Here is a 111174-nt window from a genome sequence, read left to right as displayed (position 1 = left end):
GAGTTAGCTCAAGACAAATACGCGAGAGACACTATTCAAACCTGGTACAAAAAGGACACACTGTTTCAGCTTTATCGTCTTGGAAAAACGACCTTTATAAACAAAGACGTTCAAACAACGTTCCGGATAGGTGACCAAGGCGCACGCAATAAGATCACAAAGTGGAGCGATGTAGGCTTAGTCCGTCAGAGCGGTTCCGTGCCCGGCGACTCAGGAGGAAAACCCTCCTTCTTATACGAAGTATCAGATCCCAGAGTAGCTAGAATTATCGAAAGAGGGCTTGATGAATTGGTGGGGGCTTCCTTAGAAACAACGGGTAGTAAGGACGAAGATTACATTTCCGACGATGCTGAAGCATAATTTTCATAAGTTGTACCCATAACTCAAGCCCTCTTGGGCAAAAAAAAGAGAAGGTTTTATTTATCCGCACCCTTCTGGATAATAAATCCGTCCCACTCTTCAGGACCCAGCCATCTTTGTATCGTTTTTAAACAGGCAAAAATTTTCACTCACCTATCGCCTGTGACTTTACAAAGACGGCATCAAACATGCAGAAATCCCCGGCTTGTTTTTAGCGTGCTTAGGCATGATTGAGAGAATATATTCGCAGAGCAACAACACTAGTTAAGGAGTGCCTAAATGACGGATAAATTATTTTTTATATCAAATTGCCCTAGATGCGGCCATTATGGAAAATTCAAAATATTAGCGAGCAGCACTGAAAACGAACCTCCCGTAATAGAGAAATTCCATCATGATCAATGGCTAACTTTTGATTTCGGCCTATTTTCAATCTCCTCATTTTGCGAAAGCTGCAAAAATTTTGTGTGCGCAACTGTATCTGTTAAAAATGATGAAATTAAAAACTCAATTGCAACTCTCAAGGACTTTGCCGAGACCGATCTACAGATTAAGAGCAACCGAGACCTCTTTATAGATTTCGACGTCCCTATTCTTCCACCACCACAGAATTTTTCTTCGCCACAAATTATTGATATTCGAGACCTGTATGCACAAGCGAAGAAATGCTATAGCTTGCAGGCATGGGATGCGGTGGGAGTTATATGTAGGAAAATTATTGATATTGAATCAATCAAAATGTGGGAATTGCGCCATCCAAAAAGAAAACCCGCAAATCAACTTGCCGACCGACTCAAAAAACTGTTATTAGTGGGTTTTAGCCAAGATAGCGATGCCGACATAAGAGACCAGCTTGACCACAGCAAAATCGAGCACAGGATTTTTTATGATATGCATAACATAAGGTTAACTGGCAACGACGCCGCACACAGCTTGTTTATTTACCACAGTGATGAAGCCGAAGCCGCCCTAATTTACACCGAGAGCTTCATTGACTTATCTGAGCAGTGGGCCTCTTCTCTTCAAAATAGCAGCGGATAATTTTCTAACAAATTAAATGCTGCCAAATCTGATGCATTCCGCGTTTAGTATTCATCCGACATTGCCGTAAAAGGACAATTTCATATTCACGGCGCCAACTCCAAAAGAAAAAAGCAGGCATCTATTTCCAAGAAAATAAATCCGTGCACTTTCTTACTTGCTGAGACTCAGAAAAGTGAAGCCTGACGCTTTGGATTGAGCACCTCGACTGGGATATCGTAGAGAGCGCTCATTCCATTGCGAAAGTCCTTGATGCCGCCGTAGCTAGGATGGCGAATCGCAACCACCTCAATTCCGAACCGACTGGCGTAATTGAACGCATCCTGCCCAATCGCTACCACGCGACGAACCTTTAGCCACTTGATCAGCATTTCATTTAGTACGTTGACCTGCTGAAGTTCACGGGCCGTGAATTTGCGGTTGGTGAACGGATTTCCTGGCTCATGTGGATGAAACGGGAAGACGTTCCATAACATGGGGGGCAGATCAACCGCTCTCAATACTGACCAAATCTCAGAGGCTGTGCGTTCCGCAAGAGCCGGACCAACGGTCGCCTGCTTGAAGTCTGAACCCGGATATCTCTGAGTCATCTCGGTGAGGTGGTATTCATCCGTCAATGCAAGGCCTGTCCGTCGCCCGCCACGATAGCCGAGGTCGCGCCCCATCCAAATCGTGTCTACGCCAATCTCTGCTGCGGCTTTTAGATAGCCACGCAGATTGCGACAACGCGCCGACACGGCGTCTGAACGGTCGTGGATTGGACACTTGTCAGCGTATGGGTTGAATACGTTGTCCAGCTTCAACTTAGACAGGGCATTCACGAAGGTTGTAGGGTTCATTGCTGCTCGTTCTTTACAGGAGGTTCAAACGCATTGTGTGCTGATAAACGCCAGCGATCACAGGGTTTTCCGCAGTGTGTCTAAAGTCTCGGAGGACCTGAAAGCACATCAGTATGACTATTTCCTACTGCCAGAGCTTGCATTTTTTCAACCTGGAGCCCCGGATCATGCTCTAAATCTGCTTAAGGACGCCGCTCTCAAGGTCGCCTATTTGGGCTTTGGAAGTTATCGTCCTGGCGTAGTGAAAATTCAGGTCGCAATACCTCCCGCGATGATCATCGCCCGAGCGGTCCTCATTCTCATGAGATGGAACACTTACTACCAAAACCAGCAAAATCCCTCCGTATCGACATCGATCAGCATGACTACTAGTTTAGATAAAATTTAGTGCAAATATTTTGCATTAATTCAACAAACTTTACAGTAAGAAATAGCATCAACAGCCTGGTAGCCGTATAAGCGCAGCGAGCAAAACTCCAGAGCCCACCCTTACTTCCATGAGGCTGGTCGGCTTCGATAGCCACAGGCATCAAGTGATTTAAACCAAGTGTCCACCTCGGCCCTAAACATCTCCGAAAATTTAGATCGGTAGTTCCGGGCTGGGGGATAGAGATCCTCGCCTTGGAAATCACGTAGATGTGGAGGTATCGTGAGCGCATTGGTACCCCAATAAACGAACTGCTCTCCGATAAGCACATTATCGGAACCAAGATCCCTTTTTAAATTCGCTTGGTTAGTATGTCCGTCATCAAAACTGTGATGAGAGTCTTCTTGGACCCACGAATCGTTCACGACGTGGTAAATATTATCGCCATACGCCATGCTTTTACTTGAGTACAAATTAGGCCTTTTTATTCCGTACCTCTCGTCATCCCAATATTCCTGAAACGACATTTTTCCGGAGACTCTCATTGCGAAAATGATTTTTCCCACCCGGTTCAATTTCACGCTGCCACAGCCGACCACAATATCGCCTATCTGGGCTGCTTGCCTGATTTGCGGCTTGCATGTTCCTAACGTGCAGATACCATGAAATGGGTTAGGCGCGAACCCATAATCCCTCACGAGCTTATATGAAAAGACTTTTGGTACTCTGTTCATTGACACTTGACTCGGTCTATACCGCGTTTAGGGCTAGGAGTACCATCAGGCCGCTCCCATACTTTTTGCCCATCGATCACTTTATCCAATTGAGGGCTGTCTATAGTTAGGACGGAGCTGGCAATGTCATCAAATATTTGCGGTAGAGAATCAACGTTTTCAGCGACAGCAACAATGTTTTTTCCGGACGTGCCTGCATGACCCGCAGCGGCCGCCAAGCAGTCATTACCTTCCTCTGGAATGAGAAAAAAGCAGATAGCTGCATTGTCGATGCAGCTTCTAATTTCGGCTGGAACAACACCTTTCGCTTGTGCTACCTCCACGACTTCCTGTTCAGCCTCGGCAGTGCAAACATCGAATCCGGCCTCGCCGAGCTTATGGGCGATTGACTTTGCTTCGGCCTCCATTCCGATCGTGAACACGATGCACGCTTTTTCATTGCTCATAATAAGGACCCTCTTCAAACACCTGGTGTCGTTGTTTTTGTTTTTTGCTCAATGGCGATCAGTGATTCGCTTAAAGTTTACAGTGCGTAATCAAACCGCCCAGAACTAGCATACCGTGATGCTGTGCAATACTTAGCCCAAGGAAGGCTCCTACTCATCGTCATCACCCTCACGAAAGCTGATTGTGTGATCGTCAAAGTCAGCGGTGATGTACCCTTTTCTAGAGTGCGAGAGCTTTCGAAAAATATCAAACCCGTCCAAGATCGCTTTCTCCCACTGCCACAATGCACATCGTTCGACTTCATAACCGCGTACGAATTCTTGAATTGATTTCAACAGGTCATAGTCGATGTGATCGACCTCCTTAAATAAATCGCACTCGAGCCCACGGCCAAAAATGAACGTGGCCACACCTTCTTCTATGAGAATCGCCCTGGCGCCGTCTTGGTTTTCGTCCAAGTCTGGAACACTTTTACGCTTCAGGTGAAGAAGAGCTCGCAGTACAGGCGACCAGCCAAGATGCACCGCGAAAGTGATATGGAATACATCGTGGAAACGATAGTCATCTCGCTCCATTTTGTTGTCGGTCAGGCGGTCGCCAATGATAATTTTGTTGCATTTTTGAATGACGTACTGCTTACCACCAATGTTCTCTTCTGCGATGAAAAACTCTAAATGCGGAGGCAGCCTTTCATTTTTTGGCATAGCTGCATCAATTTTGGGCGGGTAGATAACTTCCCCAGGCCAGCGGCTGAACGTCTTCTTGAGGTTTCCAATTGCGGCTGCATCCATATCCACGCCAGCGGAGTCTGCAGCAGCGACCAATGCTCGGAAAATATCCACCAGATGTGCAGATAACTTGTCGCGATTTTTTGTGAACGTATCATTTTTGAAATCGTTCAACAGGTCCCCTACGCAACCCGCGAGCGTTAAAACTTGCGCGCTAAAAGCCTCTTCCGTGACAGGTTCATCAATCGGCCTCTGCATATCACCAAATACAAGGTTTGGCTCCTCATGTTCAACGACGTCCCAATCTTCGATCTCTCGATTGACCCGTTGGGATAGCACGGCTAAATCCAGGTGGGCGCGGGACGCAAGGTTAGAGAAGTACCAAAGGACGTCCCCAAGCTCCTCGATAATAATGGCATTGTACCTTTTGAAAGCGGCCCGATCTCGCTGCCTTTTCTTAAGTGCGCTCAGAAGACTGCCGACCTCACCGAATAGCCCCAAGATCGTAAGCTCCAAGCCAGTATCAGGCAGCTTGTCAGTCGTTTTGGCTATTTTTTGATAGGTGCTGATGCTAATTGTGCAGTCGTCGCCGACCGCTGCAGGAAGAACTACAAACTGTTCGGGTGCTTGAAGTGAATCGGAAAAATTGCCCGATTTAGAAAAAGTGTTGGCGTCCATGCAACCCTCCGGAAGAAGTATCGGTACAAAACCGTGAGAAACTCCGGCTGTCCCTTTGACATCATCATGGGGTATGAGAACTGAGTTGCACAAGCCCCCAGAATTGGTCGAGCGGTGTGACTAATAACATTAAAGTTTCCGAGTACTCTGCCATCTTGAGCTTCTTAGAGAACAACAGCATCCTGTGCAGGTCGCATTTGGTCTTTTAAACCTGCTCACGAGTGCCTCTTCTGGCCCGATAGCTGCCAGTCCTGATTCGATTTCGCCCGAAAGCTGAATCGTGCATATGAATGCGGAGTTACTACTCCCACTGTGACGGCGGACAAACCGGCCGTCACAGAGGGTTTCTACTTACTCCTTCACCTCAACCTTATCCAACGCCTGATTCACCGCCAATTCCCCCAACATCACCACCTGCGTGATCCCCAGCAGCGTCTTGCGGTGTGAGTTATCCAGCAACGCCGCAAAATTGCTGAGCATGGTGGTAGCCGAGCCCAGTGATTCGCTGGCGTTGGCCAGCAGGGATTCGGTGTCGTATGCCGGGTTGGCGAGGAACATGGGTTCGGGTTCGTGGGTGCTGGCCATGATGTTGGCACCTGGGTTGAGGTAGTGGTCGAGGGCGCGTTCGGCGGCTTCGTGGAGTTTTTTGGAATCGAGGGATTCGTAGGGGGATGCCGGATCGGTGTCCGGTGGGTTTGGTGTTGGTTTGATCATAGATGAAGCTCCCATCGCAAATTTAAGGAGCCATCACCCTCGCTACCAAACGAAGAGTGGCGGCCATGCATGGGTTGGTAGACCGGTTGCGACAGGAAACCCGGCGCTCACAAAGGAGCCCCACGCATGACCACCATAAAGCAGCGCCCAAAAAAGGAGACTGTGAAAGGTGTCGCCATGCGACTGTCACAAGCGGGCTACCAAACCCGATCACTGTTTTTCAGTGACCGGGAAACGATATAGCCCGCCCCACAGGCGCACAAGCCGGCGGATTCTGGCGTACGCGTAGGTAATGACGCAAGGCGTTGTAGCCGTTGGGACGTAACACTGAGTGTCTTTAAACGTGAGCCTTGAAACCTGTTTAAGTGCATCAACAGTCGGGTAAAAATCCTAGGCTGAAATTGATGTTGTTAGATCTGACGCCATCGCGAGCAGGCTCGCTCCCACAGGGGATTGTGTTAGGCGCGGGGGCTTGGGGCGGCAATTAGCACGTCCGGTTTATGGCTGGCGCCGGGTTCGGGGGTATCGCTGGCGCTGGTTGATGGGATTACTGGATCGGCCGGGCAGCATGCGGATCAGGGTGTTGTCGCGGACCCAGTAGTGATGGAACAACCCTGCCGCTGCGTGCAAGCCAATCAGCCAGTAACCCGCGCTGCCAAGCAGTTCATGCCAGTACTTGAATTGCTTAGCCAAGTCCGGATCAGCCGTAACTGGCGATGGCAGGAAGAACTCGAAATAGGGCATCGGCTTGCCACCGGCCGAGAGCATCAGCCAGGCCAATAACGGCGTGGCGATCATCAATACGTACAACGCCAGATGCATGAGATGCGAAACGCCGGTCTGCCATTTAGGAAGCGCCGGGGTAATCGGTGGCCGAGGCGTCAGGCGTCCGAGTAGACGCACCCACACCAAGGCAAAAATGCTCAAGCCAAAGAGGCCGTGCAGCCCGAGGAACATTCCCCTCAAGGCGTGGCCCTTGGGCAGCAGGCCTTTGATTTCAATGCAGGCATACACGCCCACAAATAACGCCAGCATCAGCCAGTGCATTGTGATCGACAGTTTTCCATAGCGTTGTGCGACTGAATCGCGGGTCATAAAGGGCCTCGTGAACCTGATGGCCGGCTGCCGAGTCATTCGTGCGGCCGGGGTCCGGTGTGTCACCGCACCGACGGGCCACACCCTGCCCGCCCAGTCTTAAGGCAATCTGAAGACTGCGTCGGTCGCTCTTTTTTTCACCTTCAGACTCCGTTAAGAAATGCCTCCGATACTCCTCCCACACTGACCCGGGAGGCGCATTCCAATGCCCGATTTTGAATGGAATATTCCTCTACCCCTGCGCTTCGGCCAGGCCGAAACGCCGCCGATGAGTCTGGCCAGAGCGTTGCCGGACGACGTCGAGCGTCCTGTCTTCGAAGCCTTTATCCAGCAACGTTTTCGTAAGGCTCACGGCGCTGATATTCGTCATTTCATGCCGGAGTTGTTTGGCATGGGCAATGCCTCGGGCACGCTGTGTGCGGTGGCTGGTGTACGGCTGGCCAACGTCGAATCGTTGTTTCTCGAGCGTTATCTGGACGAGTCGATCGAGCCGCTGATCAGCGCTGCGGCTGACCGCCCGGTGGATCGCGCCGGCATCGTTGAAGTCGGCAACCTGGCCGCCAGCGACACTGGCAGCGCGCGGATGAGCATCATCGCCATCACTTATTTGCTGGCCATGGGCGGTCTGGAATGGGTGGCGTTTACCGGCAATATCGGGCTGGTGAACAGCTTTCATCGCCTGGGCTTGAAGCCGGTGACGCTGTGCGCGGCCGACCCGAAGCGGCTGGGGGATGAGCGCCAGCACTGGGGCAGTTATTACGAGAGCAAGCCTTGGGTGCACGTCGGCAACATCCGCGCCGGTTTCATTCATTTGCGCAACATCGGGATGTTCAATCGCCTGGGGTTGCCGACGTCCCTTGAGGAATCCAGCCATGTCGCCTGAAACCGAGCGTTTCAAACAGACGCTGCGCAGCCATGCCCAGCGCAAGACCCACGCCATCGCGTTGTGGGGTGATCAGCTGAAAGTGGATTACGCGACGCTGTATGCCGAAGTGGTGTACCGCCAGCAACGGCTGCGCGATGAGAAGGTCAAGGTGATCGCGCTGGCGTTGGACAATGGCGTCGAAGCGATGCTCTGGGACCTGGCGGCGCTGTTTGAAGGCCTGACGTGCCTGACGCTGCCGCCGTTTTTCAGCCCGGCTCAACGTGCCCATTGCCTGGAACAGAGTCAGGCGGAACGGGTGATTGCGGAGCCTAAGCTGGACGATGAATTGCAAACGGCCGGGTATGAGAAAAGCGGTGAGTTCTGGCGCCGTACGTTCAGCGGCCCGAACCGGATGCCTGAAGGGACCGCCAAACTGACGTTCACTTCCGGCACCACGGGAACGCCCAAAGGCGTGTGCCTGAGCGCCGAGAGTCTTTTAACGGTCGCTCGCGAACTCAATCAGGCCAGCAAACCCAGCGATCCGCAGCATCATCTGGCGCTGTTGCCCTTGGCGATTTTGCTGGAAAACCTCGGTTGCTATGCCGCGTTGTATGCCGGGGCAACGTTGAGCTTGCCCAGTCAGAAAACCCTCGGGATTCAGGGGGCCAGCGGTGTTGATGTGCCACGGTTGCTCGGTTGCCTGGCGACCCGTGCGCCCGAGAGCCTGATTCTGGTGCCGCAGTTGTTGCTGATGCTGGTCAGCGCCGCCGAGCAGAAAGCCTTCAGCCCCTACTCTTTGCGTTTCGCCGCAGTGGGTGGCGCGCGGGTGTCCGAGGAGTTGCTGCATCGTGCGCAACGGATCGGCATACCCGTTTATGAAGGTTATGGGCTGTCGGAATGCGCCTCGGTGGTGTGTCTGAATCGGCCCGAAGCACGCCGCCCCGGCAGTGTCGGCCGGCCCCTGCCCCACGTCGAGATTCGCTTGGCGGAGGACGGCGAAGTGCTGGTCAAGGGTTCGACTTTGCTCGGTTATTTGGGCGAGGCGCCGCAAACCGATGAATGGTGGCCGACGGGCGATCTCGGCGAGTTTGACGCCGATGGTTTTCTCTACCTCAAGGGGCGCAAGAAGCATCAATTCGTCACCAGTTTCGGGCGCAACGTCAACCCGGAATGGGTCGAGGCCGAGTTGACCCAGCGCCGCCATATCGCCCAGGCCTTCGTCTACGGCGAAGCCATGCCACGCAACCACGCGCTGCTCTGGCCCCATCGCCCGGCGTGCACCGACGGTGAACTGGCCGCCGCCGTCGCCGAGGCCAACGAGGCCTTGCCCGGTTACGCCCAAGTCCATCACTGGACCCGTCTCGATCAACCCTTCTCCCCCGCCAATGGCCTGCTCACCGCCAATGGCCGCCCGCGCCGTGACGCCATCGTCGAGCGCTACCGGGCGCAACTGACTGAATCTGTATTTTCCGAGGAATCCGCATCATGAGTTTTTTCGACACGCTGCAAGAAGCCACGCAACACGAACGCCATGAACTGTTCAATCTGCCGGTCATCCGCGATGCCCTTGAGGGCAAGGTCAGCCTGGACAGCTACCGGGCTTTTCTCGCGCAAGCTTATTACCACGTGCGCCACACCGTGCCCTTGATGATGGCCTGCGGTGCAAAATTGCCGTCGCGCCTGGAATGGTTGCGTGAAGCGGTCTGCGAGTACATCGAGGATGAATACGGCCACGAACAATGGGTACTGAATGACATTGAAGCCTGCGGCGGGGACAAGCACGCAGTGCGCGACGGTCGCCCCTCCCTACCGATTGAATTGATGGTCAGCTTTCTCTACGACCTGATCGCCCGCGACAACCCGGTCGGTCTGTTCGGCATGGTCAACGTGCTGGAAGGCACCAGCATCGCCCTGGCCACCCACGCCGCCGGCAGCATTCGCGAGCGTTTGGCGTTGCCGGAAAGCGCCTTCAGCTACCTGAGTTCCCATGGCTCGCTGGACATCGAGCACATGCAGACCTATCGCCGGTTGATGAACACCCTCGACGATCCAGCCGATCAGGCGGCGGTGATTCACGCCTCCAAAGTGGTGTACAGGCTGTACACCGACATGTTTCGTGGCTTGCCGCGCGACGGGGAGACTTTGCATGCAGCTGCATGAAGCTCGCGTGGTGCTGACCGGTGCCAGCGGCGGTATCGGCTTGGCGATCACCACCGCCCTGTGTGCCAACGGCGCCCGGGTGCTGGCGGTGGCTCGGCATCAGGAACCACTGGCGCCTTTGCTTGAGCGCTATCCGCAACACCTGTGCTGGGTCGGCGCGGACCTGACCGTGCTGTCCGACCGACGCAAGGTGATGAGCGCGGCCGAAGCGATTGGCGGGGTCAACTTGCTGATCAACGCTGCCGGGGTCAATCACTTCGCCATGCTCGAACAACTGGAGGACAGCGACATCCACGCCATGCTGGCGGTGAACATCAGCGCGCCGATCTGCCTGACCAAAACCCTGCTTCCGCTGCTCAAGCAAGCCGAGAGCGCGATGGTGGTGAACGTCGGTTCAACCTACGGTTCCATCGGCTACCCCGGTTACGCCAGCTATTGCGCCACCAAGTTTGCCTTGCGCGGGTTTTCCGAAGCCCTGCGCCGGGAACTGGCGGACACCCGGGTCAGCGTGCTCTACGTCGCCCCGCGCGCCACCCGCACGAGCATGAACAGCCCGGCGGCGCAGGCGTTGAACGATGCGCTCAAGGCCAACGTCGATGATCCGCAAACCGTCGCCGCCGCAGTGATGCATGCAATTGCCGGTGACCGCCGCGACTTGTATCTAGGCTGGCCGGAGCGCTTTTTCGTGCGCCTCAACAGCCTGCTGCCCAATCTGGTGGACCGGGGCTTGCGCAAGCAATTGCCGCTGATCCGTCGCCTGAGTCAAAAGCCCGACAACGAGAACCTCAAACCATGAAGAAAATCATCGCGTGCCTGCTGCTGGGAGCCCTGAGCCAAAGCGTCTGGGCACTGGAGCCCGCCGACCAGCAACGCCTCCAGGGCATCCAGCAAAGCTGGGCGCACATTCAATACGAAGTGCCGGAGGCGCAACGCACCGCAGCATTCGAGAAGCTGGCAGCCCAGGCGTCCGCGTTCACCCAGGAACGCCAATCGGTGGCGGAAGCGTGGATTTGGTCCGGCATCGTCAGCAGCAGTTGGGCCGGTGCGCAGGGTGGGCTCGGTGCACTGAGCAAAGTCAAAGCGGCGAAAGTCGATCTGGAAAAAGCCATGGCGCTGGACCCCAAAGCCCTGCAAGGCTCGGCCTATACCAGCCTCGGCGCGTTGTACGACCGCGTTCCCGGCTGGCCCATCGGTTTCGGTGACTCGGACAAGGCCGAGCAGTTGCTCAAGCAGGCCTTGCAACTCAACCCGGACGGCATCGATAGTCTGTACTTCTGGGGCGATCACCTCTACCGTCAAAAACGTTACGGCGAAGCGCGGGCCGCGTTGCAAAAATCCCTGCAAGCCGCCCCAAGGCCAGGCCGGGAAACCGCCGATGCCGGGCGGCGCAAAGAGATCGAAGCGTTGCTGGTGGACGTGAACAAGAAACTCGACTGACAAGGAGCTCGTGTGCGCTTATTACTGATCGAGGACGACGTGGCCCTCGGCGAGGGCATCCATCAAGCCCTGGGCCGCGAGGGTTACACCGTCGATTGGCTGCAAGATGGCACCAGCGCCTTGCATGCGTTGCTCAGTGAAACCTTCGACTTGGCGGTGCTCGACCTCGGCCTGCCGCGCATGGACGGGCTTGAAGTGCTGCGGCGCTTGCGTGACAGCGGCTCCAACCTGCCGGTGCTGATCCTCACCGCGCGGGACGCGACCGAAGACCGCATTGCCGGGCTGGATGCCGGGGCCGACGATTACCTGATCAAGCCCTTTGATCTGGCGGAACTGAAGGCTCGCCTGCGGGCCTTGTTGCGCCGCAGTGCCGGCCGCGCCCAGGTGCTGATCGAGCACGCCGGCATCAGCCTGAACCCCGGTACGCAGCAAGTCAGTTACCTGGGCGAACCGGTGGCGCTGACGCCCAAGGAATATCAGTTGCTCCACGAATTGCTCTCGCCGCCGGGCCGGGTCATGACCCGCGATCACTTGATGCAGTTGCTGTATGGCTGGAACGAGGAAGCCGAAAGCAACACCCTGGAAGTGCACATTCATCATCTGCGCAAAAAATTCTCTACCGACCTGATCCGCACCATTCGCGGGGTCGGTTACTTGGTGGAGGAACGTCGATGACGTCGATCCGGCGCCGCACCCTCACGCTGATCATTGGCTTGATGCTGGTGGGGGTGGCGGTGATCAGCCTGTTCAACCTGCATGACAGCAATCACGAAATCGCCGAAGTCTATGATGCCCAACTCGCTCAAAATGCGCGGCTGTTGCAGGGCGTGATGCGCATGCCGATGGCCAGCAAGGAGCACGCCGAACTGTATCAGGCCTTCAACCAGGCGCTCGGCGAAGCGGAGCCCAGGGTCGACGGCCATCCCTACGAGTCCAAATTGGCTTTTCAGGTCTGGAACCGCTCCGGTGAAGTGCTGGTGCACACGGCCAGCGCGCCCTCCTTCAACTTGCCGCCGACCAAACCCGGCTTCAGCGACGTGGTGGACCTGAACAACCGCCACTGGCGTGCGTTCCTGCTGGAAGACAAACAGAATGACCTGAGAATCTGGGTTGGCGAACGGGACGACGTGCGTTCGGACCTGGTGGACCGGATCGTGCGGCATACCTTGTGGCCCAATGTGCTGGGCAGCCTGATTCTGGCGGCGATGATCTGGATGGCGATCGGTTGGGGCCTCAAGCCGCTGGAAGACATGGCGGCGACTTTGCGGGCGCGGCACAGCGGTTCGCTGGAGCCGCTGCAACTGACGCCGTTGCCCAGTGAACTGGAGCCGATGCAAGCGGCGCTCAATCGCATGCTCGCGCAGATTCAGGAAGTGCTGGGCCGCGAGCGGCGCTTCATCGCTGACGCCGCCCACGAAATGCGCACGCCGCTGGCGGTGCTGCGGGTGCATGCGCAAAACCTGCTGGAGGCTGGCACTGAACAGGAGCGCCGTGAATCCCTGGAATTCCTGATCGCGGGCGTTGACCGCACCAGCCGTCTGGTCAATCAACTGCTGACCATGGCCCGACTCGAACCCAAAGGCATCGCGCCGGTGTTGCAGCGCATCGACCTGGCCGCCACCGTGCGCGACAGCCTCGTGCAATTGACGCCGTGGTTGCTGAGTAAAAACCTTGAGCTGGCTTTTGACGTTACCGATCGCCCCTTTGAAGTGGTGGCCGACGCCGCCGCCATCGACATCGCCCTGAACAACTTGATCAGCAACGCGGCAAACTTTTCCCCCGAACACGGCGTTATCACGGTGCAGTTGAGTCAAGCGGACGGGTTCTATTCGCTGAGCGTCGAGGACCAGGGCCCCGGCATCGACGAAGCGGATCGCGGGCGATTGTTCGAACGTTTCTACAGCCGCGGGAATGTTCATGGAGCGGGTTTGGGCCTGACCATCGTCAACACCATCGCGACCCGGATGGGCGGACACATCACGCTGGCCAACCGGGCGGAAGGTGGGTTGCGCGCGACGCTGTCCATTCCTGATAGCCAGCCGCGCTATCCGCTGCAGCGCACCACGCGCGAGTTGCCGCCGAATGCTTGAGTTATCCCTAACTGGGGCTTGCGGTGTGAGTTCTTCAGTAATCCTCGCCTGAATGCGGTGCGCCAGTTCCGACGCCATCGCGAGCAGGCTCACTCCCACAGGGGCCGGTGTCGACCACAACACTCGCGAACGACGCCAAATCCATGTGGGAGCGAGCCTGCTCGCGATGGCGGTGGCACATCCAGCCTTGAAGTCATTGCCATGCCACTTTGCAAGCCGTTTACAGTTCCCTCACTTTTTAGCACTCGCCAAATAATGCGCCACCAACGCATTGGCATGCCCATGCCCCATCTCATGTTTATCCTTCAGCCAAGCCACCATTTCCATATGCTTCTTGCCACTCACGGTTCCCAGCAGATCCAGCCAATGGCTGATCGGCTGGCCGTACTTTTTCTCGATTGACGGAAAGTACGACGCCGGGCCTTTCACTTTTGTCTCTTCGCTCATGCTGCAAGCTCCCTGTTTCGCGACGGAGTGTCGGATAACGCTCCTTGTCGTCACGCCTAAGATTGGACGCCAAGTGTTAATCCGGCAACCACCCTGCCCCGCCTTCACTCGACCCGCCTCGTCATTGCGAACAACTCAGCGGTGTTGGCTGGAGCCTGTCACTTCAACTCTCCATTAAGGGTACCAATCGCCTTATAAGTCTTCTGGCTCGGGGGCATTATTGGATCGGCGGGGAATCGGTAGTCGCTGAAGCCCTGCATTACCTTTTGGTCGATTGCGCCATTACCCGAACTTTCCAGCAACGAGATCGCAGGCACTACCGAGCCGGGGGTATATACCAGCTGTACTTGAACACGTTTGCTGGCAGGCACCGGCGTGTGCTCCGCCGCCAGGCTCTCCTTGATGGCCTCGCTCTTTTTTCTGACGCCGTCCTGCACGCGGCTAGCGAAGACGTAGTTGTAGCGCTGTTGCTGTTCAGTTGACAGGGTCAGGCCTTTGGCGCGCATCCGTGCCACGCCTTCCCATGAGGCGCTGTCGATGACCCCGGCGGAATTCAAGTAATGCTTCAGCGCACCCTGGAAGTCCTGGGGGCCACCTATGCCGTACTCCATGAATTCAGCCAGTTTGACTTCATTGTCGGGAGCCCCCGGTTTGGCGACGGCACGCTGATAAAACTGTCGGGCCTCAACCAGGTTGGGGGGCCCGCCAATGCCTTTTTCCGCCATGCGGCCGAGTTCGCCATAGGCCCTCGGATCTGCGTCGGCCAAGGACTGATAGATAGCCTTGGCTTTCGGTATGTCCTGGGGCACACCATGGCCATTCTCGTAAAGACTGCCGAGGATCGATCTGCATAAGCTATCGCCGCTTTTGCTAAGTTCCTGGATATAGGCGGCCTCCAGCGCGTTGGTGGACTCATGACCCCAGTAACCAAAGCAACGCAAGCCGGGGGAAACTTTATTGTCCAGACCGCTTGGAAGGAGGATGGATTGGCATCCTGCAATGAGGGCAGTGAACGCCAGTAAAACAACAGCCTTGTTCATGTCTTGCTTCCTTTGAAGTCGTAGCCTTTTTGCTCGGACGGTGGAAAGGCCCGGGTCAGTCCTTCTTGCTCGCGAGTGTGTCTTTCGCGCCCGGCCCGACAACGGCGATCAACTTAAAACTCTTCAGGCCCGGGGGCATTATTGGATCGGCGGGGAATCGGTAGTCGCTGAAGCCCTGCATCACCGTTTGGTCGATGGCGCTAACGCTGGAACTCTCCACAAGCGAGAAACCGGGCACTAACGAACCGAGGGTGTATTCCAGCTGCAATCGAACCTGTTTGCCGGCCGGAATTGGCGTGTTCTCCTTCGCCAAGACGTCCTGAATGGCTTCGATCTTTTTTCTGAATCCGTATTGCACGGTGTCGATGAAGCGATCGTTGTAGCGCTGTTGCTGTTCGCTCGTGAGGGTCAGGCCTTTCGCGCGCATCCGTTCCATGCCCTGCCATGAAGCGTCGCCGACGAACCCGGGGGCGTTTAGGTAGTGCGTCAGCGCGCCTTCGAAGTCCTGTGGACCACCGATGCCTTCCTCCATGAACCTGGCCAGTTTGGCTTCAAGGTTGCTGTTCAAGGGTTTGGTGACAGCGAGTTGATAAAACTGTCTGGCCTCAACCAGATTGGGCGGACCGCCGATGCCTTCTTCCGCCATGCGGCCGAGTCGGGCATAGGCAAACAGGTCTACTTCGGCCACGGACAAATAAAGGGCCTTGGCTTTCAGTATGTTTTGGGGCACGCCATGGCCAATTTCATACATTTTGCCGAGGGTCATAGTGCATATGGTGTCGCCGCGCTTGCTGTGATCGTGGATGTAATCAACCTGCCATGAGTTGAGGGGGTCGTGAAAAAAGTAATTGGCGCAGCGCAGATTTGATTGATCGTCCGAATCGTTGAAAGGGGCGATGGGGTGGCATCCTGCAATGAGGGCAGTGAACGCCAGTAAAGCAACAGCCTTGTTCATGAAGTGCGTCCGTTGAAATCGTGTGAACTTCATCGGCCGTCATGAAGAAAAAATGAGTTACCTGATGTGGGTGTGTAGGAGCGAGGCTTGCCCGCGAAGAACGAATAAGCGGTGTGTCAGGCTTGGCGCCTTCGCGAGCAAGCTTCGCTCCTACAGGGGATTGCGTAGACCGGTTAGGTTGGGCCTAGCAGTAAGGTTTGTTCGCGTTCGCATAGCTCCACCACGTAATCCCACATCACCCGCAATCTCACGGACTTGTGCAGCTCCCGCCGCGTGCTAATCCAGTAACTGCGCTCAATGCTCTCATCCGCAAACAACGGCACCAATTCCGGATCGGCGCTGGCCATGTAGCACGGCAAAACGGCAATCCCCAATCCCGAGCGCGCCGCTTGTTGCTGGGCGATGACGCTGGTGCTGTGGAACACCACTTGCGGGTTGCGGCAGAAGCTGTTGAGGAACATCAGTTCCTGGCTGAACAGCAGGTCGTCGACGTAGCCGATCCAGGCGTGGTGGCCGAGGTCTTCGCGGCTGTGCAGCGGGGGCGCCTTGTCGAGGTAGGCCTGGCTGGCGTAGAGCGCCAGGCGATAGTCGGTGAGTTTGCGTGTGACGAGCATGTCGGCGGCCGGGCGTTCGAGGTGGATGCTGATTTCGGCTTCGCGGTTGAGGATGCTGACGAAGCGCGGCACGGCCACCAGTTCCACTTCCAATCCCGGGTAGCGCTCGAACAGGCCGTTCATGCGGCTGGCGAGGAACATGATGCCCAGCCCTTCGGTCACGCCGACGCGGATTTTGCCCAGTGGCGCGGTGGATTGGGTGATTTCCTCCTGCGCCAGCAACGCGACGTTTTCCATGGCTTCGGCGTGTTTGAGCAGCGCTTCGCCGGCCGGCGTCAGTTCGTAGCCCTGGGCGTGCTGGACGAACAGCGCCGTGCCGAGGCTCTTTTCGACGGCCTCGATGTGTCGGGCGACGGTGGCGTGGGTGGTGTTCAAACGGCGGGCGGCGGTGAGCAAACGCCCGCTGCGCTGCAACTCGAGAAAAAACCGCAGGTCATTCCAATCAAACATGAGTCGTCCTTGGGGCTACGCTGGGTGAGGCGCTGTCTGAAAACGCACAGCGGCTGCGCAAAAACTAACATTCTTTTGACGAAAGCTAACAACTAGGATGACCGACAACAAGAACAACAATACGAGGTCAGGGATGCAGACTTCCCTTGATGAATTCGACTACATCGTGGTCGGCGCCGGGCCGGCCGGGTGTTTGCTGGCCAATCGGCTGTCAGCCGACCCGCAACACCGCGTATTGCTGCTCGAAGCCGGCGGCCGCGATAACTATGCGTGGATTCACATCCCCGTGGGTTACCTGTTCTGCATCGGCAACCCGCGCACCGACTGGTGCTTCAAGACCGAAGCGCAACCCGGCCTGCAAGGTCGTGCCCTGAGTTACCCGCGCGGCAAAGTGCTGGGCGGCTGCTCGTCAATCAACGGCATGATCTACATGCGGGGCCAGGCCGGCGACTATGACGGTTGGGCCGCCGATGGCAATCCGGGCTGGAGCTGGAACGACGTCCTGCCGCTGTTCAAGAAAAGCGAAAACCATTTTGCCGGTGACTCGGAATTTCACGGTGCTGCCGGGGAATGGCGGATCGAGCGTCAACGGCTGTCGTGGCCGATTCTCGACGCGTTTCGCAGCGCTGCCGAGCAAAGCGGCATCGCCAGCATCGATGACTTCAACCAGGGCGATAACGAAGGCTGCGGCTACTTTCAGGTCAATCAGAAGGCCGGGATTCGCTGGAATGCGGCCAAGGCGTTTCTCAAACCGATCCGCAACCGCGCCAATCTCACCGTGTTGACCGATGTCGAAGTGGACCGTGTGCTGCTGGAAAATGGCCGGGCATCGGCGGTCAGCACGCGCTATCAAGGTCAGGCGAAAACCTTCAAGGCGCGCAAGGAAATCGTGTTGTGCGCAGGCTCCGTCGGTTCGCCGAGCATCCTGCAACGTTCCGCCATCGGCCCTCGCCCGCTGCTTGAAAAACTGGGGATCGGCGTGGCTCATGAGCTGCCCGGCGTTGGCGGCAATCTGCAGGATCATCTGCAATTGCGGCTGATCTACAAACTGGAAAACGCGCGCACCTTGAACCAGATCGCCGGCAGCGTGTGGGGCAAGATGGGCATGGGCCTGCGTTATCTGTACGACCGCAGCGGCCCGCTGTCGATGGCGCCGAGTCAGCTCGGGGCGTTCGCCCGGTCGGGGCCGGAGCAGACTTCGGCCAATCTTGAATACCACGTGCAGCCGTTGTCGCTGGAGCGGTTTGGCGAACCGTTGCACGCCTTCCCCGCTTTTACGGCGTCGGTTTGCGATCTTAGGCCGCAGAGTCGTGGACGGGTGGAGATTCGTTCTGCCGATCCGCAGGAAGCGCCGTTGATTCAGCCCAATTACTTGAGCCATCCAGAGGATTTGCGGGTGGCCGCCGATGCCATTCGCCTGACCCGACGCATCGTCGCCGCGCCAGCCTTGCAAGCGTTCAAACCGGTGGAGTACTTGCCCGGTGACAGCTTGCAAACGGAAGAAGAATTGCACGAAGCCGCGGCGCGGATTGGCACGACGATTTTTCATCCGGTGGGTACCTGTCGGATGGGCAACGATGTGGATGCGGTGGTGGATGCCGAGCTTCGCGTTCACGGGGTTCCCGGTCTGCGCGTTGCTGATGCGTCGATCATGCCGCGGATTACCTCGGGCAATACCTGTTCGCCTACGCTGATGATTGCCGAAAAGGCTGCGCAACTGCTGCTTACCACTACTGTTGACACTTCCCCTGTGGGAGCGAGCCTGCTCGCGATGACGGTGTGACATCCAACATCAATGTTGACTGATGCTCCGCCATCGCGAGCAGGCTCGCTCCCACAAAGGATCGCGCTGGATTTACGGACGTAGAAAATTACCCGCTGCAAGGAACACGCAACACCAGTGGAACAACAAAAACAATCACTGTGAGGGATACCGATATGTCAGAACATGTTCAGCCGCTGGATGCCGCGCGCAGCGTCGACACCAGCCCCGACACCCGCAAAGTCATCTTCGCGTCGTCACTCGGGACGGTTTTCGAGTGGTACGACTTTTTCCTCTACGGCGCCCTCGCGGCGGTGATCAGCAAACAGTTTTTCGCCGGGGTCAATGACACCACGGCGTTTATCTTTGCGCTGATGGCCTTCGCCGCGGGCTTCATCGTGAGGCCATTCGGCGCGTTGGTGTTCGGACGGCTGGGGGACATGATCGGGCGTAAATACACCTTCCTCGCGACCATCGTCCTCATGGGCCTGGCGACCTTCTGCGTGGGTTTGCTGCCGACCTATTCAAGCATCGGCATTGCCGCGCCGATCATCCTCGTGGTGCTGCGCATGCTTCAGGGCCTGGCCCTGGGCGGTGAGTACGGCGGCGCCGCGACGTACGTCGCCGAACACGCGCCGATGGGTAAGCGCGGCTTCCACACCAGCTGGATTCAGTCCACTGCGACCCTCGGGTTGCTGCTGTCGCTGCTGGTGGTGCTCGGTTGCCGCTACTTCACCGGTGATCAGTTTGAAGTCTGGGGCTGGCGGATTCCGTTTCTGTTTTCCATCGTGCTGCTGGGCATTTCGACCTGGATTCGTTTGAGCCTGCACGAGTCGCCGGCCTTCGTGAAAATGAAAGAGGAAGGCAAGCTCTGCAAGTCGCCGCTCCGCGATTCCTTCGGTAAATGGGAAAACCTTAAAGTCGTGCTGATTGCCCTGTTCAGCATCAACGCCGGGCAAGCGGTGACCTTCTATGCGGCGCAATTCTACGTGCTGTTTTTCCTCACCCAGTTCCTGAAAATGGACCCTGCCCTGGCCAACAGTCTGCTGATTGTCAGCGTGATTATCGGCGCGCCGTTTTTCATCTTTTTTGGCTGGCTGTCGGACAAGGTCGGGCGCAAACCGGTGCTGATGATCGGCCTGCTGCTGGCCACCGCCCTGTATTTCCCGATCTTCAAATCCATCGCCCACTACGCCAACCCGGCCATCGACCAGGCCAGCCGTCAGGCACCGATCACCGTACTGGCGGACCCGGCCACCTGCACGTTCCAGTTCGACCCGGTGGGCAAGGCGAAATTTGACAGCCCGTGCGACAAGGTCAAAACCTTCCTGGTGAAACAGGGCCTGCCCTACCGCAGCGAAGCCGCGCCGGCCGGTAGCGGCGTGCAAGTCAGCGTCGGTGACGTGAAACTGGATGGTTTCGACGAAGCGGCCTTGCGCGGTGCGGTGACCCTGGCGGGCTACCCGTCACAAGCCGATACGCAACAGGTCAACAAGACCATGATCGTGGCGCTGATGGTGGTGCTAATCATCATTTCCGCCATGTGCTACGGCCCGCTGGCGGCGCTGATGGTCGAACTGTTCCCGACCCGCATCCGCTACACCTCGATGTCCCTGCCGTACCACATTGGCAACGGCTGGTTCGGCGGGTTCCTGCCAACGGTGTCGTTTGCGTTGGTGGTGTATACCGGGGACATCTTCTACGGGCTGTGGTACCCGGTGGTGATTACCGCGGTGAGTCTGGTGGTGGGGATGATCTGTTTGCGTGAGACCAAAAACGTGGATTTGGATACCAACTGAGTCCACCGCAATCCCCTGAGGCCTCTGGCCTCTGTGGCCTCTGTGGCCTCTGTGGCCTCTGTGGCGAGGGAGCTTGCTCCCGCTGGGTGGCGAAAGCCACCCCAATCCAGCCAACTCGATTGATCTGACACACCGAGGCGGCTGTTTTGGGCCTGCTGCGCAGGCCAGCGGGAGCAAGCTCCCTCGCCACAGGGTAAGCTCAACGACATCGGCAGCCCCGCCATTCCACCGACCGAGGCACCATGATCATTTCATCCGCATCCGACTACCGCGAGGCAGCACGTCGCAAACTCCCGCGTTTCCTGTTCGATTACATCGATGGCGGGGCTTATGCCGAGCACACGCTCCGGGCCAACAGTGCCGACCTGACGGGCATCAGCCTGCGTCAGCGCATTCTGAAAAACGTCGAAACCCTGAGCCTGCAAACCACCCTCTTCGATCAACCGCTTTCAATGCCCGTCATATTGGCGCCGGTCGGTCTGACGGGGATGTTCGCCCGCCGAGGTGAAGTGCAGGCGGTCAAAGCGGCGGAGAACAAAGGCATTCCCCTGTGCCTTTCAACGGTGTCGGTGTGTTCGATCGAGGAAGTCGCGGCGCAGAGCCAGCAATCCATCTGGTTTCAGCTGTACGTGCTCAAAGACCGGGGCTTCATGAAAAATGCGCTTGAGCGTGCGAAAGCCGCCGGGGTGAAAAACCTGGTGTTCACCGTCGACATGCCCACACCCGGCGCCCGATACCGGGACGCGCATTCAGGCATGTCAGGTCCTTTCGCCTCATCGCGGCGAATGCTTCAAGCCATGACCCGACCCGACTGGGCGTTCAACGTCGGCCTCATGGGGCGGCCACACGACCTGGGCAACATTTCGAAGTACCTGGGCAAAGCCGTCACGCTCGAAGACTACATGGGCTGGCTGGCCAACAATTTCGACCCTTCGATCAGCTGGAGCGATCTGGAGTGGATTCGTGAATTCTGGAAAGGCCCGATGATCATCAAGGGCATCCTCGACCCTCAGGACGCCAGGGACGCGGTCAACTTTGGCGCGGATGGCATTGTGGTGTCGAACCACGGCGGGCGGCAGCTCGACGGCGTGCTGTCCACCACCAAGGCATTGCCGCCGATCATGCAGGCGGTGGGCAATGATTTGACGGTGCTGGTCGACTCGGGTATTCGCTCGGGGCTTGATGTCGTGCGGATGCTGGCCATGGGCGCGAAAGGCGTATTGCTGGGGCGATCCATGGCCTATGCACTGGCGGCCGATGGTCAACGCGGGGTGGAGAATATGCTGGATATTTTCGCCAAGGAAATGCGCGTGGCCATGACGCTGACGGGGGTGACTTCGATTGGTCAGATTGATGAATCGACGTTGGTCGAAGCGGTACGAATGGGCTGAACACTGACGCTGAAAACGCCCCTATTCCCTGTAGGAGCTGTCGAGTGAAACGAGGCTGCGATCTTTTGATCTTGTTTTTACAAAAGCAAAGTCAAAAGATCGCAGCCTCGTTTCACTCGACAGCTGCTACAGGGGGCCGCCGTGGCATTTTCGCGAAATCTCACTCAACGTCTTTGAGCAGCTCAAACGTCACCTGATCCGGATAGAACGCCACATAACCGCGAATCTGATCCACCGACACTTTGGGCTCCTCATAGCGCCACACCGCATTAGCGCCCTCATGTCCCGGGATCTGCAGGCTGTAATAAGTGGCATCGCCCTTGTACGGGCAATAGGTCGTGTGGTCGGTACGGGCATAATACTGTTCGGCAATGTCCTCCCATGGAACGTAATACACCGGAGGATAATTGGCCTCGAGCAGCACCAGTGCGCGCGAGGAGGCGGCCACCTGAATACCGTGAAACTTCACCAACAGGATGCCCGGCTGCTCGGCGATGGTGATGACAGGACTGGGACCGTTGCTTTTCATGGAATACGTTCCTCATGACGGTGATGGACCTGTGGGAGCGTGCGGCGCGGCGATAGGTCGCGCAGCGGCCCCAAAACCTGAGACCACGAATGTCAGGTATAACTCAAAATTCGACATCGCGACGGCCCCGCGGCCGAACGGGGCGTTTTGACTGCCGCAAACATACGCAACAGCTTTGCTGTACATCCATACAGATAATGATTGATCCATTGCTCATCACCGGCCATTCTGTGCGCCTCTTGCACACTTGATGAACGATGGTGGTTATGCAGCTGTACCTCTGTGAAAAACCTTCCCAGGCCAAAGACATCGCGGCAGTGCTCGGCGCCAAGCGTCGGGGCGACGGTTGCTGGCTGGGAACGGATGTCACGGTGACCTGGTGCATCGGCCATCTGCTGGAAACCGCGCCACCGGATGCCTACGACGCGCGTTACAAGCGTTGGGTGCTGGCGGATCTGCCGATCATTCCGGAAAAATGGAAGATGACGGTCAAACCGCGCACGGCCAGCCAGTACAAGGCGGTCAAACGCTTGCTCGGCGAGGCGGATGAGCTGGTGATTGCCACCGACGCCGACCGTGAGGGCGAGATGATCGCCCGGGAGTTGGTCGAGCATTGCCGCTATCGCGGACCGATCCGGCGACTGTGGCTGTCGGCGCTGGACGATGCGTCGATCCGCAAGGCGCTGGCGGCGCTCAAACCGGGGGCCGAGACCTTCAGCCTTTATCATTCGGCGTTGGGACGTTCCCGGGCCGACTGGTTGATCGGGATGAACATGAGCCGGTTGTTTACGCTGCTGGGGCGGCAGTCCGGTTATCAGGGCGTGCTGCCGGTGGGCCGGGTGCAGACGCCGACCTTGCGGCTGGTGGTGGATCGCGACCGCAGCATTGCCGATTTCGTGCCGGTCGCCTATTGGGCCATCGACGTGCAACTGTTGCACGACGGCACGGCGTTCACCGCCCAGTGGCGCGCGGCATCCGACGTCTGTGACGATCAGGATCGCTGCCTGAATCAGGCGCTGGCCCAGCAAGCGGCCGCTGCAATCAGCAGCGCGGCGAGTGCCCGGGTGATCAAGCTGCGCACCGAGCGGATGCGTGAAGTCGCGCCGTTGCCGTTCGACCTGGGCACCTTGCAGGAAGTCTGTTCGAAGAAGCTCGGGCTTGGCGCCCAGGAAACCCTCGACATCGCCCAGGCGCTCTACGAAACCCACAAGGTCATCACCTACCCGCGCAGTGATTGCGGTTTCCTGCCGCTGAGTCAGCACAGCGAAGCCCCGGGCATTCTCGCCGCGCTCCGGCAGGCCGATCCGTCGCTGAACGTCTTGAGCGATCACCTGGAGCCACAGCGCCGCTCACGGGCCTGGAACGATGCCAAGGTCACGGCTCACCACGGCATCATTCCGACGGCGGCGGCCAAGCATCTCGATCGACTGGTGGGCAAGCAACGGGCGGTCTACACCCTGATCCGCGCGCGCTATCTGGCGCAGTTCCTGCCCAACCATGAATACGACCGCACCCAGGCTGACTTCGACTGCGCCGGTGAAGCCTTGCGTGCCGTCGGCAAACAGATCGTCGAGCCCGGCTGGAAACGTGCCCTGCCCGAGGCGCTCGCGCCGGCGAAGGGTCGCGAGGCACCGGCACCGCAAACCCTGCCGGCCTTGGCCAAAGGGCGTGACTGCGCGGTGGCCGATGTGAAGCTCAAGGACCTCTGGACGCAACCGCCCAAGCCTTTCACCGAAGGCGACCTGATCAAGGCGATGAAGAACGTCGCCAAACTGGTGGAAGACCCGCTGCTCAAACAGAAGCTCAAGGACACCACCGGCATTGGCACCGAAGCCACCCGCGCCTCGATCATCCAGGGCCTGCTCGACCGCGGTTACCTGGTCAAGAACGGCAAGGCCCTGGCCGCGACCCCGGCGGCCTTCAGCCTGATCGATGCGGTGCCGCGCGCGATTGCCGATCCCGGCACTACGGCGATCTGGGAGCAGGCGCTGGACATGGTGCAAAGCGGCGAGATGAGCCTGGAAGAATTCGTCACCAAACAGGCCGCGTGGATGAGCAAGCAGGTCGCCCGTTGCGCCGGCCTGAGCCTGACCATCAGTGGGCCGGCGAGCCCGGCTGGTCGCGGTGCCACACCGTGGAAAAACAAACGAAAGCCCACCAAGCGCAAGCCAGCGACGGGCGCCAAACGCGCCGCCAAACCGGCCAGCAAGGCTTGATGGCACTTCGAATGGACTGTGATGGTCTAGTGTTCTTCAAGCCCGGCGATGGCCCATTTTCTGAAAAGGCATCGCAGCCTCGTTTCACTCGACAGCTGCTACAGGAACCTTGTTTATGATTATCGTGCACCACCTGAACAACTCCCGCTCCCAACGGATTCTCTGGCTGCTGGAAGAACTGGCCATTCCCTATGAGCTGAAACGTTACCAGCGTGACCCGAAAACCAATCTGGCGCCGCCGGAATTGAAAGCGATCAACGCCCTGGGCAAATCGCCGGTCATTGAAGATGGCGCGCAGAAACTGATCGAGTCATCCGCCATCATCGACTACCTGATACGCCGTCATGGCCAGGGGCGCCTGCAACCCGATCCGTCTACCCCCGCCTATGACGAATACGTCCAGTGGCTGCACTTCGCCGAAGGCTCGGCCATGCTGCCGCTGATGTTGAACCTGTATGTCGGACGTCTGGGTGAAGCCGGTGCGCCGCTGCATCCGCGCATCAACTCGGAAGTGGCCAACTACCTCGGCTATCTCGACACGGCGTTGAACCAGTCCGATTACTTGCTCGGTGATGAGTTCAGCGCCGCCGATATCCAGATGAGCTTTATCGGCGAGATTGCCCGGGCTCAGGGCAAGCTGGGCAACTACCCTCATGTAACGGCCTGGGTTGAACGCTTCCAGGCACGCCCTGCTTACGCCGCAGCGTTGAAGACAGGCGGGACGTACGACTTCGCGCCCCACTGAGTGATCCCGAAAGGGCCACGGACGGCCCTGCGATCTGGAGAGAATCCAGCATGCCCTCGATAGAACTGCACGCCGCGCACCGCGACGAACTGGAAACAATCGAAAACCTGATGCAGTTCTACATGCACGACTTCAGCGAGTGGCTGCCCCTGAAACTCGGCGAACACGGTTTCTACAACATTCAGCCGAAACTGGATTACTGGCGCAACCCCGCGACCCGGCCGTTTCTGATCAAGGTGGACGGTGAGCTCGCCGGTTTCGTGACCGTGGACGACGACATTCATATCGAGGGTGCCGAGCACAACATCGGTTACCTTTTTGTCAGTCGGCGCTTTCGTGGCCAAGGTATCGCGAAGTTTGTCGTTTCCACCCTCTTGAGCCGGTTCCCCGGTCAATGGCAGATTTTCCACATCGACGCGAACCAGTCTGCACGGCGGTTCTGGGCCAAGGTGATGCCAGAGCTCGCGGGCGATGGATTCACCCTGCATCAGCTGCCAGTAGACGATTATCCCTGCACCTTCTACCGCTTCCAACGCTCGTTGCCATCGTCCTGACCGGCGCGTTGCGAGTCCTTTTTTTAATTCCAAAGCGCATTGTCCGACAATATGTAGTGACTGAAAATAATCACTACATAACGGTTGACGCCTCCGATTTGCCCTTGCATGATGCAGACATCTCCCCGATCGGGAGTACAGCAACATGTTTGAGCAAGCTCGTCTGACCGCCGAGCTGTTTTTCCCGGATACACGCTGCCCACAAGGCAGATTGAAGAAGCTGACCTGGCCCGAACGTCCAGTACAAGGACGAGAAGCGCTGGCGATCAATCCTCATGAAGCTTGTGGCCGACCCTTAAAAGTCGGCGGTGGCCTCCAGGTTTTCGCTGCTTCTCTTCGTTGTGACGCTATTGCGTAGCAGTTATTCAACACGACTACATGCAACAGACGCGAGACCCCGTCGAATTGACGGCTGACCGCTGACGTCCTGGTTTCGGTGCCAGGGATCAACTAACCGATGGGCTACCTGTATTAGCGAATCAACTTTGAAAGATCACCAAATGGTCAAGGGGCATATTATGAATCTGAACAATCAACCTACTATCGATGAACTGGCTGGTATCTTCGCTGCGCAAAAAGACAGCCACGACAGCCACATTCTGTGGATCAGCAAATCGGGCCAGGTTCATATCGACTGCCTGTCGCCGCATGCCCACGAAGCCGAGTTCGACCAGAACAATCAGAACCTGCTTGCCCGACTGAAGATGTACCGTCGCGGCCAGGGCTACGTCGGCAAGAAAGCCGCGGCCGACAAGGACTTCATCGGTCATGTTCTGCAAACGCTGAAACAGGCGTGGGCCTCGATGCAGAACCAGAATGAAGTTCGGGTGATTGACCGGTTCTACTGATATCCCCCCGCTGCTCATCAATAAAAAAGGCCCCGCTCGAATGATCGAGCGGGGCCTTTTTTTGTTTGTCTCGTGCGCGGCAAATGCAGCTATTGTTAAGCGTATTCGCTGCTGTGCCCCTGGAGACTTGCGATGAAAAATACCCTGACATTTCTGTTGTTGCTGTCCACCGCAACGATTGCTCAAGCAAACAAGATCGAAGGTGTTCCCTCATTCGATGTGGAATGCCCCGGAAAAATGATTATTCACGCGGATCAGGACGGACCGGTGTTGATCAACAACGTAGAAGCCGAAACCAAAGCCATGATCAAAGAGCGCAGCTTCGAAGCCAAGGGTTCGGGCGTGACGATTTCGATCGTCCTCGCCGATGACGACTCAGTCACAGTGACCTCCACGGGCAAGGCCCCCAATGGCGTCTGCCAATCACTGGACGACTGACTCCGTCGCCGCCCCCAACACCAGATTCATGAACGCCACAGACGCCGCGCTGTGATAGTTGTTCTTGCGCCGCAGCAGCGCCGCCCCGCGTGTAGGCGCGTCCCCCAGCAACGGAATTTTGCGCAGTGCCCGGTCCTGGGTGGCGATGGGCTCCGGGAGGATGGTGGCGATGGCCGTATGCCGGATCACCTCCAGCAACGTGCTCACCGAATTGACCTCAATCACCACCTTCGGCGTGATCTGCTCCTGAGCAAAATACTCATTGATGCGGGTGCGAGTGACGAAGTCCTGGGCCAACAGCGCAAAATCCAGTTGCGCCACCTCTTCAGCGGACAGCGCGACCTGGCGCTCATATAACGGGTGATCCCGCCCTACCATCACTCCCAGGGTTTCGGTAAACGCCGGGATCGATTCGATGTCGGCATTTCTGACCTGGGTAAAGGCGATGGCGATGTCCAGCGAGTCATCCGCCAGCCCCGCCTCGATGTCATCCATCGACAGCTCGAAAATCTGCAGATGGATGTTAGGAAACCGCGCCACGTAATCGCGCACCAACGGCCCCACCAGATACGCCATGAACGTCGGTGTCATGGCCAGGCGCAAGGTGCCGCGCGACAAGTCCTTCACGTCATGCAACGCCCGCTTGCCGGCTTCCAGTTCCACCAATACTCGACGTGCGCACTCGATGTAGGCCTCGCCCGCATCGGTCGGTTTGACCGTGCGCGAGGTGCGATCGAACAGGCTCACGCCCAGGGTTTCTTCCAGTTGGCGGATTTGCTGGGACAGGGTCGGTTGTGAAACGTGCAGCGCCTCGGCGGCGCGGGTGAAACCGCCGTGGTCGGCAACTGCCAGCAGATAACGCAAATGTCGCAGCAACATGGGCACACCATCTATAGGCAGGGCTTATGCGCAGCATTGTATATCGGTCTTGGACGCTATGAATCAATCGGCAGAAGATTGCTTCACACCCAAGCAATACAACCCCGACAGGAGAAACACCATGCAACAGTCCCACGCTTACAACGACCCAAGCCTGGCCCTGACCACCTCGATTCTCGATGCCAAGGCCCGCAAAAACCTGTCCTGGCAGGACCTGACCGACGGCACCGGCCTGGGCCTGGCCTACGTCACCGCCGCCCTGCTCGGCCAGCACCCGCTGCCGGAATCTGCCGCCAAAGTCATTGGCGAAAAACTGGACCTGGACGCCGACGCCGTGGCCCGCCTGCAAATCATCCCGCTGCGCGGCAGCCTCTCCGGTGTGCCGACCGACCCGACCATCTACCGCTTCTACGAAATGATCCAGATTTACGGCACCACCTTGAAAGCCCTGGTTCATGAGCAGTTTGGTGACGGCATCATCAGCGCGATCAACTTCAAGCTCGACATGAAGAAGGTCGAAGATCCGGAAGGCGGCCACCGCGCTGTGATCACCCTGGATGGCAAGTTCCTGCCATTGCGTCCGTTCTAACCAATCTGAATACACGCAATTCCCTGTAGCAGCTGTCGAGCACCGCGAGGCAGCGTCCGAAGACGAAGTCTTCGCAGCCCCATACGACTGCTCCGCAGTCGGACGCAGCCTCGCGGTGCTCGGCAGCTGCTACAGGGTAACCATCCGATTCAAGAGGACATCACCATGAAAGCGCTCATCGAAGGTTTTTTGAAGTTCCAGAAAGAAGCGTTTCCGCAACGCACTGACCTGTTCAAACACCTGGCCACCACCCAGCATCCCGGCACGTTGTTCATCACCTGTTCCGATAGCCGCGTGGTCCCGGAACTGCTGACCCAGCAAGAACCCGGTGAATTGTTTGTGATCCGCAACGCCGGCAACATCGTGCCCTCCTACAGTCCACACCCGGGCGGTGTGTCGGCCACGGTCGAATATGCGGTCGCAGTACTGGGCGTGACCGACATTGTGATCTGCGGCCACTCGGATTGCGGTGCCATGACCGCCGTCGCCAAGTGCAAATGCATGGATCACCTGCCGGCTGTCAGCGGCTGGTTGCAACACGCTGAATCAGCCAAGGTCATCAACGAGTCCCGCCCTCACGCCGATGACGCGGCGAAGGTTAGTTCGATGGTCCGCGAGAACGTCATCGCGCAACTGGCCAACATCCAGACGCATCCGAGCGTGCGCCTGGCCCAGGAAAAAGGTCAGCTGAACCTGCATGGCTGGGTCTACGACATCGAGACAGGTTCGATCGACGCCTTGGAGGCCGGCACCCGCGCGTTCGTGTCGCTCGCCGAACACCCGACTACCTGCGCCGTTTACGGCAAAGCCGTCGAAGCCGCTTGATGGGGGGCCGTACTAGATCTCTAACACCAAGGGCTCATCACCCTTGGCCGGCACCGCGCAGCAGATCAGGACTTCCCCTGGTGCCGGCAGCTCGGCGGGCATGTTCAGATAATGCACCTGCCCGCTGAGCAACCGGGTGCGGCACGTCCCGCACGAGCCGCCACGGCAACTGAAGTCCGGTGTCAAGCCACGGCGTTCAGCCAGTTCCAGCAAACTCCCGCCACCCGGCTCCCAGCGTGCCTCCTTGGCCGACGCTGAAAACACCACTTTCACCGAACTGTCCGCTGCCGGCACTTGTGCCGGAGCCGGGCTCAGTTGGTCGCGCAGACGGACCAACGTGGAAGGCCCGAACGTTTCCGCATGAATGCGCTCGTCACCAATGCGCAAGGCTCGCAAACTGTCATAAATCCCCTGAGTAAACGCACCGGGCCCGCACAGATAAAAATCGTAATCGTCCAGCGGCAGTAACGCCTTGAGCAACTCGATGTCGACCCGCCCCGCCACCTCGAAATCCTCACCTTCTCGGGCATGGTCCTCAGGTTGACTGAGCAGACGCAGCGCGCGCACTGAATCCTTGGCACGGGTGGCCAGTTCGTACAACTCATCGCGAAACCCCAGCTCGGCGAGGCTGCGGGCACTTTGAATAAACCAGGTCGGCCGAGTGCGGCGGATGCGTTCGCCTTCGTAGATCACCTCGCGCAGCATCGACAACAACGGCGTCACGCCGACGCCCGCGGCCAGCAGCACCAGCGGCCGACGCTCATCCGCTTTCACCGTGAACCGGCCCTGCGGCGCGCGGGCCTCGATCAGATCGCCCTCGCGGACACGCTCGTGCAGATGCGATGAAATCAGCCCGTCACGCTTGACGCTGATTCGGAAAAAACTGTCCGACGGCGCGCTCGACAGGCTGTAAGTGCGCACCAAAGGCGCCTGCCCCTCGGCCAGGCAAAAGCGCACGGGCAAATGCTGGCCGGCCTCGAAGCGCGGCAAGCCGGCATCGTCGGTCGGCTCCAGGTAAAACGAACGGATACTGGTGCTTTCTTCAACGATGCGGGCCACACGCAATAATCGCCATTGATCGCGCAAGGCATCGGCCTGCATTCGACCTTCAGCCTGCTGCCAACTGCCGGTCATCAGGCTGTTGGGAGAGAATCCTTCAAATTGCCAGCGCAGCGACAGCACGCCGGCGCGGCGTACGACGTGCTCTACCGTCATTCGCCAGAGCCGTTCAGCGCCCTGGAACGCCGCTATTTCAGGGCCTTCGAGGATGATCTCGGTGCGCCCCGCGACTTGCAGCACATCACCCGATTCGAAGTCGACAAACAGCAGCCCCACCCGTGGATTGAGCAGCAGATTGCCCAAGGTATTGAAATGCAGATTGCCGGCAAAATCGGGGATCGTCAGCACGTTGCCCTCGACACGCACGAAGCCGGCATTGCCCCCGCGATGCGAGACATCCACCGAGCGTTTTGTCGGATCGCCATCGAGGTCTACGTAGCTGGTAAGGAAAAAGGTATCGGCGTTGCCAATAGTCGTTCGGGCGGCTTCGTCGAGCTCATCGAAACGCTCGACAGCCACCGCAGATGAAGGGCGGCCCACCGAGCCAGGGTCGACGGCTCGCAGTTGAATGTATTGCGGGCAATTGCCAAAGGCGTGCTCGACGGCAACGGCAAAACCGGCTTGGGTGGCGGTGCTGATGCGGCCATTCATTCGGTTGCGTCGGCGGGTTTTCAGGTCGATACCGAGCAGCCCCACCGAGGCGCCCGCCTTGAGCGCGGCCCGGACGGGATCGCCCTCGGCAGGCAGGCGTTCGAGTTGCAACTGGTGGGGATCCGGCGAATGCGCAAATCCGGGCGGCCCTTCAATCAGGGTCGCCCATGGCACGCCGTGCTCATCGACAGCGCCCACCAGCAAATACGGCAGTTGCGCGTAGAAAAGCTGATGCTGCTCGGGCAGATAATCGCGCACCACCTTGCGCCCGAAGACTTCCATGCGCTCGGCCACACCGACGCTTTCCTGCAACTGCCGCTCGCCCGCATGCCAGGGTGACGCGCCCTGCTCTTGCGACTGATTCATGACGACCTCTACGCCTTCGTAAACAGGTGTCTTCGCCCGCAAGCCTGGGCTTGCGTTTGTGGCTCAGGCGTTGAAGCGTAGTTCGCCGTGTCGGACTATGGCGGTTCGTCGGATGTACGGAGCAGATGAAGGGCGTGCCGGATCAAGGCACTTGCGGCGTTTCATACCACTGGCGAGACGGGGTCGGAAAACGCATTTTCTGGCGGATATTGGCTGCGTTCGCGGCGCTGCTCAGGTGTTCGAGCAGCACGAAGGCGACTTCCGTTGCAGTGCCGGGGCCACTCGAAGTAATGATGCGGCCATCGACCACCACGGGCCAGTCGACGAAGCGGGCACCGGATTCAACCAATTGGTTTTTGCGCTTGCCACCCACTTGGTGATAGGTCGTGGCGTCTTTGCCTTTCAGCACCCCGGCAACGCCCAGGCACACCGACGACACGCAGACACTGGCGACGATTTTACCGGCCGCGACAAAGTGCCGGATGACCGCCAGAAACGGCTCACTCAAGGCCTCTTCATAAAAGCCCGACGGTTCAAATCCGCCGGGCAATGCCAAGGCATCGAAGCTGTCCAGATCCAGCTCACCCAACAAATGACCGGGATTGAGGGACAGCCCGAAGGTCGTGACAATTTGCGGTCGAAGGCCGGCATTGATCAATTCCACGGGTTGGTCGCCAAGCAGATTGGCCCAACCGAGCACATCGGTAAACGCCGCCATTTCTAGCGGCTCGACACCGTTGGCCAACAACATAAGGACGCGTTTCATTGGGTAAACCTCTCAGGGACCGGCAGATAGTCCGCCTTTGCTTCCCATGAGAGAACACCCAAAAAACGCAATCCAGTGTTGCTTGAGCTGAAATGCCCGCGTCGCAGCGCTCCCGGTTCAGGGGAGCGCTGCTCACAAGGTCGCCCTGATCAGTGGTCGTCCTGGTCTGACGATGATGGCCGTCGCTCGACAGTTTCTTCGGCATTGGGGGGAACTGGATTACTGCCTGGCGTGAACACGTGAGTCAGCAATTCCCGGGCATCGATTTCGACGACACCCGGCACCGAACGGGCCAGCGCAACCGCCTGCTCACACTGTTTATGGGTATCGACTCGACCGCTCAAAGCCACCGTAGACCCAAGGGTTTTGACATGGATCTGCAGGCCAAGGCTGGGTTTGGCCAATGCCAGAGCCGACTTCACCCTGGCGGTAATCCACGTATCGTGCATGACCGCTTCCAGGTCATGGGAGTAATGCTGAAAGGAATGAAGTTTCATGGCGCAGCCCTCACTCAGAACACAGACGCAAACACACCTTAATTATAGTGCGCTCGCGGCCTGCGCCCGGAATGCTCAGCGTTTGACCGACAAATCCGTCTGGGTCATGCGACTACGAACAGTAAACACCCCATCTCCCGAAAGAATGGCGCTGCGGGCAAACAGGCGACCGCTTTCCCAGTTCGAAAGCCCCAGCTCCGGCTTGTTCAGCGCGTACTGCCCATCAACCCAGCGAGTAATCCCGTTGCCCACAAACGGCGCGTTGACCGCGTTGTAGAAACGTTCGTGCGCCGCCCCGTCTTCACTGATCAGCGACACGGTGAACTGCGGGCTGTAGCGATTGAACAAGGTGATGGCGCTGTCCAGGTCATCAACGATTTTGAGGCTGACTTCCGGGGTTTCTTCCCATTCCCACTCGCGGCCCAACTGATCCTCGGGCAACGGTTCGGCCAGCGCCTCGGTCTGGTAGCCTTCGGCGCGATACACCTCAACGCTGCCGGTCTGCCATTCAGTCGGCAACCAGGGTTCGCTGCCCTCGACGATATGCAACTTGCAACCCTGACCCCGAGCTGTACCGGCCTGTTGCAGCGCGTCGAGAAACAGCGGCACCAGTTCAGCGGCGCGGTCGCGCTGGATCAGGCAGACGTTCAGGGTGTTGCAGACTTTGCGGTCCAGAGAATTGCGCACCACGGCGGCGAAGCGCTGGGCGTCAGCATCCTTATCGGCGATCAGCCAGGCGCCACCGGTGCCGTGCAGGCTGACGGCGGTGCCGGCCTGTTGGGCGATGCTGCCCAGCTGGCTGACCGCACGGCCCGAACCACGGGCCACGGCCAGCGACAAACGCCGGTCGGCGAACATCGCCCAACCGGCGGCGTGATTGACGCTTTCCACCAAAGACACCGCGCCGGTCGGCAAACCGGCGTCGCTGAGGGCCGGGTTCAGTGCGTGAGTGACGATGGCCTGAGCCGTGCCCAACGCATCGCTGCCAATGCGCAGCACGGCGGTGTTGCCGGTGCGCAAGACACCGGCGGCGTCGGCGAAGACATTCGGCCGGCCTTCGAACACGAACGCGACGATGCCCAGTGGCGACACCACTTGCTCGACTTTCCAGCCGTCGTGCTCGACGCAACTGATCACTTTGCCGCGAGTCGCCGCCGCATCACGCCAGGCTCGCAGGCCGGCGATCATGTCGCGGCGCATGCGCTCATCGGCCAGCAGCCGTGTGGTTGAACGTCCGCGGGCCTTGGCGCGTTCGATATCGGCCAGGTTGGCGGCCTCGATCAAGGCCCAGCACTCCGGGTTTTCCAAACGCTGAGCGAAGAGATCGAAGAACGCGCTGATCGCCTGATCCGAGACGCTGGACAGCGCGGTGAACGCCGCTTCGGCGCGCTCGATGGCGACGGCCGCCGCTTGCTGGTCAGCCACCGGGATCAGCAACAACTCGCCGCTGACCTGTTCCACCAGCAAATGGTCCCCGGGCTGAAAGCGCGCGGCCAGTTCGGGGCTGACGACAGTGACACGATTACCGGCAAAAGGGATCGGCGTGCCAGCGACTAGACGTTCGAGCGCAAGAGACATGAAGCGGTTTCACCATGCAGGGGGCGGCTGGAAAATGTATAGGAAAATCCAGGGAGCGTCATTAACCGCGCCAACCCGAATGCCTTAGAACACCGACCAGCCAATCCGCTGGCTCAACAATTCCAGCGCCGCCATCCCGGCCAGGGAGTTGCCGGCGGCATTCAATTCCGGGGACCAGACGCACACCGTGAACTGCCCCGGCACCACCGCGACAATCCCCCCGCCGACGCCGCTCTTGCCCGGCAAACCGACGCGATAGGCAAAATTGCCGGCCTCGTCGTACAGCCCGCTGGTGGCCATGATCGAGTTGACTTGCTGGGTCTGGCGGGCGGTGAGGATCTGTTCGCCGCTGTGTTTGCAGAACCCGTCGTTGGCCAGAAAGCAGAACGCCCGCGCCAGGTCCACGCAATTCATGCGCACCGCGCAATGGCTGAAGTAGCTGCGCAGTACGGCTTCGACGTCGTTGTGAAAGTTGCCAAACGACTGCATCAGGTACGCCATGGCCGCGTTACGCGCGCGGTGCTGGTATTCGGATTCGGCGACCTTGCCGTCCACCATGACCTGCGGGTTGCCGGACAGCCGACGGACAAAGTCGCGCATCGACAACGCCGGCGCGGCAAAGCGTGACTGATTGATGTCGCAGATCACCAGGGCACCGGCGTTGATGAACGGATTGCGCGGGCGGCCGCGCTCGAATTCCAGTTGCACCAGCGAGTTGAACGGTTGACCGGAGGGCTCGTGACCGAGACGCTCCCAGATCGCTTCGCCGGAGTGGTCGATGGCCTGCACCAGGCTGAACACCTTGGAAATACTCTGCACCGAGAACGGCGTGTCGGCATCGCCCGCGCAATACAACTCGCCGTCGTTGCCATACACGGCAATGCCCAACTGATTGGCCGGCACCGTGCCGAGGGCAGGAATGTAGTCAGCCACCTTGCCCTGACCGATCAGCGGCCGGACAGCGTCAAGGATCTCGTTCAACAGCGCTTGCATGCCGGGTTCCGAAGTCTCGCCCCATGGGATTGCGGGGACACGGAGGCTAGACGCTGTTGATTGGCGCGGGATCACAGATTGCCGCCCCTCCTCTCACGAACACCACTGCCTTGTAGCAGCTGCCGAGCCTGCGAGGCTGCGTTCGGCTCGGTCCGCGCTCGGGCGAAGCAGTCGTGAACCCTGTGCACGCGACTTACCTGAACTACCGAATCGGTTGATTTCACGACTGCTTCGCCCGAGCGCGGACCGAGCCGAACGCAGCCTCGCAGGCTCGGCAGCTGCTACAGGATTGGGGGTTGGCTGAGCAATTTCTGGGACTGTGTATCGGAGTGTGTACAGACCCGCCTGCGACACACCCTGCCCCTAAAACCCCTGGCAAAAGACACATCGCAGATACACCCGCTTGATGAACTGTGCGTGTCGATTGGCCAAGCCGATCAAAGCGCTCAACTCACTCAACGCTACGGAGTATCACCATGTTCAAGCTCTCGACTTCTTCCCTGACCCTCGGCCTGATCATCGCAGGCGGCCTGGCCCTGTCCAACGTGGCTTCGGCTTCCGAATCCGAGGCGTTCAGCATGAAACAACTGGCCCACGGCTACAGCCAGGCCCAGGCCGACACCTCGGAAAAACCCGCTGAAGGCAAATGTGGCGAAGGTAAATGTGGCGAAGGCAAGTGCGGCGCCGGCGAGTAACCCTGTGCGCGGGGCAACCTTGCCCCGCCTCCCTGTCTGAACGGAGATCAAGCCCATGAACACCTCACTCTCATCGGCCGTGAAAGGCCTGCACCTGAACCTCGATCGTGCCGGTAGCTGGCTCGCGCCTTTGACACTGCGGCTGTTCATTGCCTGGGAATTCTTCGAATCGGGCCTGGAAAAATGGAACGGCGACAACTGGTTTGCCGACATCCAGGACGCCTTCCCGTTTCCGTTCAACCACGTGTCGGCGACGCTCAACTGGGAACTGTCGATGTGGGCCGAGCTGATTTGCGCCCTGGCCATCCTGGTAGGTCTCGGGACGCGGGTGTCGGCCATCATTTTGATCGTTGTCACCATCGTCGCGACCGCCGCCGTTCACTGGCCGGCCGATTGGTCTACATTGAGTGAGCTTGCCCAGGGTTACTCCATCAGCAACAAAGGTCACGGCAACTTCAAACTGCCGCTGATCTACCTCGCAGCCCTTACGCCGTTGTTGCTCTCGGGTGCCGGCAAGCTCAGCCTGGATGCACTGTTGGCTCGTTTCGCCTGGCGTCGCAATAACCGTTGATGCGCCAGAGTCTTCATCGCGTCCTCCACTCCCATAAAAACGGAGCATTCGCCATGAGCCTCACTCTCTACGGTTTTGACGGCAGTACGTATGTGCGCACAGTGAAGATGCTGCTTGCGGAAAAAGGTGCGGATTTCGACCAGTTGCAGGTCAATGTGATGAAAGGCGAACCGCACCTGCCCGAACACCTGGCACGCCATCCGTTCGGCAAGGTGCCGGTCATCGATCACGACGGTTTCCGCATTATCGAAACCGACGCAATCGTGGCGTATCTTGACGAAGTCCTGCCGGGCCCTTCCCTGACGCCCGACAATGCCCACGACCGTGCCCGCACACATATGGTCATGGGAATTTACGACTCCTACGGCTACGGTGCGCTAGGCTCGGTGTTCGGCTATCACTTGTTCCCCGACTTCATCGGAGGAAAAAACGAAGAGTCGCGCCGTAAAGGCATCGAGGCCTCGAAAATGGTCCTGCGTGAATTGATGAAAATCAAAGGCTCCGATCCATTCGTCGCCGGCCAGGATCCGAGCCTGGGTGACTTTTACCTGGCACCGGCCTGTGCTTACATGGCGATGACGCCGGATGCACCGCAGGTGTTTGCCGTCAACGGCTTCGATGACTGGTGGAAACGGATTCAGGCACTGCCGAGCTTTCAGGCCACTCCACCACAATAAGCTTCCCCCCTCACTTGTGTAGACAGGAGCCACCATGAGCGTGACCACCCAATGGATCGAGATCGACAGCGACGAAGGCACATTCGGCGCGTACCTGGCGATTCCGCATACCCGCAAAGGCCCGGGGATCGTGTTGATCCAGGAGATCTTCGGCGTGAATGAACACATCCGCTCGGTTGCGGAGCAATACGCCGCCGATGGCTACCTGGTGATCGCGCCGGACCTGTTCTGGCGCAACGGCCACCGCATCGAATTGACCTACGACGAAGCCGGCTGGAAACGCGCCGTCGAGCTGATGAACGCCACGGACATCGACAAGGCGCAGGCCGACATCAAACTGGCCATCGACGCGCTGGATGCGCAACCTGGCCTGGACGGCGGGATCGCTTCCATCGGTTATTGCTTCGGCGGCTTGTTGTCCTACCTCACCGCCACCAACGGGCTGGTGGAAGTGGCCGTCGCCTACTACGGTGGCGGCATCCAGAACTATCTGGACCGCGCCGATGAAATCGAGGTGCCGCTGCTGATGCACTTCGGTGAACAGGACAGCCACATTTCACTGGAAGCCGTGGAGAAAATCGCCGAGCGTTTCGAGAACAACGATAACGTGGAAATTGTCGTGTACCCGGAGGCCGAACATGGCTTCAACTGCTCCCATCGCGACAGCTACAACCAGCGTGCAGCGGCTGAGGCCCATGGCAATACGTTGATCTTTTTGGGTCAAGAACTGTAACCCGGCATGCCATTGAGTTGACGCAAAACCTGTAGGAGCCAGGCTTGCCGGCGAAAGCGTCCTTCAAGACGCCTTCGCCGGCAAGCCTGGCTCCTACAGTTCGTTTGGGGGTTCGAGATTAAGAACTTCCCCAGACCGCGTTTTTATCAGACCGCTTCCGTCGTCGTCGCAGCGACCTGCACTGGATGAAACGTGCGTTCGTGAACATGCCGATGGGGCGTACGGTCGATGTTGAGGCTTAGTATTTCCGGACGGCTGTAGTGGCCGCGGCCGTCCATCTGACGTTTGCGGATTTCGATCTGGAACAGGTCGATGTCAGCGATCACTTCGCCCTCTCCTTCGGTCAGTGCGCCGACGACTTCACCTTGAGGATCAATGATCGCGGTGTAGCAACCGCCGGAGATCGGGCCGATCTCGCAACCGGTGTCGGCCATGATTTGCGCCTGCTGTTCCGGGTACAACCACGCGGTCGAGTTCACCACGAAGCAAGCCGATTCCAGTGCGTGCATGCGGATGCTGACTTCCATCTGGCGGGTGAACAGGGGACCGGCGAACGAGCCCGGGTACATCGAGGCGTGGATCTGTTCGCCGTCTTCGATCAAGGCGTAACGCGCCAGCGGGTTGTAATGTTCCCAGCAGGCCAGTTGGCCGATACGCCCGACCGCGCTGTCGGTGGCGCGCAGGCCGGAGCCGTCGCCCATGCCCCAGATCATACGTTCGTGATAGGTCGGCGAAATCTTGCGCCGCGCCTGAATCAGGGTGCCGTCAGCATCGAACAGCAATTGCGTGTTGTAGAGGGTGCTGCCATCGCGCTCGTTGACGCCGATGGACACCACCATGTTGGCTTCCTTGGCTGCCTTGCCGATGGCATCGGTAGTCGCAGATGGAACAACCACGGCTTGTTCCAGCAGTTTGTAGTGCTCGGAACCCATCTTGAACGGGCTCTGCACAAAGGAGAAATACGGGTAGTACGGCACGATGGTTTCAGGGAAAACGGCGAACTGCACGCCCTTCTCGCCGAGTTCACGAATCTTGCTGACGACCTTTTCTACCGTGCCTTCTCGGCTGTAGAGAACAGGAGCAATCTGGACGGCGGCGGCTTTGACAATGGTCATGGCGGTGATCTCACTGAGGGAATGGGCTTCAACGAGATCAAGATTACGACAATAATATTTTGTCTCAAATGCCGAATACACCACCTTTTAGGACACCTTCCCCCTTCTGTACGAGCTGTCGAGTGAAACGAGGCTGCGATCTTTTGATCTTTAGCAGTTTCAGATCTGCCGAAAATCAAGATCAAAAATCGCAGCCTCGTTTCACTCGACAGCTGCTACACGGTTCCTAGGCGCGATTGGCGCGCTGGATCACTTGCGGCGGCTGCCCGAACGCACGGATAAACGCCCGGCGCATACGCTCGCGATCACCAAAACCGGTGTCGGTGGCCACCACATCGATAGAGTGCCGTCCGGTTTCCATCATCAGCCGAGCGGCCTCCACCCGCAGGTTTTCGATGGCTTTGGCCGGGGACTGGCCGGTTTCGGCATGGAACACCCGACTGAACTGCCGTGGGCTGAGATTGGCTGCGCCGGCCAGTTCTTCTACCGACAGCGCTGATTTGAGGTGTTGCTTGGCGTAGGTCAACGCGGCCTGGATGCGATCGGTCTTGGGCTCAAGATCAAGCATCACCGAAAACTGCGACTGCCCTCCCGACCGTCGGTGATAAACCACCAGTTGCCGGGCCACCAGGCGCGCCACCTCCGCACCCAGATCCTTTTCCACCAGGGCCAGCGCCAGATCGACACACGCGCTCATGCCCGCAGCGGTCCAGATATTGCCGTCATTAATGAAGATACGGTCCTCTTCCACCAACACCTTTGGATACGCCCGCTGCAAGGCCGGGGCATGACACCAATGCGTCGTCGCCCGCCGACCATCCAGCAAACCGGCCTCGGCCAGTGCAATCGCGCCGGTGCAGATCGAACCCAGGCGCCGGGTGGTCAGGCTGGCGTTGCGTAAAAACGCCACCATACCCGGTGATGTCGGCCGTATCAGGTTGTCGCCCATCACCAGCAGCGTGTCGAAAGTGCGCTGATCGAATGCGCTGGTTTCCACGCCGAACCCGGCGGAGGTCTGCACCGAACCGCCATGCTCGGACAGCAAGGTGAGGCTGTACACCGGCTCGTCGGAGGTCGTGTTGGCCAACTCAAAGGTGGCGCACATGGCGAGGCCGAGTACCTGGAAGCCGGGATAGACGATGAGTCCGATGTGGTGCACTGAGGGTGCCTTCTGACTTAAATGGTGGCATGAGGGGTTTCAAGCCATTGGGGTCGAACTCTACGCCTCTGCGTCTTCAGGTAAATAGTGCTGCGATCAACGGAATTACTTTTTTGTCACCCGCTTAATGCCGATCAGTTAAGCCGTAACCCGATCCGTAGCAGCTGGCGAAGCCTGCGTTCGGCTGCGTAGCAGTCGTGAAATCAGTCGATGCGGTGTAACAGGAAAACCGCGTGTTCAGGATTTACGACTGCTACGCAGCCGGACGCAGGCTTCGCCAGCTGCTACAAAGAATTGCGTCATCCCAAAAACTGATCGGTATCAGGTGATCCGCCACCTATATTTCTAGCAATGCGTCATGGGCGTCTCTCGAACGCCCATGCCCCATGCCAGATCAAAGCTGACCAGCCACCGCCATGTTCACAAAGCGCGTATCAAAGCGCAGCTTGATGTTGTTCTTGTCGCCCAGGGTCGAGCCATCGGCGAATTGCATGCCCACCGCATCGGCGCTGGTTGCCGCCTGACCGAGCAAACCCTTGGCGAAGGAGAAGGAGCGGACCTTGTCCATGGTGTGGCGGATGGCGTCGGAGTTGGCGAATTCAAACGCGGTGGTCGGGGTGTAGAACAGCATGGTCTGGGTCAGTTGATCCTCGTACCCCTTCAAGTCAGTGCCCGAGCGTTCGGCCATGGACGTGCGCGCAGCCTGGGCCTGCTCGCTGTCGCCGGACATCAATTGCAAGGTCTCGAACCACGCGCCGACCAGCGCTTTGCCCAGCTCCGGGTTGGCCTTCAAGGTCTCGGTGTTCACCGCCATCATGTCGATGATCTCCCCCGGAATCTCTTTGGAGGTGAAGACCTGAACGGCTGTCGGCGACTGCTTCATCACCATGCTCAGTTGCGGATTCCACAGGGCCGCAGCGGTCACGCCGGGCGTGGTGAAAGAAGCCACGGCATCGGCGTCGGAGGTGTTCATGATCTTGATATCCCGTTGCGACAGGCCATGGATATCCAGGGCGCGGGACATCAGGTAGTCGGAGACCGACAGCTCCACCAGGTTGACTTGCTGGCCCTTGATGTCGGCGAAGGTCTTGCCATGCTTGAGCACGATCGCATCGTTGCCGTTGGAGTAATCGCCGAGGATCAGGCCGGTGGTGTCCACGCCGTTGGCACTCGGAATGGTCAGCGCATCCATGTTGGTCATGCCACACGCATCGAAAGCGCCAGCGGCGTACTGGTTGATCGACTCGATATAGTCATTGAGCTGCACCAGTTCGATCTTGATCCCGTACCTCTTGGCCCACTTGTCGATGATGCCGCGCTCACTGGCATAACCCCACGGCATCCAGCCTGAATAGATCGACCAGGCGACCTTGAACTCTTGTTTTTTCTCAGCCGCAGACGCACCGAAAGTGAGACAGGACAAGGCCAGCAACACGGCGGCGAAACGGTAGAACACGCACGAGAATGCCTTCATGGAAACCTCACGGGTTATGAAATGGGTGACGCGTTGATGTCAAACGAGCGGCTGGGTGTAGCGGCTCAACGTCGGGGATTCACGTTCGTACCACTGCACGGCGCTGGTGGTGAATCCGGTGGCTTGTGCGTAGCTGACGTGCGCCTCAAGCGTGTCGATCACGAACACTCGCTCTCGGGCAACGCCATCGATGTTGAGTGACTGGCGCACGTGTTTGCCGTCGGCCAGAAGCTCGAAACCCTCAAGGTCAATCAAGGCCTGACCGACACGCCTGGCGCAGGTGGATAGCGTCACGTGGTAGCCCTTTTCCAGAGAACCTTCGGCCACCGAGGTCTCGAAATTGAAAGCCCGTTTGAGCCACTGCGGATCATCGCCGTTGCGGGCAACCTGATCGCGCAGCGACTCGCGACTGGATTCCAGCGGATCGGCGCGTCCCAGCACCATGGCCGCATGCTCGCCACAGACGATCAACCCACCGCCACGATGAAGCACACATCCGCTTTCGAGCTCTTTTTCTTCCAGTAGCCGCAGGCCGATCAAGACGCCCGGAGCCGACGACTGAAGTCGCCAGTCCTCGACATACGCTCCGCTGGGAGCGAACTCGATCATGCAGTTGCCGATCCGCTTCAGCACGCCGGGCTCCGGCCAACGGTTGTGCACCTGAAAAGATGTGTCGGTGTGCCAACTCAAGACCTCGCCTTCCCAAGAACACAAGGCTTCCCAGCCTTCGTAGTTGGCCAGGGTTTGCAACTCTTCAGCGCTGCATGCTTGCAACGGTTTGGCCGGCACTTGCCGATCTTCCAGCGGCAGGCGCAGGTCGATGGTGAAGTTGCGGCTTTGGAACCAGCAGACGTGGGTTCGCATATCGGTCAAGCCGTTGGCGAAGCTGATCGCCCGGCGCTTGTAGAAGCCGAGCATCCAGTCCGGTACGCCGTGAGCCGGTTGTTGTGGGTATCGAGCGACGAGATCGAGAAGGTGCATGTCTCAAACCTCCCCGGCCATGGCGGCACGCCCGAACGAGGACAACCCCTTCGAGCCGTCGGGCAAGTTCAACTCGCCCGCGGCCAGACGCTGCTTGAGGTAACGAAAGGTTTGCAGGGTTTGCGCGTAGAGGTGTTCGCCGCAGGCAACCGGCCCGTACCGACTGGGCGTTGCCGGGTCGACTAATTGCGCAATGGGCTCGATCACCGTGTCGTAGTCACAGGCGCAAAACATCGGGAAGGCATAGCGCTCCTGGGCGACTTTGCGCACCCGGTGTGCGGTGGCAACGTAAGTGCCGTTGCTCAGCACTTCCATCATGTCGCCGATGTTGATCACAAAAGCGTCTTCCACCAACGGCACGTCGATCCACTGCCCTGCCCCGTTCAACACTTCGAGGCCCGGTGCGGTCGGCAGCAGAATGGTGAAGCATTCATAATCGGTGTGAGCACCGATCCCCGGGCGATCCACCGGTGCCTCCGGCGAGAATGGGTAGTGAATCAGCCGCAGTTGACTGGGCGGGTTGGTCACCCGTTGGCTGATGGCGTCTTCCGGCAACCCCAGCGCCAGTGCGAAACCTCGAAACAATGTCAGGCTCAAACTGAACACCGCGTCGTAGTAGGCCTTGATGTCGTCCTTGAAGCCCGGCAGTGCCGGCCAGCGATTGGCGCCCAACATCGGTCGACGCCCCTCCTTCAGGGGGTAGTCGAAACCGACATCGAAGGCTTCCTTATGATCGATACCGCCTCCGGCAAACTGCTCTTCACCTTCGGGCACATAGCCGCTGTGATTACTCGAAAGCCCGATGTAATCCTGCATCTTCTGCTCGCACGACTGGGCGAAATACTCCACCGCGCGCTGCTTGAGCCGACTGATGATCTGCGGGTCGATACCGTGCCCCGTGACATAGAGGAATCCGGCATGCGACGCGGCATGCCCCAACGCCGTCGCTGTCTTGATGCGATCGACTTCGTGCTTGGAAAACAGGCCGTGGATATCCACGAGGGGCAAGGTTTTGAACGCTGAATGGGGTGTGATTCGAGGCTCGGGCGCCATAAGTAACCTCCTGATGATTAGTCAAAATGTCACCTGGTCGTCCAGATATCGCAGAGCCGTAAGGCCTCCGGGTCGTCCCGGATCAATCGCACCAGAAAAGGTGCTTGAGAGATAGAGCAATGTGCGTGCCACGTTCGTGTTGGCGGTTGAGTGCACGATTATCTTGTTGATTTGAAAAGGGCCAGGCGCAGGGCTGGCCCCTGAGGGCGTTCAGCTTCGGTTCAAAAAAAGGCACAAGATTGGGGCTGATGCCAATCAATCACGCCATAACGCGATCCGTAGCAGCTGGCGTAGCCTGCGTCCGGCTGCGCAGCAGTCGTAAACCTGAGTATGCGGTCCTCCTGGAACACCGCATCGTCTGACTTCACGACTGCTGCGCAGCCGGACGCAGGCTACGCCAGCTGCTACAGAATTGCGTTTGGCTTGACTGACTGGCACTGGCGTATCGGATTACTTCGCCGACCCATTACGCGGTTTGTAGAACCGAAACATCTTGGTCTCAAATGTTTTGGTGTACGCCTTGGACCAATCCGGTTTCACCGTGCGGTCATGGAAATACAACGCGCCACCGGTGCGATCCGGCAGTTGTTTATTCAGCGCCTTGCGGGCGATTTCCTTGGCGAGTGCATATTCGGTTTCTTCCTGGACCGTGTCCGATTTCCCATCGCACCACCACGAAAACTGGCAGCTCCTGGTTTCGGAACCTTGCTTGACCACCGCGCACACCGAGTCGGGAAAACCGGCGTGGCCGAGGCGGTTCATCACCACGTTGGCAACTGCTTGCATTTCGGCGGTGTCCTTGCCTTTGGCCTCCCAGTAGATGGAGCGGGCCATGCAGGTGATCGCATCGTCCAGCGGGGACTTGCCGGCCGGATCGACGGCCTGGACTTCGGATTGGGTGATCGCCTCGGATTTCGGTACGGACACGTCGCCGCCCTTCTCCGCGGCTTTGTGCTCAAGCACCTGGGCCTTGTCTTCGGCTACTTCTTTTTTTTGCTGCTGGTCGTCAGCGATGGCCTGACCGGCAAGAAGGATAATGGCGAGAAACGTAACTGACCATTTGAGGGGCATGATGGAGACACTCTGCAGGGCGTCGAGGGAAGCGCCCATTGGGCGACTTGGCTTCAGTGTAGTAGCCAAATCATGTCAGCAGGCACGCAACAATCTGCAAAAAGGCGTTGCGCGGCATGGGGTGAAATCGCGCATCATGGGCGCACTCAGTTCAAGGAGGATTTCCATGCGCGTTCCGTCATCCGTTTTGCGTGTTGCCGCGTTGTCATTCGGTCTGGTGTTCACCGCCACGGCGATGGCCACCGAAGAGACGCAACTGGTCGAATCCATCAACGTTTACCGCAGCCAGGTGCAGCGCTGTGGCGGTCAGGCCTCATCGGAGTTGCCACCGCTGACGAGCGATGCGCGGCTGGTTTTATCGGCCAGCGGGCCCGTCGATTTGCAGCAGGCCATGGCCCGGGCGTCGTACCCGTTGGTCAACGTGCAGGCGATCACCTTGTCTGGACCGCGTGATGCGCAGTCCGCCATAACGGCGATCAAGGAGAGCTTCTGCCAGGTGGTGCTGAACCCGCAGTTCATCGACGTCGGTGTCAGCCACGAGGGACGCGACTGGCGCATTGTGCTCGCGCGACCGCTGCTGACCGCGCGCCTGGGCGACGCCGCAGCAGAAGGCCAGAAGCTCCTGGAAATGCTCAACACCGCCCGCGCGCAGCCTCGTCAGTGCGGTGGTCAACCATTTGCCGCAACCACACCGCTGACCTGGAACGCGACGTTGGCAACCGCGGCCCAAGAACATACCCGGTCGATGGCCAATAACAATTTCTTCGACCACAAGGACCGCGACGGCCGCACCCCGGGTGATCGCGCCGAGCTGGCGGGTTACAACTATCAGGAGGTCGGCGAGAACATCGCCGCCGGGCAAGACACCCCGCGCAAGGTCGTCGATGGCTGGCTCGCCAGCGCCGGGCATTGCGCCAACCTGATGAACCCGAAGTTCCGTGAACTGGGCGCAGCCTATGCGGTTGATCCAAAGAGTGACGCCGGGATTTACTGGACAGCCATGTTCGGCACGCCGTAAGGGCGATGGACAGAGCGGTGATTCACCGCTCTTATAACGTATGTTGGCTGTCGCCGATTTTTTTGGCTTTTTCGATTGCCCACTCCAAAGAATCCTCCATGTCCAGCAGATGCGGGGACGGGTGATTGTCCTCCTCAATGACCGAACCGTCCGGCCGGTAAACACCGATGAACATCTTCAGAGAGCCGTCTTTTAATATCTCGGCTTTCACTTCGATCCTGCATCCGTTGGAAAGCGTCTCCTTGTGTTCCTCATGGCGTTCAGTCATTGCTGCATTCCTCTCGTCGGTGATAGCCGAGTAACGGGTTAACCGGGAATAACCCCCTTCTGTGCAAGCCGTTTCAACGCGTTGATCATGATCTCCTCATTGTTGACGACTTCGGTAAAACCCGCACGCCGAATCTTGTTCATGTCGCTAATCCTGTAGAGGGTCAGCCCGCCCGATTGAAATTATTCTGGACACCTGTAACAGCTGTAGCAGCTGCCGAGCAGCGCGAGGCTGCGTTCGGCTGCGAAGCAGTCGTCAAACCTGAGCACGCGGTTTACCTGATAGATCGCAGTGCCTGACTTTACGACTGCTTCGCAGCCGAACGCAGCCTCGCGCTGCTCGGCAGCTGCTACAAGAGCGCGCAAGGGGTGGTAACGAGGCTGATTTGGCGTTGGGGATTGCCCGCGACGAACCTCCCGGGACAGCGGCGTAATGCCACCTATACTCCATCCCACCAACCCCGCCCGGGGCCTGCACTACCAACAATAAAAAGCAGAGGTGGAACATGGTCTGGCAGCAAATCTACGACCCCTTCGGTAACCCGGTGCTTTCAACCATCATGGCGGCGGTGCCCGTGGTGGTGATGCTGGCATCCTTGGCGTTTTTCCATATCAAGGCGCATCTGGCGGCCTTGCTGGCTCTTGGCTCGGCGCTATTGATCGCAATCTTTGCCTTCGGCATGCCCGCGGACATGGCCGGTTCGGCGGCACTCTACGGCGCCGCCAACGGCCTGCTGCCGATTGGCTGGATTGTGCTCAACATCATCTTCCTGCATCGGCTGACCACCGAAAACGGCTCGTTCAAAGTGCTGCAGGATTCCCTGGCGCGCATCACCGACGATCGACGCCTGCAACTGCTGCTGATTGCCTTCTGCTTTGGCGCCTTCTTCGAAGGGGCTGCCGGGTTCGGCACGCCGGTGGCGGTGACCGGGGCGATTCTGATCGGGCTAGGCTTCTCGCCGCTGGCGGCGTCCGGCTTGGCGTTGATTGCCAACACCGCGCCCGTGGCGTTCGGCGCGCTGGGCACGCCCATCATCACGCTGGCCAAGGTCACCGGGCTGGATGAAATGGAGCTGTCGATGATGGTCGGCCGACAACTGCCGTTCTTCTCGGTGCTGGTGCCGTTCTGGTTGATCTGGGCCTTTGCCGGCTGGCGCAAGATGCTGGAAATCTGGCCGGCCATTTTGGTCGCCGGGGTCAGTTTCGCCGTGCCGCAGTTCGTGGTGTCCAACTACCACGGGCCGATGCTGGTGGACGTGATCGCTGCGCTGATCTCCATGGCGTGCCTGACCGGTTTCCTCAAGGTCTGGAAACCGGCCACGATCCACACCTCCGCTGCCCTGTCCGGTCGCGTCGACAACTCGAAAATCGACGAGGAGTATCAGCAAAAACCCGAGGCCAGCGGGACTTTTGCCAGCGATGCGAAACCGGCGGTGATGCGCGCGTGGATGCCCTGGATCATCCTCACAGTCTTCGTCTTCGCCTGGGGCACCCAGGGCTTCAAGAACTTGTTCGACACCCGCCCGGCGATCGATCCGGCCACCAACTCGGCCAAGCTCGACCCTCAAGGCAAACCGATGCGCGAAGCCAACCCGATCTTCGCCCCGGTCGTGACCTTCACCACCATTCACCAGCAGATCGAGAAAGTGCCACCCGTGGTGCCCGCGGCTAAAACCGAGGAAGCGGTGTACAAGTTCACCTGGTTGACCAGCACCGGCAGCGGCATCCTCCTGGCGGCCATCGTCGGCGGCCTGCTGATGGGCTATTCCATCCCGCAACTGGCACGCCAATACCTGCGAACGCTGTGGGTGGTGCGCTACTCACTCATCACAATCGTGGCCATGCTCGCGCTCGGCTTCCTCACCCGCTACTCGGGCCTCGACGCCACCATGGGCCTGGCCTTCGCCGCGACCGGCATTTTCTACCCCATGTTCGGCACCCTCCTCGGCTGGCTCGGCGTGGCGCTGACCGGCTCCGACACCGCCTCCAACGTGCTGTTCGGCGGCTTGCAACGGGTGACCGCCGAGCAATTGGGGATCAGCCCGGTGTTGATGGCTGCGGCCAACAGTTCCGGCGGGGTCATGGGCAAAATGGTCGACGCCCAGTCGATCGTGGTCGCGTCTACGGCGACTCGCTGGTACGGGCATGAAGGGGAGATTCTGCGCTACGTGTTCTTCCACTCGATTGTGCTGGCGATTCTGGTCGGTGGATTGGTGACGTTGCAGGCGTATGTGGCGCCGTTCAGCAGTATGGTGGTCGGCGGACACTAGACATCGATCGGTCCATAACCCGGGCAAGCCGCCCGGGTTATGGCTTTTAACGCACGGATCAAGTCAGACTGCTCCCCGCCATCAAGCCCTCCGTTAGCAACGACACCAACGGCTGCACCAAATGCTGAGTACGAACATCATCGCCCACCACCGCCACCTCGGTATTGGGCAAGGTCGGTAACTTCTCCGACGGTTCCAGTATCCGCATCCCTTCCTGCAAAAACGACGTCCCCAACGCCGTACTGCCCAATCCGCCCGCAACCGCCGCTTGCACGCCCATCAAGTTGCTGGCCAGGCACGCTGATGCCCATTCCCGCCCGACGGTGGCAAGGGCCTCGATCATGATTGCCCGGTACGCACAGGGTGGCCGCATCATCACCAGGCGCACAGGTTTGGACGCTTCGATTTGGTAATCCTTCGCGGCAATCCACACCAAGGGTTCGCGCCAGATGACTCGGCCTCGCGTGGTGCCGGAACTGAATTTTCGCTTGGAAATGACCACGTCGAGTAACCCGGTTTCGTAGTCGGTGAGCAAGTCGTCGCTCAGGCCCGTGGTCAGTTCCAGTTGAATGTCGGGATACAACTGGGTGAAGCGCGACAGCAGCTTGGGCAGTTGGGTCGGTACGAGGTTTTCCGAGATCCCCAGGCGCAGCAGGTTGACGGTGGCCGGCGCCTTGATGTCCCGCATGAAGGTGTCGAAATGCACCATCATCCGGCGCGCGCCCACCAGCAGGCGCTCGCCGTCCGGGGTCAGCGTCAGCGCGCGGCTGGTGCGTTCGAAGACACGAAAACCGAGCACCTCTTCCAGGCGGATGATTTTCTGGCTGACCGCCGATTGCGACCGCGCGATCACCTCGGCAGCGGCGGTGAAACTGCCGGTCTCCGCCACAGCGATAAACGCCCGTAGCAGGTCGATCTCAAGGTCGCTGGCTTGCATGATGAATTCGCCTTTCAACTGGATGCCATTAAATTTATGCGTTTGTCTTCTAGATAGCAAATGCCGAACATCGTACTCAACCTGAATACGAGGAGTTCGAAAATGGCAGTCAATAAAGCGGTAGAGATTGTTGAAAGTTTCTGGCGTGAAGTGTGGCAAGCCAAAGATCCGCAAGCCGCAGCGCGCTTTGTGGCCGAAGACTTTGTCATCACTTCTGGCGGTATGGATATCGTCGGCCGCGAAGCCTTCATTCAATGGATCGGCGTGTTTCTGTCGAAAATCGACGACTTCGAATTTGGCAGTATCGAGACGTTCCAGAATGCCGAAGGCACTCGCGTCGCCTCACGCTGGAAACTGGCCGGAAAGAACCAGGGTTTTATCGGTGGCCGCACGTGTAACAGCCCGTTTGAAATGCTCGGCACTGCGGTCTGGGAAGTTCGCCCGGACGGCCTGCTGGCGCACAACTGGGTGGAGCGTAATGCGCTGGAAGTTCATCGTGATTTGATCGGGCTCTGAACTTCAACGCGTCAAGTTGCCGACCGTAAAGTTTCACCCCGCTCCCTCCGTGCTCGTCCACGCAACGGGTTCAGAGGGAGCACCCTGGTTGAATTGAACATGACACCGACGACTTTTTTCATATTGCTTCTACAGATCCTCACGCCCCCACACGGTGCGCGACCACCTGAAGTTGTGATGGATATCCGAAGTCGTTTGTGTGGGTCGGCGTTGCAGTATCCAACCCGGTATCCGCCGACGGGTTCAACGTAAAACCACATGAGTATTTATTCACATGTCAGGTGAGTAATTGGGGAATTTCGCACAGTGCGTCGCTTCTCCAGAATGACCCCGCGCCTGCCATCAACGGCAGACGTTGCTCACTCACATCAATACTGGAAATCATCATGAACATTCGTACGTTACTGGCTACAACCACGCTTACCCTTGCCGCACTCACCGGTTACGCCCAGGCGGACACCTCCAACGTCCCCGCCAAGCCTTATTACTACGGCATGCCGATTGACGTGGCCAAAGTCATTTCCCTTGAGGAACCCCCTTCCGCCGATTGCGAAGTGGTCAACGCCAAACTCACTTATCTGGACTCCTCCGGGAATGTCGAGGCCTTTACCTACTTCAAAATGGCCCAGGCCTGTGAAGAGCAGAACTGAATGTCGGGGCGTACAACAAAAGCCGCATTGAACGGCAAGTCAATTGACCCGCTGTTGCATTGCATCAGCGGGTCTTTTTTTACATCGAATTAAAGATGATCAAGCGCTGGCAACTGCCGTGGTATTCAACCGACTGACCGCACCTACTTGGGCAGATCAATTTTATCCAACACCCGGTTCGCGGTGATCTCCGCCACCATGATGCTGTTGGAAATGCCCAGCAAGGCATAGCGCGACTCCCCCTCCAGATGATCCACCAACTGATGGACCATCACGTCAACCGAGGCCAACGTCTCGACCAGATAAACCGCCAATGTTTCGGCCGTTGCCTCCGGGTCTACGGAAAACAGGGTGCTGCGTGTTCGCGCCGTGGCCTTGATGTCGGCGTTCGATGGGAAGTGAAAGTCTAGAGCCCGCTCGGCGGCCTCATTGAGCTTCGTTGAATCGGGTTCGTACGGGGAGGCCGGATCGGTGTCCGGCGGATTTGGTGTGACTTTGAACATGGTAAATCCTCGTTTACGGGTGAAGCTGCCACGTTCGTTTCCAAGCGAAGGGGTGGCAGCTGTACGCGGGTTGGAAAACCAGGGTAAACGAGCCCGGCAGACCTATAAGGTCTCCCACGCACAGCCGCCATAACGGAATGCACATCGTGCGAAAAAGTACGTTATGAAGAGGTGCCTTCGTGTCGTTTACCCGTCGAGTTTCCAAGCCCGACCGCTGAATTGTCAGCGACACGGAAACGATAAAACCAAAGCCCACGACACACAAGCCGGCGGATTCTGGCGCAGCCGTAGGTAAAGGCACAAGGTTTTGTAGCTTTCAGGACGTAACCTTGAGAGGTTTTAAACAAAGACTTTTCGGCGATGTTTATTGACGAGGCGCCAGCTTCCCACACCAGATGAATCCTCAGTCAAACCAGAACCTGTGGCGAGGGGATTTATCCCCGTTGGGCTGCGAAGCGGCCCCAGCGTCTTTTCAAACAGACTGAGTTGTCTGGATTTGCGACTGCTTCGCAGCCGAACGGGGATAAATCCCCTCGCCACAGATGGGGGCTCGCGCTCTAGTGGACGAAATAGCCCTATCAGGCAGCCTTATCTGCCAAGTCCCCACGAACCTTCATCGCCGAAGATTGCCCCGGTCCGAACACCAACCCCGAAGCAAACACCACCCCAAGAATCACGCCGCCCGCCCCCAGCAACTGCCAGACATTGGGCAGTACACCGAGTATCGAGGACACCAGCATGGTGAACACAGGAGCCAGGTTGAAGAAGATCGACGTGCGCGCCGCACCGATGGTGTGAATGCCTTTGAACCACAGCAAGTAGGCAATCAACGAACCGAAAACGGCCAGGTAGACAACGGCGCCATGAATCGACAGCGAAGCGGTGCTGATCGCGGCAATCGGGTTCTCATAAATGAAGCCCAGCACGATCAGGCCAATGACCCCGAACAACATGGAAAACGTGGTGGTTTCCAGTGGGGTCGAGTCTTTGACGAAGCGACGGGTGCCGACCATGTTGGCGGCCCAGGCGATGCTGCCGGCCAGAATGATCGCGTCACCGGTCGCCACTTTCAGCCCGAGCAGCACCTGGATATCCCCTCGCGTAATCACCAGGCCGACGCCCAGCAAACCCAGGACCAGCCCGATGGCACGGCCGCGATCAATGCGCTCGCCTTCGAGCAGCACCGCAAAGATCATGGTCCACAGCGGCGTGGTCGCCAGGATCAGCGCGCCGTTGATGGGCGTGGTGGTTTGCAGGCCAAAGAAGGTCGCGAGGTTGAACGCGGTAAAGCCCAGCAGGCCCAGACCGATAAAGGCCGGTAGATTTTGCTTCAGCGTGCTGAGGCGCAACTTGCCCGCCAGGCCGAAAATCAGCACGAGTAACAGGGTGGAAATGGCAAAGCGTTCAATGGACGCGCTGATCGGTGCCATGCTCTTGATGATGTAGGCACCAGCGTTGAAGTTGGTGCCCCAGAAAAACGTGGCACCTACGATGCCGGCATAGGCGAGAGGCGTTGATTTTGACATGGCTGTTTCCTCGTCAAGTCGTGCGATGAACACTCAGCAAACTGCGGAATGCTTCAGACCTGCTTGTCAGGTATTGAAGGATTCTTGCAGGCTTGCCAGCGGGGCAAAATTCCCCATTTATTCACCCTTCATGTGAGAAAACGCCCATGTTCGATTGGGAGGATCTTCGCTACTTCATCGTCTTCGCCCACGAGCAGTCCTTGTCCGCGGCGGCGCGCAAGCTCAAGGTCGACCACGCCACAGTGGCACGGCGCATCAGCGCGCTGGAGAGTTCGCTGAATCTCAAGTTGGTGGACCGGCGCCCTCGCTCTTATGTCATCACCGAGGACGGCGAACGCATCGCGCAGCTGGGGCGGCGCATGGAAAGCGAGTCTTTCGCGGTGCAGCGCACGGCACTGGCCGGGCAGGATAGTTTTAGCGGCGAAGTCACCGTCAGTGCCCCACCCGCCCTCGCCTGCGCGTTGATCGCGCCACGAATCAATGCGTTGCGCACCCGGCATCCGCAGTTGTCGTTGCAGTTGATCGGCAGTCTGGACAGCGCTTCCTTGTCGCGGCGCGAAGCCGATATTGCCGTGCGCCTGAGCCGTCCCAAGGAACCGGACCTGGTAGCACGCAAGGTCGCGACGGTGCAATTTCATCTGTATGGATCGGCGGATTATTTGTCCAGAACGGCCCCGGAGGATCTGGCCTTCATCGCCTACGACCAGACCATGGAACAAACCCCGCAACAGGTCTGGCTCAAGCAACAAGCGGGTGATCGGCCGATTTTGCTGCGCAGCAATGATTTGAATATCCAAGCGACCATTGCCCAGGCAGGCGCCGGCGTTGCAGCATTGCCGTACTTCCTTGGCGAGCACTATGGTTTGCAAGCGATGGAGACCGTGGGCGCAGGGCTTGCGCGTGAAGTGTGGCTGGTGGTCCACAGCGACATCCGGCATACCCCGTCGGTGCAGGCGGTGATGAGTTTCCTGGCGTCCTGCTTCGAAAACTGAGTCCGTGCGCCAAACACTGCTTTACTGATTCAGATCCTGAACCAACGGGAAGCGCCCCCATGGACCGTCTCACCGCCAAAGACTTCGCTCCGGAACTGCTTGAGCTCTACGACTACTACGCCCACGGCAAGATCAACCGACGCGAGTTTCTTGATCGAGCCGCGCTGTTCACCCTGGGCGGTTTGACGGCCAGTGCCCTCCTCGCTGCCCTGAGCCCGAACTACGCGCTCGCCGAGCAGGTTGAATTTACCGATCCGGACATCCTCGCCGAGTACATTTCCTATCCATCGCCCAAGGGCCACGGCAATGTCCGCGGCTACCTGGTGCGTCCGACCAAAGCCACGGGCAAGGTGCCGGCGGTGCTGGTCGTGCACGAAAATCGGGGGCTCAATCCTTACATCGAGGACGTCGCCCGGCGTGTCGCCAAGGCAGGTTTTATTGCGCTCGCCCCCGATGGCCTGAGTTCGGTGGGCGGCTATCCCGGCAACGATGAAAAAGGCAAGGAATTACAAGCCACTGTCGATCCGGAAAAGCTGATGAATGACTTTTTCGCCGCCATCGATTGGCTGATGAAAAACGACAAGACCACGGGAAAAGTCGGCATCACCGGGTTCTGCTATGGCGGCGGCGTCTCCAATGCAGCGGCGGTGGCCTACCCGGAACTGGCGGCGGCCGTGCCCTTTTATGGCCGTCAGCCTAAAGCCGAAGATGTGCCGAAAATCAAGGCGCCGCTGCTGCTGCATTACGGTGAACTGGACAAGGGCATCAACGAAGGATGGCCGGCCTATGAAAAAGCGTTGAAAGCGTCGGGCAAGACCTACGAGGCGTTCATTTACGCAGGCTGCAATCACGGCTTTCATAACGACTCCACGCCTCGCTACGATGAGGCCGCGGCGAAACTCGCGTGGGACAGGACAGTGGCGTGGTTCAACAAATACCTGGTTTAGCGTTCTGCGTTTTTGCGTGCAGGCTGCGCTTCACGCGTCGGCCTGCACCACTTCAATCCCCAGTTTCCGGTAATCCCCGACATCGCCCGACGCCACGTGCTGCTCGGTAATCAGCGTCTGCACGCGGTTGCACGGGGCGATCACGAATGGCTCCACTGCCCCGAGTTTATCGGCAGTGGTCACGGCCACCACGTGGGAAGCACTGTCGAGCATTGCCTGCTTCACCGGCACTTCATCAAAATGCAGCGAGCTGATGCCGACGTCCGGGTGAATCGCGCAGATCCCGGTGAACAGCAGATCAGCCTTGATGCCCTGGATCAACCGCAAGGTTTCATGCCCGCTGGCCGACATCGTCGCCGGATTGAGTTGGCCGCCGGCGAGGATCACCTTGACGCCTTTGTATTCCGCCAACGTGATCGCGATCATCGGCGACGCGGTGATGGCCGTGATGCAAACGTCCAAAGGCAACGACCGCGCGATTTGCAGCGTGGTGCTGCCGGAATCGAAAATCACAATCTGGCCATTTTGCACGCGGCGTGAGGCGAGTTGTGCCAGGTGGGTTTTCACCTCATCGGTTTCGCCGACGCGGGTGAAGAAATCCTTGCCGGTGTCCTTGGGACGCGGCAGCGCGCCTCCGTGAACGCGCTGCACCAGGCCGGCGCTGTGCAGCTCTGACAGATCGCGGCGAATGGTGTCTTCTGACACGGCGAAATGCTGGCTCAGTTCCGAGGCCATGACTTTGCCGTCGCGTTCGAGAATCAGGAGGATTTTCTGCCGGCGGACGGACGGAAGCTCGGTTGCCGAATGCTGATCTTGCATGTTTATGCCTGATTTTGCGTGTTTGCGCGAGATTAGCCAAACCGTCGCGCAAACACAATCGCGGTTTTGTTTCTGGCAAACTCCCTCGGCGCCTCCATCCAGAGCAGTCTCGCCATGCATTTCACCCTTGTCTCAAACGGTTCACTCCTCACACCTGAGCAGCCCGACATAACCGTGCCGTGGTGGAGTTTCACCAAGACGGTACTCGCTGCCGCGGCGCTGTCGTTGGTGCGTGATGGGTTGATCGGTCTGGATGATGCGGTGCCTGAAGGCCCGTTCACGTTGCGCCAACTGTTGCGGCATGAAGCGGGGCTTGCGGATTATGGTGAGCTCGCCGAATACCACGCCGCCGTTGCCCGCCATGAGACCCCTTGGTCGGCCGATGAAATGCTGCAACGGCTTGATGCCGCCCGATTGCGCTACGCACCGGGAGACGGTTGGCGATATTCGAACGTCGGCTACCTGTTTGTCGCCAGACTGATTGAGCGCGTGACAGGCCTCGCGCTTGAGGACGCGCTGATGCACCGCGTGTTTTCGCCTCTCGGTTTATCGCGCGTGCGCCTGGCAACGACGCGAAGCGATCTGGAGGGCGTGAACATGGGAGCGGCTTCAGCTTACGACCCTGGCTGGGTCTATCACGGATTGCTGGTCGGTCCGCTTGCTGACGCGGCCCTGTGCCTGGACCGTTTATTGGGTGGGCATTTGGAACCGAAATCATTGCTGCGGGAGATGCAAACGGCACGCACGCTGGGCGGACCGATGGCCGGACGTCCCTGGATTGCTCCGGGTTACGGCCTCGGTCTGATGCAGGGCACGGTGGAAGGTGGCCTCACCTTGAGTGGTCACACCGGCGCCGGTCCGGGCAGCGTCGTTGCGGTTTACCGCTGCGTTGATGCTGGCAGCACGGCGAGTTGCGCGGTCTTTTGTGAACGTGGCGAGGAAGGCGCTGTGGAAGCCGAGGTCGTGCGCCACCTGAAGAGCGTGGCGCTTAAATAAAACTGCGAATCATCCGGCCGGCCTTCCTCACAGAGGGAGCGGTCAGACGTGGCTAGTACTCAAAACCTGTGGCGAGGGAGCTTGCTCCCGCTGGGTCGCGAAGCGGCCCCAAAACTGCAATCGCGGTCATTCAGGTGAAACGCGTGTACTGGCTTTGCGACTGCTGCGCAGCCGAACGGGAGCAAGCTCCCTCGCCACAGGTGCGGGGCAGTCAGACCAATGTGTGGAGATCATAAAGTGCTGTGGCGAGGGGTCGGTCAGACCGATGTGTGGAACTCGCCACAGGGTTTGGCGGTTTGATGGATCACTTTGAATGCTTCAGTTGCTGGCCACTTGCGCCCCGTTACCAGACGTCACCAGTGCCTTTAACGACGCATCAAACTGCTTCAGCGCATTCACTTGCACCACGTTTTGCCGGTCAATCTGCGCAGCAATTTCCGGCGCTGCCTTGCCATGCACCCACACCGAAGGCATTTGCTGTTCACGTGAACCTTCGGCCTTGCCAATGTATTGCAGGTTCGAGTCGTAGAACTTGGCCAGGAAACGCGCTTCAACCTGGTTGTTGCGCTTGGACACCAGGCGGCTGTAGGTGTCCAGCATCACCACCACATCCGGATGGGCTTGCACCACCGCGTCGAGGTTGTCGTAGACGGTCACTGAAGCGAATTGTTTTTGCAGCGAGCCCATCAGCCAGTTGATCGCCCGTTTCGGATCGGAGCTGTTGACGAAGGCGTTGCTGATGCGCGAATCCAGCGCAGGGTTCTTCGCGCCGTTCAGCGCGACGGAATGGTACTGCTCAAGGTATTCGATCGTGTTGAGGGTGTTTTCGCTGTAGAGCACGCCCACCGATTGAGTGTGCTGCAAACTGGCGGGGCTGTCGGCCACCGGAAGGAAATGGCACGACGGGTCAGCCGCGAAAGCCGGCACGGTGGCGGCAACACTGCCGGTTAATACGGCGACAAGGGCCAGCAAGGTAGAGATTCTCATCGCGCAGGTTCCTTCAGAGGCGACTTTGGTATGACGCTATCCTCCTCTCATGACAATAAAACTGAACTTGCATTCCTTGATGGTGATTATTGATCAAACGAATGGTTGCGAAGTGAGGCTTGCGGCATGACCCAGCGCCTGATCCAACGGTTGAGCGTGATGGCGAGTGGATATCTGCGAGAAGCCGATTATGCTTCAGGAAACCTTGCAGCGATGCGAGGCCGTCAACCTGTGTGCATGCTTCGCGCAATCCGTAATCTGACAACATCAGCCCAAGGGCCTGGGTGCGGAAAAGAGGTAATGGGGTACTCCGGCCTATAACAAGAACGACGGAGAAGACTCATGGCCGCAATCGACAACACTTCCACGGGCAGTGCGCCCCACCACGGCATCACCAAGGAGGAGCGCAAGGTCATTTTCGCCTCGTCCCTGGGCACCGTGTTCGAGTGGTACGACTTCTACCTTTACGGCTCACTGGCCGCGATTATCGCCAAGCACTTCTTCGCCGGCGTCAATGAGACAACGTCCTTCATCTTCGCGCTGCTCGCGTTCGCCGCAGGCTTCGCGGTGCGTCCTTTCGGTGCCATCGTGTTCGGCCGACTGGGTGACATGATCGGGCGCAAGCACACCTTCCTGATCACCATTGTGATCATGGGTATCTCCACCGCCATCGTGGGCTTTCTGCCCGGCTACGCGACCATCGGCGTGGCGGCGCCGATCATCCTGATCACTTTGCGCCTGTTGCAAGGTCTGGCCCTGGGTGGCGAGTACGGCGGCGCAGCGACCTACGTCGCCGAGCATGCGCCGAAAGGCAAGCGTGGCTATTTCACCTCGTGGATTCAAACCACGGCGACCCTCGGCCTGTTCCTCTCGCTGCTGGTGATCCTTGCTTGCCGGACGATCCTCGGCACCGAAGCCTTCGAGGCCTGGGGCTGGCGCATTCCGTTCCTGCTGTCGATTCTGCTGCTGATCGTCTCGGTGTACATCCGCTTGCAGCTCAGCGAGTCGCCGGTGTTCCTGAAGATGAAGGCTGAGGGCAAGGCCTCCAAGGCGCCGCTGACCGAATCCTTTGCCCGTTGGGACAACCTCAAAATCGTGATCATGGCCCTGCTCGGCGGCACCGCCGGCCAGGCTGTCGTCTGGTACACCGGGCAGTTCTATGCGCTGTTCTTCCTCCTGCAAACGCTGAAGATCGACCCGCAGACCGCCAACTTGCTGATCGCCGGCTCGCTGCTGATCGGCACGCCGTTCTTCGTCATCTTCGGCAGCCTGTCCGACCGCATCGGCCGCAAAGGGATCATCATGGCCGGCTGCATTATCGCAGCGCTGACTTACTTCCCGATCTTCCATGCGTTGACCCAATACGGTAACCCCGACGTGTTCGTCGCGCAGGAGAAGAACCCGGTCACGGTGATCGCCGATCCCGACCAGTGCTCGTTCCAGTTCGACCCGGTGGGCAAGGCCAAATTCACCAGCTCCTGCGACCTCGCCAAAACCGTGCTGGCGAAGCGGGCCATCCCGTACAAGAACGAGAAGGCCGAGCCGGGTGCCGTCGCGCAGGTGCGCATCGGCGACAAGGTGATTCAGAGCTTCGAGGGCACCGGCATGCCGGCCGCCGACTTCAAAGCCAAGAACGATGCCTTTACCGCTTCCCTCGGCGCCTCGCTCAAAGAAGCCGGCTACCCCGAGAAAGCCGACCCGGCCAAGACCAACTACCCGATGGTGCTGTTGCTCCTGACTATCTTGGTGATCTACGTGACCATGGTTTACGGCCCGATCGCCGCCTGGCTGGTGGAACTGTTCCCGGCGCGCATCCGCTACACCTCGATGTCACTGCCCTACCACATCGGCAACGGTTGGTTCGGCGGCTTCCTGCCGACGGTGGCGTTCGCCATGGTCGCGGCCACGGGTGATATCTATTACGGCCTCTGGTACCCGATCATCATCGCCGTGATGACGGCCGTGCTGGGCATATTCTTCATGCCGGAAACCAAGGATCGGGAGATTCACCACACCTGAGTCTGGCACCTGCCCTCTTGTGCGAGCGAGAGGGCACTTCTTCTACGGGTCAAACGGTCTACGCTCATCCACATTGCTTCGGGCCTTCCCCGGGCACTGACGGGGGGCACCGTGATGATCCGTATCCTGTTGAGCGCTTTTCTGCTTGCACTGAGCATCCCGGCCCATGCCGGGGTGACGCCCTTTCCTGCCGGTTTTCGTGTTCAGGACATCCCGGTCGAAGGCGCGACAATTCATGTGCGCGTCGGCGGTAAAGGCCCGGCCGTGGTGATGTTGCATGGCTTCGGCGACACCGGCGACATGTGGGCGCCACTGGCAGCAGACCTGGCCAAGGACCACACCGTCGTGGTCCCGGACCTGCGTGGCATGGGCTTGTCGTCGATCCCGGACAGCGGCTACGACAAGAAAACCCAGGCGGGCGACATTCGCGGGGTGTTGGCAGCATTGAAGATCGAACACGCGGTGGTCATCGGCCACGACATCGGCACCATGGTCGCCTTCGCCTACGCCTCGCGTTATCCGCAGCTGACGGATCGCCTGGTGGTGATGGACGCGCCCGTGCCGGGCATTCCACCCTGGAACGAGATTGTTCGCTCACCGATGCTGTGGCACTTCGACTTTGGCGGGCCGGATGCCGAACGTTTGGTCGCCGGTCGTGAGCGCATCTACCTGGACCGCTTCTGGAACGAGTTCGCTGGCGACCCGAGCAAGGTCGATGAAGCGACCCGTCAGCACTACGCCAAACTCTATGCCCGCCCCGGCGCCATGCACGCGGCCTTCGCGCAGTTCCGCAGCATTCGTCAGGACGCGGTGGACAACGAAGCGTCGATGAAAACCCGCCTGACCATGCCGGTGCTGGCCATCGGCGGTGAAAAATCCTTTGGGAATAACGAAGCGATCGTGATGCGCAACGCGGCGGACACGGTGACGGAAGTGGTGATTCCGGGGGCGGGGCATTGGCTGATGGAAGAAGCGCCGACGCCGACCATTCAAGCGATTCGCGAGTTTATTACGCAGTAGAGCCGCAACTCGTCCTGTGTAGCAGCTGCCGAGCACCGCGAGGCTGCGTTCGGCTCGGTCCGCGCTCGGGCGCAGCAGTCGTGAAATCAGGCACTGCGGTCTATCAGGTAAACCGCGTGCACAGGATTTACGACTGCTGCGCCCGAGCGCGGACCGAGCCGAACGCAGCCTCGCGCTGCTCGGCAGCTGCTACAGGGTTCGAGGCAGATCCATGTGTTGTGGCTTCACAGCCCAGCGAATCACAAAACGAATTGAACCCCACACCTCATCGTGTTTTCGAAACCCTATCAGCGCCAATCTTTGATCACGAGCGGCGCCATTGGAGAGGAAATCCCGATGAACCGTAGACTGCTGTTTCTGCTCGCCAGCCTGAGTCCCACGCTGGTATTCGCTGAAGGCTGTGACGTCCTGACCCGATCCCAAAGCCCTTCCGTTCCGGTGGTCGAGTCCCATACCTGCTATGAGTACGAAGGCATGCCGGTGAACGCCATCGATTGGTCATGCAGCAACGAGAGCAAGGAGATGCTCACCAGCACCAAGAAAAAAGTCGAACAGTGCGACGATCACTATCAGGCCGCGTGCATCGCGACCTTGACGCAAGAATCGCTGGCCAACCCCCACTCCACCAGCAAGGACAAGAACAGCAAGTCGTTGAATATTCCCGACAACGCCCAAGTCACCACGTATTACTACGGCGCGGAACACTTGAATCAATCGAAGATTGATTGCGAATCGGGCGGTGGGCACTGGAAAGCGAAGTGATGTCACGGGCTGATACGTAGCCGTTACATCGCCCTTTTTGCAGTATCCGCGTTGTTACCTTATCGACCGTGTTGTCACTTCTGCGGTGCGCGGCAGGCCAATAAAGTATTGGCTTCGGTGTGTGGGCAGGGTCGAGAAAACGTCTCGACCCTACTGTGCGCCGATCCCCCCATCACGGAAGAGGTGACACCATGAATTTCGTAACCGTTGAAAAAAACCAGAGCAGTGCCCCGTCGGAAGCCGATATGAAAAAGGCCATGACCGACTCTGGCGGCAAACCCGGCGATGTCACCGGGACCAACGCGGCCCGGAAGCTGACTTACACCGGCACGGTTAATCACACCGTGTATGAGAACAAGCTGATCGAGATTGCCAAGGGTAAACGGACCAGTTGGAACTTTGTCTGGGCCGACGCGAAGGTGAGTAGCCCAGCTGCATGAAGTCACAACGGGGCGGTCGAACGACCGCCCCGTTGTTTCAACTCACAGAGCCCTTGATACAACCCGGTTACTCAGCCTGTTACCTTGCCGCTTAAACCGCCCTCCCCGCTGTAACGCCAAGACACTTCGCCGCCCTGAATCCTGCGCCTACTGTGAAGCCGTCAATGTGTTTAGAGGGTGCTGCCCGATCACTTGTCGGATTCGCTGCCCGCTGCCCATTGATTGCCTAACACAACCAAGGAAGAGGAAAGCCATGAGTAAGTCGAGCGCTGTGAGCAATCAAGCTCTGCAACTTCACAAGAATGTGCAAGAGGCCTTCAATTCGTTCCAAAGTCTCGCCCCGACCAGCCTGAAAACGTCGGACTACAGCAAGGTGCTGACGTCGACCCTGGCAGCCACTCAAAAGTCGGTCACGATCGAAATCGCACCCGATGACCTGACCCTGCTCAAGCAGTCAGGCTACAAGCTGTGCTTTGCCAAGAAAGTCGGTAACGAAGCCTATAACGTGGTCTGGCAGTCCTATGACAAGTACCTGAGCAACAACGGCTTCAGCTGGACACCTCAGTACCAGCTGTTCGGGTCCAATACTTTTCAGGCTGACGTGACGGTGAAGGTCTCGACCAACATCGTCACGATCGGCCTGGGTCAACAATCGGTACTCAGCCCGGAAGGTTTGCTGGGCCCGTCGGTAACCGGAGGCCCTGACATTTCCATTACCCTGGATAACGAATACGGCCCGATTCACCCCGGCATCAACCAATTGTCGGTCGGCATCGACGGCAAGCAGGTCAGCACCCCGATCTACGTCGCCACGAACCAGGTGGTCACCGGCAATACCGTTTTGACCCCTGTCGAGACCATTCTCGTGTGGTTCGAACAGAACGTGCAGACCAGCACCATGTTCAGCACTTCGCGGTCCAAGGCCATCGAAATCGACCTGACCGTCGTTAACGATGCCACCCGCCTGTACGAAGACGGTGCCTGGAAAACCGTGTAATCGTCGCACCGGGGGCAACCTCGCGGTTGCCCCTTCTCCTCAGGAAACGTCCCCGCCGCCCCGGGCGAAATAACCCGTCAACGACCGACAGATCGACTCCGCCAGGTCTTCCTGGGTCGCGATGCCATAAGGTCGATTGCGATCGAACTGCTCTGACCAGCGGATCCGCCCCTGAGCGACATCAATCAGGCGCACCGATGCCCGGACACGGCTCGGCTCCACCCGCACGCTGCCCTCGAGGGAATAGTTACCGCGCCCCGCCCGCACAACGTCCAGTGCTTTGACGCTGTTGCGTGGCACCTTCATCAACACATGGTTGCCATGGCTTTGCGTCTGCTCGAACGACTCGAACAGCCGGCAGCTCAACTCTTCACACAAGCCCCGGGTAAAGTCATCGCCGTCGCGGGTGATGCAGGTAAACGGCTGAATCTGCAGGACCGGATGGCGAGTCGCGAGGCTTTTGGGTCTGAGCCGCTGGTAAGCCAGGCGATAACAACCAGCCGGTAGGCTCAGACGCACTGGGTCTTGCTGACCCAGGGTGGCGTAATGAGCTGCGAGCTTGCGCCGCAACCGGCCCACCTGGACGCGCACCACCGGATCGTCGCCCGTGCAGTAAACCGCCGGGTCACGGCGAAACACCGCAATGCCGATGGCGTGCTCGGTGAGCGCAATATTGGGAAATTGAAGGTCGTGATCGACCAGAAAACGCAGCAAACTGCCCATGCGCCTGGACTTGGCAAACACCGGACTGGCCAGCAACAGCGCCAGCACCCGCTCTACCTCTTCACGATCGAGGGGCTCGGGAACGCCCTCGGCACTCGCATTGCCTACGTGCTTGATCACCATTGCCTGCCTCCGTGCAGGTTACCGACAATCGCTCGCCACCCCTGTTGAAGTGGATATTGATACTGAAGTCGTACTCCATGGCCACGCTCAGCGCCCGATCCCGTTAAGGCACGGACGCTGCAACGTCGAAGCTTAGCAGCCGTAACGCAATGGCGAAGATATTGTGCTGATTGCCGCGTTGCGAGCGGTTTTCAGCAGCAGCGCGTCGTGCATTGCTTGCCGCCGTAGCGGGCTTCCTGACGCTCACGAAGAAACGCCGAATGGCTCATCACCGGCTGTTCCGGGTGTTTGAGCGCCATCTGGGCGACGTAATTGTCGTAATCGGGGACGCCGATCATCAAACGCGCGCTCTGGCTGAGCAGTCGGGCGGCTTGCTGCAGTTTGCGGAACATGGCAACGCTCTCATTGTGAGGGGGGACAGGGCCATGAAAGCGCACTTATGTATCTGGAATGTGTCCGCGCGGCAATGTGTCCAATACCCGCCATCAACCGCAACGCATACCCTGTAGCAGCTGCCGAGCAGCGCGAGGCTGCGTTCGGCTGCGCAGCAGTCGTAAAATCAGAGAACACGGTTTACCTGACACACCGCACTGCCCGATTTTACGACTGCTTCGCAGCCGAACGCAGCCTCGCGCTGCTCGGCAGCTGCTACAGGGGATCGCGTTAAGGCAGGGACGTCGGTGGTCTGCGTTTTTCTGCTGATCCGTAGTTTTTTGCGATTTCTGCACCTGTACCAAAACCACCCCTCGTCCAACAATGAGCGAAGCACGGTCACAGTTTGTTAATATCCACGCGTTTTTTTCGTCTGATACATCAGGCGCTACAGATTTCACGTCGCAACACAGGAATGTTTTTCCATGAGTACGTTGTTTACCCGTCGCACGGTCCTGCGCGGTATGGGCTTGTTGAGTCTTGGCTTGCTCGCCGGCTGCGATGACGGCCCCAAGCTGTCGTTTAAATACGGCAAGGACCTCAGCGACAAGATCATGGGACGTACCTTCAAGCTCGAAGACGCCCAGGGCGAAACGAAGATGCTCACCAGTTATCGCGGCCTGATGCCGATGGTGTTCTTCGGTTTCACCCAATGCCCGGCGGTCTGCCCCACAACGCTGGCCCGTGCGGCGCAGGCCAAGAAACTGATGGGCCGCGACGGCGAGAAGCTGCAGGTGATCTTCATCACCCTCGACCCCGAACGCGACACACCGCAAATGCTCGACGCCTACGTCAAATCGTTCGACCCGAGTTTCGAGGCGTTGCACGGCACGCTGGAAGAAACCGCCGCCACCGCCAAAGAGTTCGGCGTGTTCTTCGAAAAAATCCCCAGCGGTTCGACCTATACCCTTTCTCACACCGCGACCAGCTACGTCTTCGACTCTCGGGGCAACCTGCGCCTGGGGCTGTCCGCGTCCCTTACGGCTAAAGAGTGCGCAGAAGACCTGCTCACCGTCATGGAAGTCTGCTAATGAATTCGATCTGCGCAAACACCGCTTTCTCGCGACGTGCCAAGCAATTGATCCTGGGATGCGCCCTGATCGGCATGGCCTGGCAGGTATCCGCTCAAACCAAAGTGGACGACGCCTGGGTCCGCGCGACCGTTGCCGGCCAACCGTCGACCGGTGCCTTCATGACCCTGCAAGCCGACAGCGACAGCAAGCTGCTCAGCGTGCAATCGCCTGTCGCCAAAACCGTTCAAATACACCAATCAAGCATGAAAGACGATGTGATGAGCATGCGTCAGGTCGAGACCGTCGCGCTGCCGGCCGGCAAACCGGTGAGCTTTGATCCTCACGGTTACCACGTGATGTTGATGGACCTGACGGCGCAGGTGAAGGAAGGCGATAAAGTCCCCCTGACCCTGACCGTGGAAAACGCCAAGGGCGAGAAAGAGACAATTAAGGTAGACGCCGAGGCCCGGGCACTTGGCATGGCTGACCACAGCAACATGCATTAAGGCTGTCCTGTGGCGAGGGGATTTATCCCCGTTCGGCTGCGCAGCAGTCGTAAATCCAGACAACTCGGTTTGTCTGAATAGACGCTGGGGGCCGCTTCGCTGCCGAACGGGGCGGTGCGACGTTTCGCTAAATCCCCTCGCCACAGATAAATCCCCTCACCACAAAAGCCCCCTCGCCACAGGGTTTATGCTCGGCTGGTCCTATTTAACGAGTCGCTTTTCCTTCGAAGGTCTGTAGCCGAAATACGAGCTGTAGCACTTGCTGAAATGGCTCGGCGATACAAAGCCGCACGCCACCAGCACGTCTACCTGGGACAGTTCCGTATGCTGGAGTAGCCGCCGCGCTTCGGTAATCCGCAGCTCCATGTAATACCGCTGTGGCGTGGTGCCCAGTTGCTCCTTGAACAAGCGCTCGAGTTGTCGACGTGAGCGACCGGCGTAAACCGCCAGTTGCTCCAACTCCAAAGGTTCTTCGAGGTTGGCATCCATCAGCTTCACCACCTCGCGCAATGGCGCGCTCACACAGACATTTTCAGTCGGCTTGATGCGTCGGTAGCGGGACTCCTCGAATGCCAGGATGTCCTCGATCCCCTCGACGAGTGCTTTGCCATACAGCCCTTTGATCCAGTCCAGCGCCATGTGAAAGGCGCCGGAAGGACTGGACGCCGTCAGCCGGTCTCGATCGATGATGTAAGGCTCGCTGCTGACCTGCGTCGCCTTGCAGAAATCCGCGAGCGCGGGGCGATGCTCGGGGTGAATCGCGCAACGGTAACCGTCCAGCAAACCGGCCTTCCCCAGGAACCATGCACCGTTCCACAACCCGGCCAGGCTGACGCCCTGGTCTGATGCCGTCCGCAACAGGCTGATCAAGCCTTCGCTGGCCTTGAGTTCTGTCCTGTAGCCGCCGCAAATCACCAGCAGGTCCAGCGCTTTGATCGCTGCACAATCGATGCGCGCATCGGGCCGGATGACCAGGCCCAGATCGCTGACGACCTCGCCTTCATTCAAGCCGAACGTGCGGGAAGAGAACGAGTCGGGGCGTAGCAGATTGGCCGTGATTACCGTATCCAGCGCCTGGGTGAACGCGGGCAGCGAGAAATGCTCGAGCAGCAGAAATCCGGCGCGGACCGTTTGTTGGGTCCCATCAGGGTGTTCATTCAGATAGCGAAGGTTTTTGCCCTTCATGCCTCCGCTAAATTGGCGTCGTTCGATCAATCTCGCCCCACTCCATTACGTTACCGAACCGGTTGTCTTGGTCGCCATGTTACCCCGCAGCGCCACGTTGGCGTATCCACGCGCCTTGATGGAACGCTGGATAACGCTCTGCCTCAGTTATTTATACTCAAATGCCAGCTTAATAATATTTTACCGATACCAGGGTCATCCCTAGTCTTGAGCCCAAGAAATGGCAGGCCGTTCGCGACCTCACTCCAACTTCGAAGGGCATTGAGATGACCACTGAAAAAATAAAAACAGATACGCTGATTGTTGGCGCCGGTCAGGCTGGCGTGGCCATGAGTGAACACCTGAGCAAACTCGGCGTGCCGCACCTGGTGCTGGAACGCAACCGTGTTGCCGAGCGCTGGCGTACCGGGCGCTGGGATTCGCTGGTGGCGAATGGTCCGGCGTGGCACGACCGGTTTCCAGGTCTTGATTTTGACGACCTCAGTCCCGACGAATTTGCCCCGAAAGAGCGCGTCGCCGATTACTTCGAAGCCTATGCGAAGAAATTCAACGCACCGATCCGCACCGGCGTGGACGTGCTGAAAGTCGAACGCAATGTCGGTCGCCCGGGCTTCACCATTGAAACCTCCGAAGGCGTGATCGAAGCCAATCGTGTGGTGGCGGCCACCGGGCCTTTCCAGCGTCCGGTCATCCCGCCGATTGCACCGCACGATCAACCCTTCCTGCAGATCCACTCGGCCGACTACCGCAACCCGGCGCAACTGCCTGAAGGCGCGGTGCTGGTGGTCGGCGCGGGCTCTTCCGGCGTGCAGATTGCCGACGAGTTGCAGCGTGCCGGCAAAAAGGTTTACCTCTCCGTTGGCGCCCACGACCGCCCTCCTCGCGCTTATCGCAACCGTGATTTCTGCTGGTGGCTGGGTGTGCTGGGCGAGTGGGATCAGGCGGCGATGAAACCGGGTCGGGAACACGTGACCATCGCGGTCAGCGGCGCCCATGGCGGCCGCACGGTGGACTTCCGTGGCTTGGCCCATCGCGGCATGACGCTGGTCGGTTTGACCCAATCGTTCAACGGTGGCGTGGCGACGTTCCAGCCGAACCTAGCGGACAATCTGGCGCGTGGCGATGAGAACTACCTGGCGCTGCTGAATGCCGCCGACGCCTATATCGAACGCAACGGTCTGGACCTGCCGGAAGAACCTGAAGCGCGCCACGTGTTCCCGGATCCGGAGTGCGTCACCCAGCCGATTCTTGAGCTCGACCTGACCAAGGCCGGCGTCACCTCGATCATCTGGGCCACCGGTTTTGCCACAGATTACAGCTGGCTCAAGGTTGATGCCTTCGACGACAACGGCAAGCCGCAGCATCAGCGAGGTGTATCGAGCGAGGCTGGCGTGTATTTCCTCGGCCTGCCGTGGCAGTCCCGTCGCGGCTCTTCGTTCATCTGGGGTGTCTGGCATGACGCCAAGTACGTGGCTGATCACATCGCCATTCAGCGCTCTTACCTCGACTACCACGACGCGGCGCAACGGGAGGCTGAACAGGCCCCGGTCGGCCATAAAACCACGGTCAGTGCTTAAGCCTTTCTCTTTTCAGGAGCTTCATATGTCCACGCCAACCCATACCCGAATTCGCATGTTCAACACCAAGGAAACCTACCCGAACCAGAGCCTGGACAACGACCTGTGCCAGGCAGTCCGCGCCGGTAACACCGTTTATGTCCGTGGCCAGGTCGGGACTGATTTCGAAGGCAAACTGGTGGGTCTGGGTGACCCGCGTGCCCAGGCCGAGCAAGCCATGCGCAACGTCAAGCAGTTGCTGGAAGAGGCAGGCAGCGACCTCAGCCACATCGTGAAAACCACGACGTACCTGATTGACCCGCGGTATCGCGAGCCGGTGTATCAGGAAGTGGGCAAGTGGCTCAAAGGTGTGTTTCCGATCTCGACCGGGTTGGTGGTGTCGGCGCTGGGGCAGCCGCAGTGGTTGATGGAGATTGATGTGATTGCGGTGATTCCTGAGTAAGCAGGTTCACCGAGTTGCGGCCTTCGCGAGCAAGCTTCGCTCCTACGGTAGATCTCGATTTCACGCACGACCACGATCCTCTGTAGGAGCGAAGCTTGCTCGCGAAGAGGCCCGCCCAGACACCTCATTTGCCAAGGCCACCCAAGGAGCAAAACCCATGACCTTCTCCATCGCCGCCCGTTGCCCCGAAACCGGTCAGTTCGGCATTGCGATCAGTTCCTCCAGCATCGCCGTCGGCGCCCGTTGCCCCTGGCTGCTGCCGGGTGTCGGCGCCGTCTCCACACAAAACATCACCCTGCCGTCGTTAGGCCCGGAAGTCCTCGCCCTCATGGAGCAAGGCCTCGCCCCGGCCGAGGCGCTGGACAAAGTCCTGACCCGCAACGGCTACAGCCAGTACCGGCAGATCACCGCCATCAACCACCTCGGCCAGACCGCCCATTTCAGCGGCGCACAAACCCTCGGCAACCACAACGCCGTGTCCGGTGAACAATGCGTCGCCGCCGGCAACATGCTCGCGGACCGTTCGGTGATCGAGGCCATGGTCGAGGCGTTCGAACACGGCGAAGGTCAACTCGCCGACCGCTTGCTCGCGGCGATGAAAGCCGCCATCGCCGCAGGTGGCGAAGCCGGACCGGTGCATTCGGCGGCGATGGTGGTGGTCGGCGAACTGACATGGCCAATCATCAACCTGCGGGTCGATTGGGCTGACGAAAACCCCATCGGCCAGCTGGAAAAACTCTGGGACGCTTATCGCCCACAAGTGCAGGACTACATCGACCGCGCCCTTGCCCCCGACAAATCCCCGGGCTACGGCGTCGCCGGAGACGACCGATGAGCACCAGCCGCGATTTGCTGCAAACCCTGGTGGCGTTCGACACCACGAGCCGCGAATCCAACCTGCACCTCATCGAGTTCGTCCGCGACTACCTCGCGAGTTTCGATGTGCCTTGCGAACTGATCTACAACGAGCAGCGCAGCAAGGCCAATCTGTTCGCGACCATTGGCCCGGCGAATCGACCGGGCATCGTGCTGTCGGGGCACACCGACGTGGTGCCCGTCGACGGCCAGCCGTGGACCGTTGCGCCGTTCGAACTCACGGAGCGCGACGGCAAGCTGTACGGGCGTGGCACGGCGGACATGAAAGGCTATATCGCTTGCGTGCTCGCCCTTGTTCCGTCGCTGGTGAAGGCCACCCTGCGGCTGCCGGTGCACATCGCGCTGTCGTACGATGAAGAAGTCGGCTGCCTCGGCGTGCGTTCGTTGCTGGCGGAACTGGAGCAGCGACCGGTCAAACCGATGCTGTGCATCATTGGCGAACCAACCGAACTGAAACCGGTGCTCGGGCATAAAGGCAAACTGGCGATGCGCTGTGACATTCAGGGTGAAGCGTGCCATTCGGCGTACGCCCCGCTTGGGGTCAATGCGATTGAATACGCCGCTGAACTGATCGGTGAACTGGGACGGATTGGTCATCGCCTCAAAGCGCCCGAGCATCACGACGCGCGGTTCGATCCGCCGTTCAGCACCGTGCAGACCGGGGTGATTTCCGGTGGTAAAGCCTTGAACATCGTCCCCGCCGATTGCCGCTTCGATTTCGAAATCCGCGCCTTGCCTTCGCATGATCCGAGTGAGGTTGCGCAGGAGCTGAAGGCTTATGCCGAGCAACAGGTGTTGCCGCGCATGCGTGCGGTGAGTGAGCAGAGTGAGATTCGATTCAGCGAGTTGTCGGCGTACCCCGGTTTGGCGACAGATGCGCACAGCGAAGCGGCTGAGTTGATCGCCGCATTTTCCGGTTCCCGAGAATTCGGTACGGTAGCGTTCGGCACCGAGGGCGGCCTGTTCGACGCCGCCGGAATCCCCACCGTCGTCTGCGGGCCCGGCAGCATGGATCAAGGCCATAAACCCGACGAATTCGTCAGCCTAGAACAACTCACCACCTGCGACGCTATGTTGCAACGGATGCTGCTATCGATCACTGAATAACAAAGATCTGAACCCCCAAAACCCCTGTGGGAGCTAGCCTGCTAGCGATAGCGATCTGTCAGCCAAATCATTGTTGACTGTCAAACCGCTATCGCTAGCAGGCTAGCTCCCACAGGTTTTTCGGCGTCCAATCGACCTACATTTTTTAACGTCTATACCCACAATCTTACTAATTTATCTATCCGCCCCCACCGCACATCATCAACTCCAACAAGAAAAGCGTCGCCCCCGTGCAGCGCTCACCGAAGTACGTCCACGTACTCAAATTGCCTTGGAGTCCGTCATGGTTACCACAGCAACAACCGCCGCCCCGCTCATCGAAAAACACACCATCGGCTACGTGCCGCCCGAAGATCGCCACGGCAAAACCCGCGACCTGTTCACCCTCTGGTTCGGTGGCAACATCGCCCCGTTGCCTATCGTCACCGGCGCCCTCGGCGTGCAAATGTTCCACCTCAACCTGGTGTGGGGCATCGTCGCCATCCTCGTCGGCCACCTGGTCGGCGGCGTGCTGATGGCGCTGCACTCGGCGCAAGGCCCGCAGATGGGCATTCCGCAAATGATCCAGAGCCGCGCCCAGTTCGGCTCCCTCGGCGCGCTGCTGGTGGTGCTGATCGCCGGCATCATGTACATCGGCTTCTTCGCCTCCAACATCGTCCTCGCCGGCAAATCCCTGCACGGCGTAGTCGACAGCGTCCCGGTGCCGGTGGGCATCGTCATCGGCGCCCTCGGTTCGGGCATCATCGGCATCATCGGCTACCGCTTCATCCATGTGCTCAACCGCATCGGCACCTGGGTGCTCGGCGCCGGCATCGTGCTCGGCTTCGGCTACATCTTCACCCACGTGCAGACTGCCGACTTCCTCACCCGTGGCAGCTTCAACATCTCCGGCTGGCTCGCCACCGCGTCGCTCGCCGCGCTCTGGCAAATCGCCTTCGCGCCCTACGTCTCCGACTACTCGCGCTACCTGCCGGCTAACGTGCCCGTCGCCGCAACGTTTTGGACCACTTATCTCGGCACCGTCCTCGGCTCCAGCCTCTCGTTCATCTTCGGCGCCGTCGCCGTTCTCGCCACGCCCGTTGGCATGGACACCATGGACGCCGTCAAACTCGCCACCGGCTCCATCGGCCCATTGATGCTCGTACTGTTCCTGCTCAGCGTCATCAGCCACAACGCCCTCAACCTCTACGGCGCCGTGCTGTCGCTGATCACCCTGATCCAGACCTTCGCCTACCGCTGGATCCCCACCGCCAAAAGCCGCGCCGTGCTTTCGGTAGTCATCCTCGCCGCCTGCTGCTTCGCCGCCGTCGGCGCGTCCGCCAACTTCATCGGCCACTTCGTCGACATGGTGCTGGTGCTGCTCGTCGTGCTGGTGCCGTGGACCGCGATCAACCTGATCGACTTCTATGCGATTCACAAAGGTCAGTACGACATCAACTCGATCTTCAAGGTCGATGGCGGGATCTATGGTCGGTACAACCCGCAGGCGTTGCTGGCGTATGCGATCGGGATTGCGGTGCAGATTCCGTTCATGAACACGCCGCTGTACGTCGGGCCTATCTCCGAACACATCAACGGCGCTGACCTGTCCTGGCTTGTCGGTCTGCTCATCACCTCCCCGCTCTACTACTGGCTGGCCAACCGCGACACCGCCTACAAACGCCGCCTCTCAACCGGAAAACTGGCCAACTCAATCTAACTAATCCCCCAATCCCCTGTGGGAGCGAGCCTGCTCGCGATGAGGCCCTGACAGCCAATATGGATTGGCCTGCCAGCCCACCATCGCGAGCAACCCCGCTTACGTCTCCCCAAAATTAAATGAACCCCGCCCACCACAACCCACCTAACAAAAAGACTATCTGGAGGGTGACCAATGCAAATCGAAACAATCTGGATCGTACTGACAGCCGTTCTTTTGCTGATCGAGCTATGGGCCATCAACCGAGTGCGCAAAGCCCAAGGCAAATCGAGCAACAAACTCTTGTGGATCGTAGTGATCGTGTTTGTGCCGCTGATCGGGTTGGTGGCGTGGGCATTGGCCGGACCGAAGCACACTGGGCACAATCCGCATTCGCCGCAGGCTAGACAATGACGTCGGATGGTCCGCGATAAGAATGTGAAAACTGCACAATTCAAAATGACAAAGCCCCGACGATTCGGGGCTTTGTTGTTTCTGGCCATCTGATCAGCGTGAGGGTCCGCCAAAAGCCAAAAACCTTTTGATTTTCCCTTCCGAAAATCATGTAGGAAACCACCCTCTGTGGCGAGGGAGCTTGCTCCCGCTAGGCGGCGAAGCCGCCCCAAACCCCACCAAACTTTTAAACATGCCCACGTCCCGTAGCAGCTGGCGAAGCCTGCGTTCGGCTGCGCAGCGGCCGCAAATCCAGCACGCACGGTCCACCTGGCACTAAACAACCTCTGAATTCACATCAGCTTCTCAGCTAAACGCAGTCTCCACCATCAGCCACAAAACACGGATTTACGTCCTACAACCCCGTTTGCAGCCCCCAAAATCGACGCCTATATTCGACCCATCGCTGACCAAAGTTAGCGATTGGGTTTCGCAGCCCTCAAGATTGACACCAAAGTACCGTCAGGCATGATGCAGCCGGCTCCGGCTGCAAAATGTTTTATGGCGGTTGTGCGTGGGAGACCCTAGGGTCTGCCGGTTCTTGGTGTAAATCTTCCGGTCTGCGAACCCGCGCACAGCTGCCACCCAATTTGTTTCGCAGCAAACGGTGGTAATTCTTCTTTTATTAGGATTTACACCATGACAACTCAACAACCACCCCGCCGCTTCACCCCAATGTCCCAACTCGCCACCGACTACCCCGTCCTGCTCATCGACTACGACGCTCCACTCCGCGAACTCCACAATTGCCTAAGCGAACGCCTCAACGCCGTCCTCAAATACCTCAACCTCATGGCCTGCACCAGCCTCCCCGACTACGCCGAACACGACATCAACACCGTGACCAATATCGCCCGGATCATGGTCCAGGATGTGAGCGATGTGTTTCGGATGATTGAACAGCGTGGGTTTGATGTACCAAAGAGTCAGTGATCAGAGTTGAGTCGTAAAAAAACCCGCATTGAGTTGCGGGTTTTTTGTTCTATTCAGGCCTGTCGAGTTGGCGAGAGGATCATCTTCTCTATCAACGCAGCGACGTCCTTCGCACCAAAACAGCGGAATTTAACGCTACCAGCGCTGGTATCCAAACGGATGATCTTCGTCATGAACCCACCCTCAATAGTGACCTTTCGAACTAATGCCAGTGGGAGCTCAACATCCAGCGTCCCATCCTGAACGAGGCGGTTCATGGCATTTGCGCTCAAGTGAACTGCGGTTTGAGTCAGCACCATCTTCCCGCCAACCCAAAGTCCTCCGTATGCTTCCTTGAAGGCCTCCAGCACATCGCCCAACGCGTCCACATTGCCAGCCTCAGCCATGGAATATAAATCGTCGACGTTGTCATAGTTCACCTCGGCATCGGCCACCAGGAAATTGACCAACTTCGACTTCAAAACCTCTCCAGTCATCCTTGCCTCTCCATAATTTGAGTAGCAGCCCTGAAATCCAGAGGCCTGTTTGTCGCTATAAGCACCGTTCTATTTGGCAGCCAGCACTCATGTTAATATGCCATCACTCTTTCAATGAAGTACACCCGCATGGATGCCACGTCCCGCCCTTCCACCTTTTTTTCACTGCTGACCGTTGCCGTGATCCTCTCTGGATGCCAAGCAACAAAACCCGCTCAAATCACAACATCCGAGCCCAAGCCGGGTTTTACGGTTTTCAACAGTGTGCTGTTCGAGACACCCGAGCCGAACTCGATCGTGCGCGAGGGAGATCGGATCACCTATGTAGTGACTTCGTCCCCCAGTCCGGAACTGCACTATCTGGCACGTTTCGACGCCCACTGCAGCCAGCCGGATGCACAAATGACTTACTACAACAAAGGGAGAATGTCGCTATTCGCCGCCAACCCGAGGGGGCGCTCGGGGGAATCCTGGCAATTGCCTGCTGAACAAAAGAGCCAGTACCTGCAAAGTGCGCAATTGAAACAGGTGTGCGCCCAGACAACACCTCCTCAATGGCGCGTGTTGTCAGCACCCGAGCATCAGGATTGGCAGATGATCGACCGCAGCAGCCTGAAAGTAAAAGGTGATGAGGTGACTTTTTGGACGGCTCGGGTACTGCCCGGCGAAATGTTGGTGCCCGACGGAAAAGTCTTGTATGGGCAGGTACGCCAGCGGTGGACGGCCAACTGCGCCCTGCAACAACTGACCGAGTTAAGCCGTTTCTACCTTGATACTCATAGTCGTGTGCTCGCTGGAAGCATGCAGAAAAATCTTAAAGCCATCGGCCTGCAAAGCCTCGGAGTCGATGAGCGTCAGTTGGTTCAGGTGGCCTGTGGCAAACCGCAGTCTTTGGACCAATACAAACCATTTGAAGGGCGTGAGCAGTCGCCTTTCGAATTACCGGTCCCCGTCGTTGCCGCCCCGGTGTTGAAAGCCATCGAGGCATTGAATATGCCCAAACCGGAGAAAACTATTCAGCACCTGCGCCGGGTGTTCAAGGATCACTCCGAGCCAAGACAGTATTCAGATGAAGGCGTGCGGCTCAACGGGCGTGATTCGAAATACCTTTCTGGCGAGGCGGGCAATCAACTGACGGAACGTTTTGAAAAGCAAGGAAGTCAGTGGGTCAAAGCCACTTTCCGAGGCCTGATTGACTTGGGTGAAAGTAAATACAGAACTCGTGCAGGTGAGATAACGATCGAGAAAAAGACGCTGACGAACCTCAGCTTCGAGGGCGATTGGGCGAACATGCCGGTCGGCGCACTCCTGCGATATACCGCGCAGGATATGCAGTTTCGATATACCAACGGCGGGAAAGGCCCCAGAGCCCTGGTACCGGTCGACGACAGATACAGCTGTGAGGTGCAGTCGCAGAAACCCGCCAGCACCTATCACCCGAGTTTGACCGGGACGGCCAAGGTAATCAGCTGCATAAAAGATACTTACCAATACAGCACCGACATTTACGTCTACCTCGAAGCGTATGGAATGTTTGTGCCGTTCCAATACGTCACGAAGAACGTGCTGGGCGAATGGACGATTGAGGTGGTGGAATCTTGAGTTGACTGGCCATTCGAGAAACGATGGCAGGTCTATTTATTGAAATAGACCTGCCACCTGATGTCGGGTCACCCCTCGTTGGAAAACAAAATGCCCGTTCCTTGGATACGGGCATTTTTATCGCCCTGCTCGCCCCTCCTTTTGAGCCTTGGAACTTATCTACAAACTGATGTCGATATGATGGCGCACCACAACATCAATCAGTGGGCCAACCAGCGCCAGGCTGTTTCCTGGAAAACCATGGACGTGTGTGATGAGACTGATTATTGCAGTGCTTTTGATGCTTAGCGGGTATGCCCACGCCAGTTGCGCCAGCATCAGTGACAGTGACCAGCGCCACTACTGTAATGCTAGAGCAGGTGGCGGGAGCTGTGCGGGTATCCGTAACTCAGGTTTGCGCATTGCTTGTAATGCGGAGACCGGCAGCGTCAACGTCAGAGGCAACGGCAGCGTCAACGTCAGAGGCAGTGGCAGTGGCACCGGCAACTTCAGCGGCAGTTGTGCCGCCATCGGTGACAGGGACCAGCGCAATTACTGTAATGCTAAAGCAGGTAGCGGGAGCTGTGCGGGTATCAATAACTCAGATTTGCGCAATGCTTGTAATGCGGAGACCGGCAACGGCAGTTGTGCGGGCATCAGTGACAGTGACCAGCGCTACTACTGTAATGCCAAAGCAGGTAACGGGAGCTGTGCGGGTATCAGTAACAGCGACCTGCGCAGCCAATGTAATGCCTTGAATCACTAAGTGCACGGCTCATCCGAATCCCCATTCATCCTGGGTCACTCCGCGCCATGCGGCTCCCTGGCAATCAAGGAAGTGTGCAATGAGACTAATACTCGCAGTGATGCTGATGTTCAGCAGCTACGTTTACGCCAGTTGCGAAAACATCAGCAACGATGACCAGCGTAACTATTGCAAGGCGCGTGAGGGCCGGGGCGGTTGTCAGAATATTAAGAACGACGACCAGCGCAACGCTTGCAAAGCGGAAACGGAAGGTACGGGTGATTGTGGAAACATTCGCGATGATGACCAACGCAACTATTGCAAGGCCAAGCAAGGCTCCGGCGGTTGCCAAAACATCAAGAACGACGACATGCGCAATGCCTGCAAAGCGCAAACAGAAGGTACGAGTGACTGTGGAAACATTCGCGATGACGACCAGCGCAATTACTGCAAGGCCCAGCAAGGCTCCGGAGGTTGCCAGAACATCAAGGACAACGGTCTGCGCAATCAGTGCAAATCCATGGCGCCTTAGCTGAACGGCACAGCGACAGCTGCGTGAAAAAGGTGACAGGTCTTTTATTTAAATCTGTCACCTTTTTCTGGTTGCGTCACTGCGGGTTATTCATGACCTGTATTTCCCGCTACCCGCCTTCCCCAATCAACGCAAAAGCCGAATTTGTACTATTTTTGTAGATTCTCTGGATTGACCTGTTCCTGATCAGAACGGGCTGACGGTCATCAAAGATCCGTAACAGGAGTCCGCATCATGAAGCGCTTACTTGCGTCCCTTGGATTCTCATTGTTACTGGTGGCATCGGCGGTGTTCGCTCATCACGGCTGGAGTGAGTACGACTCGAGCAAACCCCTGCAGCTGGACGGAACGATCGAGGAATCCGGTTACTCTCACCCGCATGGGTTCGTTCGCCTGAAGACCGACGACAAGACCTGGAACGTCGTGCTGGCGCCACCCTCACGCATGGAGAACCGTGGTCTTTCCAAGGAAATGCTGACTGTCGGCAAGCGGGCTACGGTGGTTGGATATCAGAATCGCAACAAACCCGATGAACTGCGCGCAGAACGCATCACGGTCGACAACAAAACCACTGAGTTACGCTGATGCAGACAACCAGCACCAGCGGTGGATCGGGTCTGGATGGCTGGCTGGACTATGTGGGTGACTCGCAACTCGGGTCGGCCATGCGAAGCGAAATATGGCTGTATCCGATAGTCGAGGTGGTTCACATCCTTGGTTTCGTGGTGCTTGTCGGCTCTGTCGTCATGTTCGACCTGAGGGTTCTCGGGTTGTCGAGAGATCTTCCGGTGACGGCACTGGCTCGCCATCTCCTGAGGTGGGGTGTCACGGCCCTGCTATTGATAGTTCCAGCCGGGCTGATGATGTTTTCAGCCCATCCGCACGACTTCGCATCCAATGGCGTTTTTATTCTGAAGCTGTGCTTGATCGGTATTGCGGGCCTCAATGCGGCTCTTTTTCACGTGGGTGTCTTCCGTTCAGTAGCCCGGTGGAACACCGACACCGCGGCGCCTGGAATAGCGAAAATCCAGGCGATTTTTTCGATTATGTTATGGGTCAGCGTGGTGTTCTGCGGTCGACTGTTGGCCTATACCTGAATGGAAAAAAATTAAAAAAAGGGACCAGTTCTATTTTTCCACTTCCAACAAATAGTATTAGAGTGCCCACCTCAAACCGCTACGGACAGAAACTCCCATGAAACCGTTGTATTCAGGCTCGCTCCTGCTTCTGATTGCGGGTTGCTCGCCGATCCCGCAATACGAACCCCCCGCCAATGTCCCCCAAGCGCAGATTCGCAGTGAAATGGACGCACTAAGCAACCGTCGCAACTACCTGACCCTAAGCACAGCGCCGACCATGGCCTGCAAGTACGGCAGGTCGGTACCCGTTGTACCCGCTCGGGAACTGTTCTCGATCAGCGGTGGACACCCATCGAAACCCGAAGGTTTTCGAGCCATTGAAGCGGGCAAACCGATACACCTGGTGCTGGAGGGCGGGGCCAGCGGTAACCGCAGATGCACGGTCGATTTTGTCAGTGAGTTCATGCCGGGCGCCCGCTATGTGATAAAGGGCGGCATCACGGATGGCCCCAATGTCATGAGCGCCTGCCATATCAACATCGTTGATCTGGATTCCGGAGTTCGACTCTTTCAGGCTAATCAGTCATCGGCCAACGGCTGTGCTCTGGACCGGTTATCACCGCCGACACCTTGAGCGCGCTGACTGATTGAGCGCTGTCATCTATTCCGTTACTGATCGTCGGGCCCTCAACGGCGTCGGCATCAGCGCTTGTCATTTTCGTTCCTTGAAAAGTGATCGCATCCTGACGATCGATAAGCTACACAGCGCCATTTCTAATGACAGAGCATCAGTCCAACAGTGCAACCTTCTTCAGCAGCTCGTACAACCCGGCAGGAACCAGCGGCGTATCGCCAGTAATATTGTCGAGCGGCAGCCACTTCGCCATAAAGGTAGTGCCATCGGTTTCTTGAGCGTTCAAGTGGGGCCGTTCATAGACGCTGGCATCCACGAATTTCGCGTCGTAGACCTGCACGATTTCGTGCCCAGGCGTGCCGGCATAGGTGAAGATGTTTTCGAGCGTGCCGAGTAGGCGAACATCGGTGATGGATAAACCGAGTTCTTCATCGACTTCACGTATTACGGCTTGGGCGCTGGTTTCGCCAAACTCGATTCCGCCACCGATTGGGCGTATGAATGACTTTCCAGTAACGGGGTCGTACGCTTCGTTGACCAGAATCTTGCCATCGTGATGGAAGATGCAGAGTGCGAGGGGGCGGATGCGGTGTGTGGTCATGAGGTGAAGTCCATTTGCTTTGTATAAACCCTGTAGCAGGTGCTTCCATTCAGCATGGGTGGTGGCCGCGGACGCAGCCTTCGGCAGCTGCTACAGGGTAGTGTCCGGTTTGATATCAGAAGTTGGCCGGGGTGTTGGCGCTGATGATTTCAGCTTCATCCTGGCCGATATTGCGAAACTTGTGAGGCAGCGTTGTCGGAAAGTAGTAGCCGTCGCCAGCGTTGAGCACACTGATCTGCCCATCAACAGTTAGCTCAACAGTGCCCCGCGTAACCAGCCCACACTCCTCTCCTTCCGAATGCACAATCGGCTCTTCCCCCGAACTCGCCCCAGGCGCGTATTGCTCGCGCAACAGCCGCATCTGCCGACTCGGCACCGAAGCACCAATCAGCAGCAACCGCAGCCCATGACGCCCGAGATCCGGCTGTTCATTGGCGCGGAACACGTATTGGTGCTCACGCGGCGGCTGATCAAAGGTAAAGAAGTCCGCCAAAGACATGGGAATGCCTTCGAGCAGTTTCTTCAGAGAGCTGACGGAGGGACTGACGCGATTCTGTTCGATCAGGGAAATGGTGGCATTGGTGACGCCGCTACGCCGGGCCAGCTCGCGCTGGGACAGTTTGTAGCTTTCGCGTACTAGTTTGAGTCGTGAGCCCGTGTCCATGACAGCCTTATGCGAGAAATACTTAAGGGTTATGGGGGTGGATGGCGGGCGACTTTTGGCCGCGAAAGTACCGCTTCCCTGTCCCGGAATTGTGAAAGGCGGGTATTAAATCACGTTTGGGGGTGTTGCTCAGCAGGTTCGATAAGTGGTTGGGTGAAAAGGTTGTTGGGTGGTGATGGCGGCGAGTTCAGTGGTGCGAATTGTGGGAGTGAATCTGCTTGTGATGGCGGTGTGTCAGCCAATATCCATGGTGGCTGAAAGGGCCCCATCGCGAGCAGGCTCGCTCCCACAGGTGGGTCCCGGTCGATCTCAGATTCTGTATACGCCATAGATCTCCTGTGGGAGTGAGCCTGCTCGCGATGACGGTGTGTCAGCTACATCAATGGTGGCTGATGTGGCCTCATCGCGAGCAGGCTCACTCCCACATTTTTGATCGGTGGTGTAAGCAGAGCCTGTGTCGGGGGTTAGATGCCGAACCGATCACGCAACGCGTAATACGCGGCGCCCATGGCGGTGAGCGGGGCCTGGAACGTGCGGCCGCCGAGCATGGGCATGTGCGGAAGCGAAGCGAAGGCGTCGAAGCGTTCGGCGTCGCCGCGGATCATTTCGGAGATCAGTTTGCCGGCCAGGTGCGAGCAGGTGACGCCATGGCCGCTGTAGCCTTGCATGTAGTAGGCGTTTTTCTCGATGCGGCCGAATTGCGGCATGCGGGACATAGTCAGCAGGAAGTTGCCGGTCCAGCGGTAGTCGATCTTCACGTCCTTGAGTTGCGGGAAGGTCTTGAGAATTTTCGGCTTGATCAGTTGCTCGATGTCGTCCGGCTCGCGGGCGCCGTAGACCACGCCGCCGCCGTACAGCAGGCGGTTGTCGGCGGTGAGGCGGTAGTAGTCGAGCAGGTAGTTGCAGTCTTCGACGCAGTAGTTGTTTTTGATCAGGCTGCGCGCGACTTTCTCGGACAACGGTTCGGTGACGACGATTTGCGAACCGCACGGCATGCTTTTGCGCGTGACGCGGTTGTCGAGGTCTTGGGGCAGGTAGGCGTTGCCGGCGATCAGCAGGTACTTGGCGCGGACCAGGCCTTTGGCGGTGCGCACGGTGATCGGTTCGCCATAGGTGATTTCCACCGCGGCCGATTGTTCGTAGATTTTGCCGCCCAGACCGATGATGGCCGAGGCTTCGCCGAGGGCCAGGTTCAGCGGATGGATGTGGCCGCCCTGCAGGTCGAGCAGGCCGCCGACGTAGTTGTCGCAACCGACTTCGCGCTTGATGTCGGCCGCGTCGAGCATTTTCAGGTTTTTATTGCCGTAACGCTCCCAGCTGCTTTTCTGCTCGGCCAGGCCTTTGAGTTGCTTTTTGTTCAGCGCGGCGAAGATGCCGCCCGGCTTGTAGTCGCACTGGATGTCGTAGTGTTGTATGCGCTGACGAATGATGTCGGCGCCTTCGAAGATCATGCTGCCGAGGACTTCGGCGGTCTTGTCGCCGTAGCGTTCTTCGATCACATCGACGTCGCGGCTGTAGGAGTTGACCAACTGACCGCCGTTGCGACCGCTGGCGCCAAAACCGACTTTGGCGGCTTCGAGCACGGTCACGCTGTAACCCGCTTCGCAGAGGAACAGGGCCGAGGACAAACCGGTGTAGCCGGCGCCGATCACGCAGACGTCGCAGTCCACCGCTTGTTCCAGCACCGGGAAGTCGCCGGTGAAGTTGCGAGTAGCGGCGTAGTAGCTGTTTACATGTGTTGTTTGTTTCATACGTTTCTCCGATGGCCGCAGGATGGCCTGCGACCGCCGCTGTAAAGGTGTTAGAGCTTGATCCAGGTCGCTTTGAGTTCGGTGTATTTGTCGAACGCGTGCAGCGATTTGTCCCGACCGTTACCCGACTGCTTGTACCCGCCGAACGGCGCGGTCATGTCGCCGCCGTCATACTGGTTGACCCAGACGCTGCCGGCGCGCAAGCCACGGGCGAAAGTGTGGGCCTTGCTCAGGTTGCTGGTCCAGACGCCGGCGGCCAGGCCGAAGATGCTGTCGTTGGCAATCGCCAAGGCTTCTTCAGCGGTGTCGAAGGTGATCAGCGACAGCACCGGGCCGAAAATTTCTTCCCGGGCGATGGTCATGGCATTGGTCACGCCGTCGAAAATCGCCGGTTCCACGTACAGGCCGCCGGTGGCTTCGAGGGTGCGGCTGCCGCCGGCGATCAGTTGCGCGCCCTGGTCTTTACCGACCTGGATGTAGCGCAGCACGTTCTCCAGTTGGCGCTGATCGACGACCGCGCCGACGGTGGTTTCCGGGTCCAGCGCGTGACCCGGTTTCCAGGCTTGCAGCGCCTCCACCAGCAGCGGAATGAACTGCTCGCGAATCGAGCGCTCGACCAGCAAACGCGAACCGGCGGTGCAGACTTCGCCCTGGTTGAAGGCAATCGCACCGGCCGCCGCTTGTGCTGCCGCGCGCAAATCCGGCGCGTCGGCGAACACCACGTTCGGACTCTTCCCCCCTGCTTCGAGCCAGACGCGTTTCATGTTGCTTTGCCCGGCGTAGATCAGCAGTTGCTTGGCAATCGCGGTGGAACCGGTGAAGGCCAAAACGTCGACGTCCATGTGCAACGCCAACGCCTTGCCGACGGTGTGACCGTAGCCCGGCAGGACGTTGAACACGCCTTTCGGGATGCCCGCTTCCAGAGCAAGCTGCGCGATGCGGATGGCGGTCAGTGGCGACTTTTCCGAAGGCTTGAGGATGAACGAGTTGCCGGCTGCGAGGGCCGGGGCGAACTTCCAGCTGGCCATGATCAACGGGAAGTTCCACGGCACGATGGCGGCGACCACGCCCGCAGGTTCGCGGGTGATGAGGCCGAGTTGGTCGTGTGGTGTGGCGGCGACTTCGTCGTAGATCTTGTCGATGGCCTCGGCGCTCCAGCGGATCGCGTTGGCGGTCGCCGGGATGTCGATGTTCATCGAATCGTTGATCGGTTTGCCCATGTCGAGGGTTTCGAGCAGCGCGAGTTCTTCCTGGTTCGCCATGATGAGGTCGGCGAAGCGGATCAGGATGCGCTTGCGCTCGGCCGGGGCGAGGTTGGCCCAGATGCCGGAGTCGAAAGTGCGGCGCGCGACGGCCACAGCTTCGTTCGCATCGGCTTCGTCGGTGCTGGCGACGTTGGCCAGGAAACGGCCGTCGACCGGGCTGATGCATTCAAAGGTGTCACCGCTGAGTGCCGGGCGGTATTGGCCGTCGATGAAGGCGCGGCTTTCGATGGTGAGGGACTGGAAGCGTTGCTCCCAGTCGCTGCGAGTGTTTGTCATGGTTGTGACTCGACGCAGAGGAATAGTTGATCGTGTTAACCGATGGCATGAACGATGAGTAACCTGTGGCGAGGGAGCTTGCTCCCGCTGGGTCGCGAAGCGGCCCCAAAAAGGGAGTCCTTCGGCCTCCAGCGGGAGCAAGCTCCCTCGCCACAGGTTTAGTGTCAGCCCGTTAAACGGTGTGCAAATACCAGTTGTACTCAAGGTCCGAGATGGAGTTCTCGAACTCCGCCAGCTCGCTTTCCTTGCACGCGACGAACACGTCGATGTACAGCGGGTCGATGTATTTGGCCATGACTTCGCTGTCGTCCAGCTCGCGCAGGGCATCGCGCAGGTTGTTCGGCAGGCTCTGCTCGTTTTGCTCGTAGCTGTTGCCTTCCACCGGGGCGCCCGGTTCGATCTGGTTGGTCAGGCCGTGGTGAATACCGGCCAGCACCGAGGCCATCAGCAAGTACGGGTTGGCATCGGCGCCCGCGACACGGTGTTCGATGCGCACCGAGTCCGGCGAACCGGTCGGCACTCGCACGGCAACGGTACGGTTGTCGATACCCCAGCTTGGCGAGTTCGGCACGTAGAACTGCGCGCCGAAACGGCGGTACGAGTTGACGTTCGGGCACAGGAACGCCATCTGCGCCGGCAGGGTCTCGAGCACACCGCCGATCGCGTGTCGCAGCGCGGCGTTCTGCTCGGGATCCTCGCTGGCAAAGATGTTGTTGCCTTCTTTGTCGAGAATCGAAATGTGCACATGCAAACCGTTGCCCGCCTGACCCGGATACGGCTTGGCCATAAACGTGGTGTCCATCTCGTGGTCGTAGGCGATGTTCTTCACCAGACGCTTGAGCAACACCGCGTAGTCGCAGGCCTTGATCGGGTCATTGACGTGGTGCAGGTTCACTTCGAACTGCGCCGGGGCGCTTTCCTTGACGATGGCGTCGGCAGGAATGCCCTGCTCTTTCGCGCCTTCGAGGATGTCTTGCAGGCAGTCGACGTACTCGTCCAGGTCGTCGATCAAATACACCTGAGTCGACATTGGACGCTTGCCCGACACCGGCGAGCGTGGCGATTGCGGACGACCGTTCACGTTGTCCTGGTCGATCAGGTAGAACTCGAGTTCGAACGCGGCGCAGATGGTCAGGCCCATGTCATCGAACTTGCTCACCACCTGACGCAGTACTTCACGCGGGTCAGCGAAGAACGGCTGGCCTTCGAGTTCGTGCATGGTCATTAACAGTTGCGCGGTCGGGCGCTTCTGCCAGGGTTCTATGCTTAAGGTATTAGGGATGGGGAAGCAGATCCGGTCAGAGTCGCCGATGTCCAGACCCAGGCCGGTGCTTTCCACCGTAGAACCGTTGATGTCCAGGGCAAACAGAGATGCCGGGAGGTTGATGCCTTTTTCGTAAACCTTATGAAGACTGGTGCGCTCGATGCGCTTGCCGCGCACCACACCGTTCATATCCGCAATCAGAAGGTCGACGTACAAAACCTCAGGATATTTCTTAAGGAATGCGTTTGCTTCGTTGAGTTGAACGGCACGCAGAGGGACCGACATTTTGCACCTATTAGCTGTTAATTATTATGTTCACTACCTTGTTGCGAGCCCAGTCAACCCGAACGGCAAAGTGAAGTCAATAGCGAACACCTAGCCTCTCAACCTTTATTTTCAGGGCTTTTTTGGGCACGAGAGTGCCATATAGGTCTTCTACGCCGTACAAAGACTGGCGATCGGACGCACGGCGTTTAGAATTTTTTACATGAGAGTTGTTAATTAAAATCAACAAGGCTAAGCTCCGGAAAAGCTCGTTCAAGTGTGAAACTTCGAGGTGATAAAAATGGCATTCAAGCCATTGATCGGCGTTACTGCGTGCGTCAAACAGATTGGCCTGCACCCCTACCACGTCAGCGGCGACAAGTACTTGCGTGCTGTCAGCGTCGCGGCTTTGGGGCTGCCTGTGATCATTCCTTCCTTAGGCAAATTGACTGAAATCGATGATGTGCTCGCGCATCTCGACGGTCTGCTGCTGACCGGCTCACCCTCGAATGTGGAACCTTTTCACTATCAAGGCCCGGCCAGCGCCCCCGGCACGGATCATGATCCGGCGCGGGACGCCACCACCCTTCCTTTATTGCGCGCAGCCATTGCGGCGGGCGTGCCGGTGCTCGGCATCTGCCGCGGCTTTCAGGAAATGAACGTGGCGTTCGGCGGCAGCCTGCATCAGAAGGTGCATGAACTGCCCGGCATGCTCGATCACCGGGAAGCCGACAGTCCGGAGCTGGCGGTGCAATACGCTCCGGCGCATGCGGTGACGGTGCAACCGGGCGGTGTGTTCGAAGCGCTGGAGTTGCCAGCCGAGTTCATGGTCAATTCGATTCACAGCCAAGGCATTGATCGACTGGCGCCGGGCTTGCGCTCGGAAGCCATCGCGCCGGACGGTTTGATCGAGGCGATTTCGGTGGAACACAGCAAGGCGTTTGCCGTCGGCGTGCAATGGCACCCGGAATGGCAGGTCCTGTCGAACCCGCCTTACTTGAGTATTTTCCAGGCGTTCGGCGATGCGTGCCGGCGACGGGCCGCGTTGCGTAAAACCCGCTGACCTAAAACACGAATTTACTGCCCCCGCGAGTCAGGCGGGCGTGCCTTTGCGCGTCCGTGACTTGCGAAACAACACACTGCAATAACAACAAGTACGACCCCGGCAGCCAGGACGGCGGCGCCGAATAAGCCCAGGCCGGGCGATGCCAGTGAGTCAAACGTAATCCCCCTGTGGGAGCGAGCCTGCTCGCGATTGCAGAGTGTCAGGCGACATCAATGCTGACTGATCTGCCGCTATCGCGAGCAGGCTCGCTCCCACAAGGGTCCATCGCTGAATCAACTGGCATCACCCGCCCCGGGCTTGCAATCCACTCTTAAGTCAGGCCGCGTTGGCCCGACGACTGAAACCTGTTGGGAGTTTCACATGGCAAATGCCTCCAGCACTTACAGGAAGGCTCTTGAAGGTCACCAGACATCGAAAAAGGTGCTGGTGAAAGTCGACCGCGTCACCAAGAAATTCGACGAAACCTGCGCGGTAGACGATGTCTCGCTCGAGATCCATCAAGGCGAAATCTTCGCCCTGCTTGGCGGTTCCGGTTCCGGAAAATCGACCCTGCTGCGCATGCTCGCCGGCTTCGAGCGCCCGACCGAAGGACGGATTTTCCTCGACGGCGTGGACATCACCGACATGCCGCCGTACGAACGGCCGATCAACATGATGTTCCAGTCGTACGCCTTGTTCCCGCACATGACCGTGGCGCAGAACATTGCCTTCGGCCTCAAGCAGGACCGTTTGCCCGCCAGCGAAATCGACGCCCGCGTTGAAGAGATGCTGCGTCTGGTGCACATGACCCAGTACGCCAAACGCAAACCCCATCAGCTGTCTGGCGGTCAGCGTCAGCGCGTGGCCCTCGCCCGCTCCCTGGCCAAACGTCCGAAGCTGCTGTTGCTCGACGAACCGATGGGCGCACTGGATAAAAAGCTGCGTTCGCAGATGCAACTGGAGCTGGTGGAAATCATCGAGCGCGTCGGCGTGACGTGCGTGATGGTGACCCACGACCAGGAAGAGGCCATGACCATGGCCCAGCGCATTGCGATCATGCACCTGGGCTGGATCGCGCAGATCGGCAGCCCGGTCGACATCTACGAAGCACCGGTCAGCCGCATGGTCTGCGAATTCATCGGCAACGTGAACGCCTTCGAAGGCACCGTTGTGGAAGACCTTGAAGGTCACGCGATCATTCACAGCCCGGATCTGGAACAGAAGATTTACGTCGGTCACGGCGTCAGCACCTCGGTGCAGGACAAGTCGATCACCTACGCCATCCGCCCGGAAAAAATGCTGGTCAGCACCCTCAAGCCGGACACCCACTACAACTGGTCCGAAGGCAAGGTGCATGACATCGCCTACCTCGGCGGTCACTCGGTGTTTTACGTGGCATTGCCTGGCGGCAAGGTCGTGCAATCGTTCATGGCCAACGCCGAACGCCGTGGCGCCCGTCCGACCTGGGACGACAAAGTCTACGTGTGGTGGGAAGACGACAGCGGCGTGGTACTGCGCTCATGAAAACACTCAATCAGCAGTTCATGCGGCTGATGCCGAGTGGTCGAAAGCTCGTCATCGGGATTCCGTTCCTGTGGCTGTGCCTGTTTTTCCTGTTGCCGTTCTTCCTGGTGATGAAGATCAGCTTCTCGGAAGCGGCGCTGGCCATTCCTCCTTACTCCGAGATCTACACCTTCGCCGAGCAGAAATTCCAGCTACTGCTGAACCTTGGTAACTACTCGCTGCTGACCCAGGATGAGCTGTACATCTCGGCTTACTTCGGTTCGTTGAAGGTCGCGTTTTTAAGCACACTGATGTGCCTGGTGATCGGTTTCCCAATGGCCTACGCGATCACCAAGGCGAACAAGGAAACGCAAAACGTTCTGCTGTTGCTGATCATGATGCCGACCTGGACGGCGATCCTGATCCGCGTGTATGCGTGGATGGGCATTCTCAGCAACAACGGTTTGCTCAACGGTTTTTTGATGTGGACCGGGCTGACGGATCACCCGATCGAGATCCTCAACACCAACACCGCCGTCTATATCGGCGTGGTGTATGCGTATCTTCCGTTCATGGTGTTGCCGCTGTACGCCAACCTGGTCAAGCACGATCAGAGTCTGCTGGAAGCCGCGTCCGACCTGGGTTCGAGTAACTTCAACAACTTCTGGAAAATCACCGTGCCGCTGGCCAAGAACGGGATCATTGCAGGCTGCATGCTGGTGTTCATTCCGGTGGTCGGTGAGTTCGTGATTCCGGAACTGCTGGGCGGCCCGGAGACGCTGATGATCGGACGTGTGCTGTGGCAAGAGTTCTTCAACAACCGCGACTGGCCGGTGGCGTCTGCCCTGGCGGTGGTGATGCTGTTGATCCTGATTGTGCCGATTCTGCTGTTCAACCGTAGTCAGGCCAAAGAGATGGAGGGTCGGGGATGAAACGCTTCGGATTTTCAAAGTTCATGCTGATTTTCGGCCTGTCGTTTATCTACCTGCCGATGTTGATTCTGGTGATCTACTCGTTCAACGCATCCAAACTGGTGACGGTGTGGGGCGGCTGGTCGTTCAAGTGGTACGCCGGTTTGCTCGACAACACGCAACTGATGGGCTCGGTGCTGCGCTCGCTGGAAATCGCCTGCTACACGGCGATTGCGGCGGTCGCACTGGGGACGCTGGCGGCGTTTGTGCTGACCCGCGTGACGCGCTTCAAGGGTCGTACGCTGTTTGGCGGCCTGGTGACCGCACCGTTGGTGATGCCGGAAGTGATCACCGGTCTGTCGCTGTTGCTGCTGTTTGTGGCGATGGCGCAGTTGATCGGCTGGCCGATGGAGCGTGGCATCGTCACGATCTGGATCGCCCACACCACGTTCTGCGCGGCGTATGTGGCGGTGGTGGTCTCGGCGCGCTTGCGTGAGCTGGACTTGTCCATCGAAGAAGCGGCGATGGACCTTGGGGCGAAGCCGTTCAAGGTGTTTTTCCTGATCACCATTCCGATGATTGCGCCGTCACTGGCGGCCGGCGGCATGATGTCGTTTGCCTTGTCGCTGGATGATTTAGTGCTGGCGAGCTTCGTGTCCGGCCCAGGTTCGACGACCTTGCCGATGGAAGTGTTCTCGGCGGTGCGCCTGGGTGTGAAGCCTGAGATCAATGCCGTGGCCAGCTTGATTCTGTTGGCTGTTTCGATCGTGACGTTCATGGTCTGGTACTTCAGCCGCCGCGCTGAAGCCACCCGCAAACGTGCGATCCAGGAAGCGATGGACCAGACTGCCAGCGAGTCGTGGCAGCAACCGAAGAAGCAAATGGTAGAAGCGACGGTGTAGTGCCGTTGCTGATGAGGTAAGTGAACTTCATCCTGTGGCGAGCGAGCTTGCTCGCGCTGGGTTGCGAAGCGACCCCAAGATTTCTGGCAACCCTGCCAATTTTGTGAGTGCTGCGCACTCAAGCGGGAGCAAGCTCCCTCGCCACAGGTTCTGTGTTTGCCCCACAGGGTTTGTGTGTGATGCATGGGATTTAGGTTGGCTGCACAAGTTGTGTGTTCACTGCATTTTGCTGTGTGATTTTGAATAAAAAAGAATTGGAGTTGTACCGATGAAAATGTTTGGCAGGACTCTGCTGACACTGTCCTTACTGGGCGCGATTGCCACGGCTGCCCAGGCCAATGACAAGGTACTGCGCGTCTATAACTGGTCGGATTACATCGCCCCGGACACGGTCAAGAAGTTCGAGGACGAGACCGGCATTCGCGTGACCTACGATGTGTTCGACAGCAATGAAACCCTTGAGGCACGCCTGCTCGCCGGCAAATCCGGCTACGACATCGTCGTGCCGTCCAACAGTTTCCTGGCCAAGCAGATCAAGGCCGGTGTCTATCAGGAACTGGACAAGTCGAAGCTGTCGAACTGGAAAAACCTCAACCCCGTGCTACTGAAAAACGCCTCCGCGAGCGACCCGGATAACGGCCACGCCTTCCCGTACATGTGGGGTTCGATCGGCATCGGCTTCCACCCGGCCAAGGTCAAGGAAGTGCTCGGCGCCAATGCACCGACCAACTCCTGGGACCTGCTGTTCAAACCGGAAAACGCGGAAAAGCTCAAAGCCTGCGGCATCAGTTTCCTCGACTCGCCAACGGAGATGCTCCCAGCCGCCTTGCACTACCTGGGTTACCCGGTGAACTCGCAGGACAAGGGTCAGATCGCTGAAGCTGAAGCGCTGTTCATGAAGATTCGCCCTTCGGTGGCGTATTTCCACTCGTCGAAATACATTTCCGACCTGGCTAACGGCAACATCTGCGTCGCGGTCGGTTACTCCGGTGATGTGCTGCAAGCCAAGGCTCGCGCTCAGGAAGCGGGCGACAAGGTGAAGATCGATTACAGCATTCCGAAAGAAGGTGCCGGCAGCTTCTACGACATGGTCGCCATCCCACGGGACGCGGCGAACGTCGAAAACGCGTACCTGTTCATGAATTTCCTGATGCGCCCGGACATCATCGCCGAGATCACCAACAACATCGGCTACAGCAATGCCAACGCAGCGGCCACGCCGTTGGTTGATGAGGCGATCCGCGATGATCCGGGGTCGTATCCGCCGCAAGACGTGATGGCGACGTTGTATGCCATTCCGGATATGCCGATCGGCGTTCAGCGGGTGATGACCCGGGGCTGGACGCGGGTGAAGCTCGGGAAGTAATTGCTCGCGCCCTTTGTAGGAGCGAGGCTTGCCCGCGAAGGCGGTGTGCCAGTCACCATCAATGTTGAATGTGATGGCCTCTTCGCGGGCAAGCCTCGCTCCTACAGGGACGTAGGCATGACATAAATATGTGGTTTTTACCCGTTTTCCGTTCACGCAGCGCCTTACCACCGCTGCACTCCTCTCTGACGAACGGCCTCACCTGGCTTCCTCGGTTCAGGTGAATTTGGGCGCCTCCTCGGGCGCCTTTTTTTATGAGGGGACGAGCGGCCATTCGGCCAGTGCCCGATACCGTCCCTTATGGGATTCAAACAAGACAAAGCAATCAGCCCGCAGGAAAAATTCGGGCGGCGTCGCAGACTCAGGCACCGGCACTCGATAATCACGCATCAGCGTCAGGTGCGGTCGAAACTCTTTCGGCGCCTCCTCAAAGGCGAACGGCAACATCGCCTGTTCCAGCGCATACACCAGACGCAGCAACTCCGGTGGTGCCTGCTCCGGCGCCAGTACCAGAACCCCTGCCCGGCGCCAGACATCCATTCGATCCAGCGCCAACCTCAGCGGCACGCCCGGCACGTGAACTTTTGCCGCCGCCGTGCAAATCTCGCCGATCTGCGCCACACCCACAGCCCCCAAAAACAACAACGTCAGGTGAAAGTTTTCCGCCGGCACCGGTCGCCCGCTGCGCAGCTCAAGTGCGCTGCGCCACTGGGCAATGGCCTTGCGTTGCTCCGGAGGGCAATTGAGGGCGAAAAACAGCCGTTTGGACGGCTCACGGGATTCGTCAGTCATGCCTGGCAGCTCCTGACATGCACGTTATAGTTGAACCAGCCGAATCGACGGGAGGGGGCCATGCGAACAATCATCAGCAAAGAGCCATGGTGGGCGATGCCACCGAAACCGGGTCAGGATGAGTCCGAGCTGGAGTGGGGCTGGCTGGTTCACTATAGCGAAGGTGAGCCGCGCTTCGAATTCGTGAGAGAGCGGCCGACGGACAGTGAGATCCGCAACCGCAAAAGTTGCAGGATCACCCCGTCGGCGGAGTGATCCTTTGGTTGGGATCAGGCCTTTACAATCACTTCGAAACCACCAAAGACCAGGCGCTGACCATCGAAGGGCATGGGATTGACGTCCGGCTGCATCCGCGGATCGTTCATGAGTTTGTCCATACCCGCATTACGGGTGGCCTTGTCGGGCCAAATGATCCAGCTGAACACCACGGTTTCGTCTTCCTTGAGTTTCACCGCCATGGGAAACGAGGTCACCTTCCCGTCCGGCACATCGTCGCCCCAGCATTCGGTGACGCTGAGCGCGCCGCTTTCCTTAAAAATGACGGCGGCGGTTTCGGCGTGTTTCTTGAATTTCTCGCGATTGGCGGTAGGTACGGCAGCGAGGAAGCCATCAACGTAGGACATGGTGTTTCTCCTTCGGCTATGGAACGTTCTGCTGGTTAGTCGATTCCGCAGGGCTCCAATCGACAGCGCCGTTGCTCGAACTGACCGACGGTATGTCGGCACTCCCCGCCAGGTTGCCCTCGATCTGCGCAGCCAGGTAGAACGTTCCCGCCATCACGCCGGTGGTCGGATTCTGCACCAGTTTCATCCAGGCTTTGTCGAACGTGTTGCCCAGGCTGCTGCGAATCAGCGCCTCGCTGTCCGGGCGGTCGGCGGCCTGAATCATCGCGCGGATTCCCGCCACCCCTACCGTAATCAATCCCCCCGCGAGTTTGCCGGCCGCCGCAGCCACGGCACTGGCTGCGCCTCGAGGGGCCATTTCGGCTTCCATCCGTCGACTGGCGCGCTTGGCCACCGGCGCCATCGCCGTGTCGGTCGACCCAACGCCTTTGTCACCGCCCGCCTTGTGAATCTTTTCGATCAACGCCGCGTAGGCCGGCAATGTGTTCAGCGGTTGGGTGCGTACGACCTGATACAGCGACGCATCGCGAGCAGATGGCGGGCCCAGGGCAATCGCGGGGATTTTCTGGATACGTCCGTTGAGCTGGGCCATCGGCACGCCGTGACGCTGGGAGATTTTCTGTAGCTCTTCCTGAACAATATCAACGTAGAAAGCCGTCGCCAGGCCGAGAATCGCGTCGGGATCGATCTCCACCGCGACCGGCGCCAGCACGCGCTTCTGGTATTGCTCCAGCAGGTAGGCCGCCAGGCGCTTGGCCGAGGCATCCTGTTCGCCCGCGGCGCTGAGGGAGTACCAGCTGACCTTCATCGATAGCCATTCCTGGGTCCAGTAACTGCTGAACCAGGGAATGAAGTTCTCTTCGGTCAGTTGGTAAACGCGGGTACGCCAGTAATCCATCGCACCGCGGGCGTAGATTTTGGTTTGCTCGGTGGCTGATTGGGAGGCCGCGACAATCTCCTGGTCCACTTGGCGCCAGGTACTGTCGGACACCACCACAATCGGCACCACCACCGGGGCACGCACGGGCGTGGCGCATCCCGCCAACACCACCATCACGGCGACGATCAGCGAACGCAGGTTCAAGATCGCGGTTTCCTACAGTGATCCCCGGACGGAATGTCCGGAACTCGAAAAGCCTATTTATTTGAGTATAGGTGGCGGTGTTTGTTCGCTTGAGATTGGGGGTGATTTTCAGGGCCTCATCGCGAACAGGCTCACTCCCACATTGGATCGCGGTGAACGCCACATTGTAGGAGTGAGCCTGCTCGCGATGAGGACCTCCAGAGCACCAAAAAATCCGCTATCAACGCCGTCGATACTCACCATCGCGATGATTGCCTTCCGCTCAAAAACCGCCAGGCGCAGGATCAACCCATCCCAAGGCAAAACCCCACACCGGAGGGGAAAATCATGTTGATCCATCTCCTGACCTGCCTGGCCCTGACGGCCATTACTCTGACTGTTTTTTCCTACATCGTCCTCGCCGAGGAGCGCAGATCATGATCCACGCCATTACCCTGTCCGTAAGCTTCCCGGTGTTCGGCAACAACTTCTATTCGCAGGAATTCGTCTCTCGCAAAGAGCTGTCGCTGGTGTTCGACAAAAAATTCGAGGCCTTGCTGATACCGGCAGCCGCGAACCACTTCAACAACGAAGTGGTCGGGCTCAATGATCAGTTCCGGTTTCTCAATGACGTCTTGGTTGAACATCTGCTGGAGATCGAATTGGCTCAAAGCGCGCCTCGGTCGTCCCGTGCGTTCACGTTCTAGGATGAAGCGGGCCGACGAACGGCCCGCACCTTGCCGCTGTTCCCACCGCCGCAGAAAAACCGGTCCGCACCGTCGGACTCAAGCCCTGACACGCCGACACCGGTTGGCAGCTTGAGGCTTTCCAGCACCTCGCCGGTGTTCGGGTCTACCCGCCGCAATTCACCTTCCTCTCCTTCCCATGTGCCGTGCCAGAGTGCGCCTTCCACCCAGGTCACGCCGGTGACGAAGCGGTTGGACTCGATCGTGCGAAGAATCTTGCCGGTGTCCGGGTCGATCTGATGGATCTTGCGCTCCCGATACTGCCCCACCCACAGCGTGCCTTCGGCCCAGGCAAGCCCTGAGTCGCCACCACCGCCGGGCGCAGGAATGGTGCCGAGAATTTGGCCGTTCGCAGGATCGATCTTCTGAATGCGATCCTCGGCGATCTGGAACAGGTGCTGTCCGTCAAAGGCTGTTCCCGCATGGGCGGCGACATCGATGGAACGCAGGGTCTTGCCGCTTACCGGGTCAAGGGCGTTGAGTTTTTCTCCGGAGGCGAACCAGACGTGCTGACCGTCATGGGTGACGCCATGCACGCTGTCGACGCCCGGAAAGGGTCCGTATTCGCGGATGATTTCGGCGGATGATTGCTTCATGGTTGCATCCTCTTCGTTGGGGGGTGGAATGGATCCTAGTCACCCGGCACCCAAGCTGTGAGTAACAAAGTCGTCGCGAATCCCGGCATCGGCGGCGTCATCCAGCGCCGCGCCCGCCCGCGGCCAAACGACTGCACTTTGCCGGTGGTTGCCAACACCTCGAGCGAACGCTGCACGGTGCGCTGACTGGCCTTCAGCGCCAAGGCGAGCGCCGAACTCGACCACGACTCGCCGTCCGCGAGGAAGGCGAGCAACGCCGCCTGCGGCTCTTCGACGGGCTGCGCCAGCACCACAACGTCGTCCGTAATCTGTGGTTGCAGCGCAAACCCGCGCTTCGTCGCACTGACACCGGCCAGAGGCTTCAGCGCCGTGCGAAGCCGTCCGATTTCGACGCGCAACCTTGCGCGATGGGATTCATCGGTGAGCTTCAAGCGAAAGGCGTGGGTGATCAGTGTTTCCCTCGCCACATCCGCAGGCCAGGCTTCGGCCAACGCCCGCAGGAGGGTAAACAACACCGGGCGTTTGGCCAGGGACACCGACATCCCGGAAGCGCGCACGCCGTATCGGCACGCGTCCACCACCAGGGATGTCGAACCGAGCAGCGCTTCAACGTCATCCAGCAACAGAGGGCGCTCTTCGCCACGGGCAATCAATCGCGCGGCGGGCGTGTTGAGGACATGAGCGGCGTGTTCAACCTCGGCGGTCAGTGCAGGAATGCCGGCGAGGAACGCCGCGCGTTCGGCCCTTTCCAGCGCAGACCGCGCCCGCCTTGTCTCGAGTCGCCGCACGGCGATCCCTGCCACCACCAGCTCATGAACGGCGCGTAATGCCGGCGGCAGTGGCGCGGGGTCGAGCTCGGCGAGTAACCCTTCGACCACATCAAGATGCCCGATCAACAACAGCCGTCGAATCTGCAAATACCGCGCATGGGCCGCATTCAGGCCATCGCCATGTGCCTCCAGTGTCACTCGTGCCGCTTCGAGCGCTTTCACTGGCCATCCGAGATCCCTTGAAGCCAGGGCGATTTCGGCCTCGGCGACCACGCATCGCGCGCGGGCCAAAGGTGCTTTCGGACCGAAGGCGCGGGCGGCACGGCGCACCAATTCCTTTGCTCGAACCAGATCGCCCAACTGCGCCATGGCGATACCGCGAAGCGCCAGTGCAGGTGCATCATCGCGCAAGGCAACCCGGTTCAGCGCACCGAGGGGATCACCCGCCGCGAGTGCGTGTGCTGCAGCGGTGATCAGCGAGTCCATTTGAATTGCGCCACAGGTGTCACTCCCACGGTTCGATGCCCGTTGATGAGTCTATCTCACGGCCACCAAACAGCCCGCTGGTTAAGCGCAATCCCTGTGGGAGTGAGCCTGCTCGCGATGGCGGTGTTTCAGTCGGTATCAATGTTGGCTGATACACCGCCATCGCGAGCAGGCTCACTCCCACATTGGGTTGCGCTGAGCCGACCCGCACGGTCATCGCGGGCGTTTAGTGTCCTGCACCCATTCACGCGGGCTGGTGCCGGTTTTACGCCGAAAAGCCCGGGCCAGCGCCGAGGGGCTTTCATAACCGACTTCATCGGCGATCAGCGCAATCGACTTGCCTTCACGCAAGCGTTTCTGCGCCAGGCTGATGCGCCAGCTCACCAGGTAATCGACCGGCGTCTGCCCCACCACCGAGCGGAAGTATTCGGCGAAACTGGCGCGGGACATGTTGGCCGCCGCCGACAGTTCGGCCACCGTCCAGGCCTTGCCGGGCGAGTCGTGCATCAGGCTCAAGGGGCGCGCCAGGCGCGGATCGGCGAGACCGGCCATCATGCCGGGCGTCTGATCGCGGCTGGTCAGAATGTGCCGCAACAACTGAATCACCAGCAGTTCGAACAGCCGGTCCATCATCGCTTCGCGACCACAGATGCCGCCGAACGCCTCGCTGAACAGCCAGTCCAGCGTGCCGGCCATGGTCGGGATGCTGTCGAGTTTGAGCACCAGGTATTCAGGCAACGCGGCGGCCAGGGCATTGCCCGCCCCACCGTCGAATTCCAGGGTGGCGCACACCAGTTGAGTGCCCGACGCTTCGCTGGCGAACAACCGATGACGATAAGGTCGCGGGAAAAAAATCAGCGTCGGCTCATTGAGATGCAGGTCGCGCTCATCGGCCAGTTTGAGCGTCAGTTCGCCGGCCTGAAGCAAATGCAGGTGCCCGGTGGCCTGCTCGCCATCAAACGCCGTGACGCCGCAAAAATCCCCACTGTGGAAGGTTCCGGCACTGATACCGAAATGCGTGAGCAAGGTGGACAAGCGATCCATGGAAAGACTCCCGGGGACAAATCTGGACGATCTGTCGCATATCGTCGACGATTTGCACCCTCAAGGCCAGCGTTGATCAATAGCATGGACCCCGTACCCAGCGCACACCGCGCTTGAATCGACGGAGCATCACCCATGAGCCGCATCACTACCCTGAGCCTTGAACACGCCACCGAAACCACCCGCCCGCTGCTGGAAGGCGTGCAGAAAAAAATCGGCTTCTTGCCCAACGTCTTCAAGACGCTGGCCCATGCCCCTGCCGTACTTGCAGCCTATCTGCAACAGTCGGTGGCCCTGGGCAAAACGTCCCTGACCGCCCCTGAGAAAGAAGCCATTTTTCTGGCCACTTCGCAGGTCAACGGTTGCGATTACTGCCTGGCGGCGCACACCCTGTTTGCCGGCAAGGCCGGGCTGTCCGCACAAGACATCCTCAGCGCTCGGCACGGCCAACTCAATGCTTTCGCCACGCTTGCACGGCAAATCACCGAAAGTCGCGGCCACCTGAGCAACGAGCAAATTGAAGCGGCGCGTGCAGCCGGGATCACCGACGCCAAGATCATCGAGGTGGTCGCCCACATTGCCTCGCAGACCCTGACCAACTACCTCAACAATCTGGCCCTGACCGAGATCGACTTTCCTGCAATCGACGCCTGAATCGGATCTCAAATCTGAGGAGTACACGCTATGAGCACTGTGACGCTTTACACCACTGACACCTGCCCTTATTGCCGCAATGCCAAGGCGCTGCTGGCCAGCAAAGGCATCGCCACCCGGGAAATCAACGTTCAGTCGGAGCCCGGCAAATTCCAGGAGATGCTCACCCGCAGCGGTCGTCGCAGCGTGCCGCAGATTTTCATCGGTGACGCCCATGTCGGAGGTTTCGACGACCTGGCCAAACTGGACCGTCAAGGTGCCTTGTTGTCCATGCTGGCCTGACGCTGTAATCCAAATGCCATTCCCTTCAGTCGGCAAGACTTCTATCAGCAATAGAAGTCTTGCCTCGTCGTTTTGCCACTATTCATTTAATTCCTGCTAGGTTGTACGATGACCGACGAGTCATTCATAACAACAAGGAAATACCCATGAAAAAAGTGAACGTGCTGATTGGTTTTCTGTGCCTGTTCAGTGGCTACGTGGCAGCAGCCCCCGCGCCGGGCGAGAAGGATGTCGCGGTCGCGGTGGACCATCTGACACAAGCCATGCTCAACAAGAACATCCCCGAACTGAAAGCGTTGACCGCTGAGAACCTTACCTACGGCCATTCCAGCGGGAAGGTTCAGGACAAGAAAGATTTTATCGCCGACATCGAAACGGGAAAGAGCGCCTTCAAAACCCTGGAAATGCAGAATCAGACCATCACCGTTTCGGGTGATGTAGCGTTGGTTCGGCACCATTTCTCAGCACAGGCGATCAAGGGCACCGAGGTCGTCCCGACTGAAATCGAGAACTTCCAGATTTGGCAAAAGAAGGCTGGCAAATGGTTGCTGGTAGGCCGGCAAGCCTTCCGCATCTGAACAATAAAAAATCCCGCCCAAGGTCACTTGAGCGGGATTTTTTCAGGCAGACCGCCTCATCGAGACAGCTCTGCCAACCTCTTAGGCCACAACCGGGATCATCGGATCCGCTGCCGCCAGCGCTGTTGCGCGGTCTGCCGCCGGCGGGTAGATCCACATCGTGTTGATCTGGGTCTTGAGCGACTTGCCTTCTTCCTTGACCAGTTTGACCTGGCGATCCCAACCCTCGGTGTAGACCGCGCCCCATGCCCCCAGATCCAGACAGGTAACGTACTTGGGCTGGCTGTACGCCTTCGGATCCACACCCAGGATTTGCGCAGCAACGTTGTTGCCGGCGTGACGCCCCAGAGAGATCGCGTGCTGGCACGTCATCAGGGCGTAGTTACCGATGTCATCCGAAGCGGCGTACGCCACATCGCCGGTGGCAAAAATGTCGTCCTGGCCGATGACTTTCAGATGCGCGTCGACGTGCAGGCGGCCGAGGTGATCGCGTTCGGCCGGGATCTGCTCGGTCAGCGAGCTTGCCCGTACCCCGGTGGTCCAGACCACGGTCTTGGCGTCGATGCGTTGACCATCGGCCAGGGTCACACCGTTTTCATCGACGGCCACCACCGAAGATTTCAAGCGCCATTGCACGCCCAGCTCAGTGCTGGCTTCGGCGATCGACTTGGCAATTTCGCTGCCCATGGACGCGCCGACTTTTTCACCGCGATCAACGATGATCACTTCAATGTCGGCCTTGTCACCGAGGATGGCCCGCAAGCGCGCCGGCATTTCAGTCGCCGTTTCAATCCCGGTGAAACCGCCACCCGCCACCACGACGGTGTTGCGGGCTTTGCTGGCTGGCAGGTTGGCCAAAGATTTCAGGTGGTTTTCCAGGCGTACGGCTTGTTCGATCTGGTCCACGTCGAAGGCATGCTTGGCCACGCCCGGAGTATTTGGCAGCGCAAGACCGCTGCCGGTGGCCAGAACGAGTTTGTCGTAGCTGCACACCTGTCTGGCACCCGACGCATCGGTGTAGCCGACGTGTTTTTGCGCCACATCGATGGTGTCTGCGGCACCCTTGATGAACTTCACACCCACGGCATCGAACAGGTCGCCGAGGGGTGCAGCGAGTTGATGAGCATTCGGTTCGTAGAAGCGCGGACGCACCCGCAGCTCGGCCTGAGGCGCCAGTACCGTGACTTCTACGTGGTTGTGATCATGGAGGTCCAACAGGCGCGTGGCGCTCAATGCCGTCCACATGCCGCCGAAACCCGCGCCGATTACCAGAATGTGCTGTTTCATTGTTTTAACTCCGAAGAAGACCAATTACTGAACCCGTCGCCGAGCTGACAACGGCGACTATAGTGATCCGAGTTACAAGAAGCAACGACCTTCTATCGATGGTTGCCATCACACATCCAGATACCCCTGACATCCAGATAAAAGCTCTTATCTATAAGCAGCTCAGGACAGAAACACGATTTAACCCAAGCCGATGGTTCGTTGCACCTCTAACCATCGGCTGGTAATATTGGCGACTCATTCAGTCGGAGATGACCATGTCTCTTTACAGCGCAGGCGTTGAATACGGCATTCACTGCCTGCTTTTTCTGGTAGGCGATTACGGCGACAGCCGTGAGGCAAGCGTGCGCGACCTCGCTGAGCTGCAAGGCGTGCCGCTGGATTACCTGGCGAAAATCTTCACCAAGCTGGCCAAGGCCAAACTGGTGGTGGCGACCGAGGGCGTGCGCGGCGGGTTCAAGCTTGCGCGGCCGGCGGACGAAATCAGCGTGCTGGATATCGTCAACGCCATCGATGGCCAGAAGCTGATCTTCGATTGCCGTGATGTCCGTGAGCGTTGTGCGCTGTTCGCAGGTTCTCCGCCGACGTGGGCGGTGGAAGGTCATTGCTCGGTGCACGCGGTGATGATGACTGCGCAACAACGCATGGAAGACGCTCTCGCCCAGCAGACCATTCTCGACCTGGCCCGAAGGGTCGGACGTAAAGCCCCGGCCGAGTTCGGCGCCCAGGTGGACAACTGGATCAATGATCGTCGGGAAAAGAAAACCGCGACCGGCACTCAGCCCGATGGCGAACAGATCATCCCTGTGACTGATATTTCCGACTGACGATTTGTCCGGGCCGCTCTATGATTAAGGCCCATGACGACCTCGACCCCGATCCGCTCACCCTGCCCGCCCGGCGCCTGCATCTGCGGGCGAGACCCGTTGCTGGAAACACCGGGCGCGGACGTGCGCATCCTGTTTCTGACCCGGCAGGAAGAAAAGCGTCTGCTCGATCGTCTGGAAAACCTGCAAAGCCTGGCTGACCTCGAACGCTTGCAAAACCGCATGTACGAACAATTGGGCATCCGCGTGGACATCGTCCCCAGCTTCAACGAAGTACGCACCATGCGCGGCATCGGCATCTCCCTCGGCGAATTGCCCGGTCTGTGTCGCAAGACCCGGCAGTCGATCCCGGCCGCGATTCGTCGCAGCCTGGAGAAGCGCCCGGAGATCGCCTTCGAGATCCTCAACGCCAATGACCTGTTGCGCGACGCCTGAGGTCAGCCCCATGAACCTCGTTCTCGAATTCCCCGTGACCGACGAAATACTGACGTCCTATGCGCTGGCAATCGGCGCTGACCTGCCGGGTTATCGCAATCACATTTATCGGGTGCTGAACTTCTACAGCGCGATCAGCGGCATTGAAGGCCTGCCATCCGAGGCCGTGCAAATCGCGGCGGCGTTTCATGATCTGGGCATCTGGACGGATGGCACCATCGATTACCTGGAACCCTCGGTGCGCCAGGCCACCGACTATCTGGCCAATCGGCAACTGTCACACTTGAACGAAGAAGTGACGGCGCTGATTCTGGAACACCACAAGGTGCGACCCTACGGTGCCGACCATGCGCTCAGCGTCGAGCCCTTCCGGCGTGCCGATGTCATTGATGTGTCCCTCGGGCTGCTGACGTTCGGCCTGCCACGGGCCTATATCAAAACCGTGAAATCGGCGCTGCCCAATCTTGGCTTTCACGGGATGCTGCTCAGACAAACCGCACGCCAATTCCTTCGCTCCCCGCTCAAGCCGCTGCCCATGTTTCGCTGGTGATACAGGTGCCGGCCACAACGTCGCCTGCTCCTTGAAAAAGCCCATTAACAGGATCAGCGGTCGTACGCACACGGCCGGGCGCTGCTATGCCTTCACAAGGGGCAAGAAGCTGTAGACACAGCGTCACCGTGGTCCCGGCGCCAACCCGGTGCGCACAGACAAACAGGTGCCAATCCGTAGCAGGAGGTGGCAAATGTTATTCATCGTCAGTTGGTCGATCAATTCGGACAACCGTAACAAGGCGATCGAGCGTTTTCTCAAGACCGGGGCCGTTCCACCCGCCGGCGTCAAGATGCTCGGGCGCTGGCATGCCGTCGGTGGTTCGAGCGGTTTTGGCGTAGCAGAAGCCAGTGATCTGGTGCTGATTCAGAAGTGGGTGCTGGAGTGGAACGACATCATGAAGATGGACGTCCAGGCGGCATTGACCGATGAGCAGATGGCGCCGCTGTTGGCCGGCACGGTCGGCAAGTAGCCGTCATCGGGCGGCGGGTACTGCTCGCCGCCTCTCGACCCTGAAACACGTTCATGTCTGACTGGAAATTTCTCGGGGCGAACCTACGCTCATCGCGAAGGATCCGGTTTCAGCCAGAGTTTCTTGCCTGGACTGGCCGGGCCGACCCTGCGCTGAACCCACGGAGTAGAAAGCATATGAACCTGTCGCAGAAACTGTTCATCGGCGCTGCACTTGCCAGCCTGTTGCTCGGCGGCTGCACCTCGAAAATCACCGAAAAAGACCAGTACTCAGGCTTCCTGTCCAACTACAACAACTTGCAGCAAGTCACTACCACCAGCGGCGAGACCGCCATGCGCTGGGTGAGTCCGTCGTGGAATCCGGATGCCTACAACACCGTCGCGTTCAACAAGCTGGAGCTGTACCCGGCGCCGCAGCCCAGCGAGCGGGTCAATCGGCAAACCCTGGATGAACTGCAGAACTACATGAGCAGCAAGGCCAAAGGTGTGCTGGGCCAGAAATACAAGGTTGTATCGAGCGCAAAAGCAGCGCCGGCCGGTGCGAAAACCCTGATCATGCGCTCGGCAATCACCGGGGTGAACGCCGAGAACGAAGGCATGAAATGGTATGAAGTGGTGCCTGTCGCGGCCGTGGTCGGTGGTGTTTCGGCGGCCAGCGGGCATCGGGATCAGGACACCACGTTGTTCATCGAGGCCGAGTTTATCGACGCGAGCAACAACCAGACCGTGGCCAAGGTTGTGCGCAAGGTGTTTGGCAGCACCCTGGAAAACGCCAGCCAGAAGATCACCGCCAAAGACTTCAAAGCAGCGATCGACAAACTGACCAGCGACTTGCAGGCGTTTATCCGTTAACGGCAACCTTGTAGCAGCTGCCGAGCAGCGCGAGGCTGCGTTCGGCGACGAAGTCGTCGTAAAACCTGCGCATGCGCCCATCCTGATACACCGCGCGGCCTGATTTCACGACGACTGCGTCGCCGAACGCAGCCTCGCGCTGCTCGGCAGCTGCTACAAGGTTACGGCTAATCAGGGTTATTTTTTCATGCCGACCCGCCGACGCATGTCGGCGGTGATCGCTTGCCGGGTTTTCTTCAGGTCCGCCCAGGGCTCGTCACCCACTTCGGCCAGGCGCTCGTGCACGTTGTGAATGTTCCACTGATTACCTCCCTTCAATTCGGCCACCTCATCCCGAAAGACTGGCACCGACACCGGCATCCCTTCGCGGGTACGCGCGGCGTAGGTGCAAATGGTCGTGGCGCCCAAGCCATTGCGCAGGTAATCGATGAAGATGCGCCCGACCCGATTTTTCGGTCCCGACACCGCGGAAAAACGCTCCGGCAGCAACTTGACCATGTGGCTGACAATCGCATGGCTGAAGTCCTTCACCTCATCCCAACCGAGCTTGCGAGTCAGCGGCACCACCAGGTGAATCCCTTTGCCGCCGCTGGTCTTGAGGAAGGCCTTGAGCCCGAGTTCATCGAGCACCGACAGGGTCAGTTGGGTCGCCTCGACCATGCTTTTCCACGGCAGCGCCGGATCCGGGTCGAGGTCGAGGACGAAGCGGTCAGGTTTATCGAGGTTGTCCGAGGTGGCGTTCCAGGTGTGCAGCTCCACGGTGCTCATCTGCACAGCGCCAATCAACGCTTCGGCGTTGTTGATGATCATCACCGGTTGGCCGGTGAGTTCCTTGTCCAGAGTGGTGATCCCGGGAATGGCCAGGCGCTCGGCGTTCTTCTGAAAGAACAGTTCGCCGGCGATGCCGTCCGGGGCGCGCACCAGCGCCACTGGCCGGTCCTTGAGCTCGGGCAAAATCCATTCGGCGACGCTGGCGTAATACTCCGCCAGTTGCACTTTGGTGGTGCCGCTGCTGGCGTCGATCACCCGATCCGGGTGAGTGATGCGCACCTTGCCCGCACCCAGGCCGATTTGTGAGGGCGCGGGCGCTGCCTTGGCAGGCTTCTCTTTCGCCGCGGCGGCCGGTTTGGCAGCGGCGGCTTTTTTGGTGGTCTCGGCTTTCACGGCTTTCGGACGCTCCTCGGTGATGTCTTCGGCGGGTTTGTCATCGCGCAGCCCATGGAACACCGCGTGGCGCACCGAGCCATCCTTGGTCATCTCGGCGAACGCGACTTCTGCGAGCAAAACCGGTTTGAGCCAATGCACGCCTTTGGCTTCAAAACCCGTGGGCGGATTAACCACCGCGGGCTTTTTCGCCAGCAACGGTTTCAGCTGTTCGTAAATGTGCTTGAGCGTGGTCTCGTTGAAACCGGTGCCGACCTTGCCGGCGTAGCGCAACTCGCCGCTGTCACGGTCATGCAGGCCCAGCAGCAACGCACCGAAAGCATTGCGCGCACCTTTGGGATCGGTATAGCCGACCACGACGAATTCCTGCCGATGCTTGCACTTGAGCTTGATCCAGTCACTGCTGCGCCGGGACACGTAAGGCGAGCCCAAGCGCTTGCCGATCAACCCTTCCATTTGCATCTGGCAGGCGCTGTTGAGCAAGGCTTCCGGTTCTTCGCCGAACGCGTCGGAGAAGCGCAGCAGCGGATCCTTATTGGGTTTGAGCACCGTCGCCAGCGCGACCCGTCGCTCCTCGACCGGCACCTCGCGCAGGTCGACGCCATTGAGGTAAGGCATGTCGAACAGGTAGTAAACGATGTTGCCGCTGCGGTTGGATTCGAAAGCATTTTGCAGCGCCTGAAAGTCCGGCACGCCCTGCTCGTCGGCCACCACCATTTCACCGTCGAGCCAGGCGGATTCGAGGCCCAGAGAGGCCAGTGCCTCGGCCTGTTTCGGCAGTTTGTGGGTCCAGTCGTGGCCGTTGCGGGTAAAGAGTTTCACCTCGTCATGGTCGATGCGGGCCATGATCCGGTAGCCGTCGAACTTGATCTCATAGCTCCACTCGCCCTGCGGGGCTTTTTCCACCAGCGTCGCCAGTTCGGGTTTGAGCTGGTCGGGCAGTTTGGCTTTATGAGCCCCGGTGAGTTGCGCTGACTGTGCTTTAGGCGCGACCTTGCGCGCCGGCTTCTTCACCGGTTTGGGTTTGCCTGCAGTCTTCGCCTTTTTGGGGAGGATGGTCCGGTCACTGAGCACGCTGTCTGGCTCGGCGACGACCACGTCGTAATCGCTTTCAGGTTTCGCCGCGCCGTCCTGATGCTTGATCAGAAACCACTGCTCCTGCTTGCCCGGCATGTGCGTGCGCACCAGGTTCCACAGGCCGCCGAGTTTCTCGCCTTGCAGCTCGAACTTGAGCTTGCCCTTGGCATAGGCCTTGGCCGGATCTTCCTGGGGGATCCACACGCCCCGATCCCAGACAATCACATCGCCGGCGCCATAATGCCCTTCGGGGATGTTGCCCTCGAACGTGGCGTAGTCGATCGGATGGTCTTCAACGTGGACCGCCAGGCGCTTGACCTTGGGGTCCAGCGAAGGGCCTTTCGGCACGGCCCAACTCTTCAAGGCACCGTCGAGTTCCAGGCGAAAGTCATAGTGCAACCGCGAGGCATCATGCTTCTGAATACAGAACTGCAAGGCATGGTCTTTCGCGGTTTTCTTGCCCGAGCGTTTCGCGGCGGGTTCAGAGGTCGCCGAGAAATCGCGCATGCGGTTGTAGTCGTCCAGATTCTTGCTCATGGCGCACCTGCTGGCTCAACGCTTCCCCCAATGCCGGGACCGATGCGCGTGACGATCAAGGCCACGACGGCAATCCGCTCCACCCGTTGATAGCCTGGGGTCAGCAACTCTTCACCAAACACATCGGGATCGAGTTCGCGATAGGTCCAGCCGAACATCGACGACTCAAGGCGCGGGGTCAGCGCCTCGAGAAACGGATCCTGGCCATCGATCATCGCCACTCCGGTGTACAGCACCAAAGAGCCACCGGGCGCCAGTCGATACAACGCTTGCTCGACAATGCGCAACGACAATTGCGCGCCCAACTCGCCGCCGCCATGGCGATAAGCACGCTCAGCGGGGTCGGCCATGTACGGTGGATTGGCGACGATCAAGTCGAAATTGCCGTCAACGTCCTGCAGCACATCGCTGGCCTCGACGGTGACGTTAGTGACTTCGGCAAGCGCTGCGTTGACTGCCGTCAGCCGCAGCGCTGCCGGGTTGATATCGACGGCCAGCACTTCGGCCTCATGGCGTGCGCGGGCAATCACAATCGCCCCGACACCTGCGCCGCACCCAATGTCCACGGCGCGTCTGATCGGCGCGAAGGTTTGTTGCAGATGCGCATGAATCAACTGCGCGAAGCGGTAAGTGTCCGGGCCGAAGAACACCGCATCCGCCGCATCGGTGGGGAACCCCGAGTGCACGAACAGCAGATCATCCAGGCTGGACCAGCGCACACGGCTTTTCAGTCGGCCGTTGCTTTCTTGAAGGACGCCCGCTTGCTGCAACTGCCGCTGCTCATCCGTCGACAGCAGGCCTGGTTCAAATGAACGCGACCAGCCGAACACATCGCGCAGGGTCCTGGCGCTCTGCCCGAAGGCCCGGTCATTCACCCGCCGGTGGGTAAGCGGCGTAGGGGTGATAAACCGATAGCCATCGGCCTGCAAACGGCGCCCCAGTTGCACCAAGGCCAGATCGGCAGCGTCCAGTTGCTCTTCCTGATTCATGCAGTGCTCCTATCGCAAGCTGGATTTGAGTTCGATGAACTGCCGCGTGGCCATCAGGCCGGCCGGATGGGAATGGCGATGGGCCGACAGCCACGGGATCAACGCCTGCATCTGCTCGTGTGCGGCGAGTCCGGCCAACGCGGTTTGCAGGCTCTGGATATCCGGGTCGTTTTCGGGTACCGGCGGTTCTGTCGCGACACTTGTGCCCCGGCGAACCGCTGTGGCCGAGCGCTCAGGTGTCCAGTCGCCGGCGATCCAGTCGTGCAGCAGCTGTTTTTCATAGGGGCTGAACACGCCGAACATGGCGGCACCGTCCCCCTCGATCAACTGCCAGAAACGGCTGGCTTGAGGATCCTGCTGACGTTTGATCCAGCCTTTGTTTTCCAGGGCGGCGAGGAAACCTGGCAGCTGCTCTGGCGCCGATAGCCATTGGTTGACGGTCTTGCCTTCGAAACGGCAATAGTCGGAATGCATGTGCTGGCCGAACGGGCGCTTGCGCTCAAGCATGTTGAGCAACTCGGCATCGAGGTCGAACGATTCGATGATCGCGCGACTGCCCTGCCCCAGATCATTAAGCCGATAACCCAACGCGACCCGGCGCAGAAAGTCTTCGCGGTCGCCTTCCACCGGCAGCAGTTGCAGCACCGACTGCACGGCTTTGTGCGCGTGGCCGGTGCTGGCATTGTCGATGGTCACATGCAGGGTGAAGTAGTACGGATCGATGCCCAGTTCGCTGAGCTCATAGGCGCTGATCAGCAGATGCAACGGCAGTTGTTCGTAGCCAAGGTTGTAGCCGATCACCTCAGGCAGAAACTCGTCGGCGGATTCGCCCAGCGCCAGTTGTATCGCGCCTTGCAGGTAGTGCTCGTCGGCAATCACCCCGGTGTCCTGCAAGCCATGTTCGGCGAGCAATTTTCGGTAGATCACCACATGATTCTGTGCCGGGTTGCCGTCGCCCAACTCCTCCAGATAGGTGCAAATCAGCCCTTCGAAACGCGGGTCGCGCCAGTGACGCAACAGGCCATACAGCCACGCACCGTCGACCAGTTTGGTCGGGGCCACGGCTTGCAGGAAAAACAGTGCGTGCGACTTGTTGGTGAAGAATTGCCGGGGCCCGCCTTCCTTGCGTTGTTTCAGGTATTCGGCGTATTGGCCCGCGACATCGACGCTGTGCTGTTCGACGAAAGATTGCAGGGCCGACAGGTCATTCGGCATGTCCTGCGGCAGGTTGGTGGCGTGTTCGAGCTGCGCCTCGAGAAAGGTTCGGGCGAGGGCGCGCCGTTGCTCGGGATCATCGCCAAGCAGCAGTTGTTCATAGGCCTGTTTCAGGCTCCCGGCGGCCGGGATCGGGTGTTCGTGGGCGGGCCGCGATTCAAGTCGTGTCAGGGCAGTCATGGGCGCATCTCTCGGTCTGAGGCCAGTGGCAGGACGCTGAATCAACGCGTCTCTACTTCAGAAGAGCGATTTGCCCGGAAAAAAATTCAATCGGCGTTGAAATTGCCCTGACGGACGGGCCTGTGGTGCGGCGTCCATCTGACGCGCCAGGCATATACTCAGCGGGTGTTTACTCATCTTCGGAGAGCAATCATGCGAACGGTGCACGTCATCGAGCAATCGCCGGCGCCGGTGAACGTCGTGGGCGAGGCAATCACCATCCTCGCGGGCGGCGATCTGAGCAAACCCTTTGAAATGCATATCCAGGAAGGCGTGCAGGGCGGTGGGCCGCCGCTGCACTTTCATCCGTGGGACGAGGCGTTTTACGTGGTCGACGGCCAGGTCGAAGTGACCGTGGCGGGCAAGTCCACCACCGTCTCCGCCGGGGGATACGTGCATATTCCCGGGGGTTCCATCCATGCGTACAAGAACATCAGCCCTACCGCGAAGATGATTGGCGTGGTGTCTGATCCGCGTGGCGGGCAGTTTTTTGCGGCGGTGGATCAATTAAGGGTGCCGGAGGATTTGCCGCGGATACTGGAGATTGCCGAAGCGCACGGGGTTATTTTCCTGGTCCCCAAAGCACCGCCGAACTTGTAGCAGCTGCCGAGCAGCGCGAGGCTGCGTTCGGCGACGAAGTCGTCGTGAAATCAGGCCGCGCGGTGCACCAGGATGACCGCATGCGCAGGTTTTACGACGACTTCGTCGCCGAACGCAGCCTCGCGCTGCTCGGCAGCTGCTACAAAGTCGGTGTTCGGCGTTACATCACTTAAGCAACACCCCCCTTGGCCTGCTGCTCCAGATGCACTTGCAGCTCCGGATCGATTTTTAGCGCCGCGGCCAGTTCATCCAGATAGTTGCGCTCGGCATCCTGCTGATCGTCCACCAGCATCACACTGGCCAGGTACATCTCCGCCGCCATGCCTGGATCTGTCGCCGACTGCGCCACATCGGCAGCGTCCAGCGGCCGGGCAACTTCGTCATCCAGCCATTGCTGCAGTTCCGGGTCATCGGTATGGCGGCCGATTTCGGTGCTGATCATCTGCTTCTCGGAATCGTCGATCCGGCCATCGGCCTTCGCTGCAGCTATTAATGCGCGCAGGACTGCATGGCTGTGGTCCTCGACTTCCGGGCCGGATAAAAGATCCACGGTGCGCGGTGCCTGTTGCGGCGCAGCAGCCTGACTGCGTTGCCACGCCTGATACGCCTGGAATGCCATCATCCCGAGCGACGCCAGGGCCGCGTAGTTGGTGCCGCCACCCGAGCGAGTCCGGGTCGCGCCGCCCATGGGTGAACCGCCGCCCAGCAGACCACCGAGCAAACCACCCAATCCGCCACCACCCGCGCTTGAGCCGGCGCCACCGCCCAACAGGCCGCCCAGCAATCCGCCAAGGCCGCCGCCGATGCCTCCCTGAGCGGATCCGCCACCCTGTCGCATCCCGGAGCCTTGGCCCCGCAGGAGTTGTTCGAGCAAATCGCTGGTGTTCATGACGACGTCCTCATCGATTGGAGTGACCGGTCAGGCAACAATAGTCCTCGCTACTAAATGCGCCACCACCGTTTGGCCTGTGGCGAGGGAGCTTGCTCCCGCTTGAGTGCGTAGCACTCACAAAAACCGGTATTGTTGTCACATTTTTTTGGGGCCGCTACGCAGCCCAGCGGGAGCAAGCTCCCTCGCCACAAAAGCAGGTGTGCCTGATTTAAGTGAACATCGGTACGGATTAATCCGGAGTATTTCTTGCCGGCCCAGCTAAGATTTACACACGGTGAACCTTATTCCCCGATTTTCGGTCGATACCTGCAACCAAAATGGTTTGCCGCCGCCCTTGATGATGAGGGTGATGACTGGCTTGCTTCACTTTCTGGAGAACGCCCCCGTGATATCCACCCTACACATCGCCAGGCTCAAAGCATGGGGCGCCCATGGTTTTACCGCCACCGGCGTGGTCACTGCCTTCCTCGCCACCCTCGCCTTGCTGGAGAACCAGGCCACCAACTGCCTGCTGTGGCTGGGCGTGGCCCTGATCGTCGATGGACTGGACGGTGCCCTGGCGCGCAAGGTCAATGTGCAGTCGGTGCTGCCGAGCTTCGATGGGTCGATCCTCGATCTGGTGATCGACTACCTGACGTATGTGTTCATCCCCGCGCTGTTCATCTATCGCTACATCCCGTTGCCGGACTACACGCTACTGCTGACCGTGTCGCTGATTCTGGTCTCGTCGTTGTTTTGTTTCTGCAACGTCAACATGAAAAGCAAGGATAACTACTTCCAGGGCTTCCCCGCCGCGTGGAACGTGGTTGCCCTGTGCCTGTACATCATCGCCCCGTCACCGTGGATTACCTTCCTGACCGTCATCGGCCTGGCCTTGTTGACCGTGACGCGAATGAAATTCCTGCACCCGTTCCGTGTGCGCAAGTTCATGCCGATCAACATCGCCGTGACCGCCATCTGGTTGCTGTGCAGCTTGTCGCTGGTGGTCAACCATCCGGTCATCAACCCGATGGTGATGGGCCTTTGGCTGCTGATGTCGGCTTACTTCCTGGGGATCTGTATCTGGCGCACCGCCATGGAGTGGTTTGACGGATCGCGTCACAAGTAACCCGGCATGGCCATCCATATCGTACGACTCGGCTCACCCCGCACGCCCGATGAGGGGCTGCGGATCGGCACGGTGCGCCGCCCGCCTCGCGGGGTGCCGAAGGCCGAGTTTGCCAGTCGGGATTTTTATGATGTGTGGCAGCCGTTGCTTTCGCCGAGTACCGAGTTGGTTGCAGAAGCGAAAGCGGCCGAGAATGAGAAAGCCTGGGAGGCGTTCCGACGCAAATTCAAGGCTGAAATGAACCATCCCGCGTCCAATCAGTTGCTGGATCTGCTGGCTGCCCTCTCCCATCAAACCTCGCTGGCGGTTGGGTGTTATTGCGAGGAAGAAGCGCATTGCCATCGTTCCGTATTACGCGAACTGCTGGAAGCACGGGGCGCCCGGATTACATGATCATTCCCTGTGGGAGCGAGCCGGCTCCGGGCGGCGTTCCGACGATGACTGCTTTCCAGCCGATGTAGATGTCGACTGACATTCAGCCATCGTCGGAACGCCGCCCGGAGCCGGCTCGCTCCCACAGGGGGATTGGTGTTTTCAAAGGACTGAGGTAGCACTATGAAACCGCAAATAAGGCCCACCACCCCGTCAGACGCGGCCGCCATCAGCCAGGTCATCATCCAGTCTCTGCGCCAATCAAATGCCCTGGACTACTCCCCCGACATCATCGCG

Annotated in this window: 119 protein-coding genes (2 of these 119 running past the window's edge); 70 read left to right on the top strand and 49 right to left on the bottom strand. The window is 58.9% G+C overall.

All coding sequences use genetic code 11. From position 1 onward, the window contains the following. A protein-coding gene (locus ACA070_RS12390) for a hypothetical protein (RefSeq protein ID WP_497451360.1) crosses the window boundary here: on the top strand, nt 1-360 show its 3' portion. The gene continues 72 nt to the left of window position 1, outside the view; only the last 360 of its 432 coding nucleotides appear in the window; its start codon lies off the left edge, out of view; the stop codon is at nt 358-360. 279 nt (nt 361-639) lie between these two features. Further along, nucleotides 640-1401 (top strand): hypothetical protein, encoded by a 762-nt coding sequence (locus tag ACA070_RS12385; protein WP_497451359.1) that lies wholly within the window; start codon nt 640-642, stop codon nt 1399-1401. 167 nt (nt 1402-1568) lie between these two features. On the opposite strand, the gene ACA070_RS12380 is transcribed toward ACA070_RS12385, so the two are convergent. From ACA070_RS12380 to ACA070_RS12355, 6 genes are all read right to left on the bottom strand, one after another. Beyond that, on the bottom strand, nt 1569-2240 hold the full coding sequence (locus ACA070_RS12380; protein ID WP_497451358.1) for a uracil-DNA glycosylase: 672 nt from the start codon (nt 2238-2240) through the stop codon (nt 1569-1571). A gap of 489 nt (nt 2241-2729) precedes the next feature. Next, nucleotides 2730-3341 carry an Nmad2 family putative nucleotide modification protein gene (locus tag ACA070_RS12375; protein WP_497451357.1) on the bottom strand — a complete coding sequence of 204 codons (612 nt, stop codon included), beginning with the start codon at nt 3339-3341 and terminating at the stop codon, nt 2730-2732. Continuing rightward, nucleotides 3338-3787: a hypothetical protein gene (locus ACA070_RS12370; RefSeq protein WP_497451356.1), complete on the bottom strand. Its 450-nt coding sequence runs from the start codon at nt 3785-3787 to the stop codon at nt 3338-3340. The genes ACA070_RS12375 and ACA070_RS12370 overlap by 4 nt, the downstream gene beginning before the upstream one ends. 150 nt (nt 3788-3937) lie before the next feature. Next, the gene (locus ACA070_RS12365; RefSeq protein WP_497451355.1) at nt 3938-5194 is read right to left on the bottom strand and encodes a nucleoside triphosphate pyrophosphohydrolase family protein; all 1257 of its coding nucleotides are present in this window, start codon (nt 5192-5194) and stop codon (nt 3938-3940) included. Between the two features lie 351 nt (nt 5195-5545). Continuing rightward, nucleotides 5546-5908, bottom strand: a complete 363-nt coding sequence (locus ACA070_RS12360; protein WP_497451354.1) for a DUF6124 family protein — start codon at nt 5906-5908, stop codon at nt 5546-5548. Nucleotides 5909-6406: 498 nt separating this feature from the next. After that, complete coding sequence (locus ACA070_RS12355) at nt 6407-7003, bottom strand: cytochrome b (protein ID WP_497451353.1); 597 nt, start codon at nt 7001-7003, stop codon at nt 6407-6409. A 205-nt stretch (nt 7004-7208) separates the two neighbouring features. Between ACA070_RS12355 and ACA070_RS12350 the strand changes: the two genes are divergently transcribed. From ACA070_RS12350 to ACA070_RS12320, 7 genes are read left to right on the top strand one after another with little or no spacing between them, the layout of a single operon-like run. Next, nucleotides 7209-7886: a thermostable hemolysin gene (locus tag ACA070_RS12350; protein WP_497451352.1), complete on the top strand. Its 678-nt coding sequence runs from the start codon at nt 7209-7211 to the stop codon at nt 7884-7886. Then, nucleotides 7876-9357 (top strand): AMP-binding protein, encoded by a 1482-nt coding sequence (locus ACA070_RS12345; protein WP_497451351.1) that lies wholly within the window; start codon nt 7876-7878, stop codon nt 9355-9357. Before ACA070_RS12350 ends, ACA070_RS12345 begins: the two co-directional genes overlap by 11 nt. Continuing rightward, on the top strand, nt 9354-10028 hold the full coding sequence (locus ACA070_RS12340; protein ID WP_497451350.1) for an iron-containing redox enzyme family protein: 675 nt from the start codon (nt 9354-9356) through the stop codon (nt 10026-10028). The genes ACA070_RS12345 and ACA070_RS12340 overlap by 4 nt, the downstream gene beginning before the upstream one ends. Further along, nucleotides 10015-10824 carry an SDR family oxidoreductase gene (locus ACA070_RS12335; protein ID WP_497451349.1) on the top strand — a complete coding sequence of 270 codons (810 nt, stop codon included), beginning with the start codon at nt 10015-10017 and terminating at the stop codon, nt 10822-10824. Before ACA070_RS12340 ends, ACA070_RS12335 begins: the two co-directional genes overlap by 14 nt. Continuing rightward, complete coding sequence (locus ACA070_RS12330; RefSeq protein ID WP_497451348.1) at nt 10821-11465, top strand: tetratricopeptide repeat protein; 645 nt, start codon at nt 10821-10823, stop codon at nt 11463-11465. Before ACA070_RS12335 ends, ACA070_RS12330 begins: the two co-directional genes overlap by 4 nt. A gap of 12 nt (nt 11466-11477) precedes the next feature. Further along, nucleotides 11478-12140: a response regulator gene (locus ACA070_RS12325; RefSeq protein ID WP_497451347.1), complete on the top strand. Its 663-nt coding sequence runs from the start codon at nt 11478-11480 to the stop codon at nt 12138-12140. Next, the gene (locus ACA070_RS12320) at nt 12137-13555 is read left to right on the top strand and encodes an ATP-binding protein (protein WP_497451346.1); all 1419 of its coding nucleotides are present in this window, start codon (nt 12137-12139) and stop codon (nt 13553-13555) included. The genes ACA070_RS12325 and ACA070_RS12320 overlap by 4 nt, the downstream gene beginning before the upstream one ends. A 231-nt stretch (nt 13556-13786) precedes the next feature. Here the strand turns inward: ACA070_RS12320 and ACA070_RS12315 are convergent, their stop codons facing one another. From ACA070_RS12315 to ACA070_RS12300, 4 genes are all read right to left on the bottom strand, one after another. Beyond that, nucleotides 13787-14002 (bottom strand): DUF4287 domain-containing protein, encoded by a 216-nt coding sequence (locus tag ACA070_RS12315; protein WP_497451345.1) that lies wholly within the window; start codon nt 14000-14002, stop codon nt 13787-13789. A 158-nt stretch (nt 14003-14160) separates the two neighbouring features. Beyond that, nucleotides 14161-15042 (bottom strand): tetratricopeptide repeat protein, encoded by an 882-nt coding sequence (locus ACA070_RS12310; RefSeq protein WP_497451344.1) that lies wholly within the window; start codon nt 15040-15042, stop codon nt 14161-14163. Between the two features lie 55 nt (nt 15043-15097). Continuing rightward, a complete protein-coding gene (locus ACA070_RS12305; protein ID WP_497451343.1) occupies nt 15098-15997 on the bottom strand; it encodes a tetratricopeptide repeat protein in 900 nt (299 codons plus the stop codon). Between the two features lie 173 nt (nt 15998-16170). Continuing rightward, entirely contained in the window at nt 16171-17061 is an 891-nt protein-coding gene (locus ACA070_RS12300; RefSeq protein WP_497451342.1) for a LysR family transcriptional regulator, read from the bottom strand. A gap of 133 nt (nt 17062-17194) precedes the next feature. Here ACA070_RS12300 and ACA070_RS12295 point away from each other — a divergent pair, with 133 nt between their 5' ends. The 3 genes from ACA070_RS12295 to lldD all read left to right on the top strand — a co-directional run bounded on the left by ACA070_RS12295 (nt 17195) and on the right by lldD (nt 22013). Continuing rightward, on the top strand, nt 17195-18844 hold the full coding sequence (locus ACA070_RS12295; RefSeq protein ID WP_497451341.1) for a GMC family oxidoreductase: 1650 nt from the start codon (nt 17195-17197) through the stop codon (nt 18842-18844). A gap of 155 nt (nt 18845-18999) precedes the next feature. Beyond that, the gene (locus ACA070_RS12290) at nt 19000-20622 is read left to right on the top strand and encodes an MFS transporter (RefSeq protein ID WP_497451340.1); all 1623 of its coding nucleotides are present in this window, start codon (nt 19000-19002) and stop codon (nt 20620-20622) included. Nucleotides 20623-20864: 242 nt separating this feature from the next. Next, on the top strand, nt 20865-22013 hold the full coding sequence (gene lldD, locus ACA070_RS12285; protein WP_497451339.1) for an FMN-dependent L-lactate dehydrogenase LldD: 1149 nt from the start codon (nt 20865-20867) through the stop codon (nt 22011-22013). 160 nt (nt 22014-22173) lie between these two features. On the opposite strand, the gene ACA070_RS12280 is transcribed toward lldD, so the two are convergent. Next, nucleotides 22174-22542, bottom strand: a complete 369-nt coding sequence (locus tag ACA070_RS12280) for a DUF427 domain-containing protein (RefSeq protein WP_497451338.1) — start codon at nt 22540-22542, stop codon at nt 22174-22176. A 266-nt stretch (nt 22543-22808) separates the two neighbouring features. On the opposite strand from ACA070_RS12280, the gene ACA070_RS12275 reads away from it, so the two are divergent. From ACA070_RS12275 to ACA070_RS12250, 6 genes are all read left to right on the top strand, one after another. After that, the gene (locus ACA070_RS12275; RefSeq protein WP_497451337.1) at nt 22809-24758 is read left to right on the top strand and encodes a DNA topoisomerase III; all 1950 of its coding nucleotides are present in this window, start codon (nt 22809-22811) and stop codon (nt 24756-24758) included. A 115-nt stretch (nt 24759-24873) separates the two neighbouring features. Then, nucleotides 24874-25503, top strand: coding sequence for a glutathione S-transferase family protein (locus ACA070_RS12270; RefSeq protein ID WP_497451336.1), 630 nt, complete (start codon nt 24874-24876; stop codon nt 25501-25503). Between the two features lie 50 nt (nt 25504-25553). Further along, on the top strand, nt 25554-26057 hold the full coding sequence (locus ACA070_RS12265) for a GNAT family N-acetyltransferase (protein WP_497451335.1): 504 nt from the start codon (nt 25554-25556) through the stop codon (nt 26055-26057). Between the two features lie 145 nt (nt 26058-26202). Continuing rightward, nucleotides 26203-26415: a hypothetical protein gene (locus ACA070_RS12260; protein ID WP_462026805.1), complete on the top strand. Its 213-nt coding sequence runs from the start codon at nt 26203-26205 to the stop codon at nt 26413-26415. A gap of 160 nt (nt 26416-26575) precedes the next feature. Continuing rightward, nucleotides 26576-26905, top strand: coding sequence for a hypothetical protein (locus ACA070_RS12255; RefSeq protein WP_131060161.1), 330 nt, complete (start codon nt 26576-26578; stop codon nt 26903-26905). A 132-nt stretch (nt 26906-27037) separates the two neighbouring features. Next, a complete protein-coding gene (locus ACA070_RS12250) occupies nt 27038-27343 on the top strand; it encodes a hypothetical protein (RefSeq protein WP_497451334.1) in 306 nt (101 codons plus the stop codon). Here ACA070_RS12250 and cynR read toward each other — a convergent pair. Continuing rightward, entirely contained in the window at nt 27329-28222 is an 894-nt protein-coding gene (cynR, locus tag ACA070_RS12245) for a transcriptional regulator CynR (protein ID WP_497451333.1), read from the bottom strand. The two genes, ACA070_RS12250 and cynR, sit on opposite strands and share 15 nt — an antisense overlap. Before the next feature lie 121 nt (nt 28223-28343). On the opposite strand from cynR, the gene cynS reads away from it, so the two are divergent. Further along, complete coding sequence (cynS, locus tag ACA070_RS12240; protein ID WP_461958417.1) at nt 28344-28811, top strand: cyanase; 468 nt, start codon at nt 28344-28346, stop codon at nt 28809-28811. A 165-nt stretch (nt 28812-28976) separates the two neighbouring features. Continuing rightward, nucleotides 28977-29636 (top strand): carbonic anhydrase, encoded by a 660-nt coding sequence (locus ACA070_RS12235; protein ID WP_497451332.1) that lies wholly within the window; start codon nt 28977-28979, stop codon nt 29634-29636. Nucleotides 29637-29648: 12 nt separating this feature from the next. On the opposite strand, the gene ACA070_RS12230 is transcribed toward ACA070_RS12235, so the two are convergent. The 5 genes from ACA070_RS12230 to glsB form a co-directional block, all read right to left on the bottom strand. Next, on the bottom strand, nt 29649-31712 hold the full coding sequence (locus tag ACA070_RS12230; RefSeq protein ID WP_497451331.1) for a 2Fe-2S iron-sulfur cluster-binding protein: 2064 nt from the start codon (nt 31710-31712) through the stop codon (nt 29649-29651). A 142-nt stretch (nt 31713-31854) separates the two neighbouring features. After that, nucleotides 31855-32478 (bottom strand): DJ-1/PfpI family protein, encoded by a 624-nt coding sequence (locus ACA070_RS12225; RefSeq protein WP_497451330.1) that lies wholly within the window; start codon nt 32476-32478, stop codon nt 31855-31857. Nucleotides 32479-32627: 149 nt separating this feature from the next. Continuing rightward, entirely contained in the window at nt 32628-32975 is a 348-nt protein-coding gene (locus tag ACA070_RS12220) for a BON domain-containing protein (protein WP_497451329.1), read from the bottom strand. A gap of 75 nt (nt 32976-33050) precedes the next feature. Beyond that, nucleotides 33051-34553, bottom strand: a complete 1503-nt coding sequence (locus ACA070_RS12215; protein ID WP_497451328.1) for an aldehyde dehydrogenase family protein — start codon at nt 34551-34553, stop codon at nt 33051-33053. Between the two features lie 84 nt (nt 34554-34637). Continuing rightward, the gene (gene glsB / locus ACA070_RS12210) at nt 34638-35546 is read right to left on the bottom strand and encodes a glutaminase B (protein WP_010459549.1); all 909 of its coding nucleotides are present in this window, start codon (nt 35544-35546) and stop codon (nt 34638-34640) included. A gap of 476 nt (nt 35547-36022) precedes the next feature. On the opposite strand from glsB, the gene ACA070_RS12205 reads away from it, so the two are divergent. From ACA070_RS12205 to ACA070_RS12190, 4 genes are read left to right on the top strand one after another with little or no spacing between them, the layout of a single operon-like run. Then, nucleotides 36023-36241 carry an HvfA family oxazolone/thioamide-modified RiPP metallophore gene (locus ACA070_RS12205; protein ID WP_462026795.1) on the top strand — a complete coding sequence of 73 codons (219 nt, stop codon included), beginning with the start codon at nt 36023-36025 and terminating at the stop codon, nt 36239-36241. A 55-nt stretch (nt 36242-36296) separates the two neighbouring features. Further along, complete coding sequence (locus ACA070_RS12200) at nt 36297-36812, top strand: HvfX family Cu-binding RiPP maturation protein (protein WP_497451327.1); 516 nt, start codon at nt 36297-36299, stop codon at nt 36810-36812. Nucleotides 36813-36865: 53 nt separating this feature from the next. Next, nucleotides 36866-37489 (top strand): glutathione S-transferase family protein, encoded by a 624-nt coding sequence (locus ACA070_RS12195; protein WP_461981322.1) that lies wholly within the window; start codon nt 36866-36868, stop codon nt 37487-37489. A gap of 34 nt (nt 37490-37523) precedes the next feature. Then, complete coding sequence (locus ACA070_RS12190) at nt 37524-38222, top strand: dienelactone hydrolase family protein (RefSeq protein ID WP_462026792.1); 699 nt, start codon at nt 37524-37526, stop codon at nt 38220-38222. 146 nt (nt 38223-38368) lie between these two features. On the opposite strand, the gene ACA070_RS12185 is transcribed toward ACA070_RS12190, so the two are convergent. From ACA070_RS12185 to ACA070_RS12160, 6 genes are all read right to left on the bottom strand, one after another. Further along, the gene (locus ACA070_RS12185) at nt 38369-39337 is read right to left on the bottom strand and encodes a nitrilase-related carbon-nitrogen hydrolase (protein WP_497451326.1); all 969 of its coding nucleotides are present in this window, start codon (nt 39335-39337) and stop codon (nt 38369-38371) included. 226 nt (nt 39338-39563) lie between these two features. After that, nucleotides 39564-40496: a GlxA family transcriptional regulator gene (locus ACA070_RS12180; protein ID WP_497451325.1), complete on the bottom strand. Its 933-nt coding sequence runs from the start codon at nt 40494-40496 to the stop codon at nt 39564-39566. 394 nt (nt 40497-40890) lie between these two features. Further along, nucleotides 40891-41970 carry a putative urea ABC transporter substrate-binding protein gene (locus tag ACA070_RS12175; protein WP_497451324.1) on the bottom strand — a complete coding sequence of 360 codons (1080 nt, stop codon included), beginning with the start codon at nt 41968-41970 and terminating at the stop codon, nt 40891-40893. 39 nt (nt 41971-42009) lie between these two features. Continuing rightward, the gene (locus ACA070_RS12170) at nt 42010-42951 is read right to left on the bottom strand and encodes a hypothetical protein (protein ID WP_497451323.1); all 942 of its coding nucleotides are present in this window, start codon (nt 42949-42951) and stop codon (nt 42010-42012) included. A gap of 3 nt (nt 42952-42954) precedes the next feature. Further along, nucleotides 42955-44004 carry an isopenicillin N synthase family dioxygenase gene (locus tag ACA070_RS12165; RefSeq protein ID WP_497451322.1) on the bottom strand — a complete coding sequence of 350 codons (1050 nt, stop codon included), beginning with the start codon at nt 44002-44004 and terminating at the stop codon, nt 42955-42957. Nucleotides 44005-44454: 450 nt separating this feature from the next. Then, a complete protein-coding gene (locus tag ACA070_RS12160) occupies nt 44455-45075 on the bottom strand; it encodes a cell wall hydrolase (RefSeq protein WP_497451942.1) in 621 nt (206 codons plus the stop codon). Nucleotides 45076-45241: 166 nt separating this feature from the next. Here ACA070_RS12160 and ACA070_RS12155 point away from each other — a divergent pair, with 166 nt between their 5' ends. Continuing rightward, nucleotides 45242-46093, top strand: a complete 852-nt coding sequence (locus tag ACA070_RS12155) for a CAP domain-containing protein (RefSeq protein ID WP_497451321.1) — start codon at nt 45242-45244, stop codon at nt 46091-46093. 31 nt (nt 46094-46124) lie between these two features. Here ACA070_RS12155 and ACA070_RS12150 read toward each other — a convergent pair whose 3' ends face one another. Continuing rightward, nucleotides 46125-46361: a hypothetical protein gene (locus ACA070_RS12150; protein WP_497451320.1), complete on the bottom strand. Its 237-nt coding sequence runs from the start codon at nt 46359-46361 to the stop codon at nt 46125-46127. A 505-nt stretch (nt 46362-46866) separates the two neighbouring features. Between ACA070_RS12150 and ACA070_RS12145 the strand changes: the two genes are divergently transcribed. Continuing rightward, entirely contained in the window at nt 46867-48630 is a 1764-nt protein-coding gene (locus ACA070_RS12145) for an L-lactate permease (RefSeq protein WP_497451319.1), read from the top strand. 58 nt (nt 48631-48688) lie between these two features. On the opposite strand, the gene ACA070_RS12140 is transcribed toward ACA070_RS12145, so the two are convergent. Beyond that, the gene (locus ACA070_RS12140; RefSeq protein ID WP_497451318.1) at nt 48689-49567 is read right to left on the bottom strand and encodes a LysR substrate-binding domain-containing protein; all 879 of its coding nucleotides are present in this window, start codon (nt 49565-49567) and stop codon (nt 48689-48691) included. A gap of 102 nt (nt 49568-49669) precedes the next feature. Between ACA070_RS12140 and ACA070_RS12135 the strand changes: the two genes are divergently transcribed. Then, complete coding sequence (locus ACA070_RS12135; RefSeq protein WP_497451317.1) at nt 49670-50083, top strand: ester cyclase; 414 nt, start codon at nt 49670-49672, stop codon at nt 50081-50083. A 386-nt stretch (nt 50084-50469) separates the two neighbouring features. Next, nucleotides 50470-50733 (top strand): DUF2790 domain-containing protein, encoded by a 264-nt coding sequence (locus ACA070_RS12130; protein WP_497451316.1) that lies wholly within the window; start codon nt 50470-50472, stop codon nt 50731-50733. 143 nt (nt 50734-50876) lie between these two features. Here the strand turns inward: ACA070_RS12130 and ACA070_RS12125 are convergent, their stop codons facing one another. After that, nucleotides 50877-51236 (bottom strand): DUF6124 family protein, encoded by a 360-nt coding sequence (locus ACA070_RS12125; RefSeq protein WP_497451315.1) that lies wholly within the window; start codon nt 51234-51236, stop codon nt 50877-50879. Nucleotides 51237-51814: 578 nt separating this feature from the next. Then, complete coding sequence (locus ACA070_RS12120) at nt 51815-52762, bottom strand: DMT family transporter (RefSeq protein WP_497451314.1); 948 nt, start codon at nt 52760-52762, stop codon at nt 51815-51817. Between the two features lie 146 nt (nt 52763-52908). Between ACA070_RS12120 and ACA070_RS12115 the strand changes: the two genes are divergently transcribed. Both ACA070_RS12115 and yghX read left to right on the top strand, forming a co-directional pair. Beyond that, the gene (locus ACA070_RS12115) at nt 52909-53754 is read left to right on the top strand and encodes a LysR family transcriptional regulator (protein WP_497451313.1); all 846 of its coding nucleotides are present in this window, start codon (nt 52909-52911) and stop codon (nt 53752-53754) included. Nucleotides 53755-53813: 59 nt separating this feature from the next. Continuing rightward, nucleotides 53814-54701, top strand: a complete 888-nt coding sequence (yghX, locus tag ACA070_RS12110; RefSeq protein WP_462026780.1) for a YghX family hydrolase — start codon at nt 53814-53816, stop codon at nt 54699-54701. A 30-nt stretch (nt 54702-54731) separates the two neighbouring features. Here the strand turns inward: yghX and ACA070_RS12105 are convergent, their stop codons facing one another. Beyond that, nucleotides 54732-55520 carry a DeoR/GlpR family DNA-binding transcription regulator gene (locus ACA070_RS12105; RefSeq protein WP_497451312.1) on the bottom strand — a complete coding sequence of 263 codons (789 nt, stop codon included), beginning with the start codon at nt 55518-55520 and terminating at the stop codon, nt 54732-54734. Nucleotides 55521-55634: 114 nt separating this feature from the next. Between ACA070_RS12105 and ACA070_RS12100 the strand changes: the two genes are divergently transcribed. Next, entirely contained in the window at nt 55635-56516 is an 882-nt protein-coding gene (locus ACA070_RS12100) for a serine hydrolase domain-containing protein (RefSeq protein WP_497451311.1), read from the top strand. A 318-nt stretch (nt 56517-56834) separates the two neighbouring features. Here ACA070_RS12100 and ACA070_RS12095 read toward each other — a convergent pair whose 3' ends face one another. Then, nucleotides 56835-57503 (bottom strand): ATPase, encoded by a 669-nt coding sequence (locus ACA070_RS12095; RefSeq protein ID WP_497451310.1) that lies wholly within the window; start codon nt 57501-57503, stop codon nt 56835-56837. A gap of 342 nt (nt 57504-57845) precedes the next feature. Between ACA070_RS12095 and ACA070_RS12090 the strand changes: the two genes are divergently transcribed. From ACA070_RS12090 to ACA070_RS12070, 5 genes are all read left to right on the top strand, one after another. After that, on the top strand, nt 57846-59522 hold the full coding sequence (locus ACA070_RS12090) for an MFS transporter (RefSeq protein ID WP_497451309.1): 1677 nt from the start codon (nt 57846-57848) through the stop codon (nt 59520-59522). A 114-nt stretch (nt 59523-59636) separates the two neighbouring features. After that, nucleotides 59637-60542, top strand: a complete 906-nt coding sequence (locus ACA070_RS12085; RefSeq protein WP_497451941.1) for an alpha/beta fold hydrolase — start codon at nt 59637-59639, stop codon at nt 60540-60542. A 336-nt stretch (nt 60543-60878) separates the two neighbouring features. Continuing rightward, nucleotides 60879-61304 carry a hypothetical protein gene (locus ACA070_RS12080; protein ID WP_497451308.1) on the top strand — a complete coding sequence of 142 codons (426 nt, stop codon included), beginning with the start codon at nt 60879-60881 and terminating at the stop codon, nt 61302-61304. Between the two features lie 191 nt (nt 61305-61495). After that, a complete protein-coding gene (locus ACA070_RS12075; RefSeq protein WP_497451307.1) occupies nt 61496-61744 on the top strand; it encodes a hypothetical protein in 249 nt (82 codons plus the stop codon). Between the two features lie 253 nt (nt 61745-61997). After that, on the top strand, nt 61998-62741 hold the full coding sequence (locus ACA070_RS12070) for a hypothetical protein (protein WP_497451306.1): 744 nt from the start codon (nt 61998-62000) through the stop codon (nt 62739-62741). Nucleotides 62742-62780: 39 nt separating this feature from the next. On the opposite strand, the gene ACA070_RS12065 is transcribed toward ACA070_RS12070, so the two are convergent. Together ACA070_RS12065 and ACA070_RS12060 are read right to left on the bottom strand one after the other, a co-directional pair. Then, nucleotides 62781-63587: a hypothetical protein gene (locus tag ACA070_RS12065; RefSeq protein WP_497451305.1), complete on the bottom strand. Its 807-nt coding sequence runs from the start codon at nt 63585-63587 to the stop codon at nt 62781-62783. Nucleotides 63588-63778: 191 nt separating this feature from the next. Then, entirely contained in the window at nt 63779-63979 is a 201-nt protein-coding gene (locus ACA070_RS12060) for a YbdD/YjiX family protein (protein WP_497451304.1), read from the bottom strand. A 465-nt stretch (nt 63980-64444) separates the two neighbouring features. Between ACA070_RS12060 and ACA070_RS12055 the strand changes: the two genes are divergently transcribed. Both ACA070_RS12055 and ACA070_RS12050 read left to right on the top strand, forming a co-directional pair. Then, nucleotides 64445-65050, top strand: coding sequence for an SCO family protein (locus tag ACA070_RS12055; protein ID WP_497451303.1), 606 nt, complete (start codon nt 64445-64447; stop codon nt 65048-65050). After that, nucleotides 65050-65538: a copper chaperone PCu(A)C gene (locus ACA070_RS12050; RefSeq protein ID WP_497451302.1), complete on the top strand. Its 489-nt coding sequence runs from the start codon at nt 65050-65052 to the stop codon at nt 65536-65538. The genes ACA070_RS12055 and ACA070_RS12050 overlap by 1 nt, the downstream gene beginning before the upstream one ends. A 201-nt stretch (nt 65539-65739) precedes the next feature. Here the strand turns inward: ACA070_RS12050 and ACA070_RS12045 are convergent, their stop codons facing one another. After that, entirely contained in the window at nt 65740-66723 is a 984-nt protein-coding gene (locus ACA070_RS12045; RefSeq protein WP_497451301.1) for a GlxA family transcriptional regulator, read from the bottom strand. 266 nt (nt 66724-66989) lie between these two features. Here ACA070_RS12045 and ACA070_RS12040 point away from each other — a divergent pair, with 266 nt between their 5' ends. From ACA070_RS12040 to ACA070_RS12010, 7 genes are all read left to right on the top strand, one after another. Continuing rightward, a complete protein-coding gene (locus ACA070_RS12040; protein ID WP_497451300.1) occupies nt 66990-68300 on the top strand; it encodes a flavin-containing monooxygenase in 1311 nt (436 codons plus the stop codon). 25 nt (nt 68301-68325) lie between these two features. Then, nucleotides 68326-68742, top strand: a complete 417-nt coding sequence (locus ACA070_RS12035) for a RidA family protein (protein ID WP_059405554.1) — start codon at nt 68326-68328, stop codon at nt 68740-68742. 157 nt (nt 68743-68899) lie between these two features. Continuing rightward, entirely contained in the window at nt 68900-69577 is a 678-nt protein-coding gene (locus ACA070_RS12030; protein WP_497451299.1) for a DUF1028 domain-containing protein, read from the top strand. Continuing rightward, the gene (gene argE / locus ACA070_RS12025; RefSeq protein WP_497451298.1) at nt 69574-70725 is read left to right on the top strand and encodes an acetylornithine deacetylase; all 1152 of its coding nucleotides are present in this window, start codon (nt 69574-69576) and stop codon (nt 70723-70725) included. Before ACA070_RS12030 ends, argE begins: the two co-directional genes overlap by 4 nt. 283 nt (nt 70726-71008) lie before the next feature. Next, nucleotides 71009-72424, top strand: coding sequence for a purine-cytosine permease family protein (locus ACA070_RS12020; RefSeq protein WP_497451297.1), 1416 nt, complete (start codon nt 71009-71011; stop codon nt 72422-72424). Nucleotides 72425-72598: 174 nt separating this feature from the next. Continuing rightward, the gene (locus ACA070_RS12015; RefSeq protein ID WP_497451296.1) at nt 72599-72817 is read left to right on the top strand and encodes a PLD nuclease N-terminal domain-containing protein; all 219 of its coding nucleotides are present in this window, start codon (nt 72599-72601) and stop codon (nt 72815-72817) included. A 678-nt stretch (nt 72818-73495) separates the two neighbouring features. Next, nucleotides 73496-73789, top strand: a complete 294-nt coding sequence (locus ACA070_RS12010; RefSeq protein WP_497451295.1) for a response regulator — start codon at nt 73496-73498, stop codon at nt 73787-73789. Between the two features lie 53 nt (nt 73790-73842). Here ACA070_RS12010 and ACA070_RS12005 read toward each other — a convergent pair whose 3' ends face one another. Next, nucleotides 73843-74265 carry a hypothetical protein gene (locus tag ACA070_RS12005; protein WP_497451294.1) on the bottom strand — a complete coding sequence of 141 codons (423 nt, stop codon included), beginning with the start codon at nt 74263-74265 and terminating at the stop codon, nt 73843-73845. A gap of 129 nt (nt 74266-74394) precedes the next feature. Between ACA070_RS12005 and ACA070_RS12000 the strand changes: the two genes are divergently transcribed. The 6 genes from ACA070_RS12000 (at nt 74395) to ACA070_RS11975 (ending at nt 78836) form a co-directional block, all read left to right on the top strand. After that, the gene (locus ACA070_RS12000) at nt 74395-75867 is read left to right on the top strand and encodes a hypothetical protein (RefSeq protein WP_497451293.1); all 1473 of its coding nucleotides are present in this window, start codon (nt 74395-74397) and stop codon (nt 75865-75867) included. 253 nt (nt 75868-76120) lie between these two features. Next, complete coding sequence (locus tag ACA070_RS11995; RefSeq protein WP_497451292.1) at nt 76121-76612, top strand: hypothetical protein; 492 nt, start codon at nt 76121-76123, stop codon at nt 76610-76612. 79 nt (nt 76613-76691) lie between these two features. Beyond that, complete coding sequence (locus ACA070_RS11990; RefSeq protein ID WP_497451291.1) at nt 76692-77123, top strand: hypothetical protein; 432 nt, start codon at nt 76692-76694, stop codon at nt 77121-77123. 234 nt (nt 77124-77357) lie between these two features. Further along, entirely contained in the window at nt 77358-77708 is a 351-nt protein-coding gene (locus tag ACA070_RS11985; protein WP_497451290.1) for a DUF6152 family protein, read from the top strand. Beyond that, the gene (locus ACA070_RS11980; RefSeq protein ID WP_497451289.1) at nt 77708-78220 is read left to right on the top strand and encodes a DUF6644 family protein; all 513 of its coding nucleotides are present in this window, start codon (nt 77708-77710) and stop codon (nt 78218-78220) included. Before ACA070_RS11985 ends, ACA070_RS11980 begins: the two co-directional genes overlap by 1 nt. Before the next feature lie 97 nt (nt 78221-78317). Then, nucleotides 78318-78836, top strand: a complete 519-nt coding sequence (locus ACA070_RS11975) for a hypothetical protein (RefSeq protein WP_497451288.1) — start codon at nt 78318-78320, stop codon at nt 78834-78836. Nucleotides 78837-78990: 154 nt separating this feature from the next. Here the strand turns inward: ACA070_RS11975 and ACA070_RS11970 are convergent, their stop codons facing one another. The 5 genes from ACA070_RS11970 to ACA070_RS11950 all read right to left on the bottom strand — a co-directional run bounded on the left by ACA070_RS11970 (nt 78991) and on the right by ACA070_RS11950 (nt 84942). Continuing rightward, the gene (locus tag ACA070_RS11970) at nt 78991-79437 is read right to left on the bottom strand and encodes an NUDIX hydrolase (protein ID WP_497451287.1); all 447 of its coding nucleotides are present in this window, start codon (nt 79435-79437) and stop codon (nt 78991-78993) included. A 115-nt stretch (nt 79438-79552) separates the two neighbouring features. Continuing rightward, nucleotides 79553-80101: a cupin domain-containing protein gene (locus tag ACA070_RS11965; protein WP_007946335.1), complete on the bottom strand. Its 549-nt coding sequence runs from the start codon at nt 80099-80101 to the stop codon at nt 79553-79555. 464 nt (nt 80102-80565) lie between these two features. Beyond that, nucleotides 80566-81852 carry an NAD(P)/FAD-dependent oxidoreductase gene (locus tag ACA070_RS11960; RefSeq protein WP_462026752.1) on the bottom strand — a complete coding sequence of 429 codons (1287 nt, stop codon included), beginning with the start codon at nt 81850-81852 and terminating at the stop codon, nt 80566-80568. A 50-nt stretch (nt 81853-81902) separates the two neighbouring features. Then, the gene (locus tag ACA070_RS11955) at nt 81903-83393 is read right to left on the bottom strand and encodes an aldehyde dehydrogenase (protein ID WP_497451286.1); all 1491 of its coding nucleotides are present in this window, start codon (nt 83391-83393) and stop codon (nt 81903-81905) included. Between the two features lie 172 nt (nt 83394-83565). After that, on the bottom strand, nt 83566-84942 hold the full coding sequence (locus ACA070_RS11950; protein ID WP_497451285.1) for a glutamine synthetase family protein: 1377 nt from the start codon (nt 84940-84942) through the stop codon (nt 83566-83568). A 280-nt stretch (nt 84943-85222) separates the two neighbouring features. Between ACA070_RS11950 and ACA070_RS11945 the strand changes: the two genes are divergently transcribed. The 5 genes from ACA070_RS11945 to ACA070_RS11925 all read left to right on the top strand — a co-directional run bounded on the left by ACA070_RS11945 (nt 85223) and on the right by ACA070_RS11925 (nt 90648). After that, a complete protein-coding gene (locus ACA070_RS11945) occupies nt 85223-85984 on the top strand; it encodes a gamma-glutamyl-gamma-aminobutyrate hydrolase family protein (protein WP_497451284.1) in 762 nt (253 codons plus the stop codon). A 363-nt stretch (nt 85985-86347) separates the two neighbouring features. After that, nucleotides 86348-87490: a polyamine ABC transporter ATP-binding protein gene (gene potA, locus ACA070_RS11940; protein WP_497451283.1), complete on the top strand. Its 1143-nt coding sequence runs from the start codon at nt 86348-86350 to the stop codon at nt 87488-87490. A gap of 29 nt (nt 87491-87519) precedes the next feature. After that, a complete protein-coding gene (locus ACA070_RS11935; RefSeq protein WP_497451940.1) occupies nt 87520-88401 on the top strand; it encodes an ABC transporter permease subunit in 882 nt (293 codons plus the stop codon). Next, nucleotides 88398-89282 carry an ABC transporter permease subunit gene (locus tag ACA070_RS11930; RefSeq protein WP_497451282.1) on the top strand — a complete coding sequence of 295 codons (885 nt, stop codon included), beginning with the start codon at nt 88398-88400 and terminating at the stop codon, nt 89280-89282. Before ACA070_RS11935 ends, ACA070_RS11930 begins: the two co-directional genes overlap by 4 nt. A gap of 268 nt (nt 89283-89550) precedes the next feature. Further along, nucleotides 89551-90648 carry a polyamine ABC transporter substrate-binding protein gene (locus ACA070_RS11925; protein ID WP_497451281.1) on the top strand — a complete coding sequence of 366 codons (1098 nt, stop codon included), beginning with the start codon at nt 89551-89553 and terminating at the stop codon, nt 90646-90648. 252 nt (nt 90649-90900) lie between these two features. Here the strand turns inward: ACA070_RS11925 and thpR are convergent, their stop codons facing one another. Next, on the bottom strand, nt 90901-91440 hold the full coding sequence (gene thpR / locus ACA070_RS11920) for an RNA 2',3'-cyclic phosphodiesterase (protein ID WP_497451280.1): 540 nt from the start codon (nt 91438-91440) through the stop codon (nt 90901-90903). Between the two features lie 60 nt (nt 91441-91500). Here thpR and ACA070_RS11915 point away from each other — a divergent pair, with 60 nt between their 5' ends. Continuing rightward, nucleotides 91501-91695 carry a hypothetical protein gene (locus ACA070_RS11915; protein ID WP_497451279.1) on the top strand — a complete coding sequence of 65 codons (195 nt, stop codon included), beginning with the start codon at nt 91501-91503 and terminating at the stop codon, nt 91693-91695. A 14-nt stretch (nt 91696-91709) separates the two neighbouring features. On the opposite strand, the gene ACA070_RS11910 is transcribed toward ACA070_RS11915, so the two are convergent. Then, entirely contained in the window at nt 91710-92063 is a 354-nt protein-coding gene (locus ACA070_RS11910) for a DUF1428 domain-containing protein (RefSeq protein WP_461958371.1), read from the bottom strand. A gap of 16 nt (nt 92064-92079) precedes the next feature. Then, nucleotides 92080-93147, bottom strand: coding sequence for a hypothetical protein (locus ACA070_RS11905; protein WP_497451278.1), 1068 nt, complete (start codon nt 93145-93147; stop codon nt 92080-92082). Nucleotides 93148-93563: 416 nt separating this feature from the next. Between ACA070_RS11905 and ACA070_RS11900 the strand changes: the two genes are divergently transcribed. Continuing rightward, nucleotides 93564-93833, top strand: a complete 270-nt coding sequence (locus ACA070_RS11900; protein ID WP_462026744.1) for a hypothetical protein — start codon at nt 93564-93566, stop codon at nt 93831-93833. Here ACA070_RS11900 and ACA070_RS11895 read toward each other — a convergent pair. From ACA070_RS11895 to ACA070_RS11885, 3 genes are all read right to left on the bottom strand, one after another. Continuing rightward, nucleotides 93830-94468, bottom strand: a complete 639-nt coding sequence (locus ACA070_RS11895) for a Vgb family protein (RefSeq protein ID WP_497451277.1) — start codon at nt 94466-94468, stop codon at nt 93830-93832. The two genes, ACA070_RS11900 and ACA070_RS11895, sit on opposite strands and share 4 nt — an antisense overlap. A 35-nt stretch (nt 94469-94503) precedes the next feature. Continuing rightward, complete coding sequence (locus ACA070_RS11890) at nt 94504-95724, bottom strand: helix-turn-helix domain-containing protein (protein ID WP_497451276.1); 1221 nt, start codon at nt 95722-95724, stop codon at nt 94504-94506. Between the two features lie 213 nt (nt 95725-95937). Further along, nucleotides 95938-96768: an AraC family transcriptional regulator gene (locus tag ACA070_RS11885; protein ID WP_497451275.1), complete on the bottom strand. Its 831-nt coding sequence runs from the start codon at nt 96766-96768 to the stop codon at nt 95938-95940. A gap of 135 nt (nt 96769-96903) precedes the next feature. On the opposite strand from ACA070_RS11885, the gene ACA070_RS11880 reads away from it, so the two are divergent. From ACA070_RS11880 to ACA070_RS11870, 3 genes are all read left to right on the top strand, one after another. Continuing rightward, nucleotides 96904-97422, top strand: coding sequence for a carboxymuconolactone decarboxylase family protein (locus ACA070_RS11880; protein ID WP_497451274.1), 519 nt, complete (start codon nt 96904-96906; stop codon nt 97420-97422). Between the two features lie 30 nt (nt 97423-97452). Beyond that, on the top strand, nt 97453-97704 hold the full coding sequence (gene grxC / locus ACA070_RS11875; RefSeq protein ID WP_497451273.1) for a glutaredoxin 3: 252 nt from the start codon (nt 97453-97455) through the stop codon (nt 97702-97704). Between the two features lie 146 nt (nt 97705-97850). Next, on the top strand, nt 97851-98282 hold the full coding sequence (locus ACA070_RS11870; protein ID WP_497451272.1) for a nuclear transport factor 2 family protein: 432 nt from the start codon (nt 97851-97853) through the stop codon (nt 98280-98282). Between the two features lie 81 nt (nt 98283-98363). On the opposite strand, the gene ACA070_RS11865 is transcribed toward ACA070_RS11870, so the two are convergent. Continuing rightward, nucleotides 98364-99569, bottom strand: coding sequence for an NAD(P)/FAD-dependent oxidoreductase (locus ACA070_RS11865; RefSeq protein WP_497451271.1), 1206 nt, complete (start codon nt 99567-99569; stop codon nt 98364-98366). A gap of 257 nt (nt 99570-99826) precedes the next feature. On the opposite strand from ACA070_RS11865, the gene ACA070_RS11860 reads away from it, so the two are divergent. From ACA070_RS11860 to ACA070_RS11840, 5 genes are all read left to right on the top strand, one after another. Next, nucleotides 99827-100396, top strand: coding sequence for an RrF2 family transcriptional regulator (locus tag ACA070_RS11860; RefSeq protein ID WP_497451270.1), 570 nt, complete (start codon nt 99827-99829; stop codon nt 100394-100396). Between the two features lie 33 nt (nt 100397-100429). Further along, nucleotides 100430-100831, top strand: coding sequence for a hypothetical protein (locus tag ACA070_RS11855; protein ID WP_497451269.1), 402 nt, complete (start codon nt 100430-100432; stop codon nt 100829-100831). 10 nt (nt 100832-100841) lie between these two features. Beyond that, nucleotides 100842-101381, top strand: coding sequence for an HD domain-containing protein (locus ACA070_RS11850; protein ID WP_497451268.1), 540 nt, complete (start codon nt 100842-100844; stop codon nt 101379-101381). A 193-nt stretch (nt 101382-101574) separates the two neighbouring features. Beyond that, on the top strand, nt 101575-101853 hold the full coding sequence (locus ACA070_RS11845) for a DUF3303 domain-containing protein (RefSeq protein ID WP_497451267.1): 279 nt from the start codon (nt 101575-101577) through the stop codon (nt 101851-101853). 176 nt (nt 101854-102029) lie between these two features. Beyond that, entirely contained in the window at nt 102030-102704 is a 675-nt protein-coding gene (locus ACA070_RS11840; RefSeq protein WP_497451266.1) for a DUF3313 domain-containing protein, read from the top strand. A 177-nt stretch (nt 102705-102881) separates the two neighbouring features. On the opposite strand, the gene ligD is transcribed toward ACA070_RS11840, so the two are convergent. The 3 genes from ligD to ACA070_RS11825 are packed head-to-tail and all read right to left on the bottom strand — an operon-like array spanning nt 102882 to nt 107866. After that, nucleotides 102882-105482 carry a DNA ligase D gene (ligD, locus tag ACA070_RS11835; RefSeq protein ID WP_497451265.1) on the bottom strand — a complete coding sequence of 867 codons (2601 nt, stop codon included), beginning with the start codon at nt 105480-105482 and terminating at the stop codon, nt 102882-102884. After that, nucleotides 105479-106471, bottom strand: a complete 993-nt coding sequence (locus ACA070_RS11830) for a methyltransferase (RefSeq protein WP_497451264.1) — start codon at nt 106469-106471, stop codon at nt 105479-105481. Before ACA070_RS11830 ends, ligD begins: the two co-directional genes overlap by 4 nt. A gap of 9 nt (nt 106472-106480) precedes the next feature. Then, nucleotides 106481-107866, bottom strand: a complete 1386-nt coding sequence (locus ACA070_RS11825) for an iron-containing redox enzyme family protein (RefSeq protein WP_497451263.1) — start codon at nt 107864-107866, stop codon at nt 106481-106483. Nucleotides 107867-108058: 192 nt separating this feature from the next. On the opposite strand from ACA070_RS11825, the gene ACA070_RS11820 reads away from it, so the two are divergent. Continuing rightward, nucleotides 108059-108505: a cupin domain-containing protein gene (locus ACA070_RS11820; protein WP_497451262.1), complete on the top strand. Its 447-nt coding sequence runs from the start codon at nt 108059-108061 to the stop codon at nt 108503-108505. Between the two features lie 169 nt (nt 108506-108674). Here ACA070_RS11820 and ACA070_RS11815 read toward each other — a convergent pair whose 3' ends face one another. After that, nucleotides 108675-109394: a tellurite resistance TerB family protein gene (locus ACA070_RS11815; protein WP_497451261.1), complete on the bottom strand. Its 720-nt coding sequence runs from the start codon at nt 109392-109394 to the stop codon at nt 108675-108677. Nucleotides 109395-109782: 388 nt separating this feature from the next. Between ACA070_RS11815 and pcsA the strand changes: the two genes are divergently transcribed. The 3 genes from pcsA to ACA070_RS11800 form a co-directional block, all read left to right on the top strand. Beyond that, complete coding sequence (gene pcsA, locus ACA070_RS11810) at nt 109783-110505, top strand: phosphatidylcholine synthase (protein ID WP_094471814.1); 723 nt, start codon at nt 109783-109785, stop codon at nt 110503-110505. A gap of 6 nt (nt 110506-110511) precedes the next feature. Then, nucleotides 110512-110898, top strand: coding sequence for a DUF488 domain-containing protein (locus tag ACA070_RS11805; protein WP_497451260.1), 387 nt, complete (start codon nt 110512-110514; stop codon nt 110896-110898). Nucleotides 110899-111060: 162 nt separating this feature from the next. Beyond that, nucleotides 111061-111174, top strand: the 5' portion of a protein-coding gene (locus tag ACA070_RS11800) for a GNAT family N-acetyltransferase (protein WP_497451259.1). Its footprint extends 357 nt past the window's final position; only the first 114 of its 471 coding nucleotides appear in the window; its start codon is at nt 111061-111063; the stop codon falls past the right edge of the window.

The sequence above is a fragment of the Pseudomonas sp. LBUM1678 genome (genome assembly GCF_059695575.1).
Note: the sequence above shows the minus strand (reverse complement) of the source record. Positions and strands in the feature narration are given on the sequence as shown.

Excerpts from the sequence above, each read along its gene's own strand:
- ACA070_RS12185 (WP_497451326.1), bottom strand. The coding sequence starts at position 39,337 with ATGACCATTGTCAAAGCCGCCGCCGTCCAGATTGCTCCTGTTCTCTAC.
- ACA070_RS12030 (WP_497451299.1), top strand. The coding sequence starts at position 68,900 with ATGACCTTCTCCATCGCCGCCCGTTGCCCCGAAACCGGTCAGTTCGGC.
- ACA070_RS11980 (WP_497451289.1), top strand. The coding sequence starts at position 77,708 with ATGCAGACAACCAGCACCAGCGGTGGATCGGGTCTGGATGGCTGGCTG.
- ACA070_RS12075 (WP_497451307.1), top strand. The coding sequence starts at position 61,496 with ATGAATTTCGTAACCGTTGAAAAAAACCAGAGCAGTGCCCCGTCGGAA.
- ACA070_RS11985 (WP_497451290.1), top strand. The coding sequence starts at position 77,358 with ATGAAGCGCTTACTTGCGTCCCTTGGATTCTCATTGTTACTGGTGGCA.
- ACA070_RS11910 (WP_461958371.1), bottom strand. The coding sequence starts at position 92,063 with ATGTCCTACGTTGATGGCTTCCTCGCTGCCGTACCTACCGCCAATCGC.
- cynR (WP_497451333.1), bottom strand. The coding sequence starts at position 28,222 with ATGTTGCTGCGACATTTGCGTTATCTGCTGGCAGTTGCCGACCACGGC.
- ACA070_RS11895 (WP_497451277.1), bottom strand. The coding sequence starts at position 94,468 with ATGAAGCAATCATCCGCCGAAATCATCCGCGAATACGGACCCTTTCCG.
- ACA070_RS12135 (WP_497451317.1), top strand. The coding sequence starts at position 49,670 with ATGGCAGTCAATAAAGCGGTAGAGATTGTTGAAAGTTTCTGGCGTGAA.
- ACA070_RS12070 (WP_497451306.1), top strand. The coding sequence starts at position 61,998 with ATGAGTAAGTCGAGCGCTGTGAGCAATCAAGCTCTGCAACTTCACAAG.
- ACA070_RS11805 (WP_497451260.1), top strand. The coding sequence starts at position 110,512 with ATGGCCATCCATATCGTACGACTCGGCTCACCCCGCACGCCCGATGAG.
- ACA070_RS12035 (WP_059405554.1), top strand. The coding sequence starts at position 68,326 with ATGTCCACGCCAACCCATACCCGAATTCGCATGTTCAACACCAAGGAA.
- ACA070_RS12005 (WP_497451294.1), bottom strand. The coding sequence starts at position 74,265 with ATGACTGGAGAGGTTTTGAAGTCGAAGTTGGTCAATTTCCTGGTGGCC.
- ACA070_RS12065 (WP_497451305.1), bottom strand. The coding sequence starts at position 63,587 with ATGGTGATCAAGCACGTAGGCAATGCGAGTGCCGAGGGCGTTCCCGAG.
- ACA070_RS12275 (WP_497451337.1), top strand. The coding sequence starts at position 22,809 with ATGCAGCTGTACCTCTGTGAAAAACCTTCCCAGGCCAAAGACATCGCG.
- ACA070_RS11950 (WP_497451285.1), bottom strand. The coding sequence starts at position 84,942 with ATGTCGGTCCCTCTGCGTGCCGTTCAACTCAACGAAGCAAACGCATTC.
- ACA070_RS12315 (WP_497451345.1), bottom strand. The coding sequence starts at position 14,002 with ATGAGCGAAGAGACAAAAGTGAAAGGCCCGGCGTCGTACTTTCCGTCA.
- ACA070_RS11820 (WP_497451262.1), top strand. The coding sequence starts at position 108,059 with ATGCGAACGGTGCACGTCATCGAGCAATCGCCGGCGCCGGTGAACGTC.
- ACA070_RS12280 (WP_497451338.1), bottom strand. The coding sequence starts at position 22,542 with ATGAAAAGCAACGGTCCCAGTCCTGTCATCACCATCGCCGAGCAGCCG.
- lldD (WP_497451339.1), top strand. The coding sequence starts at position 20,865 with ATGATCATTTCATCCGCATCCGACTACCGCGAGGCAGCACGTCGCAAA.
- ACA070_RS12040 (WP_497451300.1), top strand. The coding sequence starts at position 66,990 with ATGACCACTGAAAAAATAAAAACAGATACGCTGATTGTTGGCGCCGGT.
- ACA070_RS11975 (WP_497451288.1), top strand. The coding sequence starts at position 78,318 with ATGAAACCGTTGTATTCAGGCTCGCTCCTGCTTCTGATTGCGGGTTGC.
- ACA070_RS12100 (WP_497451311.1), top strand. The coding sequence starts at position 55,635 with ATGCATTTCACCCTTGTCTCAAACGGTTCACTCCTCACACCTGAGCAG.
- ACA070_RS12375 (WP_497451357.1), bottom strand. The coding sequence starts at position 3,341 with ATGAACAGAGTACCAAAAGTCTTTTCATATAAGCTCGTGAGGGATTAT.
- ACA070_RS11995 (WP_497451292.1), top strand. The coding sequence starts at position 76,121 with ATGAGACTGATTATTGCAGTGCTTTTGATGCTTAGCGGGTATGCCCAC.
- ACA070_RS12320 (WP_497451346.1), top strand. The coding sequence starts at position 12,137 with ATGACGTCGATCCGGCGCCGCACCCTCACGCTGATCATTGGCTTGATG.
- ACA070_RS11945 (WP_497451284.1), top strand. The coding sequence starts at position 85,223 with ATGGCATTCAAGCCATTGATCGGCGTTACTGCGTGCGTCAAACAGATT.
- ACA070_RS12080 (WP_497451308.1), top strand. The coding sequence starts at position 60,879 with ATGAACCGTAGACTGCTGTTTCTGCTCGCCAGCCTGAGTCCCACGCTG.
- ACA070_RS12295 (WP_497451341.1), top strand. The coding sequence starts at position 17,195 with ATGCAGACTTCCCTTGATGAATTCGACTACATCGTGGTCGGCGCCGGG.
- ACA070_RS11935 (WP_497451940.1), top strand. The coding sequence starts at position 87,520 with ATGCCGAGTGGTCGAAAGCTCGTCATCGGGATTCCGTTCCTGTGGCTG.
- ACA070_RS12090 (WP_497451309.1), top strand. The coding sequence starts at position 57,846 with ATGGCCGCAATCGACAACACTTCCACGGGCAGTGCGCCCCACCACGGC.
- ACA070_RS11970 (WP_497451287.1), bottom strand. The coding sequence starts at position 79,437 with ATGACCACACACCGCATCCGCCCCCTCGCACTCTGCATCTTCCATCAC.
- ACA070_RS12250 (WP_497451334.1), top strand. The coding sequence starts at position 27,038 with ATGAAAAATACCCTGACATTTCTGTTGTTGCTGTCCACCGCAACGATT.
- ACA070_RS12105 (WP_497451312.1), bottom strand. The coding sequence starts at position 55,520 with ATGCAAGATCAGCATTCGGCAACCGAGCTTCCGTCCGTCCGCCGGCAG.
- ACA070_RS11930 (WP_497451282.1), top strand. The coding sequence starts at position 88,398 with ATGAAACGCTTCGGATTTTCAAAGTTCATGCTGATTTTCGGCCTGTCG.
- ACA070_RS12205 (WP_462026795.1), top strand. The coding sequence starts at position 36,023 with ATGTTCAAGCTCTCGACTTCTTCCCTGACCCTCGGCCTGATCATCGCA.
- ACA070_RS11840 (WP_497451266.1), top strand. The coding sequence starts at position 102,030 with ATGAACCTGTCGCAGAAACTGTTCATCGGCGCTGCACTTGCCAGCCTG.
- ACA070_RS12265 (WP_497451335.1), top strand. The coding sequence starts at position 25,554 with ATGCCCTCGATAGAACTGCACGCCGCGCACCGCGACGAACTGGAAACA.
- ACA070_RS12300 (WP_497451342.1), bottom strand. The coding sequence starts at position 17,061 with ATGTTTGATTGGAATGACCTGCGGTTTTTTCTCGAGTTGCAGCGCAGC.
- ACA070_RS12010 (WP_497451295.1), top strand. The coding sequence starts at position 73,496 with ATGACAACTCAACAACCACCCCGCCGCTTCACCCCAATGTCCCAACTC.
- ACA070_RS12085 (WP_497451941.1), top strand. The coding sequence starts at position 59,637 with ATGATCCGTATCCTGTTGAGCGCTTTTCTGCTTGCACTGAGCATCCCG.
- ACA070_RS12155 (WP_497451321.1), top strand. The coding sequence starts at position 45,242 with ATGCGCGTTCCGTCATCCGTTTTGCGTGTTGCCGCGTTGTCATTCGGT.
- ACA070_RS11845 (WP_497451267.1), top strand. The coding sequence starts at position 101,575 with ATGTTATTCATCGTCAGTTGGTCGATCAATTCGGACAACCGTAACAAG.
- ACA070_RS12365 (WP_497451355.1), bottom strand. The coding sequence starts at position 5,194 with ATGGACGCCAACACTTTTTCTAAATCGGGCAATTTTTCCGATTCACTT.
- ACA070_RS12385 (WP_497451359.1), top strand. The coding sequence starts at position 640 with ATGACGGATAAATTATTTTTTATATCAAATTGCCCTAGATGCGGCCAT.
- ACA070_RS12305 (WP_497451343.1), bottom strand. The coding sequence starts at position 15,997 with ATGAACAAGGCTGTTGCTTTACTGGCGTTCACTGCCCTCATTGCAGGA.
- grxC (WP_497451273.1), top strand. The coding sequence starts at position 97,453 with ATGAGCACTGTGACGCTTTACACCACTGACACCTGCCCTTATTGCCGC.
- ACA070_RS12345 (WP_497451351.1), top strand. The coding sequence starts at position 7,876 with ATGTCGCCTGAAACCGAGCGTTTCAAACAGACGCTGCGCAGCCATGCC.
- ACA070_RS11925 (WP_497451281.1), top strand. The coding sequence starts at position 89,551 with ATGAAAATGTTTGGCAGGACTCTGCTGACACTGTCCTTACTGGGCGCG.
- ligD (WP_497451265.1), bottom strand. The coding sequence starts at position 105,482 with ATGAGCAAGAATCTGGACGACTACAACCGCATGCGCGATTTCTCGGCG.
- ACA070_RS12145 (WP_497451319.1), top strand. The coding sequence starts at position 46,867 with ATGGTCTGGCAGCAAATCTACGACCCCTTCGGTAACCCGGTGCTTTCA.
- ACA070_RS12120 (WP_497451314.1), bottom strand. The coding sequence starts at position 52,762 with ATGTCAAAATCAACGCCTCTCGCCTATGCCGGCATCGTAGGTGCCACG.
- ACA070_RS11900 (WP_462026744.1), top strand. The coding sequence starts at position 93,564 with ATGATCCACGCCATTACCCTGTCCGTAAGCTTCCCGGTGTTCGGCAAC.
- ACA070_RS12060 (WP_497451304.1), bottom strand. The coding sequence starts at position 63,979 with ATGTTCCGCAAACTGCAGCAAGCCGCCCGACTGCTCAGCCAGAGCGCG.
- ACA070_RS11865 (WP_497451271.1), bottom strand. The coding sequence starts at position 99,569 with ATGAAACAGCACATTCTGGTAATCGGCGCGGGTTTCGGCGGCATGTGG.
- ACA070_RS12165 (WP_497451322.1), bottom strand. The coding sequence starts at position 44,004 with ATGGCGCCCGAGCCTCGAATCACACCCCATTCAGCGTTCAAAACCTTG.
- ACA070_RS11850 (WP_497451268.1), top strand. The coding sequence starts at position 100,842 with ATGAACCTCGTTCTCGAATTCCCCGTGACCGACGAAATACTGACGTCC.
- argE (WP_497451298.1), top strand. The coding sequence starts at position 69,574 with ATGAGCACCAGCCGCGATTTGCTGCAAACCCTGGTGGCGTTCGACACC.
- ACA070_RS12380 (WP_497451358.1), bottom strand. The coding sequence starts at position 2,240 with ATGAACCCTACAACCTTCGTGAATGCCCTGTCTAAGTTGAAGCTGGAC.
- ACA070_RS12260 (WP_462026805.1), top strand. The coding sequence starts at position 26,203 with ATGTTTGAGCAAGCTCGTCTGACCGCCGAGCTGTTTTTCCCGGATACA.
- ACA070_RS12125 (WP_497451315.1), bottom strand. The coding sequence starts at position 51,236 with ATGTTCAAAGTCACACCAAATCCGCCGGACACCGATCCGGCCTCCCCG.
- ACA070_RS12200 (WP_497451327.1), top strand. The coding sequence starts at position 36,297 with ATGAACACCTCACTCTCATCGGCCGTGAAAGGCCTGCACCTGAACCTC.
- ACA070_RS11830 (WP_497451264.1), bottom strand. The coding sequence starts at position 106,471 with ATGAATCAGGAAGAGCAACTGGACGCTGCCGATCTGGCCTTGGTGCAA.
- ACA070_RS12360 (WP_497451354.1), bottom strand. The coding sequence starts at position 5,908 with ATGATCAAACCAACACCAAACCCACCGGACACCGATCCGGCATCCCCC.
- ACA070_RS11915 (WP_497451279.1), top strand. The coding sequence starts at position 91,501 with ATGCGAACAATCATCAGCAAAGAGCCATGGTGGGCGATGCCACCGAAA.
- ACA070_RS12370 (WP_497451356.1), bottom strand. The coding sequence starts at position 3,787 with ATGAGCAATGAAAAAGCGTGCATCGTGTTCACGATCGGAATGGAGGCC.
- potA (WP_497451283.1), top strand. The coding sequence starts at position 86,348 with ATGGCAAATGCCTCCAGCACTTACAGGAAGGCTCTTGAAGGTCACCAG.
- ACA070_RS12130 (WP_497451316.1), top strand. The coding sequence starts at position 50,470 with ATGAACATTCGTACGTTACTGGCTACAACCACGCTTACCCTTGCCGCA.
- ACA070_RS12095 (WP_497451310.1), bottom strand. The coding sequence starts at position 57,503 with ATGAGAATCTCTACCTTGCTGGCCCTTGTCGCCGTATTAACCGGCAGT.
- ACA070_RS11860 (WP_497451270.1), top strand. The coding sequence starts at position 99,827 with ATGTCTCTTTACAGCGCAGGCGTTGAATACGGCATTCACTGCCTGCTT.
- cynS (WP_461958417.1), top strand. The coding sequence starts at position 28,344 with ATGCAACAGTCCCACGCTTACAACGACCCAAGCCTGGCCCTGACCACC.
- ACA070_RS12310 (WP_497451344.1), bottom strand. The coding sequence starts at position 15,042 with ATGAACAAGGCTGTTGTTTTACTGGCGTTCACTGCCCTCATTGCAGGA.
- ACA070_RS11990 (WP_497451291.1), top strand. The coding sequence starts at position 76,692 with ATGAGACTAATACTCGCAGTGATGCTGATGTTCAGCAGCTACGTTTAC.
- ACA070_RS12015 (WP_497451296.1), top strand. The coding sequence starts at position 72,599 with ATGCAAATCGAAACAATCTGGATCGTACTGACAGCCGTTCTTTTGCTG.
- ACA070_RS12140 (WP_497451318.1), bottom strand. The coding sequence starts at position 49,567 with ATGCAAGCCAGCGACCTTGAGATCGACCTGCTACGGGCGTTTATCGCT.
- ACA070_RS12150 (WP_497451320.1), bottom strand. The coding sequence starts at position 46,361 with ATGACTGAACGCCATGAGGAACACAAGGAGACGCTTTCCAACGGATGC.
- glsB (WP_010459549.1), bottom strand. The coding sequence starts at position 35,546 with ATGCAAGCGCTGTTGAACGAGATCCTTGACGCTGTCCGGCCGCTGATC.
- ACA070_RS12000 (WP_497451293.1), top strand. The coding sequence starts at position 74,395 with ATGGATGCCACGTCCCGCCCTTCCACCTTTTTTTCACTGCTGACCGTT.
- ACA070_RS11855 (WP_497451269.1), top strand. The coding sequence starts at position 100,430 with ATGACGACCTCGACCCCGATCCGCTCACCCTGCCCGCCCGGCGCCTGC.
- ACA070_RS11815 (WP_497451261.1), bottom strand. The coding sequence starts at position 109,394 with ATGAACACCAGCGATTTGCTCGAACAACTCCTGCGGGGCCAAGGCTCC.
- ACA070_RS12335 (WP_497451349.1), top strand. The coding sequence starts at position 10,015 with ATGCAGCTGCATGAAGCTCGCGTGGTGCTGACCGGTGCCAGCGGCGGT.
- ACA070_RS11890 (WP_497451276.1), bottom strand. The coding sequence starts at position 95,724 with ATGGACTCGCTGATCACCGCTGCAGCACACGCACTCGCGGCGGGTGAT.
- ACA070_RS12230 (WP_497451331.1), bottom strand. The coding sequence starts at position 31,712 with ATGAATCAGTCGCAAGAGCAGGGCGCGTCACCCTGGCATGCGGGCGAG.
- ACA070_RS12055 (WP_497451303.1), top strand. The coding sequence starts at position 64,445 with ATGAGTACGTTGTTTACCCGTCGCACGGTCCTGCGCGGTATGGGCTTG.
- ACA070_RS12355 (WP_497451353.1), bottom strand. The coding sequence starts at position 7,003 with ATGACCCGCGATTCAGTCGCACAACGCTATGGAAAACTGTCGATCACA.
- yghX (WP_462026780.1), top strand. The coding sequence starts at position 53,814 with ATGGACCGTCTCACCGCCAAAGACTTCGCTCCGGAACTGCTTGAGCTC.
- ACA070_RS11870 (WP_497451272.1), top strand. The coding sequence starts at position 97,851 with ATGAAAAAAGTGAACGTGCTGATTGGTTTTCTGTGCCTGTTCAGTGGC.
- ACA070_RS12270 (WP_497451336.1), top strand. The coding sequence starts at position 24,874 with ATGATTATCGTGCACCACCTGAACAACTCCCGCTCCCAACGGATTCTC.
- ACA070_RS12215 (WP_497451328.1), bottom strand. The coding sequence starts at position 34,553 with ATGTCTCTTGCGCTCGAACGTCTAGTCGCTGGCACGCCGATCCCTTTT.
- ACA070_RS11880 (WP_497451274.1), top strand. The coding sequence starts at position 96,904 with ATGAGCCGCATCACTACCCTGAGCCTTGAACACGCCACCGAAACCACC.
- ACA070_RS11825 (WP_497451263.1), bottom strand. The coding sequence starts at position 107,866 with ATGACTGCCCTGACACGACTTGAATCGCGGCCCGCCCACGAACACCCG.
- ACA070_RS12350 (WP_497451352.1), top strand. The coding sequence starts at position 7,209 with ATGCCCGATTTTGAATGGAATATTCCTCTACCCCTGCGCTTCGGCCAG.
- ACA070_RS11885 (WP_497451275.1), bottom strand. The coding sequence starts at position 96,768 with ATGGATCGCTTGTCCACCTTGCTCACGCATTTCGGTATCAGTGCCGGA.
- ACA070_RS12290 (WP_497451340.1), top strand. The coding sequence starts at position 19,000 with ATGTCAGAACATGTTCAGCCGCTGGATGCCGCGCGCAGCGTCGACACC.
- ACA070_RS11955 (WP_497451286.1), bottom strand. The coding sequence starts at position 83,393 with ATGACAAACACTCGCAGCGACTGGGAGCAACGCTTCCAGTCCCTCACC.
- ACA070_RS12160 (WP_497451942.1), bottom strand. The coding sequence starts at position 45,075 with ATGCCCCTCAAATGGTCAGTTACGTTTCTCGCCATTATCCTTCTTGCC.
- ACA070_RS12340 (WP_497451350.1), top strand. The coding sequence starts at position 9,354 with ATGAGTTTTTTCGACACGCTGCAAGAAGCCACGCAACACGAACGCCAT.
- ACA070_RS12170 (WP_497451323.1), bottom strand. The coding sequence starts at position 42,951 with ATGCACCTTCTCGATCTCGTCGCTCGATACCCACAACAACCGGCTCAC.
- ACA070_RS12050 (WP_497451302.1), top strand. The coding sequence starts at position 65,050 with ATGAATTCGATCTGCGCAAACACCGCTTTCTCGCGACGTGCCAAGCAA.
- ACA070_RS11965 (WP_007946335.1), bottom strand. The coding sequence starts at position 80,101 with ATGGACACGGGCTCACGACTCAAACTAGTACGCGAAAGCTACAAACTG.
- ACA070_RS12115 (WP_497451313.1), top strand. The coding sequence starts at position 52,909 with ATGTTCGATTGGGAGGATCTTCGCTACTTCATCGTCTTCGCCCACGAG.
- ACA070_RS11960 (WP_462026752.1), bottom strand. The coding sequence starts at position 81,852 with ATGAAACAAACAACACATGTAAACAGCTACTACGCCGCTACTCGCAAC.
- ACA070_RS12330 (WP_497451348.1), top strand. The coding sequence starts at position 10,821 with ATGAAGAAAATCATCGCGTGCCTGCTGCTGGGAGCCCTGAGCCAAAGC.
- ACA070_RS12175 (WP_497451324.1), bottom strand. The coding sequence starts at position 41,970 with ATGAAGGCATTCTCGTGCGTGTTCTACCGTTTCGCCGCCGTGTTGCTG.
- ACA070_RS12225 (WP_497451330.1), bottom strand. The coding sequence starts at position 32,478 with ATGAAACGCGTCCTTATGTTGTTGGCCAACGGTGTCGAGCCGCTAGAA.
- ACA070_RS12045 (WP_497451301.1), bottom strand. The coding sequence starts at position 66,723 with ATGAAGGGCAAAAACCTTCGCTATCTGAATGAACACCCTGATGGGACC.
- ACA070_RS12255 (WP_131060161.1), top strand. The coding sequence starts at position 26,576 with ATGAATCTGAACAATCAACCTACTATCGATGAACTGGCTGGTATCTTC.
- ACA070_RS12235 (WP_497451332.1), top strand. The coding sequence starts at position 28,977 with ATGAAAGCGCTCATCGAAGGTTTTTTGAAGTTCCAGAAAGAAGCGTTT.
- ACA070_RS12020 (WP_497451297.1), top strand. The coding sequence starts at position 71,009 with ATGGTTACCACAGCAACAACCGCCGCCCCGCTCATCGAAAAACACACC.
- thpR (WP_497451280.1), bottom strand. The coding sequence starts at position 91,440 with ATGACTGACGAATCCCGTGAGCCGTCCAAACGGCTGTTTTTCGCCCTC.
- ACA070_RS12220 (WP_497451329.1), bottom strand. The coding sequence starts at position 32,975 with ATGAAACTTCATTCCTTTCAGCATTACTCCCATGACCTGGAAGCGGTC.
- ACA070_RS12190 (WP_462026792.1), top strand. The coding sequence starts at position 37,524 with ATGAGCGTGACCACCCAATGGATCGAGATCGACAGCGACGAAGGCACA.
- ACA070_RS12195 (WP_461981322.1), top strand. The coding sequence starts at position 36,866 with ATGAGCCTCACTCTCTACGGTTTTGACGGCAGTACGTATGTGCGCACA.